Annotated in this window: 107 protein-coding genes, 3 tRNA genes and 2 pseudogenes (2 of these 112 running past the window's edge); 52 read left to right on the top strand and 60 right to left on the bottom strand. The window is 55.8% G+C overall.

The window, feature by feature from the left end; all coding sequences use genetic code 11:
* Positions 1–252, top strand: the 3' end of a protein-coding gene (locus IT895_RS05210) for a 16S rRNA (uracil(1498)-N(3))-methyltransferase (RefSeq protein ID WP_199284907.1). It extends 462 nt beyond the left edge of the window; only the last 252 of its 714 coding nucleotides appear in the window; the start codon falls outside the window, past its left edge; it ends in the stop codon at positions 250–252.
* Positions 253–255: 3 nt separating this feature from the next.
* Here IT895_RS05210 and rloA3 read toward each other — a convergent pair whose 3' ends face one another.
* The 6 genes and pseudogenes from rloA3 to IT895_RS05180 all read right to left on the bottom strand — a co-directional run.
* Entirely contained in the window at positions 256–825 is a 570-nt protein-coding gene (gene rloA3 / locus IT895_RS05205; protein WP_442786533.1) for a retropepsin-like aspartic peptidase RloA3, read from the bottom strand.
* A 33-nt stretch (positions 826–858) separates the two neighbouring features.
* Complete coding sequence (locus IT895_RS05200; protein ID WP_233337376.1) at positions 859–2130, bottom strand: lytic murein transglycosylase; 1272 nt, start codon at positions 2128–2130, stop codon at positions 859–861.
* Positions 2131–2199: 69 nt separating this feature from the next.
* Entirely contained in the window at positions 2200–2631 is a 432-nt protein-coding gene (locus IT895_RS05195; protein WP_199284906.1) for a DUF3429 domain-containing protein, read from the bottom strand.
* Positions 2632–2661: 30 nt separating this feature from the next.
* Positions 2662–4080 carry a DASH family cryptochrome gene (locus tag IT895_RS05190; protein ID WP_199284905.1) on the bottom strand — a complete coding sequence of 473 codons (1419 nt, stop codon included), beginning with the start codon at positions 4078–4080 and terminating at the stop codon, positions 2662–2664.
* A gap of 2 nt (positions 4081–4082) precedes the next feature.
* Positions 4083–4241 carry a DUF2256 domain-containing protein gene (locus IT895_RS05185; protein ID WP_085919801.1) on the bottom strand — a complete coding sequence of 53 codons (159 nt, stop codon included), beginning with the start codon at positions 4239–4241 and terminating at the stop codon, positions 4083–4085.
* 180 nt (positions 4242–4421) lie between these two features.
* Positions 4422–4634, bottom strand: a pseudogene (locus IT895_RS05180) (ferrochelatase); the annotation flags it as partial.
* Between the two features lie 157 nt (positions 4635–4791).
* On the opposite strand from IT895_RS05180, the gene IT895_RS05175 reads away from it, so the two are divergent.
* The 6 genes from IT895_RS05175 (at position 4792) to nhaC (ending at position 12478) form a co-directional block, all read left to right on the top strand.
* Positions 4792–5724, top strand: a complete 933-nt coding sequence (locus tag IT895_RS05175; RefSeq protein WP_199284904.1) for a 4-hydroxyproline epimerase — start codon at positions 4792–4794, stop codon at positions 5722–5724.
* Between the two features lie 144 nt (positions 5725–5868).
* Positions 5869–6816, top strand: coding sequence for a dihydrodipicolinate synthase family protein (locus IT895_RS05170; protein WP_085919804.1), 948 nt, complete (start codon positions 5869–5871; stop codon positions 6814–6816).
* A gap of 43 nt (positions 6817–6859) precedes the next feature.
* A complete protein-coding gene (locus IT895_RS05165; protein WP_199284903.1) occupies positions 6860–8437 on the top strand; it encodes an aldehyde dehydrogenase (NADP(+)) in 1578 nt (525 codons plus the stop codon).
* Positions 8438–8642: 205 nt separating this feature from the next.
* Complete coding sequence (locus IT895_RS05160) at positions 8643–9314, top strand: GntR family transcriptional regulator (protein WP_085919806.1); 672 nt, start codon at positions 8643–8645, stop codon at positions 9312–9314.
* Between the two features lie 381 nt (positions 9315–9695).
* Positions 9696–10994: an NAD(P)/FAD-dependent oxidoreductase gene (locus IT895_RS05155; protein WP_085919807.1), complete on the top strand. Its 1299-nt coding sequence runs from the start codon at positions 9696–9698 to the stop codon at positions 10992–10994.
* Between the two features lie 41 nt (positions 10995–11035).
* The gene (gene nhaC / locus IT895_RS05150; RefSeq protein WP_199284902.1) at positions 11036–12478 is read left to right on the top strand and encodes a Na+/H+ antiporter NhaC; all 1443 of its coding nucleotides are present in this window, start codon (positions 11036–11038) and stop codon (positions 12476–12478) included.
* A gap of 135 nt (positions 12479–12613) precedes the next feature.
* On the opposite strand, the gene hemH is transcribed toward nhaC, so the two are convergent.
* Positions 12614–13693: a ferrochelatase gene (gene hemH / locus IT895_RS05145; protein ID WP_085919809.1), complete on the bottom strand. Its 1080-nt coding sequence runs from the start codon at positions 13691–13693 to the stop codon at positions 12614–12616.
* A gap of 111 nt (positions 13694–13804) precedes the next feature.
* Here hemH and IT895_RS05140 point away from each other — a divergent pair, with 111 nt between their 5' ends.
* Positions 13805–15307: a cryptochrome/photolyase family protein gene (locus tag IT895_RS05140; RefSeq protein ID WP_199284901.1), complete on the top strand. Its 1503-nt coding sequence runs from the start codon at positions 13805–13807 to the stop codon at positions 15305–15307.
* Positions 15304–15705, top strand: coding sequence for a thiol-disulfide oxidoreductase DCC family protein (locus tag IT895_RS05135; protein WP_199284900.1), 402 nt, complete (start codon positions 15304–15306; stop codon positions 15703–15705). Before IT895_RS05140 ends, IT895_RS05135 begins: the two co-directional genes overlap by 4 nt.
* A 16-nt stretch (positions 15706–15721) precedes the next feature.
* Here the strand turns inward: IT895_RS05135 and IT895_RS05130 are convergent, their stop codons facing one another.
* The 9 genes from IT895_RS05130 to rnr all read right to left on the bottom strand — a co-directional run bounded on the left by IT895_RS05130 (position 15722) and on the right by rnr (position 24726).
* Complete coding sequence (locus IT895_RS05130; RefSeq protein WP_085919812.1) at positions 15722–16024, bottom strand: DUF6482 family protein; 303 nt, start codon at positions 16022–16024, stop codon at positions 15722–15724.
* 127 nt (positions 16025–16151) lie between these two features.
* Complete coding sequence (locus IT895_RS05125) at positions 16152–16445, bottom strand: hypothetical protein (RefSeq protein WP_199284899.1); 294 nt, start codon at positions 16443–16445, stop codon at positions 16152–16154.
* A gap of 64 nt (positions 16446–16509) precedes the next feature.
* Positions 16510–19149 (bottom strand): replicative DNA helicase, encoded by a 2640-nt coding sequence (locus IT895_RS05120; RefSeq protein WP_199284898.1) that lies wholly within the window; start codon positions 19147–19149, stop codon positions 16510–16512.
* 177 nt (positions 19150–19326) lie between these two features.
* Positions 19327–19773 carry a 50S ribosomal protein L9 gene (gene rplI / locus IT895_RS05115; RefSeq protein WP_085919814.1) on the bottom strand — a complete coding sequence of 149 codons (447 nt, stop codon included), beginning with the start codon at positions 19771–19773 and terminating at the stop codon, positions 19327–19329.
* Positions 19774–19788: 15 nt separating this feature from the next.
* Positions 19789–20640, bottom strand: coding sequence for a hypothetical protein (locus tag IT895_RS05110; protein WP_085919815.1), 852 nt, complete (start codon positions 20638–20640; stop codon positions 19789–19791).
* Between the two features lie 12 nt (positions 20641–20652).
* Positions 20653–20880, bottom strand: coding sequence for a 30S ribosomal protein S18 (gene rpsR / locus IT895_RS05105; protein WP_085919816.1), 228 nt, complete (start codon positions 20878–20880; stop codon positions 20653–20655).
* Positions 20881–20916: 36 nt separating this feature from the next.
* Complete coding sequence (rpsF, locus tag IT895_RS05100; RefSeq protein ID WP_066321716.1) at positions 20917–21306, bottom strand: 30S ribosomal protein S6; 390 nt, start codon at positions 21304–21306, stop codon at positions 20917–20919.
* A gap of 214 nt (positions 21307–21520) precedes the next feature.
* Complete coding sequence (gene rlmB, locus IT895_RS05095; RefSeq protein WP_199284897.1) at positions 21521–22306, bottom strand: 23S rRNA (guanosine(2251)-2'-O)-methyltransferase RlmB; 786 nt, start codon at positions 22304–22306, stop codon at positions 21521–21523.
* 2 nt (positions 22307–22308) lie between these two features.
* Entirely contained in the window at positions 22309–24726 is a 2418-nt protein-coding gene (gene rnr, locus IT895_RS05090) for a ribonuclease R (RefSeq protein ID WP_199284896.1), read from the bottom strand.
* A gap of 245 nt (positions 24727–24971) precedes the next feature.
* On the opposite strand from rnr, the gene IT895_RS05085 reads away from it, so the two are divergent.
* The 3 genes from IT895_RS05085 to IT895_RS05075 all read left to right on the top strand — a co-directional run bounded on the left by IT895_RS05085 (position 24972) and on the right by IT895_RS05075 (position 25322).
* Positions 24972–25058, top strand: a tRNA-Leu gene (locus IT895_RS05085).
* 57 nt (positions 25059–25115) lie between these two features.
* A tRNA-Leu gene (locus IT895_RS05080) sits at positions 25116–25202 on the top strand.
* 33 nt (positions 25203–25235) lie between these two features.
* Positions 25236–25322, top strand: a tRNA-Leu gene (locus IT895_RS05075).
* A 43-nt stretch (positions 25323–25365) separates the two neighbouring features.
* Here IT895_RS05075 and IT895_RS05070 read toward each other — a convergent pair.
* Both IT895_RS05070 and IT895_RS05065 read right to left on the bottom strand, forming a co-directional pair.
* Positions 25366–26211, bottom strand: coding sequence for a DNA/RNA non-specific endonuclease (locus tag IT895_RS05070; RefSeq protein WP_199285413.1), 846 nt, complete (start codon positions 26209–26211; stop codon positions 25366–25368).
* A gap of 67 nt (positions 26212–26278) precedes the next feature.
* On the bottom strand, positions 26279–26554 hold the full coding sequence (locus IT895_RS05065) for an Lrp/AsnC family transcriptional regulator (RefSeq protein WP_027338179.1): 276 nt from the start codon (positions 26552–26554) through the stop codon (positions 26279–26281).
* A gap of 264 nt (positions 26555–26818) precedes the next feature.
* On the opposite strand from IT895_RS05065, the gene IT895_RS05060 reads away from it, so the two are divergent.
* Positions 26819–27133, top strand: a complete 315-nt coding sequence (locus IT895_RS05060; RefSeq protein WP_085919819.1) for a high-potential iron-sulfur protein — start codon at positions 26819–26821, stop codon at positions 27131–27133.
* 57 nt (positions 27134–27190) lie between these two features.
* On the opposite strand, the gene IT895_RS05055 is transcribed toward IT895_RS05060, so the two are convergent.
* The 5 genes from IT895_RS05055 to IT895_RS05035 form a co-directional block, all read right to left on the bottom strand.
* Positions 27191–28756 (bottom strand): SpoVR family protein, encoded by a 1566-nt coding sequence (locus IT895_RS05055; RefSeq protein ID WP_085919820.1) that lies wholly within the window; start codon positions 28754–28756, stop codon positions 27191–27193.
* Positions 28757–28777: 21 nt separating this feature from the next.
* Positions 28778–30067 (bottom strand): YeaH/YhbH family protein, encoded by a 1290-nt coding sequence (locus IT895_RS05050; protein ID WP_085919821.1) that lies wholly within the window; start codon positions 30065–30067, stop codon positions 28778–28780.
* A gap of 25 nt (positions 30068–30092) precedes the next feature.
* On the bottom strand, positions 30093–32015 hold the full coding sequence (locus IT895_RS05045) for a PrkA family serine protein kinase (protein ID WP_085919822.1): 1923 nt from the start codon (positions 32013–32015) through the stop codon (positions 30093–30095).
* A gap of 236 nt (positions 32016–32251) precedes the next feature.
* Positions 32252–33295, bottom strand: coding sequence for a threonine aldolase family protein (locus IT895_RS05040; RefSeq protein ID WP_085919823.1), 1044 nt, complete (start codon positions 33293–33295; stop codon positions 32252–32254).
* Positions 33296–33434: 139 nt separating this feature from the next.
* The gene (locus IT895_RS05035; protein WP_199284895.1) at positions 33435–35456 is read right to left on the bottom strand and encodes an NADPH-dependent 2,4-dienoyl-CoA reductase; all 2022 of its coding nucleotides are present in this window, start codon (positions 35454–35456) and stop codon (positions 33435–33437) included.
* Positions 35457–35694: 238 nt separating this feature from the next.
* Here IT895_RS05035 and IT895_RS05030 point away from each other — a divergent pair, with 238 nt between their 5' ends.
* The 3 genes from IT895_RS05030 to IT895_RS05020 all read left to right on the top strand — a co-directional run bounded on the left by IT895_RS05030 (position 35695) and on the right by IT895_RS05020 (position 38758).
* Complete coding sequence (locus IT895_RS05030; protein ID WP_085919825.1) at positions 35695–36615, top strand: DMT family transporter; 921 nt, start codon at positions 35695–35697, stop codon at positions 36613–36615.
* 108 nt (positions 36616–36723) lie between these two features.
* Positions 36724–37044 (top strand): hypothetical protein, encoded by a 321-nt coding sequence (locus IT895_RS05025; RefSeq protein WP_199284894.1) that lies wholly within the window; start codon positions 36724–36726, stop codon positions 37042–37044.
* Between the two features lie 145 nt (positions 37045–37189).
* The gene (locus tag IT895_RS05020; RefSeq protein WP_085919827.1) at positions 37190–38758 is read left to right on the top strand and encodes a bifunctional GNAT family N-acetyltransferase/carbon-nitrogen hydrolase family protein; all 1569 of its coding nucleotides are present in this window, start codon (positions 37190–37192) and stop codon (positions 38756–38758) included.
* A gap of 148 nt (positions 38759–38906) precedes the next feature.
* Here IT895_RS05020 and IT895_RS05015 read toward each other — a convergent pair whose 3' ends face one another.
* Entirely contained in the window at positions 38907–39206 is a 300-nt protein-coding gene (locus tag IT895_RS05015; protein WP_085919828.1) for an MGMT family protein, read from the bottom strand.
* Positions 39207–39221: 15 nt separating this feature from the next.
* A complete protein-coding gene (locus tag IT895_RS05010; protein WP_085919829.1) occupies positions 39222–40085 on the bottom strand; it encodes a LysR substrate-binding domain-containing protein in 864 nt (287 codons plus the stop codon).
* Between the two features lie 115 nt (positions 40086–40200).
* On the opposite strand from IT895_RS05010, the gene IT895_RS05005 reads away from it, so the two are divergent.
* Both IT895_RS05005 and IT895_RS05000 read left to right on the top strand, forming a co-directional pair.
* Positions 40201–41373, top strand: coding sequence for a TauD/TfdA family dioxygenase (locus IT895_RS05005; protein ID WP_233337374.1), 1173 nt, complete (start codon positions 40201–40203; stop codon positions 41371–41373).
* Positions 41374–41470: 97 nt separating this feature from the next.
* A complete protein-coding gene (locus IT895_RS05000) occupies positions 41471–42409 on the top strand; it encodes an ABC transporter substrate-binding protein (RefSeq protein WP_085919830.1) in 939 nt (312 codons plus the stop codon).
* A gap of 172 nt (positions 42410–42581) precedes the next feature.
* Here IT895_RS05000 and IT895_RS04995 read toward each other — a convergent pair whose 3' ends face one another.
* Positions 42582–43010: a secondary thiamine-phosphate synthase enzyme YjbQ gene (locus IT895_RS04995; RefSeq protein WP_085919831.1), complete on the bottom strand. Its 429-nt coding sequence runs from the start codon at positions 43008–43010 to the stop codon at positions 42582–42584.
* A gap of 92 nt (positions 43011–43102) precedes the next feature.
* Here IT895_RS04995 and IT895_RS04990 point away from each other — a divergent pair, with 92 nt between their 5' ends.
* Entirely contained in the window at positions 43103–43654 is a 552-nt protein-coding gene (locus IT895_RS04990; protein WP_199284893.1) for a lipocalin family protein, read from the top strand.
* Here IT895_RS04990 and IT895_RS04985 read toward each other — a convergent pair.
* Positions 43651–44571 carry a LysR family transcriptional regulator gene (locus IT895_RS04985; protein WP_085919833.1) on the bottom strand — a complete coding sequence of 307 codons (921 nt, stop codon included), beginning with the start codon at positions 44569–44571 and terminating at the stop codon, positions 43651–43653. The two genes, IT895_RS04990 and IT895_RS04985, sit on opposite strands and share 4 nt — an antisense overlap.
* 171 nt (positions 44572–44742) lie before the next feature.
* On the opposite strand from IT895_RS04985, the gene IT895_RS04980 reads away from it, so the two are divergent.
* Positions 44743–45819, top strand: a complete 1077-nt coding sequence (locus IT895_RS04980; protein WP_199284892.1) for a tartrate dehydrogenase — start codon at positions 44743–44745, stop codon at positions 45817–45819.
* Between the two features lie 182 nt (positions 45820–46001).
* Positions 46002–47030, top strand: coding sequence for an SMP-30/gluconolactonase/LRE family protein (locus IT895_RS04975; RefSeq protein ID WP_199284891.1), 1029 nt, complete (start codon positions 46002–46004; stop codon positions 47028–47030).
* 77 nt (positions 47031–47107) lie between these two features.
* Here IT895_RS04975 and wrbA read toward each other — a convergent pair whose 3' ends face one another.
* The gene (gene wrbA, locus IT895_RS04970; protein ID WP_085919836.1) at positions 47108–47707 is read right to left on the bottom strand and encodes an NAD(P)H:quinone oxidoreductase; all 600 of its coding nucleotides are present in this window, start codon (positions 47705–47707) and stop codon (positions 47108–47110) included.
* 183 nt (positions 47708–47890) lie between these two features.
* Here wrbA and IT895_RS04965 point away from each other — a divergent pair, with 183 nt between their 5' ends.
* The 7 genes from IT895_RS04965 (at position 47891) to IT895_RS04935 (ending at position 53837) form a co-directional block, all read left to right on the top strand.
* Positions 47891–48331 (top strand): hemerythrin domain-containing protein, encoded by a 441-nt coding sequence (locus IT895_RS04965; RefSeq protein WP_085919837.1) that lies wholly within the window; start codon positions 47891–47893, stop codon positions 48329–48331.
* Positions 48332–48572: 241 nt separating this feature from the next.
* Positions 48573–49565, top strand: coding sequence for a succinylglutamate desuccinylase (locus IT895_RS04960; protein ID WP_199284890.1), 993 nt, complete (start codon positions 48573–48575; stop codon positions 49563–49565).
* Positions 49566–49752: 187 nt separating this feature from the next.
* A complete protein-coding gene (locus IT895_RS04955; RefSeq protein ID WP_085919839.1) occupies positions 49753–50523 on the top strand; it encodes an ABC transporter ATP-binding protein in 771 nt (256 codons plus the stop codon).
* 15 nt (positions 50524–50538) lie between these two features.
* Entirely contained in the window at positions 50539–51243 is a 705-nt protein-coding gene (locus tag IT895_RS04950) for an ABC transporter permease (protein ID WP_085919840.1), read from the top strand.
* A complete protein-coding gene (locus IT895_RS04945) occupies positions 51243–51974 on the top strand; it encodes an ABC transporter permease (RefSeq protein WP_085919841.1) in 732 nt (243 codons plus the stop codon). The genes IT895_RS04950 and IT895_RS04945 overlap by 1 nt, the downstream gene beginning before the upstream one ends.
* Before the next feature lie 110 nt (positions 51975–52084).
* Positions 52085–52852, top strand: coding sequence for a transporter substrate-binding domain-containing protein (locus tag IT895_RS04940; protein WP_085919842.1), 768 nt, complete (start codon positions 52085–52087; stop codon positions 52850–52852).
* A 205-nt stretch (positions 52853–53057) separates the two neighbouring features.
* A complete protein-coding gene (locus tag IT895_RS04935; protein ID WP_199284889.1) occupies positions 53058–53837 on the top strand; it encodes a TraX family protein in 780 nt (259 codons plus the stop codon).
* Here the strand turns inward: IT895_RS04935 and IT895_RS04930 are convergent.
* The 4 genes from IT895_RS04930 to purE all read right to left on the bottom strand — a co-directional run bounded on the left by IT895_RS04930 (position 53830) and on the right by purE (position 58652).
* Complete coding sequence (locus tag IT895_RS04930; RefSeq protein WP_199284888.1) at positions 53830–55071, bottom strand: GGDEF domain-containing protein; 1242 nt, start codon at positions 55069–55071, stop codon at positions 53830–53832. The two genes, IT895_RS04935 and IT895_RS04930, sit on opposite strands and share 8 nt — an antisense overlap.
* 146 nt (positions 55072–55217) lie before the next feature.
* Complete coding sequence (locus IT895_RS04925) at positions 55218–56828, bottom strand: diguanylate cyclase domain-containing protein (protein ID WP_199284887.1); 1611 nt, start codon at positions 56826–56828, stop codon at positions 55218–55220.
* 157 nt (positions 56829–56985) lie between these two features.
* Complete coding sequence (locus tag IT895_RS04920) at positions 56986–58125, bottom strand: 5-(carboxyamino)imidazole ribonucleotide synthase (RefSeq protein ID WP_199284886.1); 1140 nt, start codon at positions 58123–58125, stop codon at positions 56986–56988.
* Between the two features lie 11 nt (positions 58126–58136).
* Positions 58137–58652, bottom strand: coding sequence for a 5-(carboxyamino)imidazole ribonucleotide mutase (purE, locus tag IT895_RS04915; RefSeq protein WP_085919847.1), 516 nt, complete (start codon positions 58650–58652; stop codon positions 58137–58139).
* Between the two features lie 210 nt (positions 58653–58862).
* Here purE and IT895_RS04910 point away from each other — a divergent pair, with 210 nt between their 5' ends.
* The gene (locus IT895_RS04910; protein WP_085919848.1) at positions 58863–59135 is read left to right on the top strand and encodes an XRE family transcriptional regulator; all 273 of its coding nucleotides are present in this window, start codon (positions 58863–58865) and stop codon (positions 59133–59135) included.
* A gap of 96 nt (positions 59136–59231) precedes the next feature.
* Here the strand turns inward: IT895_RS04910 and chrA are convergent, their stop codons facing one another.
* The 3 genes from chrA to IT895_RS04895 form a co-directional block, all read right to left on the bottom strand.
* Positions 59232–60428, bottom strand: coding sequence for a chromate efflux transporter (gene chrA, locus IT895_RS04905; RefSeq protein WP_199284885.1), 1197 nt, complete (start codon positions 60426–60428; stop codon positions 59232–59234).
* Between the two features lie 74 nt (positions 60429–60502).
* Positions 60503–62188 carry a dihydroxy-acid dehydratase gene (gene ilvD, locus IT895_RS04900; protein ID WP_085919859.1) on the bottom strand — a complete coding sequence of 562 codons (1686 nt, stop codon included), beginning with the start codon at positions 62186–62188 and terminating at the stop codon, positions 60503–60505.
* A gap of 206 nt (positions 62189–62394) precedes the next feature.
* Positions 62395–62823, bottom strand: a complete 429-nt coding sequence (locus IT895_RS04895; protein WP_199284884.1) for a DUF2384 domain-containing protein — start codon at positions 62821–62823, stop codon at positions 62395–62397.
* Between the two features lie 150 nt (positions 62824–62973).
* Here IT895_RS04895 and recC point away from each other — a divergent pair, with 150 nt between their 5' ends.
* The 7 genes from recC to IT895_RS04860 all read left to right on the top strand — a co-directional run bounded on the left by recC (position 62974) and on the right by IT895_RS04860 (position 75956).
* Complete coding sequence (gene recC, locus IT895_RS04890; RefSeq protein ID WP_199284883.1) at positions 62974–66558, top strand: exodeoxyribonuclease V subunit gamma; 3585 nt, start codon at positions 62974–62976, stop codon at positions 66556–66558.
* Positions 66559–66612: 54 nt separating this feature from the next.
* Entirely contained in the window at positions 66613–66921 is a 309-nt protein-coding gene (locus IT895_RS04885) for a nucleotidyltransferase domain-containing protein (RefSeq protein ID WP_199284882.1), read from the top strand.
* Positions 66922–66958: 37 nt separating this feature from the next.
* Positions 66959–70756, top strand: coding sequence for an exodeoxyribonuclease V subunit beta (gene recB / locus IT895_RS04880; RefSeq protein ID WP_199284881.1), 3798 nt, complete (start codon positions 66959–66961; stop codon positions 70754–70756).
* Positions 70753–73023 carry an exodeoxyribonuclease V subunit alpha gene (gene recD / locus IT895_RS04875; RefSeq protein ID WP_199284880.1) on the top strand — a complete coding sequence of 757 codons (2271 nt, stop codon included), beginning with the start codon at positions 70753–70755 and terminating at the stop codon, positions 73021–73023. The genes recB and recD overlap by 4 nt, the downstream gene beginning before the upstream one ends.
* 600 nt (positions 73024–73623) lie before the next feature.
* Positions 73624–74361 (top strand): YqcI/YcgG family protein, encoded by a 738-nt coding sequence (locus tag IT895_RS04870; protein WP_199284879.1) that lies wholly within the window; start codon positions 73624–73626, stop codon positions 74359–74361.
* 2 nt (positions 74362–74363) lie between these two features.
* The gene (locus tag IT895_RS04865; RefSeq protein ID WP_199284878.1) at positions 74364–74678 is read left to right on the top strand and encodes a cupin domain-containing protein; all 315 of its coding nucleotides are present in this window, start codon (positions 74364–74366) and stop codon (positions 74676–74678) included.
* A 21-nt stretch (positions 74679–74699) separates the two neighbouring features.
* A complete protein-coding gene (locus tag IT895_RS04860; protein WP_199284877.1) occupies positions 74700–75956 on the top strand; it encodes an APC family permease in 1257 nt (418 codons plus the stop codon).
* A gap of 17 nt (positions 75957–75973) precedes the next feature.
* Here the strand turns inward: IT895_RS04860 and IT895_RS04855 are convergent, their stop codons facing one another.
* Entirely contained in the window at positions 75974–76408 is a 435-nt protein-coding gene (locus IT895_RS04855; protein WP_066321656.1) for an Lrp/AsnC family transcriptional regulator, read from the bottom strand.
* 498 nt (positions 76409–76906) lie between these two features.
* Positions 76907–77473: a DUF1993 domain-containing protein gene (locus IT895_RS04850; RefSeq protein ID WP_199284876.1), complete on the bottom strand. Its 567-nt coding sequence runs from the start codon at positions 77471–77473 to the stop codon at positions 76907–76909.
* Between the two features lie 108 nt (positions 77474–77581).
* Here IT895_RS04850 and IT895_RS04845 point away from each other — a divergent pair.
* A pseudogene (locus IT895_RS04845) lies at positions 77582–77823 on the top strand (exodeoxyribonuclease V subunit alpha); the annotation flags it as partial.
* Between the two features lie 271 nt (positions 77824–78094).
* Here the strand turns inward: IT895_RS04845 and IT895_RS04840 are convergent.
* From IT895_RS04840 to IT895_RS04785, 12 genes are all read right to left on the bottom strand, one after another.
* The gene (locus tag IT895_RS04840; RefSeq protein ID WP_233337412.1) at positions 78095–80212 is read right to left on the bottom strand and encodes a family 16 glycosylhydrolase; all 2118 of its coding nucleotides are present in this window, start codon (positions 80210–80212) and stop codon (positions 78095–78097) included.
* Positions 80213–80322: 110 nt separating this feature from the next.
* The gene (locus tag IT895_RS04835) at positions 80323–81165 is read right to left on the bottom strand and encodes a glycosyltransferase family 32 protein (protein ID WP_199284874.1); all 843 of its coding nucleotides are present in this window, start codon (positions 81163–81165) and stop codon (positions 80323–80325) included.
* Between the two features lie 182 nt (positions 81166–81347).
* The gene (locus tag IT895_RS04830) at positions 81348–83273 is read right to left on the bottom strand and encodes a UvrD-helicase domain-containing protein (RefSeq protein WP_199284873.1); all 1926 of its coding nucleotides are present in this window, start codon (positions 83271–83273) and stop codon (positions 81348–81350) included.
* Between the two features lie 9 nt (positions 83274–83282).
* On the bottom strand, positions 83283–85445 hold the full coding sequence (locus tag IT895_RS04825; protein ID WP_199284872.1) for an ATP-dependent nuclease: 2163 nt from the start codon (positions 85443–85445) through the stop codon (positions 83283–83285).
* An 11-nt stretch (positions 85446–85456) separates the two neighbouring features.
* Positions 85457–85741, bottom strand: coding sequence for a DUF427 domain-containing protein (locus IT895_RS04820; protein ID WP_233337372.1), 285 nt, complete (start codon positions 85739–85741; stop codon positions 85457–85459).
* Positions 85742–86214: 473 nt separating this feature from the next.
* Positions 86215–87957: a caspase family protein gene (locus IT895_RS04815; protein WP_199284871.1), complete on the bottom strand. Its 1743-nt coding sequence runs from the start codon at positions 87955–87957 to the stop codon at positions 86215–86217.
* Positions 87958–88020: 63 nt separating this feature from the next.
* Positions 88021–89277: a restriction endonuclease gene (locus tag IT895_RS04810; RefSeq protein WP_199284870.1), complete on the bottom strand. Its 1257-nt coding sequence runs from the start codon at positions 89275–89277 to the stop codon at positions 88021–88023.
* A 100-nt stretch (positions 89278–89377) separates the two neighbouring features.
* Positions 89378–90040 (bottom strand): hypothetical protein, encoded by a 663-nt coding sequence (locus IT895_RS04805; RefSeq protein ID WP_199284869.1) that lies wholly within the window; start codon positions 90038–90040, stop codon positions 89378–89380.
* Positions 90041–90115: 75 nt separating this feature from the next.
* Positions 90116–90865, bottom strand: coding sequence for a hypothetical protein (locus IT895_RS04800; protein WP_199284868.1), 750 nt, complete (start codon positions 90863–90865; stop codon positions 90116–90118).
* Between the two features lie 215 nt (positions 90866–91080).
* On the bottom strand, positions 91081–91413 hold the full coding sequence (locus tag IT895_RS04795; RefSeq protein WP_199284867.1) for a DUF427 domain-containing protein: 333 nt from the start codon (positions 91411–91413) through the stop codon (positions 91081–91083).
* A gap of 117 nt (positions 91414–91530) precedes the next feature.
* Positions 91531–91866 (bottom strand): zinc ribbon domain-containing protein YjdM, encoded by a 336-nt coding sequence (locus IT895_RS04790; protein ID WP_199284866.1) that lies wholly within the window; start codon positions 91864–91866, stop codon positions 91531–91533.
* 95 nt (positions 91867–91961) lie between these two features.
* Positions 91962–93011, bottom strand: coding sequence for a DUF2235 domain-containing protein (locus IT895_RS04785; protein WP_199284865.1), 1050 nt, complete (start codon positions 93009–93011; stop codon positions 91962–91964).
* A gap of 430 nt (positions 93012–93441) precedes the next feature.
* Here IT895_RS04785 and IT895_RS04780 point away from each other — a divergent pair, with 430 nt between their 5' ends.
* The 6 genes from IT895_RS04780 (at position 93442) to IT895_RS04755 (ending at position 99719) form a co-directional block, all read left to right on the top strand.
* The gene (locus tag IT895_RS04780) at positions 93442–94179 is read left to right on the top strand and encodes a FadR/GntR family transcriptional regulator (protein ID WP_199284864.1); all 738 of its coding nucleotides are present in this window, start codon (positions 93442–93444) and stop codon (positions 94177–94179) included.
* Positions 94180–94374: 195 nt separating this feature from the next.
* Complete coding sequence (locus IT895_RS04775; protein ID WP_066321646.1) at positions 94375–95325, top strand: Bug family tripartite tricarboxylate transporter substrate binding protein; 951 nt, start codon at positions 94375–94377, stop codon at positions 95323–95325.
* A gap of 85 nt (positions 95326–95410) precedes the next feature.
* Positions 95411–96949 (top strand): tripartite tricarboxylate transporter permease, encoded by a 1539-nt coding sequence (locus tag IT895_RS04770; protein WP_085920365.1) that lies wholly within the window; start codon positions 95411–95413, stop codon positions 96947–96949.
* Entirely contained in the window at positions 96946–97401 is a 456-nt protein-coding gene (locus tag IT895_RS04765) for a tripartite tricarboxylate transporter TctB family protein (protein ID WP_199284863.1), read from the top strand. Before IT895_RS04770 ends, IT895_RS04765 begins: the two co-directional genes overlap by 4 nt.
* A 12-nt stretch (positions 97402–97413) precedes the next feature.
* Complete coding sequence (locus IT895_RS04760) at positions 97414–98580, top strand: mandelate racemase/muconate lactonizing enzyme family protein (RefSeq protein WP_199284862.1); 1167 nt, start codon at positions 97414–97416, stop codon at positions 98578–98580.
* A 77-nt stretch (positions 98581–98657) separates the two neighbouring features.
* Positions 98658–99719, top strand: a complete 1062-nt coding sequence (locus IT895_RS04755) for a tartrate dehydrogenase (protein WP_199284861.1) — start codon at positions 98658–98660, stop codon at positions 99717–99719.
* 94 nt (positions 99720–99813) lie between these two features.
* On the opposite strand, the gene IT895_RS04750 is transcribed toward IT895_RS04755, so the two are convergent.
* From IT895_RS04750 to IT895_RS04735, 5 genes are read right to left on the bottom strand one after another with little or no spacing between them, the layout of a single operon-like run.
* Positions 99814–100101: a helix-turn-helix domain-containing protein gene (locus IT895_RS04750; protein WP_085920361.1), complete on the bottom strand. Its 288-nt coding sequence runs from the start codon at positions 100099–100101 to the stop codon at positions 99814–99816.
* Positions 100094–100225 carry a hypothetical protein gene (locus IT895_RS19505; protein WP_254902985.1) on the bottom strand — a complete coding sequence of 44 codons (132 nt, stop codon included), beginning with the start codon at positions 100223–100225 and terminating at the stop codon, positions 100094–100096. The genes IT895_RS04750 and IT895_RS19505 overlap by 8 nt, the downstream gene beginning before the upstream one ends.
* A 47-nt stretch (positions 100226–100272) precedes the next feature.
* A complete protein-coding gene (locus tag IT895_RS04745) occupies positions 100273–101166 on the bottom strand; it encodes a dihydrodipicolinate synthase family protein (protein WP_199284860.1) in 894 nt (297 codons plus the stop codon).
* A gap of 13 nt (positions 101167–101179) precedes the next feature.
* On the bottom strand, positions 101180–101500 hold the full coding sequence (locus tag IT895_RS04740; RefSeq protein ID WP_199284859.1) for a hypothetical protein: 321 nt from the start codon (positions 101498–101500) through the stop codon (positions 101180–101182).
* 51 nt (positions 101501–101551) lie between these two features.
* Entirely contained in the window at positions 101552–102667 is a 1116-nt protein-coding gene (locus tag IT895_RS04735; protein WP_233337371.1) for a DUF3541 domain-containing protein, read from the bottom strand.
* 71 nt (positions 102668–102738) lie between these two features.
* On the opposite strand from IT895_RS04735, the gene IT895_RS04730 reads away from it, so the two are divergent.
* Entirely contained in the window at positions 102739–103569 is an 831-nt protein-coding gene (locus IT895_RS04730) for an AraC family transcriptional regulator (RefSeq protein ID WP_199284858.1), read from the top strand.
* Between the two features lie 25 nt (positions 103570–103594).
* Complete coding sequence (locus IT895_RS04725) at positions 103595–104209, top strand: LysE family translocator (protein WP_199284857.1); 615 nt, start codon at positions 103595–103597, stop codon at positions 104207–104209.
* Positions 104210–104270: 61 nt separating this feature from the next.
* On the opposite strand, the gene IT895_RS04720 is transcribed toward IT895_RS04725, so the two are convergent.
* Positions 104271–105947 (bottom strand): methyl-accepting chemotaxis protein, encoded by a 1677-nt coding sequence (locus IT895_RS04720; RefSeq protein WP_199284856.1) that lies wholly within the window; start codon positions 105945–105947, stop codon positions 104271–104273.
* Between the two features lie 302 nt (positions 105948–106249).
* Between IT895_RS04720 and phnC the strand changes: the two genes are divergently transcribed.
* The 5 genes from phnC to IT895_RS04695 are packed head-to-tail and all read left to right on the top strand — an operon-like array spanning position 106250 to position 110675.
* A complete protein-coding gene (gene phnC / locus IT895_RS04715; RefSeq protein ID WP_199284855.1) occupies positions 106250–107095 on the top strand; it encodes a phosphonate ABC transporter ATP-binding protein in 846 nt (281 codons plus the stop codon).
* Positions 107092–107961, top strand: a complete 870-nt coding sequence (gene phnD / locus IT895_RS04710; protein WP_199284854.1) for a phosphate/phosphite/phosphonate ABC transporter substrate-binding protein — start codon at positions 107092–107094, stop codon at positions 107959–107961. Before phnC ends, phnD begins: the two co-directional genes overlap by 4 nt.
* A gap of 9 nt (positions 107962–107970) precedes the next feature.
* Positions 107971–108801, top strand: coding sequence for a phosphonate ABC transporter, permease protein PhnE (gene phnE, locus IT895_RS04705; RefSeq protein ID WP_199284853.1), 831 nt, complete (start codon positions 107971–107973; stop codon positions 108799–108801).
* 9 nt (positions 108802–108810) lie between these two features.
* The gene (locus IT895_RS04700) at positions 108811–109821 is read left to right on the top strand and encodes a phosphonate dehydrogenase (RefSeq protein WP_199284852.1); all 1011 of its coding nucleotides are present in this window, start codon (positions 108811–108813) and stop codon (positions 109819–109821) included.
* Positions 109815–110675, top strand: coding sequence for a LysR family transcriptional regulator (locus IT895_RS04695; RefSeq protein ID WP_199284851.1), 861 nt, complete (start codon positions 109815–109817; stop codon positions 110673–110675). The genes IT895_RS04700 and IT895_RS04695 overlap by 7 nt, the downstream gene beginning before the upstream one ends.
* Before the next feature lie 190 nt (positions 110676–110865).
* Here IT895_RS04695 and IT895_RS04690 read toward each other — a convergent pair whose 3' ends face one another.
* Both IT895_RS04690 and IT895_RS04685 read right to left on the bottom strand, forming a co-directional pair.
* A complete protein-coding gene (locus IT895_RS04690; RefSeq protein WP_199284850.1) occupies positions 110866–111315 on the bottom strand; it encodes a GNAT family N-acetyltransferase in 450 nt (149 codons plus the stop codon).
* A gap of 10 nt (positions 111316–111325) precedes the next feature.
* Positions 111326–111700 (bottom strand): winged helix-turn-helix transcriptional regulator, encoded by a 375-nt coding sequence (locus IT895_RS04685; RefSeq protein ID WP_176301976.1) that lies wholly within the window; start codon positions 111698–111700, stop codon positions 111326–111328.
* 81 nt (positions 111701–111781) lie between these two features.
* Between IT895_RS04685 and IT895_RS04680 the strand changes: the two genes are divergently transcribed.
* Positions 111782–112108 (top strand): nuclear transport factor 2 family protein, encoded by a 327-nt coding sequence (locus tag IT895_RS04680; RefSeq protein ID WP_233337369.1) that lies wholly within the window; start codon positions 111782–111784, stop codon positions 112106–112108.
* Positions 112108–112881 (top strand): SDR family oxidoreductase, encoded by a 774-nt coding sequence (locus IT895_RS04675; protein WP_199284848.1) that lies wholly within the window; start codon positions 112108–112110, stop codon positions 112879–112881. Before IT895_RS04680 ends, IT895_RS04675 begins: the two co-directional genes overlap by 1 nt.
* A gap of 29 nt (positions 112882–112910) precedes the next feature.
* Here IT895_RS04675 and IT895_RS04670 read toward each other — a convergent pair whose 3' ends face one another.
* The 3 genes from IT895_RS04670 to IT895_RS04660 form a co-directional block, all read right to left on the bottom strand.
* The gene (locus tag IT895_RS04670) at positions 112911–113240 is read right to left on the bottom strand and encodes a hypothetical protein (RefSeq protein ID WP_199284847.1); all 330 of its coding nucleotides are present in this window, start codon (positions 113238–113240) and stop codon (positions 112911–112913) included.
* Positions 113241–113383: 143 nt separating this feature from the next.
* A complete protein-coding gene (locus IT895_RS04665; RefSeq protein WP_199284846.1) occupies positions 113384–114013 on the bottom strand; it encodes an SDR family oxidoreductase in 630 nt (209 codons plus the stop codon).
* 54 nt (positions 114014–114067) lie between these two features.
* Positions 114068–114577: the final stretch of a DUF3541 domain-containing protein gene (locus IT895_RS04660; RefSeq protein ID WP_199284845.1), read on the bottom strand. Its footprint extends 531 nt past the window's final position; only the last 510 of its 1041 coding nucleotides appear in the window; its start codon lies beyond the right edge, outside the window; it ends in the stop codon at positions 114068–114070.

Raw genomic sequence — 114577 nt, 5'->3', positions numbered from 1 at the left:
CGGGCTTTTCTCAGTGACCACTTGCCCACGCTGCTCAGCGAAGGACATGGCCTGGTCGCCCACCCCGGCATGGCGCTCCCCTGCCCAAGGGGCATCAACAGGGAAACGGTGCTGTTTATCGGCCCCGAAGGCGGCTTTATCGACTGGGAAGTGGAGCAACTGGTGAACGCGGGCTGCGAAGGCATGCATCTTGGCCCGCGTATTCTGCGAGTGGAGACCGCCGTGACGGCTTTGTTGTCACGGCTTTTTTAGGGGTCAGGTTTCGTCGCTGGCGTCATCTTCGTCGGGATCATGGGCCACTACCTCTGCATCATCGCCGCAGTCGGGCTCTTGCATGAAGGTTTCACGCACATCGAGCAAACCGAGGTGGCTGATGGTGCGCCGCCCCAGTAATAGCGGGTAATTCATGTCTTCCCGGTTACGCAGGCTGAACTGCTCTTCGTAGACGGTGTCGCCCATGCACACGTTGAGCAGTACCACGGGGCGCTCGTCTACGCCACCAGCACCGCGGACTCTCAACTCGCGATAGAGTGGGCGCTCTAACTCGTCGCTAAATACCTCACCACTTTCCTGGTCTTCAAGCTTGAGACGAAAACGCACCCAGTCTTCATCGTCCTTTTCAAACATCTCGATATCACGAGCGTCCAGCGACGAGGTCAATGCACCACTGTCGAGTTTAGCTTTGACTTCGGTTCCCCAGGGCTGCAGCGTTGCCTTTTCCACCCAGCCAAATACCTTGTCGTCATCGGCCACTGCCTGACTGCTAGCCAGTGCCGTGACAATGGCGAAACTACTCAACAATGTCGTTACTGCCTTGGGCATCATCATTTCCTGTCCTGATATCCTTTGGAAGAAGAGCTACTCAACCCGCTGGCGCAGCCGCTCGAGCAATGATTGTGTCGCAAAGCCATCGGGGGTCAATCCCTCAGCCCGCTGAAAGGCACGCAGGCCCTGGCGGGTGTTGGGTCCCATAATGCCATCGGCGCCGCCAACGTCGTAACCGGCCTGGTTGAGATAGCGCTGAAGCGCTTGGACATCATCCCTTGTCAAAGGTGCCTCTTCACGCGGCCAGCCTTGCTGAATGCCATCACGCCCGGCAATGGCATCACTCAGCGTTGCCACCGCCAGCGCGTAGCTGGTGGCATTGTTGTAACGCAGAATGGCGCGGAAATTGGGCCCTACTAAAAATGCCGGCCCGTCGGCCCCGGCAGGCACAATGACGTCGGCACTATCAAAACGCGGGAGTTCGCCGCTCACGGCTTCCACACCCTGCTCTGCCCAGGCCTGACTGTCACGACGGCCGGTCTGGGCGTAGTCGTAGTCAGCCGGCAGATTGACCTCAACGCCCCAGGGCTGGCCAGGCTGCCAGCCCGCGCGGTCCAGGTAGTTGGCCGTTGACGCCATGACGTCAGGAATACTCTTCCAGATGTCGCGGCGGTTATCGCCGTCACCGTCGACGGCATAGGCTTCAAAACTGGTGGGGATGAACTGAGTATGTCCCATAGCACCCGCCCAGGAGCCACGCATTTGCTCAGCGGCGATATCGCCTTGCTGGATTATCCGTAAGGCAGCCAGTAATTCCTCGCGGGCGAATTGCTGGCGACGGCCATCAAAGGCCAGCGTCGCCAATGCTTCGAGGGTGGAGAAATCACCGAAGTTGCTACCGTAATTACTTTCGATACCCCAGATGGCGACAATAATTTCGGCGGGAACACCGTAGCGTTGTTCCATTTGCTCTGCCGTACGCCGATGTTCTGCAAGCCGATCCTGCCCGTTGTTGATGCGGGTGCTGGAAACCGCCGTATCAAGGTATTCCCAGATGGGGCGCACGAATTCGGGTTGGTAGCGATCCAGCTCTATGATCCGTTCGCGGTAGCGGACCTGATCGAAAGCCTCACGTAGCGTCGCTTCGCTGATGCCCTGATCCTTGGCGTAGCGACGGAAGGCGTCGCGCCATTGGCTAAAGCTCTCGTGCTGTATGTCTTCCGCAACCTGGGCATCCACCTCGGTCATCAGTTGCTGGTTCGCAAGTACCGGAGGGCTCAAAAGCAATACGGCCGTCATCCCGAACGTGGCGCTGACCGAGGCAATTGTCAGCTTTTTATACAACGTCATTTTATACAACATCATGGCTTCCTTAAGGCAGTCCTTGGCAGCCTCCGATGATGGCGCAGAACGCTTTAGGTTACTAGAGCCTGATCACCACAGGCGAGTCAACAAGACGACGTGGGCAAGTACGACGATCACGGTTAATAGCGTGCGCAGCTGCCAGTACCAGCTTGGCCAACCAAAGCGCCCATTGCGGCTGAGATCATACCCCCAAACAAACATAAAGCCGACACCCAGCACGACCAGCCCCCACAGTGGACTGAACAGTAACGCAGGCCAGGCAATCAGGCTCGGCGCCATGGCGATCAGCAGCCGATGGTTATGACCCGGTTGCGGGTTTTGCAGCGCCGCTCCCCAGTGCGTGCCACCCAGAAACGACAGGATCACCGCGCTGTAATACAAGAACGCTCGAACTGCGGTTTCTTGCCAGGCGACTGGCCCCCACCCTGCCAACCAGAGCGTCAAAAGGAACGGCAACAAGCCTGCCAGCCCCAACAACCAGGCGGTACGGCGATCTTCCATGGATACTCTCATCAGTTACTCGTCCAACCATTACTCGTCCGTTGCTTCCAGTTGACCTTCATCGATCAACCAGCGTTGCCAGGCCTCGGGGGCCACGCGAGGGGCCGGGAAACGCTCAGCGGCGGCTCGCCATGGCTGATGCCGAGCCAGACCATTGGGCAAATTTTCCAGTTCAGGCAACCAGTGCGCCACATAAAACCCTTTAGGGTCATAGTGGCCTGCCTGCTTCAATACGTTGAAGTAGCGGTCCTGACGCGGATCACGACCCACCCCGGCAATATAGCGCCAGTTCCCCCAATTGCTTGCCACATCGTAGTCCAGCAGGCAGTGCTCAAACCAGGCGGCACCCAGTCGCCAATCCACGCCCAGATCCTTGACCAGGAAGCTGGCCACGTTCTGGCGAACACGATTGGAAATCCACCCCGTGCTCCTCAGTTCCAGCATCGCGGCATCGATAAACGGCACCCCTGTCGTGGCATTGCGCCAGGCATCGAAGTCTGCGTTGGTGGCAGGCAACTGCGCCTGACCGAATAGCGACTCGCCTTCCAGTTGCGCCGCGCGTAAAAAATATTCTCGCCACAGCAGCTCGAAACCAATCCAGTAGCTGGATTCATTACTCCCGTGCAGTGACTCCCAGGCTTTGACCTCATCCTGCACCTGGCGCGGCGATATGCAACCATGGGCCAGCCAGGGTGAAAAACGCGTAGAAAAATTAGCCCCCAAAAGTCCGTTGCGGGTTTTCTTATAGGTCGCCGGACCATGTTGCTGCCAGATATACTGGTGCAGGCGTGCGCGGCCAGCCGCCTCTCCTCCCACAAAATCGAGCCCTTGGCGTTCATCCGGTTGCCAACCCGCACTGACGGCACAGACTTTGTTCAGCGGCGGAAAGCCACGTGGCGCGTCGGGCCAGGCAGGCAAGGTAACCGGTGCCGCCAGGCTGGGGGGAATGACACAGTGCTTCTCGACCTGGCGCCGAAAGGCGGAGAAACTCTCAGGCAGTTGAGATAGATCGAACGGCAGGGCCTGTTCGTCGATCAACCGACCCGACTCATGACGCTCAACCACGATTGTCGGCGAAAGCCGATCGCTGACCGCCTGGATGTGCTGCTGCTCTTCTACGCCAACGTGCTCGGCAACTCTGACTTTACGCGCCTGGAGCTGTTCAGCCAGCGTTACAACCTCCTCGACAGGATCGCCGATTCGCACCAGAAGATCGCTGCCCCGCTGCAAGAGCTCGCCGCGTAGCTCCATCAGGCACTGCCATAGAAAGCGTAGCCTCGCCGGACCAATTCGCAACACATCGGCGTCATCAAACAAGGGCGTCAGCCACGCTTCATCAAGCACATAAAGGCAGACGAGATGATCCGGCAGATCGTCCAGGCGCATCAGTGGGTTATCTGTCACTCTGAGGTCGTCGTGCAGCCAGACGATATCGATCGTGCTGTTCATGCTCAGTTCTCCTCAGCGCGTTTTGCTATCCGGGCTTCGCGCTGACAGCGTTTGCTGCAATAGCGGACCTCATCCCAGCATCGCGCCCATTTCTTTCTCCAAGTAAATGGGCGCTGGCAGTGAACGCAGACTTTTTCCGGTAAATGGTGTTGATGTGTCATCTCGATTTTCGCCTGGTAGAAGGCGTACTCTAAACGTAAACATCATATCTTATACAGTACAACTATTGTACATATATTTTCCACCTCTATACGGCATCCGTTGGTGACTACAGACATAAAAAAGCCACCCGAAGGTGGCCTATGACAAAAAGAAACAAATAGCAGAGATCACGTGTTCGCTTACAACCACCCCGACAATTCATTGTTGACCACTGCCACTAGCGCATCGATGTGGTCATCCCGGTCGTTCAGGCAGGGAATATAACTGAAGGTCTCTCCCCCCGCTTCCATGAAGCTGTCGTGAATCTCTTCCTTGATCTCCTCAAGCGTCTCGACGCAATCCGACGAAAACGCAGGCGACAGAATGGCGATGTGCTTGTGTCCCTGTTTGGCACGTTTCTCTCCCAGCTTTTAAGCCCACTGACATCAAATCATTGCCATCTTGGCTTCACAAACGTGTTTTAAAATTGTATAAAATATAAAAAAGACAATCGACGAATATCCTGTCACTGAAAACCTGGCTATCGCAAAACGACAAACAAGGTGCTCCATGAAGAAAATCCGTGTCATCGACTCCCATACGGCAGGTGAACCTACCCGACTCGTCATGGAAGGCTTTCCACTTCTGGCAGGCAAAACCATCGCGGAAAAATGCGATGACCTTAGGCAGCATCACGATCAATGGCGGCGCGTCAGCATGCTGGAACCCCGAGGGCATGATGTGTTGGTAGGCGCTCTATATTGTGAACCGGTATCACCTGGCGCCACCTGCGGGGTAATCTTTTTCAACAATACCGGCTACTTAGGCATGTGCGGTCACGGCACCATTGGCCTGGTGGCGTCGTTGTACCACTTGGGGGTTATCACCCCAGGTGAGCATTACATTGACACCACAGTGGGGCCTGTGAGCGCAACGCTTCATGAAGATGGCGCCGTAACCGTACGCAACGTGCCTGCCTACCGGTACCGTCGTGAAGTCTCCGTCGATGTACCGGGCTATGGAGTCGTCCACGGAGATATCGCATGGGGAGGCAACTGGTTTTTCCTTATCAGTGACCATGGGCAGTCGTTACGGCTCGACAATGTAGAAGCATTAACCGCTTTCACCTGGGCAGTACGTCAAGGCCTTGAAGCAGCATGCATTACCGGCGCGAATCAAGGCTTGATCGACCATATCGAACTATTTGCGGATGACCCAGAGGCGGATAGCCGCAATTTTGTTCTCTGCCCGGGCAAAGCTTATGACCGCTCGCCTTGCGGCACCGGTACAAGCGCAAAGCTCGCCTGTCTAGCCGCAGACAGCAAGCTGCCACCCCATACCACCTGGCGGCAAGCAAGCATTTGCGGAAGCCAGTTCGAAGCTTATTACGAGTGGGAAGGAGAGCAAATTCGCCCTTATATCAAAGGGCACGCTTACCTCAGTGCAGACGCCACCTTGCTTATTGATGAACAGGATCCCTTCGCATGGGGGATTACCTCATGAGACGCCCTTAACCTGACCAAACGACTCGGGGCGTCGTCACCACCGCTTTAAACACCCAGCGCCAACACGCCAAGCTCAAACAAGGCGCTGACTCAGTAGCATGCAACAACTATCAATCACCTATCCGAAAAGGAAAACACGACAATGAACGACCAAATTTTCACCGGATGCATACCCGCGCTGATGACTCCCTGCAACGCCGACCGGCAACCTGATTTTGACGCCCTGGTCGCCAAAGGGCGCGCGTTAATCGAAACCGGCATGAGTGGTGTTGTGTATTGCGGTTCGATGGGCGACTGGCCTCTGTTAAGTGAAGCACAACGCCAAGAAGGCGTCGAACGCCTTGTTAAAGCTGGTATTCCCACTATCGTCGGGACAGGTGCAGTCAATAGCAAAGAAGCCATCTCCCATGCTGACCATGCCGCCAAAGTAGGCGCCCAAGGACTAATGGTAATTCCACGGGTACTGTCACGCGGTACGTCGGTCGCCGCACAAAAAGCCCACTTCTCGGCAATACTGCAAGCTGCACCGGACCTGCCTGCGGTTATTTACAACAGCCCCTATTACGGTTTTGCCACCCGCGCTGACCTATTCTTCGAGCTACGTGACCAGCACCCCAACTTAATCGGCTTTAAAGAGTTCGGCGGTGCCGATGACCTACGCTACGCGGCTGAAAACATCACCTCTCAGGACGATAAAGTAACGCTTATGGTGGGTGTCGATACCACTGTTTTTCATGGCTTCGTAAATTGCGGCGCAACAGGTGCTATCACAGGCATTGGCAACGCCCTTCCGCGCGAAGTCCTGCATCTTGTATCACTGAGTAAAAAAGCCGCCCAAGGTGACGTTGAGGCTCGCCGTCAAGCCAAAGAGCTTGAGGATGCGCTAAGCGTACTTTCCTCTTTTGATGAAGGGGCAGACCTCGTCCTGTACTACAAACACCTGATGGTACTTAACGGTGATACTGAATACGCATTGCACTTTAATGAAACCGACCAGCTAAGCGATGCCCAGCGTCACTATGTAGAAGCTCAGTATGATTTATTCCGTCGCTGGTACTCACAGTGGTGCGAATCCCTGAACAATAAATAAAACGATGCTGAATACGCTCTCGACACCCACTAAGGAGACGACCATGACCCTTGAAGGCAAGATGTTAATCGGCCAACAAGCCATTCGTGGCCAGCGTGATGCAATTTTCGCCACCAACCCAGCCACGAACCACCGTCTTGAACCGGGCTACCCCGGCGGGACGCAAGAAGACGTTGATAGCGCGTGCCAACTCGCCTGGGATGCCTTCGATATCTACCGTAAAACTCGCTTGACCGATCGGGCCAATTTTCTTGAAACCATCGCCGATAATATCGAATCACTTGGCGAAGAGCTGATTGATCGTGCCGTAGAAGAAACAGGGTTACCCCACGCCCGAATTCAAGGCGAGCGCGGGCGCACCTGCCAGCAACTGCGTCTGTTTGCCAAAACCGTCCGCGCCGGTGAGTGGCTTGATGTACGTATTGATAACGCGATTCCCGAACGACGCCCTTTACCTCGCGCCGACCTTCGTCAACACCATATTGCCCTTGGCCCCGTGGTCGTTTTTGGAGCTAGCAACTTTCCACTGGCTTTCTCTGTAGCGGGGGGAGACACCGCCTCGGCGCTTGCGGCCGGGTGCCCAGTGATTGTGAAAGCCCATTCTGCTCACCCTGGCACCAGTGAACTGGTTGGGCGGGCGATACAATCAGCCATTGCTCAAAACGGCCTACCTGAGGGGGTCTTTTCACTTATCTTTGGCTCCGGTCGCGAAGTTGGCCATGCCCTGGTCACCCATCCGAATATTAAAGCCGCTGGTTTCACAGGATCGCAGAGCGGAGGACTAGCGTTATGGCGAGCGGCCAAGTCGCGCGCCGAACCCATTCCGTTCTATGCAGAAATGAGCTCAATCAACCCGGTTTTTCTACTGCCGGAGGCACTTAAATCGAGGGGAGCTACACTAGGTGAAGCATTTATCGGCTCCATGAACATGGGTGCGGGTCAATTTTGCACCAACCCAGGATTAGTGATCACGGTCCAGGGTCCAGAACTAGATACGTTCATCAGCGCCGCGAAGCGCGCGCTGGAAGGCAGCGAAGCACAGACAATGCTCACGCCAGGTATTCATGAAGCCTATGATGCTAGCTTAAAATCGCTTTCCACTAGTAAAGCCAAGGAAGTGGCGCGTGGGCAGAACGAGCAAGGCCCCAACCAGTGTCGGCCAGGCCTGTTTATGACCTCCGCAACTGACTTTTTAGCCGATGAAACACTACAAGCCGAAGTGTTTGGCGCAACATCACTTATTGTGGTCTGCCAAAACGAAACCGAACGTCGCCATGTGGCCGAACACCTCGAGGGCCAATTAACAGCAACTCTGCACATGGAAGACGATGATACTGAAGCCGCGCGTGCCCTGTTACCGGTACTCGAACGAAAAGCCGGACGAATACTGGTCAACGGATGGCCGACCGGCGTAGAGGTATGTGATGCAATGGTTCATGGGGGCCCCTTCCCAGCCACATCAGATGCACGTACCACCTCAGTGGGTACCGCAGCCATTTTCAGATTCCTTCGCCCCATCTGTTATCAAGACTTACCTGCCGAATTGTTGCCCGAGGAGCTCGCCGACGATAATCCCCTTGCGCTCGACCGTCTGGTCGATGGGCAGCGCCCCATAAAATAAACAATGATTAAGCCGCTCTTCTCAGCTACCCGGAGAGCGGCTGCTATCGACGTCGCTTCCACCACTAGCGACTCACCATATCCAGCTATGCCTTAAGTACGTCATATCTAATTAGTGATATTTCAAGCAAGCCACTCTGCAAACATAGACACTCGGCGCATTTTGTATAAAATGTGCAAACATTGTTTTGGTAAATGTTGGGGCTATGGCTACGTATAAAACACGCGCACAATTTGTCGCCGACGATTTGCGCAGTCGCATTTTGGGCGGCGAATTCAAGGGCGGCACGCAGTTACGTCAGGACGCACTGGCCAGAGACTACGACGTTAGTCGTATCCCCGTGCGCGAAGCCTTGTTAACCCTTGAATCGGAAGGTTTGGTCGAATTTTATGCCCATCGTGGGGCCTTCACTACTGAGCTCTCCGTTGCCAAAATACAAGAGCTGTTTGAGCTTCGTATCCTGCTTGAGACCTATGTTTTTAGGCATTCTATACCCAAGCTGACAGAAGACGACCTCCAAAAAGCCGACAATATACTGCGCAAATACGATGAAGCATTAAATACAGGCGGGGAAATCAATAATTGGAGCGAGTACAACTACGCTTTTCACCTCACCTTATATGCGCCATCCGAGCTTCCCGAAACACTGGCGTTAATTAACCAACTAAACACCAAATCTGATCGCTATATCCGTATGCAACTCCTCTATACCCAAGAAATAGAGAAAGCTGAAGAGGAGCACCATGCCTTATTAGCGTTGGCACGCAAGGGCAGTATCGATGAAGCCTGCGAACTATTAAAGAATCATATTCGGGAAGCCTGCGAGGCGATTGTCAGCCTGCTAAAAGAACGCACGCTCAATACAGAAGGTACCTAGCTAAAGCCTCATGCATTTCGCTCCTACCACGAAATCACTGCAACTCACCTCATAGAAATCGCCGCTTGCTGCTTACCTCTGAGCCATGCGGGTGGCGTTATCAGCTTCGTTAATTTGCCCTAACAGCGTTTCCCCCACTGGCAGGATGATACCTTTCCATCCTCAGCTAGCCATCGTACCCGACAAGCGTTAGCAAGCCTGGTGACAGAGGACTCCGGAATTCATTGTTCCGTATTACCTTAGCCGACCGCCTTGAAGCCTTCCGAAGCCCCCCCCTGATATCTATCCCCTCACCTACTTTTCGCCCTATACATATTGCACTCAAAAAATACATACATTATATTTTATACAATCGACAAAATTAAAAAGGGACGCAGCTTTATGGCACATACCTCTTCGCCTCCGCACAATGTTGACGCCGAGATCGTTGTGGTCGGCGCTGGCATTATCGGGATAGCCTGCGCCTTGGCACTCAGTCAGCAAGGCTGGCAGGTGCTTGTTATCGATAAACAGCTTCCAGGTCTGGGAACCTCTTTCGGTAATGCAGGACACATGGCAACCGAACAGGTATTCCCTATTGCCGACACATCAATTTTGAGGCGAATTCCCTCCATGCTGCTAGACCCAATGGGGCCGCTACGTCTTGACTGGCAATATCTACCCAAAGCCCTTCCGTGGTTTACCAAGCTACTTTTAAACCTTCGCCAAACTCCTTACCAAGCCAGTACTGCTGGGATTCGGGCGCTCAATCAATCCAGCTTATCCGCATGGCACCGACTACTCGATTCGATCGATGGTAGGGCATTATTGAAAGAGGACGGCTCTTTTCTGATCTACGAGAACGAAGCATCCGTTCCGGAGATAAAAGCGCTGCAGTCACGAATGAACGCCCAAAACGTTGCGGCGGATCACTGGCAGGGTGACGCTATTAGGAAGTTCGCCCCGCAACTTTCCACCTCAATACAAGGTGGGCTCTTCTTCCCCGACACCGCCCATGTAGTAGACCCGTGGCAAGTGTCCAATGCGCTAGTAATGAATGCTCAGCGGAATGGCGTGCGGTTCATACAAGAAGAAGTCCTTTCAGGATCAACAAATAGCCAAGGTGTAACGTTACGAACGGCCCAAACCGAGGCAATACATGCCGACAAAGTACTGATCGCTTGTGGTGCCCATTCGCGCAAACTCACGGCTTCGCTAACCGGTAGCAAGGTGCCGCTCGATACAGAAAGGGGCTACCACCTGATGCTTCCCAATGAAAAAGCACGCCTCCCCGTCGCCATTACCTCTCTGGAACGCCGTTTTATCATGACACCGATGGAGGAAGGATTGCGTTTAGCAGGCACCGTCGAGTTTGCCGGGCTAGAGCGACCTCCCAACATGGAACGCGCATGGAAACTCCATCAGTTGAGCCGAGGACTCTTCTGCTCGGACCTTGATATCTCCGAGGCGAGCCCCTGGATGGGGTTTCGACCTTCCCTGCCTGACTCTTTACCCATCATAGACTGCGTGAACGACGGCAAAGTAATGCTGGCCTTCGGGCATCACCATCTTGGCCTCACGCAAGCCGCTGTGACCGCGGAAATTATTGCCAACCTAGCAAGACAAGGAGAAACAACAGCCAACACACCCAACCCATTGCCTGATGTATTCCCTTACCGACTGAGTCGGTTCACTTCTTAACCCTCGATACACAAGCCCAAAACAATCGTAGAGGAAACACTATGTCTTCATCTGTAACGCAAACAAGGCTCCCTAGCATGGTGGAAGTGCTGGCCGTCATGGTCGGCTTTATTGCCATCATGTTTGTCAGTATCAACGTGTTGCAATTACCCATTCAGTTGGCTCTTTTTGCCTCTTGGTTTTTAGTTATGGCTCTGGGTTTAAAACTCAAGCTTTCTTACGAGAACATGCAGAAGGGGCTAATTGATGGCATACATAACGGTATGGAAGCTGTTTTGGTTCTGACCACGGTTGGGGCACTGATTGGCACCTGGATTGCCGGGGGGATCGTCCCTAGCATTATCTACTATGGCTTATCAGTCATGAATCCGCAGATTTTCCTGTTTGCCGCCTTTATTATTTGTGCTTTAACTTCACTTGCCACTGGTACGTCATTCGGGACCGTGGGAACAGCAGGTGTCGCGATGATGGGCATAGGTCATAGCTTTGGCATCCCGCTTCCCCTTGTGGCCGGTGCGGTTATTTCTGGTGCCTATGTGGGTGACAAGATGTCACCGCTTTCCGATACAACCGTCATGACGGCCTCATTATGCAAGGTGGGTCTGATCGACCATATCCGGTCCATGATGTGGGTAAGCGTCCCCGCCATTCTAATTGCTTCCGTGTTATTCTTAGTGGTCGGCTTTTTCTACGTAGACGATAGTGCCGACACATCTCGGGCCACGATGGCCATGCAGGCACTTGAATCCCACTTTACCATCAGCCCCTGGCTTCTATTGCCCGCTGCCATTGTCATTTTGTTGCTGACGCGTCGTTTCCCCTCCATTCCTGTCATCACCTTCGGTGCGGTTTTAGGAAGCATTTGCGCTTGGTGGGCTCAGGGAGTCGCGCCCATTGATGCAATTAGAATTGCTTATGTGGGTAACGCCATTGAATCCGACGTGGAATTTCTGAACACACTGCTGAATCGAGGCGGCATTGAGTCGATGCTCGGCGTTATTGCCCTCATCTTGTTTGCGCTTGGGCTTGGTGGCCTAATGGAGCGAGTTGGTATTCTTCAGTCAATCAGCAACGGATTCCTGCGTTGGGCCAACAACCCCGGCCGACTCACTATCTCGACAATGCTCGGCGGCTTCTTTGGGAACTTCTTCGGGGGCGCAGCTTACGTTTCATTAATCACCGCGAGCACGATCACCGAAAAGAACTACGATAAGCAGGGAATTGATCGGCGCGTTCTTTCACGTAATACCGAAGCCGGTGGCACTATCACCACCCCCATGGTCCCTTGGACAGACGGCGGGGTTTTCATGGCCGCAACGCTGGGTGTTTCGACGCTAACTTACCTGCCATTTCTGTGGTTCCACATGCTGGTAATTGCCATCGCCATTTTCTATGGTTTCGCTAATATCGCCATTTGGCGAACCCAACCTATAACCGACGACGCGCCATCGGCAGGCACAACACCTTCAATGCAAACCTCATAGGCGATCGATAAATTCGCTCCTCCCAAAACAAGGCCTGCGTTATCCAATCGATAACGCAGGCCTTTTTATGACGACATTCTAGAATTTCATTTACCTATGTTTAAGATAACCACATAGCTAAATGGTTATAGTCAATTAAGTACGCGGCAACCACCCCGACAATTCATTGTTGACCACTGCCACTAGCGCATCGATGTGGTCATCCCGGTCGTTCAGGCAGGGAATATAACTGAAGGTCTCTCCCCCCGCTTCCATGAAGCTGTCGTGAATCTCTTCCTTGATTTCCTCCAGGGTCTCGACGCAGTCCGACGAAAACGCAGGCGACAGGATGGCGATGTGCTTGTGTCCCTGTTTGGCCAGTTCTGCTACGTGATCAACGGTCTGGGGGCCCACCCACTTTTCGGGGCCGAACTGCGACTGGAAGGCGGTGTCGACTTCTTCCTTGCTGAACCCCAGCTTTTCTCGCAGCAGGCGCGTGGTTTTCTGGCATTGGCAATGGTAGGGATCGCCTTCGAGTAGATAACGCTCGGGCACACCATGATAACTGGCGACCAGCTTGGTCGGCCGGGACGTCAACCCTTCGTAGGCTTCCCGCACCGAGTTAGCCAGCGCATCCGTATAGGCCGGATGATCGAAATAAGCGGGTACGGTGCGGATGGACGGCTGCCATTTCATTTTCATCAGGGTGCGAAACGCCTGATCGTTGGCCGTCGCCGTGGTGGGCGAGCCGTACTGGGGGTAAAGCGGGAAGAAGACGATTTTTTCGCAGCCTTTTTCCTTCAGTCGATTCAGCACGCTTTCGGTCGAAGGGTTGCCGTAGCGCATGCAGAAATCGACTTCCACATCGTCGCCGTAGAGCGCCTTCAAACGTTCGGTCATTTTCTGCGTTTGCGCCCGGGTGGTGGTCAATAGCGGGCTTTCGTTCAGCTCGTTGTTCCAGATGCTTTTATAGGCGTTGCCGGATGAAAACGGCCGCTTGGTCAGGATGATCAGCTGTAGCAACGGCTGCCACTTCCAGTTGGCGTAATCGACCACCCGCTTATCAGACAGGAACTCGCTCAGGTAACGACGCATCGACCAGTAGTCGGTGGCATCCGGCGTACCCAGGTTTGCCAATACCACGCCCACCTTCGCGCGGGGCACAGGGGGATGGTCGCTGGGGGCATGCATTAGGCGACCTTCGCCCGGCTGATCCTTTGCGACTTGCTCGGTCATGATATTCACTCCTGCTGACAGCACCTTGAAAAATAAATCCTACCACTTTTCTGCAAACCGGCGGCATAAAGTTATACTATTAACATTATTTGTACATAGTTGGGTCAATTTATGTCTAAGCCTTTACTCCTCGTGCTTGGCGACCAGCTGTCGTCTTCTCTGGTGACGCTGCGTCAGGCACCTGACAATGCCGTCGTCGTCCTTTGCGAAGTGGCCGACGAAGCGAGCTACGTTCCCCATCACAGCCATAAGCTTGGTCTGTTCTTCGCCGCCATGCGCCACTTTGCCTACCAGCTGCGCCAACAGGGCTTCGAGGTCCACTACAGCAATCTGGATGATGCTGACAACTGCCACTCGTTGATCAGGGAAGCGGAGCGCCTGGCCCAGCTTTACGGCTGCGATGAGATACGCGTGACGCGCCCCGGCGAATGGCGGCTTTATGAAGCCATGCTGAACCGTCAAACCGCCGAATTGCCTTGGCGGCTTCACGAGGATGATCGTTTTTTCACGACACCCGATGACTTCAGCCAGTGGGCTGAGGGGCGCAAGCTGCTTCGTCTGGAGTACTTCTATCGTGAGCAGCGCAAACGCACGGGGCTGTTGATGGAAGACAATGAGCCGATGGGCGGTCAGTGGAATTTTGATCATGATAACCGCGAGCCAATCAAGGGCGACTTGGCGTTTCCGACGCCACCCAGGCATCACTACGAAAAGATGACCCAGGCCGCCTTCGATGCGGTCAAGCGCCATTTCCTTGACCACTGCCTGAGTGATTTTGGCCGCTATCAGGATGCGATCAGTGAAAGCTCCAACTTCCTGTTTCACTCGCGCCTGTCGGCCGCGCTCAATATCGGCCTGCTCTCCCCCCAGGAGGTCTGCCAGGCGGCTGAGCAGCGTTATCTCGATGAGCAAGCACCTATCAACGCCGTTGAGGGCTTTATTCGCCAGATACTTGGCTGGCGCGAGTATGTACGGGGGCTTTACTGGACGCAGATGCCCGACTACAAGCGCCGCAATTCGTTAGGTTTCGAGCGTGATCTGCCTGCCTTCTATTGGGACGCCAAGACCGATATGCACTGCTTGAAGCGAGCAGTGGAAATGACCATGGATAACGGCTATGCGCACCATATCCAGCGTCTGATGGTGACCGGCAATTTCGCTCTGCTATGCGGGGTCAAGCCGGAGGCATTGTGCGACTGGTATCTGGCGGTATACATCGATGCCTGCGAATGGGTGGAGCTGCCCAATACGCTGGGCATGGTGCTGCACGCCGACGGCGGCCAGATGGGGTCGAAGCCCTACTGCGCGTCAGGCAAATACATCAACAAGATGTCAGACCATTGCCAACACTGCCGTTACTCACCCAACCAGGTCACGGGTGAGAAGGCCTGCCCCTTCAATAGTCTGTACTGGCATTTCCTCGAGCAACACCGCGGCTCGTTACAGCAGAATCCGCGCATGAAATTGATTTATGGCTCGCTTGATCGCATGGCACCTGACAAGCGATCAGCCATTCATCAACAGGCACAGCAATTTCTCGATCAGCTTGAAACCTCGACGGGTTACGGGCAGCCCCACCATACCGCTGGCTATACAAAGGAGACCACCTCATGAGTCGATTCAGCCCGCTTGACGCCAGTGCGCCTGCGACGCTTTACCACGATGGTCACTGCCCTTTTTGCCGCGTGGAGGTCAACTGGCTTTCCCGTCACCAACACCAGGACCGCATTCGGCTGGTGGACATTCAGAGCGATGCATTCAACGCCACCCACGATCGGGGTGAGTTCGACGCCATGATGGGGTTGCTTCACGTAAAAGACAGCCAGGGCAACTGGTACATCGGCATGGAAGCAAGCCGCGCCCTGTATGCCGTTCTGGGATACCGGCGGCTGGTTTGGCTATCGTGCATGCCGGGATTGAAAGGCGCCCTCAACTGGGGCTATCGGTGGTTTGCCCGCCGCCGGGTGCGACTGGGCCAATGGTGGGAAAAACGGTCTAACGGATCCTCATAATGCTCATGCACAAGGTTTAAAAAACCAGCGGCACACGCGAACTTAACGGGGCGCTATAGTGGGCATCACGGCCAATCATTTCGTCGTGGGCGACGTGCTGAACCAGATAGGCGCGGTGAATATCGGCGCGTTTCAGCTCCAGGTAGATATCATCCAGCGCCCGAAACATCATCGGCTTGCCCCGTTGGGTCAGCATGTGGCGCTCACCTTCAACGTCTTCCAGCTCCACTTGATAAAAGCGGCTGCCCGCGTGGCTGATGACGCGTATTTCAAAATTGTCATGTTGGGCAACGAACGCCTTGAGTGACGTCATTTCCATGGTTCCCTCCTGGGTTATTAGCGTTTCAGTGGCACAGCATGCCGAAACATAATGGCATTTTTGTTGCAGTGTCACGTTCTAGCTAAGACGATGAAGCCCCAGGAGAGTTCCTGACCATCCGCCTTTGCTATTGGTATTCGGAAGGGTCGATGGCCTTGCCCAGCGAATTGCGATCGATCCAGTTGCCCGCCTTGGTCTGCTTGTAACGAAACACCACTTTATCGCCCACTGTTACCGGCAACTCCGAGTCTTCCGTCTGGTAGCTGTATTTTTCGCCGTCGACCTCGATGTAGTAGCGGTAAAGGTCAGGCATGCCCAGCCACTCCTTGAACGGCCCTTCGCGTTCAAGCGACTGCAACTCCCCGCGCGCTTCTAACTTGGGTAGACGCTGACGATTACCGCGCCGAAAACCACCTGCCATGCTGTGCTCCCGTTCTGTTTGCTGATTGGCCGGGCATTATACGAACCTGACTCCCGGTCTCAAGTTAATCACCGAAAGCTTCCCCGTAGCTATCCGGCGCCAAATCTTCAAAGCGTGTATAGCGGCCGATAAAGGCCATGTGCACGGTGCCGATGGGACCGTTACGCTGCTTACCGATAATCAGCTCGGCGATACCCTGATTATCCGGATTGTCTGGATTATAGACCTCATCGCGGTAAACAAAGGCGATAACGTCGGCATCCTGTTCGATAGCGCCCGAGTTATGGCTAACAATATCATTGGCTAACCAACAAGCATTACCCGGTACCGTCAGATCAAAGACCTCTTCTTCTCCACAAGCACGAACCTCGACGACCTTGTCCCAAAATAAATCACTGGTCGCGATTTGTTTCAGCGCCTGGTTCTCTAAAAGGTCAGCATAGTGACTAAGCGTCTTACGAGAGGGAGAATAGCTGAAGTGAGCGCTTCCTCCATGTGCGGTATTTCGCATCGATGCCATTTTGCGCTGACTGATACCTTTAGCGCCCATTGCTTTTTTAACGTACTCAAATACTTCCTGAGGAAGTGTATCGATGTTGGTATTGCTATTAGCCACGGCAGAGGCAAGCCAATTGTCCATGGCGTCTTTCTGATGGCCAAACGCCCCGATATATTCAGCATAGCGACGTTGCTGCTCAACGCTTGAGATGTCGGCGGTGTACCATCCACCGCCTTCACCAGACACGACGCGCCTAATGCGGGCCACAATGCCAAAACGCAGCAGCAAGGCGGCAACATCGTCAATCAGTCGGCGGCTAACAGTGGAAAAGTATATGCGTGTTCGCTGATTGGCATCGGTCGTAATACTGCCGTCTGTTGCCCAAAGGTGCCGCAGAAAAAGGGCAATCTGGTCGTTGGAAAGCTTAAAAAGCTCCCGGGGAATATGTTTATCAGCAGAGCGCTGACCAAATACCCCCAGTGACTTCAACCACCCCCCAACGCCACTCGCATGCCAGCGGTTTCCATTGCCGGCGATCACTAATTGATGCCAATTCCCCCTGCCAGTGTGGCGCGTTACCGTTGAGCCAAATTGTGTTGCGGCCTGGGTTACTGCTTCGCTGTTCGCTTCACTGGCCGTTGTATAACGCAGTGGCTGGCCTTTCACATAACTACCATCACCGAGCAGGTGTGCCATTAAGATGATGGCATGCTCATCCCAGACACTGGGACTATCTGGTTCAGCTAGTTGACGTGAAATAGCAAGCCGATCCCCGGTTTCCAGGCTGGCAACCGTTTTCCAGCCCCACAGCGCCTTAAGGCGATGCTCGCCGGTGCAACGGACTCTCCGACCGCTCGCAAGCGTTACTTCAAAGACAGGCTTGACACCAACTGACCATATCAAGTCCGTTTTCGCTGGCTGGAGTTTTCCACTTTCCGCCATCGAGATAACGTTTGGCGTTTGGCCTACAAGCTCGCGAATGGGTGCCCGTTCACCCGTCTCCAGGGTCACTAAGGTGTCACCTGTCACACATTCCCTCAGATCCGACATGACCGGACGCTTGTTGGGGCGCTGCTCGAGGGAACGGTTCAACTGCGAAAGGGCAACGACTGGACAGTTGAACTCTTTTGCCAACCCCTTCAGTGAACGCGAAATTTCCGAAATCTCGCCGGTGCGGTTTTCGGAGAAACCACTGATCTGCATCAACTGCAGATAGTCGATCATGATCATCGCCATGTTGCCGTGCTCGCGCACGACACGGCGAATTCGCGAACGCATTTCATTGGGCGATAGCGCCGCCGTATCATCGATAAACAGCTGCTTGTCCTTCAGCAGGTTTACCGCTGAGGTCAGTCGCGGCCAATCTTCGTCTTCCAGTTGCCCGGTACGCACGCGGGTCTGATCGATGCGCCCCAGTGAAGACAACATCCGCAGCATCAGCGATTCCGCTGGCATCTCCATGGAAAACACCATCACCGGTTTATCGCTGGAAATGACGGCGTGCTCGACCAAATTCATAGCGAAGGTCGTTTTGCCCATCGAGGGCCTTCCGGCGATGATCACCAGGTCGGACGGCTGGAGCCCGGATGTCATGTCATCGAGATCGCGAAAGCCGGACGATAAGCCGGTCATCTGGCCTTTGAGATTGAACAGCTCGTCGATGCGGTCAACCGCTTTGGTCAACAGGTCGCTCATGCCAATCGGGCCGCCGGTTTTGGGGCGCTCTTCGGCAATCTGGAAGACCAGCCGCTCGGCTTCGTTAAGCAACTCATCGGCCGGACGCCCCTGGGGGGCAAAGGCACCTTCAGCGATCTGGTTGGCCGCTCGGATCAGCTTGCGCAGCGTGGCCCGCTCGCGGACGATATCTGAATAGGCGCGGATGTTGCTTGCCGAGGGGGTGTTTCTGGCCAGCTCCGCCAGAAAGGCCAGCCCGCCCACGGTATCCAGTTGATCGCGGTCTTCAAGTGCTTCGGAGAGCGTCACGACGTCCATCGGCTGACCGGACTCAGCCAGATGGATCATCACGTTGAACACCAGGCGATGCTCGTAGCGATAGAAATCGTCGGCCACCAGGCGGTCGGAAATACCATCCCAGGCCTGATTATCCAGCATCAGCCCGCCCAGTACTGACTGCTCTGCCTCTAGCGAGTGGGGTGGTAGCTTGAGGGCTGCCGTTTCCTTGTCAGCGGGTGGCTGGTCCTGCATAACGAGCTCCTTTAAACACGACGGCGTCGTCAATAAACGCTATATCTTAGCCGCCGATGATCGCAATCACTACCGTTAGCGTCACGCTCGACTGTCTACAAATACTGACTGTCTACCAATAATAAAGGGCGCGGGGAAATCCCCGCGCCCTTTAAGACGTTGCCCGTCTTGCAGTACTTACTCTGCGACGACGACGACGCGTACTGCGGCATCCACTTCAGCGTGCAAGTGAAGCGCGATGTCGTATTCGCCGGTCTGGCGAATCGGACCCAGCGGCATACGTACTTCGCTTTTGGAAACTTCGATGCCTGCAGACGAAATGGCGTCTGCCAGGTCACGAGGACCAATTGAGCCGAACAGCTTGCCTTCTTCACCCGCTTTAGAGACCAACGACAGTTCAATGTCGTTGAGCTGTTCAGCGCGTGCTTCAGCTTCTGCCTTGCGCTCGGCCGCTTGGGCTTCGAGCTCAGCACGCTGGGCTTCGAACGCCTCAACGTTATCTTTTGTTGCCGGTACTGCCAGGCCGTAAGGCACCAGGTAGTTACGACCATAACCAGGCTTTACGGTGACTTTGTCACCTAGGCCGCCCAGCTTACCAATTTTGTCGAGCAGAATGACTTCCATCTCGTAAACCTCTAGTCAATTGCTGCGGGCAAGGCGTGCGCGAATGTTCGCGAATGTATCTATCAGCCCCAACAGCAGCACAATGAGAATCGTGGGCCAGGTCGTGATCAGCAGCACATAGAACGCTACCAGCCACAGCCCGTTCATCCCCTTTAATCCAACAATACCATGCACTAATGCAATGCCAGCCACTAGCAGCGGTATCCAGGCCAGCATCGCCAACGCGGAGATGCCCAGCACCATGCTGATAACGCTCAAGGCAATCAGCACGATCAGTTCCTTGGGTGCTAAACGCAGCCCATGAAACTCTTCACGGAAACCACCCGGGTTATAAAGCCCTGCTTGCCAGCTACGCGCCAGTGCCAGACAGGCAATCGCGGCAAGCAACACCACAAACCCGGTGACACCACCGACGACGAGCCCGGCTAGCTGCTGGGTATCATAGCCCTGATCGGCAAACTCGTTGAGCATCCGATCAACTTCCTGCGAGCTTTGGCGTAACTGCTCGAGCATTTGCTCGGTACCCGCCGGCGGGCTGAAGATCCCCAATTGAACCATCACGGCGGCGGCAATCGCGCCGAGAATAAGGGCTTCACTCCAGCGCATCCGCTCGCGCAGAACAACGGCCATCAACGTCACCAGCAAGATACTGGCCAGCGGTATCACATCGCCCTGCACCCACCACATCCCGGCTGGCAGTGCCGCCGCGATGGTGACAGGCAAGGCTTGCGCGAAACCGCGGCGAAGCGTTACCAGTGCGCTGATAGCAGCACCCAGCCAAAACAGCCAGGGCACGAAGGTGGCCAACGCTGCCCCGCCTGCGGCGTAGGGCGTACCACGCATTAGCCATCGCGCCAGTGCTAGCATCACGTTAAGCGCTTACTGGTGGCTGTCGGAATAGGGCAGCAGCGCCAGGTAGCGCGAACGCTTGATAGCCGTTGCCAGCTGACGCTGGTAGCGGGCCTTGGTGCCGGTAATGCGGCTTGGAACAATTTTACCGGTTTCGGTGACGTAAGCCTTCAGCGTGTCGAGATCTTTATAGTCGATCTGCTTGACGCCTTCGGCAGTGAAGCGGCAAAACTTACGGCGACGGAAAAAACGTGCCATGGAATAAGCTCCTTAGGTTACGTGGAGTGAATGCTATCAGGCAGATTCGGATTCAGATTCTTCAGCTTCAGCGCGCGGTTTTTCTTCGCGACGCGGACGCTTCTCTTCTGCCGGCTTCATCATCGGCGATGCTTCGGTCACGGCTTCTTTACAGCGCACAACCAGGCTGCGAATGATGGCATCGTTGAAGCGGAAGATATTCTCGATTTCGTCGAGCGTCTCACCGGTGCATTCAACGTTCATCAGCACGTAATGGGCTTTGTGGATCTTGTTGATCGGGTAAGCCAGGTGACGACGGCCCCAATCTTCAAGGCGATGCACAGTGCCGCCGCTTTCGGTAACGAGGCTGGTGTAGCGCTCGACCATGGCGGGGACCTGCTCGCTTTGATCCGGGTGGACCATAAACACGATTTCGTAATGACGCATGGGATCTCCTTGCGGTTTGGCAGCTTCTTATGCGCAAGCACTAGGCAACGCGACATAGAAGCAAGGAGTTAACTGAAGTGCCACGTCCATTGATGAATCAATGGCATTGGCATCAAGCAGAACAACGATTTAATAACCGTACGTAGCAAACGTTCATAAGAACGAGCGCCCGTTTGCCAGACAAACGGGCGCATGCATTTTAGTGGTGAGCGGGTTAACTTGCAAGCTGACGCTGGCGTACCGCTTCAAATAAACAGATACCGGCGGCAACGGACACATTCAGACTCGACACCTGGCCGGCCATGGGCAGCTTGGCAAGGTTATCGCACGCCTCACGGGTCAAACGGCGCATGCCCTTGCCTTCTGCCCCCATGACCAGTGCAGTCGGGCCCGACATGTCGATGTCGTAAACGCTGGCGTCGGCTTCACCGGCGGTGCCGGTAATCCACACACCTGAATCCTTGAGCTTCGCCATCGTCCGGGCCAGGTTGGTGACCTGATAAACCGGCACGACCTCGGCGGCGCCGCAGGCCACTTTACGCACGGTCGCGTTCAAGGGTGCAGCCTTGTCTTTCGCAACGATCACGCCGTGCGCCCCGGCAGCATCAGCACTGCGCAGACAAGCACCGAAGTTGTGAACATCGGTCACACCATCCAGCACCAGTAGCAAAGGCGGCGCGCTCGACGGCCATGCGTGCAGCTTGAGCCACAGTGATTCTTCACTTTCGGGTGTCAGCGGCGGACAAAAGGCCACCACGCCTTGATGCGAAGCCCCCTGGGTCAGCTGGTCCAGCACCGTTCGAGGGTGCTCGATAATACGAGCCCCCTGGCCGCCCGCCTGACTCAGCAGTTCACTTAGCCGGTTGCCAGCGCCTTGCTGTACCCAGATTTCCCTCGGCGCTTCACCGCGCTCGAGCAGGCTCTGCAAGGCGTGAACGCCGTACACCTGGTCGAGGCCATTCGGCGTGTTCGGGCGCTTCTGTGAGGCTGGCGATTTCATGCTCAACCCTTGTTCGGTGATGGCTTGCGCGGGCCTTTGCGCGTGCGTCGAGGTCCACGACGCGTATCGGGTTTATCCTTGCCAGGCTTATCCTTGCCCGACTTTTCATTGTCGCCCTTGCCAGTCGCTTTGCCCCCTTCGGTGGACGGCTTTTTACGCGGCTGGCGGCGCGGGCGCGGCTTCTCGTCGGCCAGAGCAAAATCGATTTTACGGTCATCCATGTCCACGCGGGCCACCTGAACGCTCAAACCATCGCCCAGGCGATAGGTCGTGCCGGTGCGCTCGCCTTTCAGACGGTGTTTTTCCGCTTCGTAGTGATAGTAGTCCGATGGCAGCGAGGTGACGTGCACCAGGCCTTCCACATAGAACGCGTCGAGGCGGACGAACAGGCCGAACTGGGTGACCGAGGCAATGGTGCCGTCGAAAGTTTCGCCCAGCTTGTCGGACATGAACTCGCACTTGAGCCAGCTTTCCACGTCGCGGGTGGCGTCGTCGGCGCGGCGCTCGGTCATGGAGCAGTGTTCACCCAGCTCGAGCATCTGCTCGAAGGTGTATGGGCACCACTTGCTCGGCGGCTCGACCGGGGCGCCTTCGACCCGCAGCACGGTATTGGTCTGGCGCGGCCCGCGAATCACCGACCGAATCGCCCGATGGACCAGCAGGTCGGGATAGCGGCGAATCGGCGAAGTAAAGTGCGCATAGGCCTGATAGGCCAAGCCGAAGTGCCCTTCGTTCTGCGGTGAATACACCGCCTGATTCATCGAGCGCAGCATGACCGTCTGGATGATATCGAAGTCGGAACGGCCGGTAATCGTCTCACGCAACGCCTGGTAGTCCTGTGGCGTTGGCGTATCGCCACCGCCCAGGGAGAGCCCCAGCTCGTTCAAGAAGAGGCGTAGTTTATCGAGCCTTTCCGGCGTCGGCCGTTCGTGAATACGGTACAGCGCGGGCAGGTCGTGCTTATCCAGGAAGCGTGCCGTGGCGACGTTGGCCGCCAGCATGCACTCTTCGATCATCTTGTGCGCATCGTTACGGCTGCGCGGGACGATTTTCTCGATCTTGCGCTCGTCGTTGAAGATGATCGCCGTTTCAGTGGTATCAAAGTCAATCGCGCCGCGTTCTTCACGGGCTTCGCGCAGCAGCTGGTAGAGCTCATGTAGGTTTTCCAGCGGTTTGACGAGTTTCGAGTACTCATCGCGTAGCGCCTTGCCTTCTTCGCTTTCCTTGTCCAGTATCGCGGCCACCTTGTTATAGGTAAGGCGTGCATGCGAGTTCATCACCGCTTCGTAAAAACGGTAGCGGCTGATGGCGCCGGTTTTCGAGATATTCATCTCGCAAACCATCACCAGACGATCAACGTGCGGATTTAGCGAGCACAGACCATTGGAAAGCAGCTCAGGCAGCATGGGAACCACCTGACCCGGGAAGTAAACCGAGTTGCCCCGTTTGCGAGCTTCGTCGTCAAGCGGCGCGCCGGGGCGAACATAGTGCGAAACGTCTGCGATAGCCACCAGCAGCTTCCAACTGCCCGACTTGGTCTTCCAGGCGCAGACCGCATCGTCGAAATCCTTGGCAGATTCATCATCGATGGTGACCAGTGGCGTGTCACGCAGGTCGACCCGGTTCTGCTTATCGTCTTCAAGCACCTCTGCCGATATCCCACTTGTCTGATCCAGCACTTCCGGCGGAAATTCGGCAGGAATCTCATAGCTGCGAATGGCGATATCGATTTCCATCCCCGGGTCCATGCGCTCGCCGAGTACTTCAATCACCTCGCCCACTGGCTGTACCCGGGTTTCAGGCTGCTTGACGATCTTGGCTGAAATGACCTGTCCGTCTTTAGCACCGCTGCAGGCGCTGTGGGGGATAATCACTTCCTGGGTAATGCGCGGATTTTCGGGAATCAATATGCCGAATTCCGGGGTATTGCTGCGGTAAACACCCACAATGGTCTGCGTATTACGGGAGATGACATCGGCAATGGTGGCTTCGTCGCGACCACGGCGGTCACGGCCACTGATTCTCACCAGTACATGGTCACCGTGGAACACACGACGCATCTGGCGCGGCGGCAATACCAGGTCCGGCTTCTTGCCGTCGTCGCGCAATAGAAAACCGAAGCCGTCACGATGGCCAAGCACCTTACCCTTGATAAGGTCGAGCTTGTTGATCAGCGCATAGGCCCCTCGACGGTCACGCAGCACCTGGCCGTCGCGTTCCATGGCAGCCAGCCGACGGCGCACTGCCTCATGGTGGTCTTCGTCTTCCAGCCCCAGCAGTTGGCTCATGTCTTCGTGGGTAACCGGTTTACCGTGCTGTTCCAGCGCCGCCAGTAGATACTCACGGCTCGGCGCGGGATTATCGTACTTATGCGCCTCGCGCTCGGCGTGCGGATCATCATTCAATGTCCAGTACTTCATGCGATCAACATCCTTGCTTGCGTTGGCGGGAGGCGTAAAAAAAGCGCGTGCATTGCATGCCGCGGATGAGGGCTTTCAGCGTTCACTCGGCTGAAAAATTTCATATTTTGTTTGGTCATAGGCGCATTATAGCGCTGTGACGCCCATCACCCAACCACCTTGGCAACGATTCTCGTATTTAGACGTCAAAAACCCCTGTCTAATGCTTGCATTTAGCCAATACACGGGTATCATACGCGCCACTTGCCCAGATGGCGGAATTGGTAGACGCGCTAGCTTCAGGTGCTAGTGACCGTATGGTCGTGGAGGTTCAAGTCCTCTTCTGGGCACCAATCAAACTTGTGTTATCCCCTTTCCACAAGGCTGATTGGTGTTGAAACGTTGTGTTCGCCCAGGTGGCGGAATTGGTAGACGCGCTAGCTTCAGGTGCTAGTGACCGTATGGTCGTGGAGGTTCAAGTCCTCTCCTGGGCACCAATCGAACACAGCCCGCAAGTGACAATATGATGCGCCCAGGTGGCGGAATTGGTAGACGCGCTAGCTTCAGGTGCTAGTGACCGTATGGTCGTGGAGGTTCAAGTCCTCTCCTGGGCACCATTTAATAGCCCTCGCATCATTTGAACGCCGAAATTACCCCTTATTATTGATAACGCCCCGGCTTTTTCGCCACTTCTTCCAGTGCCCAGCCGTCGGTACGGATTTCGCTTTCCAGAACACTCTCGACGTTATCATTCAGCTCATGGAAAAAATCCAGGCCGGTACGCGCTTCGATGTCATCGATGCTGACCAGGTAGTCGTCCAACGGCTCGTTGCCGCGCACGTCCTGGGGCATGATGAAGGCAAGCGCCAGCGGTGCTTCATCGTGGGGCGCCACAATGATCTTGTAGAACGCCTCGGGCACTTCGACCAGGCCCACACGATTGAAGACATTATCCATTAAATTGTCAGGAAAGACGGGGCCGGTAATGATTTGCAAGCGATCAAAACGCGGCGCGAAATGATCCATGACCGCTTCTTCCAAACGCTGCCATAATCGGCGGTTCAGATTGGGCCGTTGGGGGGTCATGTTGCTCATGTAGAAGGTGTCGAGCTGTGCGCTACGGCCGTGAACGGCGGCAATGGCATAGTTGGGAGCCAGATGGCCGCGGTCGTAGCCGCTGCCGGAATAGCTGTCAGTACCCACCGGCCATAATGTCCGCCAGTCGGGACGGAAGTCCGGGCGCGATCCTATACGCGTATCGTCCACGGCGGCGACCTGATAACTGACCCAGAGCGGGTTGACGCGAACGTCCGACCAGCCGACCAGGTATCCGTCGTTGCGCAGCACCCGGTGGAATGAAGTCAGACTCAGCGCCTCCCAGGTTGGTACGCCCTGCCAAGTGTACATATCTTGATGCTGGCGCTCCTGGTATTGCCAGAGCACGCCGCCCAGCACCACAAACAGCACGAGAATCCCTATTCGTCTGGCCTGCCGACGCCAACCCAAGCGTAACTTACCCAATCCCACAACTCCCCTGACCCGCTAGATTCAGCCCCTGATCAAACAGGGCGCGTTACCAACCCAGTGAAAACATGGTTTCCAGATCGTGACGCGAGTGTACCTGCATGGCGTTGAGCGTTTCCGTGTCGCTGATGCCTTCTACGGCATTGAGTCGTTCGGTGACCAGGTCAGCCAGGCTCTCGAAGTCGCGAGTCCGTGCGATAGCCACCAGATCGTAGCGACCGCAGGTCGAATACACTTCGCTGATACCGTCGACGTCCGCCAGGCGCTCAGCGACGGCCTTGACCTGACCTTTCTCGGTATTGATTAGGATGACTGCGTTTTGCATCGCGCCCTCATGAACTGTGGGTGTTGGATATGGTCTGATAGGGGACGAGTATAACAGGGCCCTGGCAGTGGGCGTAGTGGTGCTAGAAATAGTCGTTCTCTCAGCGTGACCGATTGTCGCTGCCTTGTTCAGGTGATTCGCACTCCACGACGAGTTCCGCTAGCATCCAGATAGGCGCTGATTATATTCAGCGCTTTATAAAAAAAGCACTGTCAATAACAGACACCGTGACAATACGTCAGTCAATGACGACTAGGAGCAACCATGGCTAACCAAAGCCGACGTGCCTTCATGCGATCCAGCATACTCAGCCTTGCTGCCCTGCCGCTGGGCGCGGGTATCCTTTCCAAAACCGCCTTTGCACAAACATTGCCACGCCTGGACCCTTCGGCAAGCAATGCCCAGGCATTGAGCTACGTGGAGGATGCAGCGGATGCCAGCGATCACCCGGCCTACGAAGATGGCCAGCGGTGCGACAACTGCATGTTCTACTCCGCCGATAATCAGGGCTGCCAACTTTTCCCGGAAAACAGCGTTGAGCCAGGGGGCTGGTGCCAGTCCTGGGTTGCACAGGGCTAACAACCAAAATGGCAGAGACGCCATGCGCCTCTGCCATCCAGTCATGTTGGCTTGACGTCACTCTTCGCTTTGAGCGCTTTCTTCCACCGGCCAGCGGTAACGACGCGTGACGCGCCCCTCTTCCATGGAGATCAAGTGGACGGGGAACCCCCATAGCTTCTGCAAATGCCGAATCACCGGATATACGCTGCGTGCCAACGGGCGACGGCTGTCTTGCACATGGTGCAGTGTGAGTGAACGGTCACCTCGAATGGCCGCTTCCACGACCTGAATATTGGGCTCGCGCACCGATAGTGCATATTGCGTGGCCAGCGCATCACGCACTCGCCGGTAGCCCTGTTCGTTGTGAATGGCCGCCACCTCCAGCATTTCCTCCTGATCATCGTCGACCACCAGAAACAGCTTGTGATCGCGCATCACCTTGGGCGACAAAAACTGCTGGATAAATGATTCATCCTTGAAGTTACGCATCGCAAATTCAACCGTTTCGCGCCAGGGCGAGCCCGCCATATCCGGAAACCACCGACGATCCTCGTCAGTGGGCGCTTCGCAGATGCGCTTGATATCCATAAAAATGGCGAAGCCCAGGGCATAGGGGTTGATGCCGCTGTAGTAAGGGCTATCAAACCCGGGCTGGTTGATCACCGCCGCATGGGACTGTAAAAACTCGAGCATCACCCCTTCATCGACATTGCCATCGTCGTAAAGGCGATTCATCAAGGTATAGTGCCAGAAGCACGCCCAGCCTTCGTTCATTACCTGGGTTTGCCGCTGGGGATAAAAATACTGCGCCAGTTTACGCACAATACGCACGATTTCGCGCTGCCATGGGGCCAGCAGTGGCGCGTTCTTCTCGACAAAGTAGAGCAGGTTCTCCTGGGGTTCGGAGGGATAACGGCCGCCGCTATGCAGCCCAAGCGGGTCGTCTTCTTCAGGCGATAAACTGCCGGGCAGCGGCTCGACGCCTTCCGGACTGTCGGGGATCGTGCGCCACAGCAGGTTCACCTGGGTTTGCAGGTAGGCCTCGCGTTCGTCCTGACGCTTGGCTTCTTCTTCCGCCGAAATCGGCGACGGGCGCTTGTAACGGTCCACTCCATAGTTTTGCAGCGCATGGCAGGCATCCAACAACTGCTCGACCGCCTGAACACCATGGCGCTCCTCGCACCGGGCGATGTACTGACGGGCAAACACCAGATAATCGACGATGGACTCCGCATCGGTCCAGGTGCGAAACAGGTAGTTGCCCTTGAAGAAGGAGTTATGCCCGTAGCAGGCATGCGCCATGACCAGCACCTGCATCATCAGGGTATTTTCTTCCATCAGGTAGGCGATGCAGGGGTTGGAGTTGATGACCAGCTCATAGGCAAGCCCCATCTGGCCGCGCTTGTAGGCCTGTTCGACGGCCAGAAACTGCTTGCCGAACGACCAGTGGTGATAGCCTACCGGCATGCCGACGCTGGCATAGGCATCCATCATCTGCTCGGTGGTGATCACTTCAATCTGGTTGGGATAGGTATCCAGCCGGTATTCGTCGGCGAGCCGGGCAAGCTCGGCGTCAAAACGCTCGAGCACGTTGAAGTTCCAGTCAGAACCGGTCGCAATCGGCTTGCGGGTGGCATTCATGGCTCACTCCTCAACGGTCAGTCAGTGCTGCTGACTCAAGCGACGCTTGAACAGTTCACGGAAGACGGGGTAAATATCCCCAGCCTCGACTATCTGGCGCATGGCAAATTGTTCGGGAAAACGAGCGGCTACGGCCTCATATTCCTGCCAGAGCGACTGATGGTCGTGGGGGGTGATTTCCACATAGGCATAGTACTGGAGCTGCGGCATCAGCTGCTTGACCAGCAAGTCGCGGCACACGTTTGAATCATCATCCCAGTTGTCGCCGTCGGAGGCCTGTGCGACATACAGATTCCACTGCTCTGCCGGGTACCGCTTGTCGATGATCTTCTTGACCAGAGTAAGCGCACTGGACACGATGGTGCCGCCGGTTTCCCTCGAGTAGAAGAACTCCTCTTCGCTGACTTCCCGGGCGGCGGTGTGGTGGCGGACAAACACAAGCTCGACTTTCTCATAGTGTTTTTCCAGAAACAGATACAGCAGCAGGAAAAACCGCTTGGCGATGTCCTTGTGGTTCTGGGTCATCGAACCCGAAACATCCATGACACAGAACATCACCGCCTGGCTTGAGGGCTGTGGCTGAGCGGCCAGCTGGTGATAGCGCAGATCGTAGGTGTCGATGAACGGCACCGCTTCGATGCGTTTTTCCAGGCGCTCGATCTCGGCTTTCAGTTCAGTGATGCGAGCGGGGTTACGCAGCACCGGGTCTTTACGCTCCTCGGCCTCGAGTGCCTGCTGAGCTTCTCGCAGGGCGCGCTTGATAGGCGCGCGCATGGCGATACGCCGGGCATAGGCTTCACGCATCGAGCGGGTAATACTGATGCGCGAAGGCACCCCGTCCCTCGCCAGGCCTGCGCGCACCATCTTGATTTCCTGCAGCGACTTGAGCGGCTTTCGTTGAAGGTGAGGCAGTTCCAGCCCATCAAAGACAAATTCCAGAAACTCTTCACGACTCAGGGTGAAGGCAAATTCATCGGTGCCTTCCCCCTGATTGGAAGCGTTGCCTTCACCGGAGCCGCTGCCGCCGCCCTGTCCGGGCGGACGATGGATTTTATCGCCCGCCAGAAACTCCTTGTTGCCAGGCGAGACGATTTCACGCGCCCCGCCCGGTCCGTGCTGAAACACCGGCTCGGAGATATCCTTGGTGGGGATCGATACCTTCTCGCCCCGCTCCATGTCGGTGATCGAGCGGCGGTTGACGGCTTCTTCCACGGAACGCTTGATATGCTTGCGATAGCGCTCCAGAAAGCGTTGCCGATTGACCGCACTCTTGTGCTTGGCATTGGGCCTGCGATCGATGAAGTAGGTCATATGACCTCCTTTTTAAGCGCATCCGCTACTGGGACTTGCGTACGCGCAGGTACCACTCGGAGAGTAGCCGCACCTGTTTTTCGGTGTAGCCACGATCCACCATTCGCGCGACAAAGTCTTCGTGCTTTTTCTGATCCGACTTCGACGCCTTGGCATTGAAGGAGATCACCGGCAGCAGTTCTTCGGTGTTGGCGAACATCTTGTGTTCGATCACGCCTTTGAGCTTTTCATAAGACTGCCAGCTGGGGTTCATGCCGTTATTTTGCGCGCGGGCACGCAGCACGAAATTGACCACTTCATGGCGGAAGTCCTTGGGATTGGAGATACCCGCCGGTTTCTCGATTTTTTCCAGGTCTTCGTTGAGCGCCTGACGGTCGAACAGCTCACCGGTATCAGGGTCGCGGTATTCCTGATCCTGAATCCAGAAGTCTGCATAGGTGACATAGCGGTCAAAAATATTCTGCCCGTACTCGCTGTAGGACTCCAGGTAAGCGGTCTGGATTTCCTTGCCGATAAACTCGACGTAGCGCGGGGCCAGAAACTCCTTGATAAAGCCGATGTAGCGTTCGAATACTTCCGACGGCAGCTGTTCGCGCTCGAGTGCCTGTTCCAGCACGTAAAGCAAATGCACGGGGTTGGCCGCCGTTTCCGTGCCATCAAAGTTGAACACCTTGGAGAGAATCTTGAAGGCAAAGCGGGTTGATAGCCCCTGCATACCTTCATCCACCCCGGCGGCGTCGCGATATTCCTGAATCGACTTGGCTCGCGGGTCGGTATCCTTGAGATTTTCGCCATCGTAGACGCGCATCTTCGAGTAGATGCTTGAGTTTTCGGGCACTTTCAACCGCGAAAGCACCGAGAATTGCGCCAGCATGCGTAGCGTATCAGGCGCGCAGGGCGCGGCGTTAAGCGACGAGTCTTCGAGCAGTTTCTGGTAAATCTTGATTTCTTCGGTTACCCGCAGGCAGTAAGGCACCTTGACGATATACACCCGGTCAAGAAACGCCTCGTTGTTGCGGTTATTGCGGAATGCCTGCCACTCGGATTCGTTGGAGTGGGCCAGGATCACACCGTCGAAGGGGATCGCGCCCATGCCCTCGGTGGGGTTGTAGTTGCCTTCCTGGGTAGCGGTCAGCAGCGGGTGCAGCACCTTGATGGGTGCCTTGAACATCTCGACGAATTCCATCAACCCCTGGTTGGCACGGCACAGGCCACCGGAAAAGCTGTAGGCATCCGGATCATCCTGGGAATAAAGCTCCAGCTGGCGAATGTCGACCTTGCCGACCAGGGACGAAATATCCTGGTTGTTCTCATCACCGGGTTCGGTTTTGGAGATGGCGATCTGGTTAAGCCGTGACGGGTATAATCGCACGACCCGGAACTGGGAAATATCGCCACCATATTCTTTCAAACGCTTGGCCGCCCAGGGCGACATCACGCTTTTAAGGTAGCGTTGAGGAATGCCGTACTCTTTTTCGAGCAGCTCGCCGTCTTCTTCCGGCGAAAACAGGCCAAGCGGTGATTCGTACACCGGCGAGCCTTTAATGGCATAAAAAGGAATCCGTTCCATCAACAGTTTGAGGCGCTCCGCCAGCGACGATTTACCCCCGCCCACCGGCCCCAGCAGGTAGAGAATCTGTTTACGCTCTTCAAGCCCCTGGGCCGCATGTCGAAAGTAAGCCACGATCTGTTCGATGGCTTCTTCCATACCGTGGAACTCGGCGAACGCGGGATAGCGCCGAATGACTTTATTGGAAAAAATGCGCGAGAGACGCGAGTCCTTGGCGGTGTCGATGACCTCAGGCTCACCAATGGCTTCCAGCAGGCGCTCGGCCGCGCTGGCGTAGGCCTTGGAGTCGCGGCGACAAAGCGCCAGGTACTCCTCAAGGCTCATGTCTTCTTGCTGAACGCGGGCAAAACGGTCTTGAACGTGATCAAAGATGCTCATGGAACTCTCCTGTAGCCCATCCCCAGGCAGTCGCCAGCCAATCAACATCGGTGCGATATGCCGAACGAGGTGTCGCTTATCAGCATAGTCAGCATTAGCAAAATGTGATGACTCAAACTTCAACGCTGCGGCGTTAATATTATGAGCATAAGAGGGGAAGATTAGTTGCGTTGACAGGCCCAACGCACAGCGCCGCCAGAACGGCGGCGCCAGGGAATCCGTTAACGGGTATGGGTCTATTCAAGCACTTCCTGGATATCGTTCAGCAACTGGTCGAGTAATTCAACGGTGGTGTTCCAGGCGCAGACAAACCGTGCTCCGCCGGCGCCAATGAAGGTATAGAAGGTCCAGTCTCTGGCTTTCAACGCTTCGATGGCACGGGGCGGCAATTCAACGAAGACGCTGTTGGCCTGCGTCGGAAACATCAGCGACACGCCGGGCAACGCCTGCAGGCCGTCAGACAGGTAGCGCGCCATGGCATTGGCGTGCTGGGCATTGGTCAACCAGGCACCGCTTTCCAGCAATCCCAGCCAGGGCGCGGAGACAAAACGCATTTTGGACGCCAGTTGGCCTGCCTGTTTGCAGCGGTAGGAGAAATCTTCGGCCAGCTCCCGGTTGAAGAACAGAATCGCCTCACCGAACGCTAAGCCGTTTTTGGTACCCGAGAAACACAGCGCATCGACACCCACCTGCCAGGTCAGCTCGGCCGGGGTGGCGTCCAGACTGGCGCAGGCGTTGGCAAAGCGGGCGCCGTCCATATGCAGGCGCAGGTCGTACTTATCCGCCATGGCGCGAATGGCCAGAAGCTCCTCCCGGGAATAGACCGTGCCGACTTCAGTGGCCTGGGTCAGCGAAATGACCTTGGGTTTTGGGTAGTGAATATCGCTGCGCTTGGTGACCAGCGCTTCAATGCCTTCCGGGGTCAACTTGCCGTTGGCACCCGGCGACGTCAGCAGCTTGGCACCGTTGGAAAAGAACTCGGGGCCACCGCATTCGTCGGTTTCAATGTGGGCCAGCTCGTGGCAGATCACACTGTGGTAGCTACGCCCCATCGCGGAGAGGGCCAGTGAATTGGCAGCGGTACCGTTGAAGACAAAAAAGACGTCACAGTCGAAGTCGAACATGTCGCGAAAACGATCGGCGGCGCGGGCTGTCCAGCGGTCGTTGCCGTAGGCTAGATCATCGGCTTGATTGGCTTCCAGCAGATACTCCATGGCTTCCGGGCAAATACCGGAGGTATTATCACTGGCCAAAAATCGTGGGGTACACTCCGAGGTCATGGCGATAGTCCTTGTGGCGAGTCCTTGTGGATAGACCTTTATCTGACAGTCAAACGACGCAGGCTGGGTGCCACCTGCATCGTCATCACCCGCCAGGTTGGCTAACGGGTGGGGTAAACAGTCTATCGCCATTTCAACGTTATAAGGAAGCCGCCAGGCGGGTGCCCTGATCAATGGCGCGTTTGGCATCGAGCTCGGCGGCTTCATCGGCGCCGCCGATCACGTGCACGCGGTGCCCCGACTGCTCCAGCGGCACGATCAAATCGCGCACCGACTCCTGGCCAGCACAGACCACGATGGAAGCAACGTCGAGCACCTGGTTCTGCCCTTCTTGGCGGATGTGTAGACCGTCGTCGTCGATCTTGAGGTACTCACAGCCGGTGAGGGTTTTGACGCCGCGCTGTTTAAGCGACGCGCGATGCACCCAACCGGTGGTCTTGCCCAGGTATTTGCCCGGCTTGGAAGTTTTACGCTGGAGCATGACGATCTCTCTTGGCGACGCGGGCGGCGCGGGTGCTTTCAAGCCCCCCCTTGCGTCCATCGCCAGATCCACCCCCCATTCGTCACACCATGCAGCCAGATCGAGCGTCGGATGCGCCTGATGCGCCAACAGCTCGGACACATCAAAGCCGATACCGCCCGCCCCAATCACCGCGACGGTTGAGCCAACGCGCTCAGGGCGTTCAATCGCTTCAGCATAGCTCAGCACCTTGGGATGGTCGGCACCGGGCAGCGTCAGTTCACGGGGCATGACGCCGGTGGCAATCACCACGTCATCGAAGTCCGTTAACGCGTCGACCGTGGCGTCGGTGTTCAAGCGAACCTCCACGGCATGCTTTTCCAGCATCACGCGGTAGTAACGCAGCGTTTCGTTGAACTCCTCTTTGCCGGGGATCTTGCGGGCGTAATTGAACTGCCCGCCGAGCTCGCCACGACGTTCAAACAGCACGACGGCATGGCCGCGGCGAGCCGCCTCCACGGCTGTCGCCAGGCCCGCCGGGCCGCCGCCGACCACCGCGACCCGCTTCGCCGTGCGGGCAGGCTCAAGCGTCAGTTCGGTTTCATGGCAGGCGCGAGGATTCACCAGGCAGGAGGTCAGCTTGCCCGCAAAGGTGTGATCCAGACAGGCCTGATTGCAGGCGATACAGGTGTTGATCTCGTCGGCCAGCCCCGCTTCGGCCTTGCGTACCCATTCCGGGTCGGCAAGAAACGGCCGCGCCATCGAAACCATGTCCGCATGCCCTTCGGCGAGCACCCGCTCTGCCACCTCCGGCATGTTGATGCGATTGGTAGTGATCAGCGGAATCGAAAGCGCCCCCTTCATTCGCCTGGTCACTTCGCTGAACGCCGCCCGGGGAACGCTGGTGACAATGGTCGGCACCCGGGCCTCGTGCCAGCCAATGCCGGTATTGATCACGTCGGCACCGGCAGCTTCAATGGCTTTTCCCAGGGCAACGACTTCTTCCCAGGAGCTGCCCTCCTCCACCAGGTCAATCATCGACAGGCGGAAAATCACCAGGCACCGCTCACCCACGGCGGCGCGGATGCGTTTGACGATTTCGATGGGAAAGCGGATCCGCCGCTCAAAGTCACCGCCCCATTCGTCGTCGCGCTGATTGGTGCGCTGGCAGATAAACTGATTGATCAGATAGCCCTCGGAGCCCATCACCTCAACGCCATCGTAGCCCGCCTGCTGGGCGAGATTGGCACAGCGCACGTAGTCGGCAATTTGCTGCTCGACCTCATCGCTGGTCAGCGCGCGCGGTGTAAAGGGATTGATCGGGGCCTGGATCGCCGATGGCGCGACCAGTTCAGGGGAGTACGCATAGCGGCCGGCATGCAGAATCTGCATGCAGAGATGCCCTCCCTCCGCATGAACGGCGTCGACGACATGACGGTGCTCCGCCAACTGCGATGTTTCGGTCAGCGCATTCGCCCCCTGAAATACCGCGCCCTCGGCATTGGGGGCAATGCCCCCGGTCACGATCAGGCCAACCCCGGCACGCGCACGCTCGGCGTAAAACGCGGCCAAGCGCTCAAAGCCATTGGGCGCTTCTTCCAGGTTGGTGTGCATGGAGCCCATCAATACCCGATTTGGCAGCGTTAAATGCCCCAGTCTGATCGGACGGAAAAGATGCGGATAGGCAGGCGCACGAGTCATCACGGTTCTCCAGAGGGTTATTTGATGATTATTCAAACAAGCGTATGACATCCTGCCCGTCACGTACAGCCCCGGTCCTGATAACAAGCCCTGATAACAAGTCTTGCTGGCAAGGCCTGATGGTAGGCTCTGATGACAGGTTCTGGTGATAGGCTCAGGTGAAAGGGCCTTGCCCACTCAGCAAAAGGGCGTCACATTACCCGGCTAACGATAAGGGACTGTTTTAAGGGAATGTGCTATGCCATTGATGTATTTTTTAGCGCCGCTGACCACTGTGCTGATCTGGTCGGGCAACATGACCATCAACCAGCTCACCGTGGGCGCCATTGCACCGAGCAGCATCGCGTTTTTGCGCTGGCTGCTGGCACTGGTGGTGATGACGCCTTTTGTGCTGCCCGCTGCCATACGCCACCGTGAGGAAATCCGCCGCCACTGGCCAAAACTGGCTTTGTTGGGGCTTCTGGGCATGGGCCTTTGGCAAGGCTTGGCCTATGTCGCCGCGGAAACCACCAGCGCCACCAACATGGGCATACTGGCGGCAATGGTGCCACTGCTGACCGTGCTGTTGAGCGCATTGATTCTACGCGAGCCGCCGACCCGTGGAGGTGTGGCAGGCGGGATCCTGGCGTTTATCGGCGTGACCGTCCTGCTGGGTCGCGGCAACCCGCTTTCGCTGCTACAGCTGGAGGTCGTCTATGGTGACGCACTGATGGTGGTAGCAGCCACCTGCTATGCGCTTTACGGCGTCATGCTCAAGCGCTGGTCGATGAAGTTGCCACCCTGGGTCATGCTTTACGCCCAGGTGTGCTTTGCCGTGCTGTTACTGCTGCCACCTTACTTGATGGGGCCAATGACGCCGGTGGATAGCCAAAACATTGGACTCATCCTCTACGCGGGTATTCCCGCATCGATCATCACCACCTTTTTATGGATGCGTGCCGTCCGCCAAATAGGCGCCAGCCAGGCGAGTATTTTCATCAACCTGATGCCACTTTTCAGCGCCCTCATCGCCATGGCGTTTCTGGGCGAGCAGGTGGCGGGCTTCCACTTTATCGGTGGCCTGCTGATACTGGCGGGCGTCATCATGGCGCAAACGTTGACCCAGCCCTTGGCCCAAGGCTTTAAGAGAGAAGGTGCTGCCATACGTAAACGCAGCTAATGAAATTCATACTTGTAAAAAAAAATATCCCTACTAAACTTGTACGTACATTCATTGAAAAAACATCTTTGGATGATAAAGCACTCAACCAGATCATAAGGATTTGCCATGAAAAACGTAATTAGGACAGTCGCGCTGGTAGGTACATTTGGCTTGATGTCAGGAATGGCATTCGCCGAACATCATGAAGACATGAAAGATCATGAAATGAACGAAGCGGAAGCAAGCGTCGATTCCGCCAATGATCCTTCTGACGGTCAGTCCGAACCAGATGCAATGATGTCTGATGACGCCGTAGTAGAAGATGAGAATATCACAGAGAGTGCCAACGACCCGGATGACGGTACGACAGAGCCTGAGGGACAGTTGGAAGACGGTGAAGTCGCTGAAGACAACGGTGTCGACTCGGCAAACGACCCCGAAGATTGATCACCCACTCTTGTCACCTTGTAAAAGCCCCGGCGTCTAGCCGGGGTTTTTTGTTGGCGCCGAGCGACAAAGGTAGAGCCATTGTCACAGCTCATCGATCGAGAGTGTTATCATGACACGATGGTTTTCACACAAAGGGTAATGCATGTCCCTAGAAGAACTGCACCTTAATCTCCGCAACCTGACAAGCGATGACTATGAACAGCTGAAGTCATTGATGGATGCGGTGTATCACGATATCGGGGGTGCCTGGCCGAAGCTTACGATCGATAAACTGATCCAGGAGTTTCCTGATGGCCAGATCGCTATCGAGGACGACGGAATCCTGGTTGGCGTGGCGCTGACCGTTCAGGTGGATTACGACGAGTTTTCCAACCCGCACAAGTACGACGACCTGATCGGCCATCGTGAAATCATCCGCAATGATCAGGATGGCGATGCCATGTACGGCCTGGATGTGCTGATTCATCCCGACTATCGCGGCTACCGCCTGGGCCGCCGCCTTTACGAGGCGCGCAAGGAACTGTGCCGTTCGCATAACCTGCGTGCCATTCTGGCGGGTGGGCGAATTCCCGAATACCACCAGCATTCCGATGAGTTGTCCCCGGCCCAGTACATCGACAAAGTATCGCGTAAAGAGATTTACGACCCGATTCTGTCGTTCCAGTTGGCTAACGACTTCCAGGTCAAGCGCCTGCTGCGCAAATACCTGCCGGAAGACGAGCAGTCCCGGGGCTACGCCACGCTGCTTGAGTGGAACAATATTCTCTTCGAGCCCGCGGAAAGCGTGCTGGACACCCGTCCGACACAAGTGCGTGTGGGGGCAGTGCAATGGCAGATGCGCGAGTTCTCTTCCGTGGAAGCCGCATTACAGCAGATCGAGTACTTTGTGGACGCGCTGTCGGATTACCAAAGTGACTTTGCTGTCTTCCCCGAGCTGTTCAACGCGCCGCTGATGGGGCTGCAGGACCGTGAAGCCCAGCAGGACCAGATGGGCGCGATTCGCTTTCTGGCGGGCTTTACCGAGCGTTTTGTCGCCGAGCTGTCGCGGATGGCGGTGTCCTACAACATCAATATTATCGGCGGCTCGATGATCGAGGCCGGCGAGGATGACCGGCTGTATAACATCACCTACCTGCTTCACCGCGATGGCAGCATCGAGAAGCAGTCGAAACTGCATATCACGCCCCAAGAGCGACGCGACTGGGTCATCGAAGGCGGTGACGATCTGCAGGTGTTCGATACCGACGCAGGCCGTGTAGGCATTCTGATCTGCTACGACGTGGAGTTCCCTGAACTGGGCCGCCTGCTGGCTGATCAGGACATGGACATTCTGTTTGTGCCTTTCTGGACCGACACCAAGAACGGCTACCTGCGGGTGCGCCATTGCGCCCAGGCGCGCGCCATCGAAAACGAGTGCTACGTGGTGCTGTGCGGCAGCGTCGGCAACCTGCCGTCGATCGAGAACCTGGACATCCAGTACGCACAGTCGGCGGTGTTCTCGCCGTCCGACTTTGCCTTCCCCCACGACGCGGTGCTGGCGGAAACCACGCCCAATACCGAGATGATCTTCTTCTCGGACCTGGACCTGACTCGCCTGACCGTGGTGCGCGCCGAAGGCTCGGTGACCAACCTGAAAGACCGCCGCAAGGATCTCTTCGACCTTCGCTGGCGCGACTGGTCCTGGAAGTCAGGCGCCAATCTCGATGACTGATTTGAAGTCAGCTTAAGCTTCAAGCACTCCGTAGGATCGGAATCAGCTCGAAGCGGGGGTTATTCGCCCACGGATGGCGAATGTAGCGCCCAGGGATGGGCTCACAGCGCCCCCGCGGAGGGCTGTTCCGATCCGGGCGACTGCCTGATCAATCAGGCCAGACAAGGTGCGCAGGGACGCGCCCCTTGGCATCAAACGCGACGCCTTCATCGCGTAGTTTTTGATGCTGGCGGGCCGCGCCGCCGTGGTCGGCCAGTTTCAACGATGCGGCAATGACCCGGTGCCAGGGCAACTGGTGACCGTCCGGCAAGTGGCGCATGGCAGACCCCACCATGCGTGGGGTCGCCCCTTCGGTCATTGCCGCAATCCGCCCGTAGGTCGTGACCCGCCCCGCCGGTATCTGATCGACAATGGTATAGATCTGTTCGAGTAGTTCGGGCCGGGGCATCGTTTGACTCTCCTGCTAAATCGCTTTTATCAACCACTGCCATACCGTTTCAGCGTCTTCGCTCACGATACGACGGCTGGGCCTTACGAGCCAGAAACGCTCCTCACTTGGCACGCTGACCGAAAACGGTGCCACGAGATCATCGCGCTGCTCGAGCAGGCGACGATGCGTCAGCGCAACACCGCCTCCCTGGCTTGCCAGCGCCAGCGTCATGACCTGATTATCGCAGGTCAGCGCGTGGCACTGTGCCTCCACATGTGACACCCCCGCCGTCTGCAACCAGCCAGGCCAGCCAACCCCAAAGCCCACTGCGTGGAGCAGGGTGTGCCCGGCCAGGTCGCTCGGCGCGCCGAGCGTTGCAGCGATAGCGGGGGTACAGACGGGCAATAGCTGCTCGTCGCCTAGCGGGTACATCTCGACGCCGCTCCAGTCCCCCCGCCCATAGCGAATTTCGATATCGGCGCCCTCCGGGCCAAAATCATCGGGCCAGATGGCGCTGACCAGACGCAGCGATAGCTTGGGATGCCGGTGATGCAGCTGAATCAGCCTCGGCGCCAGCCACACCTGCTGAATGACCGGTGTGGCGCGCAGGGTGACCGGCTGCTCGAGGGTCATGCCGAACACTTCCGAGGTGCCCTCGCTGATCCGCGCGAAGGCATCGTGAATACTCGGCAGCCAGGCCTGCCCGGCGGGCGTAAGGGTCAGGCTTCGGGCATGCCTGACGAACAGCTTCTGCCCCAGACGATCCTCCAGCAGTCGAATGCGCTGACTGATCGCCGCCTGGGTCACCCCCAGCTCGTTACCGGCAGCGGTAAAGCTGAGCGTTCGGGCGGCGGATTCAAAGGCCTGTAGCCATAGTAACGGCGGCAATGCACTCATGGGAAAGCAACCTATAAGCTGAACGGGGTCTCAGGGGTCAGATTAATCGTTTGTCACTGCCAATGCGACTGCGCATCCTAGATGGGCGTTATTTAGTCAATGCCGGGAGGAAGTGATGAACAGTGCCGTTTTCGCTGAAGAGCAATACCAAGCGCCGCAAATGGGCGAACTAGCCCCCTACCAGGACGGTCCATCACTAACTGAGGCAGTGCCCACCGATGAAGGCATCCGCCTTACATGGCAGGATGGCCAGCACACCATGCTACCGCTACTTTGGCTGCGCGACCATTGCGCCTGCCCTGCCTGTCGGCACCCGCAAACCCGCGAGCGCTTGTACCTGCCGCTTGAGGATATCAGTGAAACGCCAGCAATCGAACTTGCGGGTGGACATCTCTACCTGACCTGGCAGGATGGCCACGAAAGTGCCTTCCACAGCGGATGGCTTTACCAGCGCCGCCCGGAAGCCGAGATCCCCACGGCCGTTCCATCGCTGACCCCCTGGCGGGATCAGTTCACCCCTGAGCGCATCCCCCATGCCGATTTCCTGACGCCCGACGGCGAAAAAGCCTGGCTGACGGCCATGTTGCGCGATGGTCTGGCGCTGATCACTGAAGGCCCGCTGGTTGAGGAAGAAGTCAGCCGCCTGGCGGAGCGTATCGGCCCCCAGCGTGCCACCAACTTTGGCTCGCGCTTTGATGTCCGCTCAAAGCCCAACCCCAACAATGCCGCCTACACCGCCGTCGGCCTGCCGCTGCACATCGACCTGCCCAACTGGCGTCAGCCGCCGGATATTCAACTGCTCTACTGCCTGCAGAACGAGGCGAGTGGCGGTCAATCGCTGTTTGCCGATGGCGCACGGGTGGTCAACGCATTACGCCAACAGAATCCGGAAGCCCTGAAGATTCTGAGCGAAACCGCGATCGATTTTCGCTTTCAGGACGACACGCACGACATTTCAGTGCGTGAGCCGGTCATCAAGCTCGACGCTGACGGCAACCTCATCGAAATGCGCCTCAACAACTGGATTCGCGACACGCTGCACCTGCCGGCGCCCAAGATGGCCGCCTGGTACCGCGCCTACCGCGTTCTATGGCAGTTGTTTCACAGCGAGGCGCACCAGATCGAGTTCACCCTACTACCCGGCCAGATGGTGGCGTTCGATAACCGCCGTGTCCTCCATGGACGGCGCGAATTCGACCCCAACAGCGGCGCACGTCACTTGCAGGGCACCTATCTAGACCGTGACATGCTCGCTTCCAAGCTTCGTGTTCTGGCGCGTACTGCATGAAACAGTTCATGAAATAGCGCGTGAGAAAGCGCATGAAAAGATGCATGAGAAGCACATGACGAGCATGCATTGACAATAAACCAAGCAAGGAGATCGTATGACACATCTGAAACCTCTCGCCTCGGGCATTGCCTTTGCCAGTGCAGCGCTGTTTGCTTCAGCAGCCCACGCCGATGACCAGACCCTCGACTTTGGCGTGCCTGCCTGGCCAGGCATTACCGTCAAGACCGCCATCGCCGAGCAGCTGCTCAACCCGCTAGGCTACGAGACCACGACCCAGGAAATCGGCCTGCAGGTGATTTACCAGGGTATTGAAAGCGGCGATATCGATGCCTTCCTGGGTGCCTGGCTGCCGGCTCAGCGTGAGATGTTCAACCCGCGCAAGGAGTCCGGCGTACTGGTCGATGTAGCCAACAACGTCGATGGCGCGCAAATGACCCTGGCCGTGCCGGAATACCTTTATGAAGACGGCCTGCAAAGCTTCGCCGATCTGGATGATTACCGTGACCAGTTGAATGGCGAAATTCATGGCTTTGGTGCCGGTTCAGCGGCCAGCGAAATCCTCAACAACGCCATTGATAACGACACCTGGGGACTCGGCGACTGGCAATTGGTCGACACCAGCGAAGTCGCGATGCTCTCCGCCGCCCGCGATTCGATCTCTCGTGAAGAGCCCATCGTATGGGTTGGCTGGACACCGCACTGGATGAACCTTGAGTTACCAATGCGCTATCTCGACGACGAGAAAGACCTGTTCGGCGAGAACAATGGTGAAAGCGAAGTGCTCACGCTGATGCGTTCCGGCTACGCCGACGCCAACCCCAATGTCGTGACGTTCTTTGAACAGTTCACCTTCAGCGCCGAAGAACAGAGCTGGATGATCCAGCAGTTCGGCCAGGAAGAGCGTGAACTGGACGGTGTCGCCGAGCAGTGGATCAACGAAAACGCCGAACGGGTGGAAGCCATGCTCGCCGACGTGACCACCACCGACGGCGACCCCGCCTGGCCGGTTATCGAGAGCCAGCTTAACGAGTAACAAGCGCCGTTAACGTTGTCGAGGGAGCTACTTTTCCATCTGGTTTTCCATATGACCGCCATGGAGGGCGGGGATGCCGGAGTCGCCGGGAGTATTTCCCGGCCCTGGAAAAAGCCCCTCGCTTCAACCTGCCCCAGCACCCCGTTATTGAGTCTTTGTAAAAGGCGACTGATTAGGGGTCAGCTTTCCCGGTAAGTGTCGCCATGACGCGTCGCTGGCCGCCCTGCTCGCGATGTTCGCCGAGCCAAACCCCCTGCCATGTTCCCAGCACCAAGCGGCTATCACGCACCGCCAGTGTCAATTGAGTTCCCAACAGGCTTGCCATGACATGGGCAGGCATGTCATCCGGGCCTTCCAGCGTATGACGGAAATAATCCAACCCCTCCGGCACCAATCGACGCATGAAGGCGTCCATATCATGGCGAACATCCGGGTCGCTATTTTCATTGAGCGTCAGCGAGGCCGAGGTATGCAGTAGCTGCAGGTGCAAAACGCCCATCTCACATTCCGCCAGCCAGGGTAGAGCCTCGACCAGCTCGTGGGTGATAAGATGAAAGCCCCGTGGCCGCTCGGTTAGGTGAATTTCATCCTGATGCCACATAACCATCGCCTTAACATAATGAGTGAGTCACGCTATTCATTGTTATGGGCGACGCCCGGATTAGCAACCACCCGTCACCTCAGGAGCAGACAATGTTAAAACCATGGAAGGTGTTAAAACCATGGAAGGTCGTCCTTGGCAGTGCTGCCATTGCCGGTTGTACCGGCATTCCCGACGGTACTCAGCCCGTTACCGGCTTTGAGCTGGACCGCTACCTGGGCCAGTGGTATGAAATCGCCCGGCTGGATCATTCCTTCGAGGAAGGACTTCAATGCGTGACGGCGACTTACAGCCTTCGCGAGGATGACGGCGTCCGAGTGATCAACCGCGGCTACAACCCGGAGGAACAGGCCTGGGATGAAGCCGAAGGGCGCGCTTACTTTATCGACGATGACGATATCGGACGACTGAAAGTCAGTTTCTTTGGCCCCTTCTACGGCGGTTACAACATTCTGGCGCTGGATGATGACTACCAGTGGGCACTGGTATCAGGCCCCAACCGTGATTACCTTTGGATTCTTTCGCGGACGCCGGACATGGACAGCGAGCTGGAAAACCGCCTGCGCGAGCGGGCGGCCGAGCTGGATTTTCCAACCGACGAACTGATTGATGTCGCCCATGGAGAAATATGCCCCGAGCGCTAAAGCGGCATGGCAGGCACGCGCATGGCCATTTCTTCCTGAAGGTAATCGATAAAGGCACTGATGCGCCTGGGTATATGACGACGATGCTCAAATAGCGCGTAGAAATCCGCACGCACGCCTTGCCAGCCGGGTAACAACGGCACCAGCGCGCCACTGGCAAGGTGCTCGTTGACATCCCACCAGGAACGCAGCATCACCCCATGACCTTCGAGCGCCAGGCGGGTCACCACCTCGCCGTCATTACTGGCAAGTCGACCGCTGACTTTTACCGATTGAACATTGGCTGGCGAGCCGCAGCGCTCGAACCTCCACACTGGAAAATCACTGTCGTTTTCACGGATGACCAGACAGCTATGCTGCGCCAGATCGGCAGGCGTGGTTAACGCAGGCATCCGTTCGAGGTAGCCGGGCGATGCGCAAAGCACGCGACGATTGACCAGGATTCGCCTGGCCACCAGGCGGGAGTCCGGCGGCTCGCCGATGCGCACCCCCACATCAAAACCGTGGTCGCTTAGATTCAGCGGAAAATTGGTCAATTCCAGCCAGCTTTCAATCGCCGGGTTCTCGACACAAAAGCCGGACAGCAACGGCGCGACATGTCGCCTGCCAAAACCAAAGGTGGCGTTTACCCGCAATCGCCCGCCAAGTGCCTGGCTGAACGAATCCCCGAGGCCATTTTCCAGCTCGTCGAGCTCTTCAAGAATCAGTCCCCCTCGGGCCAGATAGTGCTCACCCTCAGCCGTCAGTGTCAGGCGCCGCGTGGTTCGCGCCGCCAGCATCACGCCCAGCCGGGCTTCCAGCTGTTTTAGCCGCTTGCTGACCGCCGAGAGCGAGAGACCCAACTCCCGCGCGGTAGCGGTCAAACTACCAGCCCGCGCCAACTGCTGAAAAAATGCCAAATCATCCAGGGGAGTCACTGATTCTTTACCTCAAGGCAACAATAGCTTGCATCATAGACTAATTATCTTCTTTGCTATAGGGACTACACTCACCTTACAACGACACGCTACCGCATCGCTCATTGTGCATAGCTCATAGTAAATAGCTCTAGTAAATAGCTCATTGCGCCTACCTAAACAGGAGTCACCATGGCCCACCGTATTGCAGTGATTGCCGGCGACGGCATTGGCACCGAAGTCATGCCCGAAGGCATCCGTGCGCTGGAAGCTGCCGCCAAGCGTTTTAACATCCCGCTGGAATTCACCACCTTTGAGTTCGGCAGCTGCGACTACTATCTGGAACACGGAAGCATGTTGCCGGATGACTGGTTCGAGCAGCTGAAAGGCTTCGACGCCTTGTTTTATGGCGCGGTGGGCTGGCCCGACAAGGTGCCCGACCATATTTCCCTGTGGGGCTCGCTGTTGCAGTTCCGTCGCCGCTTTGATCAGTACATCAACCTGCGCCCGTGCAAGCTGATGCCCGGCATCAAAAGTCCGTTGGCAGGCCGCGAGCCCGGCGATATCGATTTTTACGTCGTGCGCGAAAACACCGAGGGCGAGTACTCGAGCATCGGCGGCAAAATGTTTGAGGGCACCGAGCGCGAAATCGTCCTTCAGGAAACGGTGATGAGCCGCACCGGCATTGACCGGGTCCTCAAGTACGCCTTTGACCTGGCGCAGACCCGCCCGCGTAAAAAGCTGACCTCAGCCACCAAGTCCAACGGCATCTCGATCACCATGCCCTACTGGGATGAGCGCGTGGCGGAGATGGCCAACAGCTATCCAGAGATCGCCGTGGATAAATTCCATATCGATATCCTGACTGCCAACTTTGTGCTGCACCCGGACTGGTTCGACGTGGTGGTGGGCAGCAACCTGTTCGGCGATATTCTTTCCGATTTAGGCCCCGCCTGTACCGGCACTATCGGCATTGCGCCCTCGGCCAACATCAACCCGGAAGGCAACTTCCCCAGTCTGTTTGAGCCGGTTCACGGCAGCGCACCGGATATTGCCGGCAAGGGCATCGCCAATCCCATCGGCCAGATCTGGTCCGGCGCCATGATGCTCGAACACCTGGGTTATCAAGAAGCCGGGGAAGCAATGGTCACGGCCATTGAAGCCGTACTGAGTGACGGCAATAGCCAAGCGCTCACCCGCGATATCGGCGGACAAGGCAGCACGGAAAGCCTGGGCAAGGCCATTGCCGAGCGAATTGGCGCGCACTGACGTCGTCTTGATCACTCATTAGCATAGGCCGACACTGACGTCGCGACTGGCTGCCCGAACAAGCCCAACCGGGCAGCCAATGTATGACTTCCAACTCTTTATGTTCTACATTTTCCTGAGAGCGAGTGAAGCCTGCTTCACTCGCTCATAACAAGTTTTCAAACAACAATCAGGACAATGCTATGAAACTCGGACGCCGTCAGTTTCTTTCGGCAACGGCCACCCTGGCCGCCGTCGGTACATCACCTCAGCTTTTTGCGTGGCAGTCCTCACCTGGCCCTACCCCGGAGCGATATCCCATCGACGCCTGGCAGGTCGAGGATCAACGCTTCAGTAATTACATGCTTTTCAATAGTCCTCTGGAGCGACACTGGAGCGGAGGGCTCTGGGCAGAGGGACCCGCCTGGAACGCCATCGGTCGCTATGTCGTGTTCAGGGATATACCCCGTGCCAAGCAGATGCGTTGGGACGAAGCCACGGGGCAGGTCAGCGTTCTTAGGGACAATGTCGGGCACTCTAACGGCAACACCTTCGATCATCAGGGTCGGCTAATCGCTTGCGAACACTACCCCTCACGCGTTCTGCGCTACGAGTGGGATGGCAGCACAACGGTGCTTGCCGAGCGCTATCAAGGCAAGCCACTCAACGCCCCCAATGATGTCATTGCCCTACCGTCAGGAGGCGTGATTTTCACTGATCCCGGCTATGGTGCTCACTTCGACTATGAAGGGAAAAAACGCGACCTGGAACTCGACACGGCGATCTATTACGTTGATGACAGCCTCGATGAACCCATCATGCTGACCGATGACATTCATAAGCCAAACGGTATTGTCATGACACCGGATGGCGAGGGATTCTACGCAAGTGACAGTGCGCCTACCCATTTCGACGAGCCTGCGCGAATTATCCGCTGGACGCTTGGCGAAGATGGCCGCAGTGTCAGCGACCGGCAAGTGATCGTGACCAGCGAAGATACGATTTTCGACGGCATGACGTGCGATGTAGATGGCAATATCTGGTCAAGTGCCAATGGTGGAGAAGGCATCGACGGCGTCGTGGTCTTCTCCCCGGAAGGCACCTTGCTCGGACGTGTCTTGCTGCCCGAAGTCTGCTCGAACGTGTGTTTTGCGGGTCAGGATCGAAACCGGCTATTCATGACCGCCAGCCAATCCGTCTACACCATCTATACGGCGGCACGCGGCGCCTAGCCATTGGCGATACCTGAACGAGAGAAGCCTCGCCGGATGATGCCGACGAGGCTTTCTTGTGCCACAGCTGCAAGCGATTAGCTGGCCAGTTTGGCCGCGATGCCTGCAACATGCTCACCCTGGAAGCGGGCAATTTTCAGTTCGCGATCATCCGGCTGGCGAGAACCATCACCACCGGCAATGGTGGCGGCGCCATAGGGTGTACCGCCACTTACCTTGGAAATATCGAACTGCTCTTCGATACCATAGCCAATCGGCACGATCACCATGCCGTGATGGGCCAATGTGGTCCAGGTAGACGTGATGGTCATTTCATCGCCGCCGCCGGTGCCGGTAGAGGTAAACACGCTGGCCACCTTGCCGCGCAGCGCGCCATTCGCCCAGAGCCCACCAGTCTGGTCAAAGAAAGTACGCATCTGACCGGCCATGTTGCCAAAGCGCGTGGGGGTGCCAAAGATGATGGCGTCGTAATCGGCAAGCTCCTGTGGCGTTGCTTCAGGCGTCGTGAAATCCTGCTTGCCACCGGCATTCTTGAAGGCTTCTTCCGGCATGGTTTCCGGCACGCGCTTGACGGTAACCTCCACGCCATCGACGCTCCTGGCACCCTCGGCAACGGCCGCCGCCAGCGTATCGATGTGACCATACATGGAATAGTAAAGCACCAGTACTTTCGTCATTGCTCACTCCTTTGCGCTGCGATTGATGATGTCTGAGTTGATAAACACAACATAACGCAGTAGCGCGTAGAAAAAAGCGAATGTTTTCGACCGCGAGCATCGATTTCATCGATGCTCTGCCATTTGCGCTTTCGTCGTTCGCTGACTAGCTTTTACTTCACCCCTGCATCCATGGAGAAAGGAATGACAATTTTCGAAGCGTTACGTAAAGACCACGATATTCAGCGCGACCTCCTGGCGCGCCTGGTGGAAACCCATGGCGACAGCGATGAAAGGGAGCAGCTCTATCAGCAGGTTCGCGCGGAATTGAAATTTCACGCCAATGCCGAAGAGCGCGCGCTTTACATCCCCATGATGGACGTTGACCTGACCCAGGAAAAAGCGCGCCACAGCGTGGCTGAGCACCACGAAATCGACGAAATGATCGAGCTGCTCGACGACACCGATTTCAGCGCAACCAGTTGGCTGACCCACGCCAAGAAACTCCAGCACCTGGTCACCCATCACCTGGATGAAGAAGAACACGAGGTCTTTCAGCTCGCCGGACGAGGCCTTGAAGACCCGCAGAAAACCGCGCTTGCCGAAGAATACAACGAAGAAATGCAGCGCCAGCGTTCAGCTTGACCATCGAGCAGGATCGATAACGCCCGAGTTGCACAGCAAGTAGCTCCCGGGCGTTTTTTATCGGCAATCTTTCACGATGCCACCGCGCTTTTTCATTCGAACGACGCCCAGGGTTGCCGGTCAAGCGGAAGATGGTAAAGGTAGGCCACGTTTATCAGCTTGTTGCACTGCCAATGACACAACACAACGTTACCCGGCGAAGTTCTCTCTCTGGCGCTGTTACCCGCCACGAGGTGCCAGCATGCTAGGCGAGTGGCTGGACTGGACCCTCGACGAGCAGCGCGATACGCCCCGCAAAGGCACCTTTGCCAGTGGTCGCTTCGACATCAGCGCGCCCGGCGTTATGCGCCTGACGCCGCACCGTCAACGGCCCGATGCGCACGCCTGTATCTTTTCAGCCGCCATTCACGGCAACGAAACCGCCCCCGTCGAACTGTTAGGTGCCTGGCTGAGCGAACTGGAAGCCGGAACGCTAACGCTCGGCGCCCCGGTGCTGGTGATTCTTGGCAATATTCCTGCTCTCAAGGCCCAGCAGCGCTTTATCCACACCAACCTCAATCGACTCTTCGAGCGCGGGCTCTCTGCGAGCGGCGACGAGCCGGACCGGGCGCGCCAGCTGATGGCCGAGGTTGATGACTTTTTCAGCGACAACGCTGCATTACCCAAGCTCCACTACGATCTCCACACGGCGATTCGCGCTAGCCTCTACCCGCGTTTTGTCGTGGAGCCCTATGGGGATAGCGACACACACAGCGAACAGTGGCAGTGGCTGGCCGCTGCCGATATGCAGGCCGTGTTGCACCAGCACCAACATAGCTGGACATTCTCCCACTACAGCAAGCATTATCACGGCGCTCAATCGTTTACCTTCGAGCTGGGCCGGGTAGCGCCGTTCGGGCAGAACGACATGGCATCGCTTACGCCGATGCAGGCCCTGCTGGGTCGGCTCAGCGAAGGCACTACACCGGCGGAAAGTGACATTGAAGCGGTGACGTTTTTCCGCGTACGGCATGAGTTGATGCGCCACGGCGACCATTTCACGCTGTGCTTCGACGATGACACCCCCAATTTCACCCATTTTGCGCCTGGAACCTGCTTAGCCAACGACAGCCAAACCGGTGAATATCGGGTGGGCGATACCCCGCTCCACGTGGTATTTCCCAATGCCAACGTTGAAATTGGCGCGCGCGCCGCGCTCTTGGTGGTTCCCTGCGCACCACCCACAAATGCTTAAGGGATGACAACAACAATCCACTGGCGATGATCACCTGCTTGACGTTGTCTACGACTAACGTTGAGCCATTAAAAACACCAGGAGAACGTGCATCGGCCGTTTAGCCTGATAGAATCGCCCCTTTTTTCGCGCCAGCCGCCACCAACATTCACTGTTGCCGCGGCAACCCAGTATTGGAGCCAAGCACATGGCCGCTACGCCTATTCCTCTTGAAGTGCGTAATATAAAAAAACGCTTCGGCGATACGGAAGTTCTGAAAGGCCTTTCCCTACAGGCCCATAAAGGGGATGTCATCACCCTCATTGGGGCATCAGGGTCGGGTAAAAGTACCTTTTTGCGCTGCATGAACCTGCTTGAACAGCCTGACGAAGGCGACCTTTACGTGCACGGCGAAGAAATCCGCTTCAAGAACACCCGCCGTGGCCGCGAGCCCGCCGACTGGAAGCAGGTGGTGCAGATGCGCGCCAAGCTGTCGATGGTGTTTCAAAGCTTTAATTTGTGGGCACACATGACGCTGCTCGAAAACATCATCGAGGCGCCGATCCATGTACTGGGCAAACCCAAGAAAGAAGCCATCGAGCACGCCCATGCACTTCTTGAAAGGGTCGGCCTGACGGCCCGTGCGAATGCCTACCCAGCGCAGATGTCGGGTGGCCAGCAGCAGCGTGGCGCCATTGCCCGCGCGCTGGCCATGGACCCGGAGGTCATGCTGTTCGATGAACCCACCTCGGCGCTGGATCCTGAACTGGTGGGCGATGTCCTCAACGTCATGCATGGCCTGGCCGAAGAAGGCCGCACCATGGTGGTGGTCACCCATGAGATGGGCTTTGCCCGGGACGTCTCCAGCCAGGTGATTTACCTCCACGAAGGCATGGTGGAAGAAGCGGGGCCGCCTGAAGAACTGATCGGCAACCCTCAATCTCCGCGCCTGCAGCAGTTCCTGGCGCCCAAATACTGATACGCGAGGCTCACTATGCTTGATCTTCATGGTTACGGCCCGCGCTTGCTGGAAGGCGCCGGCGTAACGCTTCAGCTAGCCCTGTTATCGCTGCTTCTCGCCGTGGTACTCGGGCTTATCACCGCCAGCGCGAAGATGTCGCGCAGCTGGCTGGCCCACCGTACCGCGACGCTTTACACCACCGTTATCCGCGGCGTTCCCGACCTGGTGCTGATGATGCTGCTGTTCTTCGGCGGGCAAATCGGCGTCAACATGATCACCGACTGGCTGTACTATCAATTTGATATCGATATTTTCATTAATATCAATGAGTTTGTCGCGGGCGTCGTGACCATCGGGCTGATTTTCGGCGCCTACATGGGCGAAACCTTTCGCGGCGCCTTCATGGCGGTGGATCACGGCCAAATCGAAGCCGGCAAGGCTTACGGCATGAGCAATTCACTGGTATTCCGGCGCATCCGCTTCCCGCAAATGATGCGCCACGCCCTGCCAGGCCTGTCCAACAATTGGATGGTATTGCTAAAGACCACCGCGCTGGTCTCGGTCATCGGTCTTTCCGACATGGTCCGCGTGGCGTCCGAGGCCTCCAAGGCCACCCGCGAGCCGTTCACCTTCATGATTGTGGTGGCGCTCATTTACCTGTTGATCGCCAGCGTCTCGGAGTGGATATTTATCCGCCTGCAAAAGCGCTATGACATCGGGTACGGGGAGGCAGACTAATGGAATCCCTACTTACCTGGCTGGAAACCCAGCTCGCCGATAACAGCATTTTCACCCTGCAAACGCTGGCCCACTACGGCGAAGGCCTGACGACCACCGTTCAGCTCGTTTTCCTCTCGCTGATTATCGGGCTTATTGCGGCGGTGCCGCTCGCCATTGGTCGCGGTTCCAGGCATGCCTGGATCAAATGGCCAATCTTTGCCTACACCTACGTCTTTCGCGGCACCCCGCTACTCATCCAGCTCTACCTGATCTACTACGGTGTGGTCTTCGTTGACGGCATCCAGGAGACCTGGCTGTGGCTCATTCTGGAAGACCCTTTTGTACCGGCATTGATTGCCTTCACGCTTAATACCGCCGCCTACACGACCGAAATCTTTCGCGGTGCTATCAAGTCTACCTCGAAAGGCGAAATCGAGGCCGCGCGGGCTTACGGCATGTCCCCCGGCTTGACCATGCGTCGGATCATCATTCCCAGTGCCTTCCGGCGCGCCCTGCCCGCCTATGGCAATGAAGTGATTTTCATGCTCCACGCCAGCGCGATCGCCAGCGTGGTCACCATCATGGACCTGACCGGTGCGGCGCGCTTTGTCTATGCCCGTTACTACGCGCCCTTCGATGCCTTTTTATTCGTCGCGGCCATTTATCTGTGCCTCACCTTTGCGATTCTGTATTTCTTCCGCCATCTGGAGAAAAAACTGCTGGCCCATCTACAACCCCAAACCGGGTAGTGTGAAACAAACGTTAGTTCATACGTCGACAAAACATTGTTGTCGGCGCTAAGCTGACGAAGGTTATGTTCCTCACCACTTGGTGAATTACGTCCATCAGGAGACTCATAATGAAAAAAGTCCTAACACTTTCTCTACTTGGCCTGGCGATGGCTGCATCCAGTGCCCAGGCGCAGGATTACGAAGAAGTTCGCATCGGCGTGGATGTTCCCTACGAGCCAATGGAATACCGCACCCCTGACGGTGACCTCACTGGCTTCGATATTGATCTGGGCAACGCCCTTTGCGAAGAAATCGGCGTTAGCTGCGAATGGGTTGTTCAAGGCTGGGACGGCATCATTCCTGGCCTCCTGTCACGTAAATACGATGCCATCATGTCGTCCATGACCATCAACGATGATCGTCGCGAACAGGTGCTGTTCTCAGACCCCTACATCACGCCGCCGTCTGCCTGGTTTGCCCCTGCAGGCGTCGAGTTTGACGCCGTCAACGAAGAGACGCTCACCGGCATGACTATCGGTGTACAGCGCGGCACCCTGCAGGACAACTACGTCACCGACATGTATGGCGATGTGGCGGACATCAACCGCTATGCAACCGCCGATGACATGGTGCTGGACATGGAATCCGAGCGTCTGGATATCCTGTTCCTCGACTTCCCGGTGGGCAAATCCACCCTGCTGGAAAGTGAAGAAGGCGACTACATCGTTGTCGGCGACATGCTGACCGAGCCGAAAGAATACTTCGGCGACGGTTTCGGTATTGCCTTCCGCCAGCGCGATGAAGCACTTGCCGAGCAGTTCAACGAAGCCCTTGAAACCCTTCGTGACAACGGCACCTACGACGAAATCTACGCGCGTTACTTCGACGCAGAGTAAGCAATCCCCCTCCCCAGCCTTATGGGGAGGGACTTCTTCTGCCTTATCGACCGCCTTACCTATCTCCATCACCGCCTGACCTTTCTCGCCTCCCCGACCAAGATTCATTGAGCCTTAAGTGAACCGACGCTCTATCTCTCGGTCTTTGCATTAGTAGAATTATCCATTGATAAGCCCCACTTAGCGTCATTCACAGGGAGGTACCATGGCGGTTTCAGCAAAACCCTCATCGCACTGGACAGGCTGGGCACAGTGGCTCGCCCTGTTCACCATGACCATGGACCATGTGACGCGCTATGTAATACCCGATGGCTGGGGGCTCGAGTGGGTGGGGTCATCCGTGGGCCGTATTGCCTTCCCGCTGTTTGCCGCGATGGTCGCCTGGCACGGCCTCTTCAATACGCGTAACCCGATGCGTTACGCCCGGCGCATGCTGATTATCGGGATGATCGCGCAACTGCCTTACATGCTGATGCCGCGTGAATCCGACGCTTTCATTCTCAATATCTGCTTTACCCTGGCTACCGGCCTCGCGCTGGGGTCACTGGTACGGCTGGGTTGGCAGCACTATCAGCAGGAAAGCATTCACTTTGGCTGGCTGCTGGGCGGTGCCGCGGCAGGGGTCACCCTATGGTATCTACTCGGCTTTTGGGTCGAATATAGCCACTACGGATTGCTTTTGATTCCCTTGCTGATGTTTGCCATGCAGGCGCTGAACGACGCCGAGCGTCATTTCTCAGCGCGGCTATGGGCAGGGCTGGCGGCTTTTCCGGCCTTGTGGATAGCGGGCCAGATGAATGCTTCCGATATGGCCAAGTCCTTTACGGTAGGCACCTGTATTATTGTTCTGGTGCTGGCAGCAGGCGCCGCACAGCGCATACCCACCCTGCAGTGGACCATGCCCAGGCGCTTATGGCTGGCCTGGTATCCTGGTCATTTCGCCCTGATTGCGCTATGGCTCCTGGTCAGCGGCCAGTTCAGCTAGTCGAATCCTCAGCAGGGGAACGGAACCGGGCCCGTTTTTTCGCTTCATCCAGCATCCACGGCTGATAGCGTCGATACTGGGCGCGGCCTCCCATTTTGGCTTGGTACATGGCCAGGTCGGCTTGTTTCAATAACTCGTCATGCTGACAGCCACAAGCTTGAAAACAGGTGTAACCAATACTTGGCGTCACATCTACCCAATGGGTATCCAGCTTATACGCACCCGAAAGCGCATGCTGTACCTCCTGCATATACGCTTCAGACCAGTCGACCAGCGACTTTGACGTAGTGGTATTGGTCAACGCCAACAGCACGAACTCATCACCGCTGAGTCGAGCGGCCATGTCGCCTTCGTGTAGACACCCTGCCAGGCGGCGCGCTACCTGAATCAGCAAATCGTCACCGGCAGCGTGGCCAAGCGTATCGTTGATCAGTTTGAAACGGTCCAGATCCATGAACAGCAGCAGGCCACTGGCGGACTTTTCATCGGTGCAAAGCGCCTCAAGCCGCTCGATGAACATGCGACGGTTTGGCAGGTCGGTCAATGAATCGTAGTAGGCCTGGCGGTAGATCGTCGCTTCGCGGGCAGCCATGCTGACCCGCAGTGAAATATTGTCGTGAATGATCAGCCCCAGGCGCCGACTGGTGACAGTCAGCAGCCCTAAAAACACCGTCATTATGATGCCCATCATGGTGTGGGTTGGCACCGCGGACGTCACGAACATCCATTGCAGAGGCAGACCAATCGGCAATATGAACAAGAGTACTATCCACCAAATCGCCGAAAGCATGGTCACGCAACCGGCTGCCACCCCCGACAGGATAATCGCCAGTGCCGCGATGTATTCAGGTCGCTCGGGGACAAACATAAGAAAACCGGCCGTTCCCCAAACGCACCCCGCCACAAAGACAGTGAACGCAAACCAGAATATCCATTTCGGTTGCGCTTGTGATGACGCGTCAGACTGCAGAAACAAGGAAGCCAGCCGCAAGCGAATCAGAGAGATAGCAATAATGGCGACCAGCCAGCCGATCAGAACAGCGGGAGCGACGACCTCCCACATGATGCTGACCAAAAGAAGTGCCCCCAGAATACCGGCATACACGGGCTGCCATAAATTGCTGTAGAGGATGCGCACTTTTTCACTGATCAGGCTACAGGACTCATCAGGATCTTCACGCTCAAACCGGCGCCGCAGACCCGACAGGATCGCCGCACTCAAGGACTGTGGCATTTAAAAACATCCCCTTCATAGCATTGCCCACACTTATCACCTGAGCCCAGGCGTTCGAGCCTTTTGATTAACCGGCGACTCGATCTCTTTTAGCCGATTTACGAGAACATGGCGACAAAAGCTTGCGTTTGAACTCTGCGGCCAGCTCAGTTGGCAGCGTTTTCAGCAGGCATCCCGGCATTGGCCAGTTTTTGCGCCTCCTCCCGCATCCATGGCTGGTAGCGGCGGCGCTGCGCGCGCCCTTCCATCTTGGCCTGGTACATGGCCAGATCGGCTTCCTTCAGCAGTTCACCATGGTCACAGCCACTGGTCTGGAAGCAGGTGTATCCCATGCTTGGGGTCACGTCCACCGAATGGCTTTCCAACCGATAAGGCGCTGACAGGGCATACTGGACGGCCTGCATATAGTCCTCGGCCCAGTCTTCCAGGGCCTTGGGCGTGGTGGTAGGGGTCAACGCCAGCAGCACAAATTCATCGCCGCTCAGCCGTGCGGCCATGTCGCCCTTGTGGAGACAGCCTTCCAGGCGGCGTGCCACCTGGATCAGCAAATCGTCACCGGCAGCGTGGCCCAGGGTATCGTTGATCAGCTTGAAACGATCCAGATCCATGAACAGCAGCAGACCACTGGCGTACTGATCATGGCCGCAAAGGGTTTCCAGGCGCTCGATGAACATGCGCCGATTGGGCAGATCGGTCAGCGCATCGTAGTAGGCCTGGCGGTAAATAATCGCCTCATGCTGCTTGCGCTCGCTGAAATCTTCGATCATGGCCACCCCACCGACCATCTCCTGGCGAGTACTATGCACCCCGTTGAAAAAGGCGCGCAGCGGCGTGCCTACAGAGGCTTTGGGGAGTTGATAAGTCCCCTCATAGTAACCGGTGCCCTGGTTCAAGGCGTCGCTGACCGCCCGGGCAACCGCTTTATCCGCACCTGGGGCCAGCATGCAGTAACCCATTAGCTGACCACGCTCAACGCCAAGAATCTCCAGTAGCTTGCCGTTACAGTCGGTAATGGTGCCCTGATCGTCAAAGTGCAGCACGCCAAGCGGCGACTGATCAAAAATCGACCGGTAGCGGTCCTCGCTTTCCATCAACTGCGCCTCGCGCGCCGCCATGTTGACGCGCAGCGAAATATTATCGTGGATGATGCGGCTCAAACGGCGGCTGGTCACGACGATCAACCCCAGAAATAGCGTCAGCATCGAGCCGATCAGTAACGAAAGCGACGACCCAAGCAGAAAAAACTGCACCATCAATGGCAGCATGATGGGCAGAACAAACCCAAGCGCCACCCACCAGATAGCTGAAAGCGTCGTCACCCCGCCCGCTGAGATACCGGCGACCACAATCGAAAGCGCCGCCACCTGGCCAGGGTGATCGCCGGTGAACAGTGCAAAGCTGCCCAGGCCCCATACGCTACCCGCCGAGATGGCGCCGATGCTGAACCATCGCAGCCAGCGCTGGCGCCGCTGCTCCAAGGCCGGTAAGCGTTGAAAGCGGTAGGCCAGGCCAAGACGCAAGCCTGAGACCATCGCTAACAGTGCCAGCCAGCCGATTAGCTTCCAGTGCGCCACCACCGGCCAGAGCGCAGCTACCAGCAATATGCCACCCAGCACGCTGGCCAGCACAGGCGACCACAAGTTTTCATATAACAGGCGAACTTTTTCGCTGCGCAGGCTTTTCAGCGTGGCATGGTGGTCACGCTTGAAACGACTTCGCAGACCCGACGCGTTAGCCGTATTAACAGGGTGAGGCATACAAAGTCCCTTGCAAGGTGCCAAGCTGACTTTTCAGCCAGTCTTATTGATGAATCCGTCTGGCCCTTTTTAGCCGATTTTTTAATGCTTTGCGACTGAAGTCAGCGATTGGCGCGTTTGCGCATAAAAAAGCCGCCTTGAAAGGCGGCGATTCGGCTTAAAGAGTTGATTCAAAACTCCACGATACAGGCGGCGCGCCCGGCAACAGCGCCTGACAGGTACGCACTTTTTCAAGCAGTTCGGCGTGGGTGTCCGCCACGATATTGAGATGCGCCAGCTTGCGCCCGGCCCGCTCGGTCTTGTCGTAACGGTGCAGGTGGGTGTTAGACAACGCCAACAGCGCCGCATTGTCGCCCTCCTGACCGATGACGTTGACCATGCAGGTCGGTGCAACCGCCTGGGGACTGCCCAAGGGTAGCCCCTGTACCGCTCGCAGGTGGTTTTCAAACTGGCTGGTCACTGCACCGTTCATGGTCCAGTGGCCCGAATTATGCACCCGCGGCGCCATTTCATTGGCCAGCAGGCTGCCGTCGCGGGCCTGGAAGAGCTCCAGTGCCAGCACGCCCACGTAATCCAGTTCATCCAGCAGCGAGCGAATATAGCGGTCTGCGGTTTGCTGAACGCTTGCGTCGATGTCCGGCAGCGGCGCGACCGAATAGCGCAGAATGCCATCCACATGCTGGTTTTCCGCCATGGGGTAGAACACCACCTCGCCATCGCGGCCGCGCACCGCAATGATCGAAACTTCACGCACGAAATCGACAAAGGCTTCGACAATCAGTTGGCGGTGGCCGATCTCACGCCAGGCGTCAGCCGCCTGCTCAGGCTGTTTGAGCACCGCCTGGCCTTTACCGTCGTAACCTTCGGTGACGGACTTCGCCACTACCGGGCAGCCCAGTTCACGGGCGGCGGCTTCAAGCTGCTCGGCACTCTCGACAATACGATAGGCGGGTGTGGGAATCCCCAAACGGTCGAACAGCGCCTTCTCTTCCACGCGGTTCTGGCATACTTCAATGGCGCGGCTGCCGGGATAGACCGGCTTATGCTGCTCAATATCGCGCACCAGCTGAACCGGCAGGTGTTCGAATTCGTAGGTCACCACATCGACCTTTTCAAGAAACGCCGCCAGGTGCTGGTTGTCAGGGTCGACGATGACCTCGCCAATGCCGGCGCTGGGGTTACCGGTGGTATCCAGGAAGGTGAAACGATTACCCAGCGGGTAGCCCGCCAGGGCCAGCATGCGGCCTAGCTGACCGGCACCCAAAATGCCGATGTTATGGGCAATGACAGACTGCATCGCAGGCCTCCTTATTCGGCTTCCGGGTCGGGACGTGGGTCCGGGTTATCGAGCACTTTCTGGGTCTGTTCGGCGCGGAACGCTTCCACCGCATTGCGCACGTCGGCATCCTGCAAACCCACAATTTGTGCCGCCAGCAAGCCGGCATTGGTCGCGCCCGCTTTACCAATCGCCAGGGTGCCGACCGCAATGCCACCCGGCATCTGGGCAATGGATAGCAATGAGTCCAGCCCTTTCAGCGACTTGGACTCCACCGGCACGCCCAGCACCGGCAGCGGCGTTTGCGAGGCCACCATGCCCGGCAGATGGGCAGCACCGCCAGCGCCCGCCACAATCACCTGCAGGCCCCGCTCGGCAGCCCCCTTGGCATAGTCGAACAGCAGATCAGGCGTGCGGTGCGCCGACACGACGCGGGTTTCATAAGCCACGCCCAAACGCTCCAGCATGGAAACAGCGTGTTCCATGACCGGCCAGTCCGATTTTGACCCCATAATCACACCCACTTTGGGTGCGCTGTTCGACGACATGCCATCACTCCTAGGCCCGTGGCCTTATCCATACGCTCAATATACCGTGCCTCACACGAGAGGACAGACGAAAAAATAAGGGGTTAGTCTACCAGAGCCAAGCCCCTTGCGGGGGGCCTTCCGCGCCATGAAATTTTCATCAAAAAAGGTATTGAAATGCCCCCCGGTTGGCGGCATTGTGTCTTTGTCACTTCAGACTGATGGAGCCTCATGAGTACGGCACGCTCAATTGCACACGCGGATCTGCACGACCCTCCGCGAAGCAGCCCTGACCTCGATGTCAGGGAACTCGAAAGACGTACGCGCTTGATGCGCATTATCACGCGTCTGATTGCGGTATCAGACATGGGAAGCCGTGAAATCGCCCGCCGAGCGGGGCTACCCGTTCAGAAGGTCAGCGACCTGCTCGCTGGAAAGCTTGAGCACCTTAACGTGGATGAACTTCACGTTTTGCGTCGCACGCTGGAAGTGGAGGCGCCATAGCGAACAGATCCTCTACGCCTCCTATTGGATGTTTTTCTCTCGCTATATCGGCCGCCCTTGAAGCGGCCGTTTTTGTATCCGCTTCATGCAACGGCCTCAGGGTGCAATCAACACGCCGCCGAATGCCACCACGATCACCACCGCCCAGGCAGGCAGTTTCCAGACAGTCAGTAGCAGGAAGCCGGTGAGCGCCAGCGCAAACTCGGGAGCGCCAACAATCGCACTCGTCCATACTGGATCATAGAGCGCCGCCCCAAGAATACCGACTACCGCTGCATTGGCACCGCGCATCAGCGCCTGAGCCCACTGCCACTGACGAAAGTGATTCCAGAATGGCAGTACCCCCACCAACAGCAAGAACCCCGGCAGGAAAATCGCCAGCAACGCAAGCGTCGCTGTCAGCAAGCTACCGCCTGACGGTATCAACGCGCCCAGGTAAGCCGAAAAGGTAAACAGCGGCCCGGGTATCGCCTGGGCGGCACCGTAACCGGTCAAGAACGCGTCGGCGGAAACCCAGCCCGACTGCACCACTTCCGCCTCTAACAGCGGCAACACCACGTGTCCCCCGCCGAACACCAGCGCGCCTGCTCGGTAAAAGGCATCGGTGATATCCAGCCAGACCGCCATGCCGGCCAGCAGGGGCAGTAACACCAGCAGCCCACCGAACAGCACGAGGGCGATGATGCCGACCAGGCGCGACACCGGGAAATGCAGCGGATCACTTTCAGCGGCCGCGGCCACGCCCCGGCATAGCAAAAGCCCGGCGACGCCGCCCAGCACAATGGCACTTACCTGCCCCAACGGCCCGCTGATGGCCACCACGGCAAATACGGCGGCCAGGGCGATACCCGCGCGGGTAGGATCCGGGCATAGATTGCGTGCCATGCCCCACACCGCATGGGCAACAATGGCCACGGCGACGACCTTCAAGCCATGAATAATACCGCTGGCAATCGGCCCCTCCAGCACCGCAGCGCCAAAGGCGAACAGCACCAACACAATGGCCGACGGCAGGGTAAACGCCAGCCAGGCCATGGCAGCGCCCCAGGGGCCCGCCCGCATCAGCCCCAGGGCAAAGCCCACCTGGCTGCTGGCCGGGCCAGGTAGAAACTGACACAGCGCCACCAGATCCGCGTAGGCGCTTTCCGTCAGCCACTTCCGGCGCGCGACAAACTCGGTGCGGAAGTAACCCAGATGCGCCACCGGCCCCCCAAAGGAGGTGAGCCCGAGCAGCAGAAACGCCTTGAAGACCTCGCTGACCCGTGACGTCTTGGAGTTCGCTTGCGTCGCCATTGAAACGTTTCCTTTACGCCAATAAAAACGCCAGGTTATCCCTGGCGTTTGACATGCAGATGACAGCGCTAGACTTACTCTTCGTTGTCGGTGACCGCGCCAGTGCTGGCGGAACTGACGAGTCGAGCGTACTTGGCCAGCACGCCACGGCGGTAACGCGGTGTCGGCTGACGCCAGGCGGCACGGCGGCGAATCAATTCGTCGTCGGAAACCGCCACTTCAATGGTGTCGGCCACCGCGTCGATGGTGATGGTGTCGCCGTCTTCCACCAGCGCCAGCGGGCCGCCCTCGAACGCCTCGGGGGACACGTGGCCCACGACGAAGCCGTGGCTGCCGCCGGAGAAGCGGCCGTCGGTAATCAACGCCACATCGCTGCCCAGCCCACGGCCCATGATGGCCGACGTCGGGGTGAGCATTTCGCGCATGCCGGGGCCGCCCTTGGGGCCTTCGTAGCGAATCACTATCACGTCACCGGCGACCACGGTGCCGTCGTTGATGCGCGCCTGGGCTTCCTCTTCAGAACCGAACACTCGTGCCGAACCACTGAACCGCGTGCCTTCCTTGCCGGTAATCTTGGCCACCGCGCCTTCCGGGGCCAGGTTGCCGTGGAGAATACGCAGATGGCTTTCGGCCTTGATGGGGTTACCCAGCGGGGCGATGATTTTCTGGTCCAGCGGGTACGGTTCAACGTCGGCGAGGTTCTCGGCCAGCGTCTTGCCGGTGACCGTCAGGCAGTCGCCGTGCAGCAGGCCTGCGTCGAGCAGGATCTTCATCAGCGGCTGAATACCGCCAATCGCCACCAGCTCGCTCATCATGTAGTGGCCGCTGGGGCGCAGGTCAGCCACGACCGGCACGCGCTTGCCGATCTCGGTGAAGTCCTTGAGCGACAGTTCGACGCCAATGGTGCGCGCCATGGCCACCAGGTGAAGCACGGCGTTGGTCGAGCCGCCCAACGCAATGACCACGGTCACGGCGTTTTCAAACGCCTCGCGGGTCATGATATCGGAAGGTTTGATGTCGTTGGCCAGCAGCGCCAGCACGGCTTCGCCCGCCGCCTCACAGTCCTCGCGCTTATCGCGGGAGATGGCGTTCTGCGCCGAGCTGCCTGGCAGGCTCATGCCCAGCGCTTCAATCGCCGAGGCCATGGTGTTGGCGGTGTACATGCCGCCGCAGGAACCCGGGCCAGGAATCGCCGTTTCCTCGATGTTCTTGAGTTCGATCAGGTCGATATCGCCGCGGGAGTGCGCGCCCATGGCCTCGAAGACCGACACGATATCGGTATGCCCCTCGCCGGGCATGATGGTGCCGCCATAAACAAACACGCTGGGGCGATTGAGCCGCGCCAGGCCCATCACACAGCCGGGCATGTTCTTGTCGCAGCCGCCAATCGCCACCAGGCCGTCAAAGCCTTCGCAGCCCGCCACGGTCTCGATGGAATCGGCGATCACCTCGCGGGACACCAGCGAGTACTTCATGCCCTCGGTACCGTTGGCGATGCCGTCGGAAATGGTGATGGTGTTGAAGATCACACCCTTGCCACCCGCCGCGTCCGCGCCGTCACGGGCATGCTCGGCCAGCTCGCCAATGTGGCTGTTGCAGGGGGTCACCATGCTCCAGGTCGAGGCAACGCCGACCTGGGGCTTTTTGAAATCGTCGTCGTTAAAACCCACCGCGCGCAGCATGGCACGGCTGGCGGCTTTACCTGGGCCATCGACCACAGAGGAAGAATGACGGCGGGAATTTTGTGATGACTCGGTCATGGGGATAGATCTCTCAACTTTGTTCACGGTATCGGCATAGCTTGGCGATGCCATCACTTTCGCGCAAGGCTAAAAGAGACATAAGTTCATTATCCTATGCCCATTATTGCCAGGAACGAGCATCATGAGGCAGATCACAACGCGGATCATAGGCTTCTAATTAATCATTTTCGTTTAGGCCTGAGTATTTAACTCTGGCAGTACAATCATCCCACCACGCCAGCTTGTAACGCTTTAACATACCGAAGAAGGTCATCGGCGCGGCCTTCGCTCACTAATTGCTCAGGCGTTTTATAATCAAAGGCACCGATAGGCTCATTTCGGAACCAAAACAACGCATCGTGGAAATCACCATTAATATCAGCCGCCGCACCTAATACCCTAAGAGCATCACGCAGATAGCGTTGGAGCTTCTCCGCGCCCTGCGCCCTGGAGATAGTCGTGCGATGCACGTGCGCGTGACTGGCCAACGTTTGAATATCCATGCTCAGCGCGCTGGCAAACAGCTTAGGATTGATGAGCGGCTGGCGCTCTTCTCGAGCGACGCCTTTCAAGTCAGCAAGAAATCGCGCGAAGGAGTCTGGTGCTTGATAGCCCATCGGTTCGCTATGTGATTCTTCTATTGCCGTCGCCATGACAAGCCTCCTGCTGCGCTTATGCAACCAAAAAACAACATATATTCATCATAGCAGTTAAAAACCAAGATGCTAACGCATTGAGCTTTGGACAACCACTTATGGCACCATACCCTTAGCCACCACCACCGCCGTGAAGGAATCTCGCGCATGCCCGCCAATTCGCTGCTTTCGCCAACATCGCTAACGCCCGGGTTCATGGTGGTGCATGGCAATCGCCTGGAAGATTTGCGCGGGCTGGCGGTGGAGTGGATGCGCCTGCACCCGCTGGGGCCGCTGGAGAACGAAACCATTCTGGTGCAGAGCAACGGCATCGGGCAGTGGCTGAAGCTGGCGCTGGCGGAAGACCCGGACAACGGCGGCGCGGGGATCGCGGCGGCGCTGGACGTCATGCTGCCCGCGCGGTTCCTGTGGCAGGCCTACCGCACGGTGCTGACTCACGTATCGAACAACGAAGACGCCGTGCCAGAAACCTCGCCGTTCGATAAATCTCGCCTGGTCTGGCGGCTGTTACGTCTGCTGCCCACCCTGGCCGAGCAGGACGTGTTTGCCCCGCTGGCGCAGTTTCTGGAAGTCGACCGCGACCAGCGCAAGCACTACCAGCTGGCCGAGCGGCTGGCGGACCTGTTCGACCAGTATCAGGTCTATCGCGCCGACTGGCTGGACGCCTGGGCCAACGGCGACGACGTGCTGATCACCGCCCGCGGCGAAACCCGCCCCCTGGAAGACCACCAGCGCTGGCAGCCCGCGCTGTGGCGCATCTTGCGTGAGGATGTGGCCGCCACCCAGGGCGATGCGGGCCTCGACAGCAGCCGCGCCCAGGTGCATCGGCGCTTTTTGAAGGCCACCGAGCAATTGGACGGCCAGACCTGCCCGCCGGGCCTGCCCCGGCGGCTGATCATTTTCGGCATCTCGTCGCTGCCCCAGCAGACGCTGGAAGCCCTGGCGGCGCTCTCGCGCTGCTGCCAGGTGGTGCTCTGCGTGCACAACCCCTGCCAGTTCTACTGGGCGGATATCATCGAGCACAAGGACCTGCTCCGCGCCAGCCGCTACCGCCAGCGGCGCAAGACCGGCATGCCCGAAGCGCTGGACGTACTGGGCACCGGCGACGCTGACGATGCCCTGCACCTGCATGCCCAGCCGCTGCTCGCCGCCTGGGGCAAGCAGGGCCGCGACTACCTGCGCCTGCTGGACGAGCACGACGACACCGGCGACTACCAGACCCTGTTCGAGCAGCAGGCGCTGCGCATCGACATGTTCGAGCCGTTCTCCGGCGAGCGCGGCTGCCTGCTCAGCCAGTTGCAGGACGACATCCGCGAGTTGCGCCCGGTGGCCGAAACCCAGACCCACTGGCCCGCCCTCGACCCGGCGGATGACTCCCTGGTGTTTCATATCGCCCACGGCCCCCAGCGGGAAGTCGAGATTCTCCACGACCAGCTGCTCGCCGCGTTCAGCGCCGACCCCGAGCTGCGCCCGCGGGACATCATCGTCATGGTGCCGGACATCGACCGCTACGCGCCGCACATCGACGCAGTATTCGGCCAGCTTCAAGGCGACGACCCGCGCTTCATCCCCTACACGCTTTCCGACCAGGCCAGCCGCCATCGACTGCCGATGATGATCGCGCTGGAAAAGCTGCTGCGCCTGCCGGAGCTGCGCCTGTCCGTCAGCGACCTGCTGGACCTGCTCGACGTGCCCGCCCTGCGCCAGCGCTTCGGGCTGGAAGAACGCGACCTGCCGGTGCTGGAGCGCTGGATGGAAGGCGCGGGCATCCGCTGGGGGCTGAATGCCAAACAGCGCCAGACTCTCGAACTGCCCGGCGGGCTCAGCCAGAACACCTGGGCCTTTGGCCTGCGCCGCCTGCTGCTGGGGTATACGGTAGGTGAAGGTAATGCCTGGCAGGGCATCGAGCCGTTCGACGACATCGGCGGGCTGGAAGCGGGCCTTGCTGGCCCCTTGGCGACGCTGCTGGAAAAGCTCGAAGCCACCTGGGAGACCTTCCGCCAGCCCACCGATGCCGCCAGTTGGGTCGAGCGGCTGCGCACCCTGCTGGAAACCTTCTTCCTCACCGACGACGCCCAGGAAAGCGTCATGCTCACCAAGCTGGAAAACGGCCTGCAGCAAATCCTCGAAAGCAGCCGCGAAGCCCAGCTGGAAGACCCGCTGCCGCTTTCCATGGTGCGCGAACACTGGCTGGCGCAGATCGACGAGCACAGCCTTTCCCAGCGCTTTCTGGCCGGGGCGGTGAACTTCGCCACGCTGATGCCCATGCGCGCCATCCCCTTCAAGCGCGTGTGCCTGCTGGGCATGAACGACGGCGAATACCCCCGCTCCCAGCCGCCGCTGGACTTTGACCTGATGGGCAGCGACTACCGCCCCGGCGACCGCTCCCGCCGGGAAGACGACCGCTACCTGTTTCTCGAAGCGCTGCTCTCCGCCCGGGACCAGCTCTACATCAGCTGGGTCGGCCGCAGCCAGATCGACAACACGCCGCTGCCGCCCTCGGTACTGGTCGGCCAGTTGCGCGACCACCTGGCCGCCGGCTGGCACTTTGAACACGGCGCCCCGCTGCTCGACGCCCTGACCACCGAACACCCGCTGCAGCCGTTCAGCCGCGCGTATTTCCAGGATGGCAACGACGCTGGGCGACTGTTTACCTATGTTCATGAATGGCGTGGGGCCCATGTATGGCGAGATGAGCACGCGCCGCGTGCCCCCCAGGCCGCCAAAGCGCCGTTACCCAAGCCGGAAAACGCGCCCTCCAGCCTTAATCTCGGTCAACTGGGCGGCTTTCTGCGCGAACCGGTGCGTACCTTCTTCAATACCCGGCTAGGGGTGTATTTCGAGCAGGAAGCCATCGCCGAGCTGGACGCCGAACCCTTCGCCCTGGACGGCCTGCAGAACTGGCAGCTGCAGGACCGGCTCATCGCCGCCCAGCGCCACGCGGTGGACAACGGCGAGCCACGCCTGGAAGCCCTCGACGCCCAGCTTGAGCGCTTCCAGGGTCAGGGTGTGCTCGCCATGGGGGCCTTTGGCGAGCGCATGCGCAACGCCCTGGCCGAGCCCATGGACGACCTGTTCAGCGCCTACCAGGAAGCACTGGACCAGTGGCCCATCGCCTTGCCCGCGCCGGAGCCGGTTCGCGTAGAAAGCGCCGACGGCATCGTGCTGGAAGACTGGCTGAACGAACTGCGCCAGAACGAGGCCGGTGACCGCTGCCGCCTGCTGCTGCTCAGCAGCAGCCTGATCAGCCAGGGCAGCGGGCGCGGCCAGTACCGCTGGACCCATCTGCTGCGCCCCTGGGTCGCCCATCTGGCGGGCAACCTCAGCGGCCCGATGACCACCCAGCTACTTTCCAAGGCGGGCAACATCACGCTGGACCCCATCGCCGCCGACACCGCCCGCGCCCACCTGGACACCCAGATGACCGCCTGGCAAGCAGGCCTTGAAGCCCCACTACCGCTGGCCCCCCAGGCCGCCTTTGCCTGGTTGACCAAGCTAGGCACGCCGGAGATCGCCGAAGACAAAGGCCGGGAAAGCGACGCCTACGCCGCCGCCGAAGGCGCCTATGACGGCGGCCGCTTCCAGACCGGCGAAGTCGCCCAAAGCGCTTACCTTAGCCACCAGTGGCCCCGCTTCGAGCGGCTATTCAACGAGCAAACCCAACACGGCCACCGCTTCGCCGCGCTGACCGAAGCGCTCTACGCCCCGCTGTTTTATGCGGTAAAGGGTTAGACTCGATACAGTGCTAGACTTTATCAACAGGCTCAAAGGAAAGGAGAGGCCTCCATGCGACTCACTCAATCACAGCGCTCCACTATCGTCTCTGGTGTACGTGAGTTCATTGGGCCGTCCGTCAACGTCCAAGTGTTTGGTTCGCGTCTGGACGACACAAAGCGAGGCGGTGATATCGACCTGCTACTGATCTCCAAGACAGCGATTCCTCTGCTTGCCTCAGCCGAGCTCAAAATCGCGCTGGAGGAGCGGCTACAACTCCCTGTGGATATCGTGACCTACGTCTCGACGGATGAGCCAACGCCCTTCCAGGCGATAGCCTTGGGTCAGTCGACGCCAATTGATGGTGAGGAAGCAGCATGAGCCAAGATTTCTCCACCGAGTTTGACAGTATCTTCTTATGAGCCAGCCCGCACCACTCGATCCATTGAGCCTCCCGCTTCACGGCAGCCGACTGATAGAGGCAAGCGCTGGCACCGGTAAAACCTTCACCATCGCACTGCTTTACGTGCGCCTGGTACTGGGCGGCCAGCATAGCGACGACGACACCGCCTTCGTGCGCCCGCTGACACCGCCGGAAATCCTGGTCGTCACCTTCACCAACGCCGCCACCCAGGAACTGCGAGAACGTATCCGCAACCGGCTGGTAGAAGCAGCTGAAGTATTTCGAGCTGAGGGTGTAGAAGGAGGGGCGCCGGGGGTAAGCCGTAGTGGAGGTCATTCAACAGGGATGTTGAATGTAGCGCCCACGGACGGGTTCACAGCGCCTCCACGTAGGCTTGCCGCCGGGGAAGCCCCGGTTGGACTAGATCCACTACTGCTCCAGCTCCGCGACCAATACGACCCGGCCACCTGGCCCGCCTGCGCCCGCCGCCTGGAACTGGCCGCCGAATGGATGGACGAAGCCGCGGTTTCCACCATCCACAGCTGGTGCTACCGCATGCTGCGCGAACACGCCTTCGACAGCGGCAGCCTGTTCTCCCTCGATCTGGAAAACGACCAGCACGAACTGGAACAGGAAGTCGTCCGCGACTACTGGCGCACCTTCTACTACCCGCTGGATGCGGAGGCACTCGGCCACATTACCCGCTACTGGAAATCCCCCGGCGAACTGCACGCCCAGGTCGCCCGGCTGCTGCCCGAAAGCGAGGCCCTCGGCAGCCAGCGACCCGACCCGGCGGAGACCCTCAGCGCCGCCGAGGCCGAACGCCAGGCAACGCTGAGCACCCTGAAAGCCCCCTGGCCCACCTGGCTGGACGAACTGGTGCCCGCACTGGAAGACGCCGCCAAGCGCAAGGCCTTCAAAGGCCAAAGCTTCAACGCCAAAAGCCGTGCCAACTGGCTGGGCGCGCTGCGCGAATGGAGCGAAAGCGACCTGGAACGCCCCGCGCTGACGCCCGCCGCCTGGAAACGCCTCACCCCGGACGGCATGGCCGAGATCTGGAAAGACGGCGCACCGCCCTGCCCCGCGGCCTGGGAAGCGCTGGCCGAGCTGCCCGAAGCGCTCAATGCCCTGCCCGAACCACGCAACGACCTGCTGATTCACGCCGTGCAATGGTGCAAGGTGCGCCTGGAACGCGAGCAGGAACGCCGCGCCGAAATGGGCCCCAACGACCTGCTCACCCACCTGGACCGCGCCCTGCAAGGCCCCAACCGCGAAGCCCTGGCCGCGCAGATTCTGCGCCAGTTCCCCGTGGCGCTGATCGACGAATTCCAGGACACCGACCCCATCCAGTACCGCATCTTCAACGCGGTATTCGAGGTCGCCAAGTCCCGCCGCGACGCTGCCATCCTGTTGATCGGCGACCCCAAGCAGGCCATCTACGCGTTTCGCGGCGCGGATATCTTCACCTACCTGCAGGCCCGCCAGGACACCGCCGGCCGCCACGTCACGCTGGGCACCAACTTCCGTTCCAGCCGCGCCATGGTCGAGGCCGTCAACCACTGCTTCGCTTACGCCGACCGGCAGCCCGCCGGGGCGTTTTTGTTCCGCGAACAAGGCGGCGATAATCCGCTGCCCTTCCAGCCCGTGACCGCCAAAGGCCGCGACGAACAGCTGGTACACCAGGGCCAACCGCTGCCCGCGATGACGCTGTGGCCCCTTGAAAGCGACGAGCCGCTCTCCAAGACCGCCTACCAGACCGAAATGGCCGAGCGCTGCGCCTCGTACATGACGGAACTGCTCAGCGCCGGGCAACAGGCAGAAAGCGGCTTTCAGAAAGACGACCAGCTCACGCCGCTCAAGCCCTCCGACATGGCGGTGCTGGTCAACGGCCTGCAGGAAGCCCGCGCAATTCGTCTGGCGCTGGCCAGCCGTGGCGTCAAAAGCGTCTACCTTTCCGACCACGACCAGGTATTCAGCTCGCCCATGGCCGCCCAGGTCGAGCGCTGGCTGCGCGCCTGCGCCGAGCCGCTGGCCAGCTCCCGCCAGGCCGAAGCCCACCTGCGCGCGGCCCTGGCCACCCCGGTACTGGGCCTGACGCTCGCCGACCTGGACCACCTGCAACAAAGCGAGCTGGCCTGGGAAGAACGCGTGGAGCAGTTCAGCCACTACCACCGGCTATGGCAGCGCCAGGGCGTGCTGCCGCTGGTTCGCCGAATGATGGTGGATTTCGACATCCCCGCTCGCTTGCTGGCGGAGTTCGAGGACGGTGAGCGCTTGCTAACCGACCTGCTCCACCTGGGCGAACTGCTTCAGCAGGCAAGCCAGGAGCTGGACGGCGAGCACGCGCTGATTCGCTTCCTTTACGACGCCATCGCCGACCCGGACAGCCACGGCGACAGCCACAAGCTGCGCCTGGAAAGCGACGCCGATCTGGTCAAGGTGGTGACCATCCACAAATCCAAGGGCCTCGAGTACCCGCTGGTGTTTCTGCCGTTTATCGCCAACCACCGCCCGGTGAAAGCCGGCGACGTACCGCTGCGCTGGCACGACGGCGAAGGCAACCTGCAACTCAGCCTGGACGCCGACGATGCCACCCTTGCCACCGCCGACCGCGAACGCCTGGGCGAAGACCTGCGCAAGCTCTACGTCGCGCTGACCCGCGCCCGCCACGCCACCTGGCTGGGGCTCGCGCCGCTTAAGGGCATCGAAGACAGCGCCATTGGCCACCTGATCAACGGCGGCAAGCCCCTCGACCCGGCGGCACTCACCGCCAAGCTGGCGGAATTGGTTGAAGGCAGCGACATTCGCGTTGATGCGCCCCCCGAGCCCACGGCGCTGCGTCTTGCGCCGCCCCAGCAGACCACCACCCTGGGGCACGCCCGCACGCCCAAACGCCCCGCCAAGGAACATTGGTGGATTGCCAGCTACTCGGCGCTGCGGCTTTCCGGCACGCTCACCGCCCCGGTCACCACGCCGCTGGAACCCACCACCGCCCAGGAAGCAACGGCGTTCGAGGTGCTGGACGAACCCCAGGATCTCAGCCAGCCGGAGGCGTTTCATCTGCATAAATTCCCGAGAGGCCCCGGCCCCGGCACCTTCCTGCACGGGCTGCTGGAATGGGCGGGCAGGCAAGGCTTTGACGCCGCCGCGAGCGACGCTGAAAGCCTCGACGATATGCTCTGGCGGCGGGTACAGCTGCGCGGCTGGCAGCAGTGGCAGGAGCCGCTTTCCGGCTGGCTGACCGCACTGCTCACCACCCCGCTGCCGCTGGCATCTCAGCAGAGTGTGGCGCTCACCGAGCTTGGCAGCTACCAGGTCGAGCTGGAGTTCTGGCTGGCCGCCAAACAGGTGAATACCCAGGCCATCGACGCGCTGGTTAGCAAGCACTTACTGCCGGGCTACGAGCGACCTGCGCTGGATGCTGACACCCTCAACGGCATGCTCAAGGGCTTTATTGATCTGGCCTTTGAACACCAGGGGCGCTTTTACGTGCTCGACTGGAAATCCAACTACCTGGGGCCGGACGACAGCGCCTACGAACCGGACGCCCTGCGCCAGGCGCTGCTCGCCAAGCGCTACGACCTGCAGGCCGCACTTTATCTGCTGGCGATGCACCGGCTGCTCAAGGCGCGCCTGCCCCACTACGACCCGCACCAGCACCTGGGCGGCTCGATGACGGTGTTTCTGCGCGGCAGCCGCAGCCCCGGGCGCGGCGTGTATACCGAAACCGCCCCCGTAGCATTGATCGAAGCACTGGATGGCCTGTTTACAGGCACCTCGTTTTCAACGACACCGGGGGAGGCCACCGCATGAGCGGCTCACAACACGACCACCACACGCCCGACCTGTTCGGCGACGCCCCCGAAGCCGACCAGCCAAGCGCCCCAGCGCAAGTGAACGCTCACCCCGCGCTAAGCGACACGGTTGAGCTGCTGGCGCTATGCGAGCGCTGGGTCGCCCGAGGCTGGCTGCGGGACCTGGACCGCGCCCTCGTGCGCTTTCTAGCCACCGAAGCGCCGGACGCCCCGCCGCTGCTGTTGCTAGGCGCGGCGCTGGCCAGCCACCAGCTCGGCCGCGGCCACGTGTGCCTGGACCTCAACGCCACGCTCAACGCGCCGGACTTCGCGCTTTCGCTACCCCCGGAAGGCGACGACCTAACCGACCCGCCGCCGCTGCCCAGCGACGTGCTTGCCACGCTAACGCTTACCGAATGGCAAGCCGCGCTTGGTCACCCCACGCTGATCAGCCAAGGCCTCGGCAACACGCCACTAGTACGCAGCGACAGCGAACACACCACCCGCCTCTACCTGCGCCGCTACTGGCAATACGAACAAACCCTGCACCAGGAAATCGCCAACCGCCTCTCCGGCGACGAGGGTGTTTGTAGGAGCCAGACTTGTCGGGCGATGGGTGACGATAGTCACCCTGAATTACTCCCCAACGCCCTAAACGTTCTATTTAGAAAAACCACCACCCTAGACTGGCAAAAAACCGCCTGCGCCCTAGCCGCCCGCAACCGCTTCGCGGTAATCACCGGCGGCCCCGGCACCGGCAAAACCACCACCGTGGTGCGCCTGCTCGCCCTGCTACAAACCCTGCAGCTGGCCCAATCGCCCACGCAACCGCTGCGCATTCGCCTGGCCGCGCCCACCGGCAAAGCCGCCGCCCGGCTGAATGAATCCATCGCCGGGCAGGTAAGCCTGCTGCCCACTGAAGCGTTGGCCGAGTTGTGCGATGACGCCGTCACCGAGCAGCTTCAAGCGTCTATCCCCACCGAGGTGACGACGCTTCACCGACTATTAGGCGCACGCCCCGACACCCGCCACTTCCGCCACAACGCCGCCAACCCGCTGGCATTGGACGTGCTGGTGATCGACGAAGCCTCGATGGTGGATATCGAAATGATGACCGCCGTGCTCAGCGCCCTGCCCGCCCAGGCGCAGCTGGTGCTGCTGGGCGATAAAGACCAGTTGGCATCAGTAGAAGCCGGTGCCGTGCTCGGCGACCTGTGCCGCCGCGCCGAGGCCGCCCACTACACCCCGGAAACCGCCCAATGGCTGGAAAACGCCACCGGCCAGCCGCTGCCCGAGCACTACCTGGATCCCAACGGCCAGCCGCTCGACCAGGCGATTACCATGCTGCGGGTCAGCCACCGCTTCAACGCCGAAAGCGGCATCGGTCAACTGGCCCAGGCGATCAACCAGCCCAGCCACGCCCAGAGCGAACGCGAAAAGCACCAGGCGGTGCATGGCGTACTGCGCCACGGCTACCAGGACCTGCACCACTTGGTGCTGGGCAGTAACGCCGAGAGCCGTGAAGAAGACACCGCGCTGGATAAGCTGGTGATTCACGGCAGTCCCGATGCATTCCCGAACGCGGGCGAAGGCCGCACCGACCACGAGGGCACGCCCATCGCCCCGCCCACGGGCTACCGCCACTATCTGAACATGCTAAAAGCGCAGCGCCCGCAGGGGCTGGCGTTTGAGGAAGATAAAGAGGCGTATAACGACTGGGCCAGCGCGGTACTCAGCGCCTACAGCCACTTTCAGCTGCTATGCGCTCTACGCAAAGGCCCCTGGGGGGTAGAAGGCCTGAACCTGCGCATCGCCAAAACGCTACGCAGCGAAAAGCTGCTGTACGGCAGCGACCACATGCTGGAAAAAGGCTGGTTTGAGGGCCGCCCGGTGCTGGTGACGCAAAACGACTACGGCCTGAAACTGATGAACGGCGATATCGGCATTACCCTGGCGGTGCCGGACCCGCGCACGCCGGGTAAATCATTACTACGCGTCGCCTTCCCCACCAACGACCCGGAAAAACCCATCAACTGGGTGCTGCCTTCCCGCCTGCACGCGGTAGAAACCGTATTCGCGATGACGGTACACAAATCCCAGGGCTCGGAGTTCCTGCACACCGCGTTACTGCTACCGCCAACGCCCAACCCCATCCTCACCCGCGAGCTGGTCTACACCGGCATCACCCGCGCTCGTGAATGGCTCACGGTCATCGAAGCCAAGCGCGGGATATTGAATGATGCGGTGACGCGGGAGGTTATGAGGGTAAGTGGGGTTGGGGGTTAGCAAAGGAGATTGCGAGATGTGGCTGTATTCACCTATAAATCGACCGCTGAGAAGCAAAGTTCCTCCTTTCCTCTTATGGCTTAGAACGAAGCTTTAACGCTCGGGTGTAGCACCGGGAGTAAACAACTATAAAAACTGAGAGGTAGCAGGTCGCCAAGTCTCTCTCCTTGAAAGGGCCAAAGACCTACAGTCTGCAAACAATTGCTCCAGCCGCCCCCTTTGCACTAGCAAACTGGCTACCAAGACGTTCAATAGTGGTCTGCTTCCTACTTTTTACTCTCATACCAAGGAAATAACGGTACCTATAGAGAGTTCTGCAGCTGGAATGAGCCCCAAGAGGGGGCACTGCCACAGTATAGGCAATATCGATGGTTTTATCGGAGCTTCTCTCATTCAAGCACGAGTAGTAAATACGACATATGAATTAGTAAAAAACACACCATAGACTTTTAATATTAACGATGCATGCGGCACTTTCCTTCCTAAAAAGCAGAAAACAAAACCTTAATTTATCACTTTAAAAATTCCATTGTTTTTTTGGTTAGCTATTATATAGCTCTCTGGCTTAATCATCATATTTCGGCGGGAGGAATGGATACCATGGAAACAATGGATTTAATAAATACTGATCATGCCATACATGACAAACACTCCGTCACTGAAATCTACCAGAAAGGCTCTTGGCAGAGGAAGGCCTTTAATGATTTCGAAGAGACAATGACTAACAAAGAGTCGCCTTTTCCGTGCGTATTTGGCGTACATGGTCTCAAGCAGGGACATTTGAGGTTTTTATTTCATAGTCATATTGACATAGCATTACTAAGCCAACAACTACGGGAATATGTAAAAAACTCCCGCAACTTTGGAAACAACACCTCTTTGGTCCTTTTCACGAATATCGACCAGCGACTCGAAATAGATGAATACCACAGTATTTTTTGGGACACCCTTAAAGGTCTAACCGAAAACGACTCTCAACCATGGCCTGCTGAAATACCGAAAGCAACCGACGACCCGAAATGGGAATTTTGCTTTGCAGGAGAACCGATATTCGTTGTTTGTAATACGCCATCACATGTTATGCGGTATAGCAGGCATTCAACACACTTCATGTTAACTTTTCAGCCACGTTGGGTTTTCGACAATATTCTTGGCTCACCAGAACAAGCCAAAAAAGCTTTCTTAAAAGTTCGCAATATACTTAAAAAGTATGATGCAACACCTTTATCGCCTGACTTAGGCATGTATGGTGACCCAGGTATTTTAGAATCACGGCAATACTTCTTAGACGATATAAACAAGACAAAAGAATGTCCTTTTAAGCATCTGGGAGACTAGCAATGAAAAAATTCATTAGTGGATCAATTGAGAATATCAGTCTTTCGAAGTTAATTTCTCTTCTTCCTGAGCAAGGGTGCGTTGAGCTTCAGAGGGACGGTCCAAAACACACTCATAATTGGCACAAACATGACACAGATGAAACTCTAATTATTATTCAAGGAAACATCACCTTTGGTATCGAATCTAAAGAAGTAACCTGCGGTCCTGGAGAGTATGTGGTTCTTCCTGCTGGAACGTTGCATAAGTCAACGGCTTCAAATGAAGGGTGCGTCTACACGATCTGCTTTCGGGATGTTTTTAACTGGCTTAGCTAAATTCTGGACGGAGAAACTCATATGGCTGAATTACAGAAAACTCTCTCCGCATGGCGGGGAGCAGCACTCTTTATAAATATCGTTCTTGGCGCAGGATTATTGGTGCTTCCAGGACTGACGGTGCAGAAGATCGGTGACCTTTCGATGATCTCCTGGATTCTCTGTGCTGTCCTGGCTTCTCCTTTGTTCATCATATTCATCATTCTGGGGTGCCGGTACCCTGGACCGGGAGGGATAGCATCATACGTACAGCAAGCCTACGGTAGGCTTGCTTACATAATTGCTTCATTGATGTTCCTTGGAGCGGTACTACTCGGGTTGCCAGCGATTGCATTGACTGGAGGATACTATGCAAGCAATACCTTTGGTGGTCAGCCACACATGCACGCGCTACTGATCCTTGGTTCAGTACTTTTACTTAATCTACAGTCTGTTGAGGCGGCAGGTAAGCTGAACCAATGGCTTTCCTGGGTTCTTGTAGCATTTCTTACTGGACTGGCTCTTTTATCGTTATTCCTCGTTTCAAACGAACCCACCACACACTCCTTTGCAATGCCCAGCTCATTCAGTGAAATGAAAATGATTTGGGTCGCTGTTCCTATGATCTTTTTTGCATTCACCGGTTGGGAGGTGGGGGCAAGTATTACTGGTGAGTTTAAGAACCCTAAGAAAGACCTTCCATTAGCAATGTGGCTTTCGTTCGTCATTGCTGTAGCACTCTATCTGGTAATGGCTTACGTTGTTCAACGCGCAGACCTCGGTAACGCCTATGAATCACCTTTTGCAACTATCATAAATAACCATTTGGGCGCATACGGAAAAAATGTGGTTGGAGTTGTCGCTATAACCTTAATATTTGCGAATCTCAGTGCGGCCGGATGGGGAGTTTCGAGAATGGTTTACTCACTAGCTCAAGAAGGCATTGCGCCACCCTTTCTACTGAGGCTGACAAAGGGTCAACCCTATCATTCGCTTGTTAGTATTATTTTTATCTTTAGCCTTGTTGTTATTTTAGATTGGCTAGGGTTCATGGGAGTCGACAATCTCTTGTCGTTAGCAGGACAAAACTTCATAATTCTCTATGGGCTTTCTGCCTTAGTCCTGGTCAAGCTGGCGGAAAGGCTCCTCGAAAAAATGATTGCTTTTCTTGGGATATTCGTTTGCATGGCCATTGTAACCCTGCAAGGCTTCAGCATCATTTACCCAATTATTATCTTGGCTCTTTCTGTATCGACATTTTTCCTAAAAGCTAGGCAAAAAAAAGCCAGGGTGTATTAATGACGTTAGGAGTGGAGTCACACCCACTCCTTGATTACAGGTAAAATTGTCACAGTCTTGACCTTGGCATGTTCCATAAGATAGTACTTTAGCTCCATCATTTCTTCGAGTGTTTTGTACTCTATCTCCAGAACCAGGTCCATTTCTCCATATACCGATAATCTTCGTTTAATAATACCGAAGATCGACAGATCATCTAACAAGTTTTCACATTGCGCACCATCTACGTGGGTAATAATAACAAAGCCACCGAGCTTTTCTGATTTCACGTTATCACTGGCCAATACAACATTATAGCCTTGGATAATTCCATCCGCTTCTAAGCGCTCAATCCGTTTTTCTACTGCAGTCCTTGACCGATTGACACGACGCGCAATATCAGAAAATCTCTCTCTGGCGTTGATTTTGAGAATTTCGATAATCTGGCGATCCACATCATCTTTAATTTCCATGCTAATACCCGCCTATCATGCTTGTGAACCTTTAAACCCGTGCCTACATTTAATATATTAGATTGCTGTATATTTGAGAAGACGTCTCATAAGCGTCACGCAATAAAGTCAGGGATTTATTAGGTCGCCCATATCTTAGCGAAGCAGCAACCCGAAAAAGCCCATCTGTTGAATACTGCCTCCTTGCATGCATGCAGTGGAAACCATCTTTACGGTGTCGGTACACAAATCACAGAGCTCGGACTCCCTGCACATCGCCCTGCTGCTTCCGCCCACACCCAACCTATCCTCACACGCAAGCGCTCTACCGACATTCCCCGCGCCCGCGAATGGCTCACGCTGATCGAAGCCAAACGCGGCATATTGAATGATGCAGTGACGAGGGAGGTTTTGAGAGTGAGTGGGTTCGCGGAGTAAAACCAGCTAGAGAACATTCGCTGGCTGTATGCAGAGCTCTCTCAACGATTACGCTGTCACACTGCACGCATAACCAAGCATTCAAGCGTTAGGAATCGTTTCCGGGCGAATATACCGAAACAGGTGCGCTACATAATCGGCTTTTCCAAGTTCGACCTTCTCGCTGCGCAATATGGAATAGGCGGTCATGAGGTGAAAATAAAACTGAGCCAGTGTCCAATCCCGCGCATATTGTTCAGCGGTTAAATCCAGAACCATGCCGTTGGGAAGTTCATGCACCAGGGGCTTATCCGCGTCTACATCCAACGCATCGCGGGAAAGGCCGTCGAGCAAAGCAATGGTTTCATCAATACGCGTTTGCGCATCCGCGAGAGAGCCGGGTTGCTCTCCAGCGTTTCGCCCTTCATCGAGCAGTGTCGTGATAGTAGGTGGCAGCGCCTCGTCTTGAAGACGGTAGACCGCCTCTTGAGCTTGTACACAAGCAAACCGAACCTGAGTCGACAGCGGATACATATCCGGTGCGAGACGTGCGGATAGCAGCGCCTGTGCGTCAGCTTCAGGCATCTGTGCCTGCGCCTTTTTCAGCCAGCTCGAAAGCGCACCAAGCATTTGTGTATAGGTGGGAACCAGCAGTTGCGTTAATGACATTAGCGTTCTTCCTATTGAATCGATAGTGACAGAATGGTCACTACCGCACGCCCATTTTATAACCCCCCTGATCGCAAATGATAACCGTCAAACCGTAAACCCTGCTAGCTGCAAGCAATAGAACCCGTGTTCGCGATGACGGTACGCAGCCCCCAAGGCTCGGAGTCCCTGCATACCGCCCTACTGCTACCGCCAACTCCCAACCCCATCCTCATCCTCATCCGCGAGCTGGCCTACACCAGCATCACCCGTGCCCGCGACTGGCTCACGTTGATTGAGGCCAAACGCGGGATATTGAATGATGCGGTGACAGGGAGGTTATGCGAGTAAGTGGGATGGGAAGGTTGTAATCAAAGCCGACATTACCAGTGCTGGTGGTGACGGTTTTCGGCCAAAAGCAGTCTTTTAGAAAGCTGCTGTAATCGCTCATCATTAGATGAAAACCTTATCCGAACACTTAAATTGACCGCTTAGACAATCCCCTCAAGGCACAAATACAAGACCAAGTGGTGTCTAGAACACCCAGGACAATTTCGTTACAGGTGACCAAGGCCAAGGTGCAGTTGTCTTATAGTTAGCAACTCTTGGCTGCTGGTAGCCGTGCTAATCAGGTCGGCCACATTACAAGCTATCGCTAGCAAGTTCTTGCTCTGAACGAAGAGCAAAAACTGTGGGGCTCTGCTGGTACTCAACGTCCCCATTGATCGCGTTAACAGTGATCTGTCTGATGTAGGCTGTTCCGGGGAGTGCATTAATGGCCAAACGCCCAGCAAGCTCCCTTGAACGCGTCGGCCACGTGTTTACATGCAAAGTCATGGGCAAATGAGGGATGGGGGTCGGATCCCATAGGACACGGCGATGCACTAGCACACCATCGACGAACCAGCAAATCTCATCTGCACCCCACTCAATCGCGAAGGTATGAAGTCCCTTGGAGGCGTCGAACCCCAAGGCGATGCCTACGGGCGAGCCCCGATAGCCGTAGTCGTACTTAGCCCCTTCTGACCCTGGGTTGTAGAAGACGTTGACTAGGAGGCGATCCGGTCGGTCGCCAGTAATTTCGATGTCGATCTCCTGTCGTGGTGAATCGCGGTGGAGGAAGAAGCCGGTCACAAGGCCTGGCACATTCGTGGCTTGAAATGTCGCTTCAAAGCGCCCGAAGTGAAAGCGGCCTCTACTTGATATAGCTGCAGCGCTCATATCCCGCACGCCCAGCGATTCTTCCCGCACGGAAAGGTTAGTGCCCCCCTCCTGCGCCATGGTTACATTCCCGGGCCGGAAGAGCCCGAGGTTTCCAGGGAAGGTGTCGTCTCGGAGCATCCAACGCGACGGACTCACTACATTTAGATCATCGTGAAATCTCACCCAAAGCCCTTTACCGATAGCTGGCACATTCGACGGATTGACATCAATTCCAGTCCACTTGTAACGCGGCGGTACGATCCAAGGCGATCCATCGTGTCGCAGCTGTCTCGCGGTTCGGGACGTTGATCTATCGGCTCCGTGCCGCCGAATCTTCCGGAGACCTATATCAGGCACGATAGGATATGAAGCATTTGGTGGCGCAAGATGAAGGTGCTCACAGAGCAAACGCCAGCTTGGACTGTCATCCCCGGAAAGACTTAGCACTTCGTCTCCAAGGGTATGGAGAAAGTCGAAAGCTGAACCCAAGTCATCTAGGGCTCCAACTAAAACTATAAACTTGGCACTAGGATATTTCTGCCGCAGCCTAGGGATATGAGAAGTGAGTGAAGCAATATTTACATAAGCGTCGAACCGACGGCTAGCTTTGCCATGAAACAAGGCGGAAAGCTCGCTTTCGGGCAGGTCATCAAGATCACTGCAGCAACGATAGCCCAGCATGGAAAGTGCCATTGCAAGCGATGAGAGGCCGGAGTCAGTAGCACCGAATGCGAATAAGGGAAATACACTAGGCCGCTGGTTAAAAGTTCCAGGCGTTTCGTCGTTAAGTACGCCAATTTGGCTCAGTGCAGGCAGAATCGAGTACAAATTTGTCGACTGATAATCGACTCTCTGGCTGATAACCGACCGCCGGACGGCTCGCACCTCAAGATCCCGAAATTTGTGGTTGATCCAGAGATCAACGGGGCCACGGCACGGGAGTAACTTGAGTAGACGCTGCGCGCCCCGCCTAGAGAGCACGTATCCAGATAAATACCAAAGACCACGTTCCGGACGATACACGCTTGGTGAAACCAGCACCTTTGGGGCTCCGTACCTGACTTCCTTATATGAAACGTAGAGAACGTCAAATGCCGCTTCAGTGTCGTCAGTAGCTTCCAAAAGTTCACCCCACGCTTTATCGACGAGGCTCCCGAAGCGGTGATCAAATAACACGTCGTCCTCTAGTACGAGCGCATACGACGAGTTCGATGTCGCAATTTTTTTCCAGACGTCTACATGCGAGCGGGCAACAGCAGCCTCTGCATCGCTAATATCAATTGGACGATTCAGGTCGAATCCAGCTGGGAGTGTCTGAGGCTGCGGCTCGACAAACAGTTGATCAGATAAGGTGTAGCAAGAAACTAACTCAGGGATGTCGCTCACTACGAAGCCGTCCGCCTGTGCGTCACATGCCGGGTGCCGGATCAACCGTCGTGTAAGGGGGTCGCCAGCCGCGTCTATAATGCGGGCAAGCTCGCAATGAACAGCTGCTAAGCGATCAGGCTGTCGGTCCAGATTGATGACGTAGATGTCATTGATCTGTGAGCTTCCCATCTCACTATTCGGGCCAAAAGCAAGACACCGCTGCCGTGGCAGCAAAGCTCGGCATTTTATCATTAGTGAATGCGCCAGACGCTGCGCGCCACGCAGAGGTCGTGAGAGATTCATTTCACACGACCTTCTGATACGTCAAACGACTTTTGATTTGAATGACGCCAGTTCCGCGCATCATTGCGGTAGCTGAGTGGCCACTTTGAAATCGCAGTCGCTTCCCAGTCTTTGAGGATCAATAAATCACCTTCAATATCCGAGGCCGTCCCCATCTCAAAGATAGTCCTTGACAAGTTTCCTGGACCGGTTGCCGACTGAATTTCAAGAAGCTCACCCCTATGGGCATCATTTAATTGTCGCGTTGATCGCATCAAAGATCGTTCTACGATGGGGTCTCCTTTTCTGCCGACAAGCGGATTATTATTGACATAGAAAATCCAGTTTTTTGGCTCAGACGATTGCTTTAAAAAATCTGCAGGCTCAATCATTGAGTCCGAATCGATGTCATAGCAAAGCGGTTGGACTTTTAGCTGCGAACCGTGAAATAAAAAACTAATGTCTGTAGCAATGCAGACATCATCAGCGTCGACGTAAAGCCCACCCTCTACGGATATGTAACACAATCGAAAATAGTCGGCTTGCATGGCAGGGTGGTAGCAGCGACCAAACGCCAGTACGTGCTCATGACTGAGCGTACGACTGATAAAATCTTCGGCACTCTGCCTATCGAACAGCCTATGTACAAATCCGCGGCTTTCCCACTGCGACCAAGACGTGATGCATTCCGCGACATCATCCGGTAGCTCGGCAAGGTCATGCCAAAACTGCACGATCGTTCTTGGGATGACCGGGACGCTAACCTTCGTGGGTTGCTCAGGTTGTGTTTTTTGAACCAGGTTTCGGATGAACTCTGACCGCTGCTTGTGGTGATCGGAAGTGTTAGACTCGGATGACATTTCGATAACCTCGGCTAGCTTGAATTATATCACGTCCATTTCCTGAGATCATTAAGGCCCTCCAGATTAAACTGCTCTCTCGATAGCATACACACAACAACTTTTCGTAAAAAAATCTGGCATTACATCAATTACTTTTTTGCAATGCTAAGTTTAGGAGCGCAGAATTAAGCCTTGTCTCCTTAAAACTCAAAAATTTCATCTTCTCGCGCAAATCTTTTTTTAATAAGATTTTCCCGTACCTTAGCAATATCGGAAGTATAAATCACATGGGCGAGGCTGCTCTTCGCTCGTGTGGATGTGACATAAAACAACCTCCGAGTGCGATCCAAGCCAGTTTCTTCGCCTTCATTCCGTTTCTTCTGACTTGCTGGTGAAAGTTCCTTCGCGCCAAAATACTGCTCGTAGGAAAACAAGAACCCGCCTGCTTCATCATCATCCATGACAACCATAACACGCTCGAATTCGTTGCCCTTCACACCTTGATGAGTCCGAAAAATGGAGTTCTCATCAATGTAGTCCTTATAGTACCGAATCTGAAAAAAATCAGTCTCCAAAGCTTCAGCCCAAGCAGCAATCTCGCTGTCATCCCAGCCTTCAGGTTCTTCTTCGATTTCCAGTAAAGCTTCCTTTTGTTCTGTCTCTGATTCAATCTCACTTTCTTCGGAATGTGCCACAAACGACTGCAATTTGGATGGAATTCTCAGGAGCTTGTGCTCAGCAAGCACTTCTAGAACTTCGCGAAAACTGACTTTATCATTTGAAATCACATCTCTAAAATCATGTTCCGCAGCTCGGGCAAGCGCGAGCGGATCGTCCTTGTTAACGTCAAACACACTAGTTTCCAACAGAGGCGATTTGCTTTCTCTCAAGATATACATCAATTCGGCTGGTCTTTTTTTCAGGCTTGCATCAGCCAAAGGAAAAACAAGATAAGAGAAAAAATTTAATTCGGCATTTTCACCTTCGGAAATTCGGTCTTTAATACTGCTTGACTTTGAGAGGTTGTCCCAAAGATCATCAAAGCCAAGCCGACGCCCAGCCATTTTATGTTCCAAAATTAAAATAGCGGTTTCTTTAGATCGAGTATCTGTCCATTCCGTGTCACCCGTAACTTCGGCCATAGTTTCACGAATTTTCGCTTCAACTTCGTCTTTATTTGGCACGCCGTGTGGAAGTAAGAAATATCGTACGTAACCTTCTGCAGCTCCATCGCGGGCATACTGTTTGCGTTTATCATCTTCATAACGAATTTGATTACCCAAACCAACGATGCGCCTAGCTGAGCGATGGTTCATTTTCTTGTCGAAAGTGGTCCACCCGATTGGCTTAGTCTTACCTAGTTCAGGTTCTCCTCCGCCAAAGATGCGTTGCATCGTATCTCCAAACAAGCCTATAACTACTTTATCCGATTTTGCATCTTGCAGTTCAAAAAATGCGCTCACTACATCTTTGTTCGTATCCTGGCTTTCATCGATGAATATGAAAGGGAATTTATTTACTATGACTTCGGCCATCATCGGCTTAGTGGTCAAAAAGTGGGAGAAAATTTTCAAAACATCCGCGTGAGACAATGCATTCTGAGACGATTTGAGGCCGTTTGGGTCGTAAATAAACGAACGTGATTCGGCTAACCATTCCATTTTTTCAGTGAGACGGATGATAGTTCTTTTGCGAGCATCCGAAGCCTTTCCAGCACGTCCACGTCTTTCCTCATCTTGAACCTTCTCGAGCTCAGAGGGGATCGTCTCCAAGTACCACTTACGAATGTCTTCATTGAAGCCAGCAATAGCCGACCAACAAAAGCTATGAACCGTTGAGACGGCAAAGACTACATTTTGCTCGATCCGGTCTTTGATTTCTTCTGCTGCATTGTTTGTAAAGGTAACAACCGCGATTTTCTTTCCCTGGCGGGAAAAGTCATCAGAGTATTGAGCTTTCAGAAAATCAAGAGCTTCTTTTAGAGAGTAGGTTTTTCCCGACCCAGCCCCTGCAAAGGTGATAAAGCTTTTCCTCGACCCTATATGGAGACACTCTTGGATACCTTTATCAATGCTATTGTCATGATTAACAGGTCTGGTTTCTGCTAAGTATAATTCTTTTGACATAACTACCTTCTAAGATTTAGGTGAAAGCTGAACTTCTAGCCACTTTAGGCCTTCATTCATGTACCCAGGTGGATTAAAGCTTTTACCTTCCTCACTCGCGAGGTGAAAAAGGCAGTCGAAGGCAAAATCACCCTTCTTTAAACCTTGCACATAGTCATAGAGTGACTTTGACAACGGTTGACTTTCATTTTCGAAGGCTGCTTTTGCTGCTTGAAGTGTTTTTTTCTTCTGGAAATATTCATCCTCAAAATTCGCCAAAATCAATGAATCTTCAAAAGTTCTGGATAAAACCTCCTTTCCAGATATATATGTTGGCTTTTGGTACGCAATATAAAGCGGTGCACCTTGGCTTGTTGTAGCATTCTCTTCTTGAGGTAAAGCCACTAATTCATCCAGGGCCTCTTTCTTTGGATGCCATATCTTCAAGGTATTATTGCTGGTCTTCTGATCTACCCTTTTTTCTGGGAAACAGGACTTCCCATTGGAATTAACAGAATCTAGATCGGTTAGAACTAAAGTTGCAACACCAAGTTTCTCTATCAACTCACGATACTTGTGAGTATGCGCACCGCTAACCTCAAGCACAGAAATATATCGACTCAATAAACTTGGAAAGCTCTTGGAAATAAACTCTGGCACGAGTAGACGTTCAGCTTGGCCTTCAACAAAAATAACGCCATCGGCAAAGAAGATGTCACAATGAGTAAGCTTCAAATGTTTTTTTACGAACAAAAGTTCGTCTTTTCCCTTCACAAAAAGCTCTGACATGTTTGCAACTGATGTATAATCCATTGCAATAGAGGCGTCAGCATCGTTTCGCCTGAAGTAGCGTAGATCTTTGAAATCTATATCATTAATAATATGAGTGGAGTGAGTGCTAATCACAAGCTGTGTCTGATATTCAGGCTTATCTTCGTCAGTCTTATTGTCTCGTAAATCAGGATGGTTTCGCAGTGTACTATAAGCTTTCGATACGAATACTCTTTGCACTTGTGCATGTAGGTTAACTTCTGGCTCTTCAAGAAGAACCAAGTGAATTGGCTCAACCTGTGCGTCGATATTCTCTCCCGAAGAAATCGATTTACCAACGCGCATCCATTTATCTCGGAATTCTAGAAGCCTAAAGGTTAAATATATTAGATTTTGATATCCAAGCCCTAAGTAACTTTCAGGAAGAAATTCCTCTTCCATTTTATCAAACCGATACCTGACCGAAGACGATTTTTGCAAAGCATCTACACCGCTAATTTTTGCGGCAATTTCAACTGTCGGATTGCCACCGATTCCGGGGTATCCCATATCCTTAAGTTCGTTAAAGGGAGCTTCGAACTGTTTATTTAACCTGTCGGTGAAGCCCTGTTCCAGTTTTTGTTGGCTCCCTAAAACCTCGATATCTTCTGCCCCAGGAAAATCTTCTGGACTCAAAATGCGCTCATAATACTCACGAAGCAACTTATTGAGTCGTTGCTTTTCTGAATATGGTCCTTTTTGATCTGTATTATCTTCTGCACCTAACCCACGTTGTTCAGAAATAACGTCTACTCGAATTAATTTTTTTAAAGCTTCAGACCTGAGGGGCTGTAAAACTTCGTTCTCAGCAGGTTCTACCCCTTTACTTATAATATAGTACTTTTTCTTAATAAACTTATTGAAGTTACGACCTTTTTCCAAGAAATCACATAAATCTTTAGGCCACAAATTTACTTCACCTTTGTGTTCGGCCACTATAACTTTTGCATCAACGTACTCGCGACATAGTTTTGCAATATCAACCGCTTCAAAACTTATACGAACAGATAGAGATCCTCCTCTCCATTCCAAGTCTGGAAGTATATCACGGACTTTATATGCCTCACTTGCTTCAGCAGTGATTTCGATGTCTAAACTCGGCAATAAATTGACTAACTCGTTCGATATTTTTTCCAGCATTTCACTAGTGGGGAATTCTTTCTCAACTTCTTTGCCTAGCTTTTGGATTTCTCTCCAATTCTGCTTAGATATATCACGAACCTTAAGGTTGTCTGGGCTTTTCAGGAAATTATGAAGCGCTCCAATGCATGATGTTTTCCCACTATTGTTAGCGCCAACAAGAACAGTTGTTTTATCATCAAGCACCAGAGTTACGTCGGCTAACCGCCGGTAGTTTTTTAAAGCGAAAGAGGTGATTTTCATATAATAAAGCCTTAAAAAAACGTATTTGGATTTTTCGAAAACGTAATTCCATTATTCTGAACAGATCGTCTCGCAGCGTGAAATACAATGCATTCCCTTAAACGAGCAATAAGCGGTGGTTGCGGAAAGGGTAAAAAATCCATCCGCACATCTTCACGTGGAATGTAATGCCGTGGCGGGTAGCCGGTTTCTCGGAGTTCGAGGGCTTGGGCGGAGTCGGCAAGCAGCTTGCCGTCCACATGCAACTGCACGCGCTGGCTAACGGGGTGGAGCTCGATGCGAAGTGCCTGTGGCATTAGGTTGTTCCCTGCGGCTTTATTAGCTCTAGTAAAATTAGCCTAGCAGCAAAGTTCGTTGAATCCCATGCTCGCCTCATCACACTTTAGGCTACGGGATGATCTGAGTCATGATTATGGCCCGTTACCGCCCTGCCACCACCCTTGCTTGATGCCAAAAGCACTTGCGGACTACTGACCTAGCTGGAATGCCAAGATGGGTTAGCATCTATCATGATAACGCCCCGCAATAGCGAGGCGATTACGGTGAACAAAGCAATAGTTTTGGCTTTAGGCGAATGCCGTCGACTGAAAGCTCCCTCATACGGCAATACTGGCTTGCCATGCATGCAATTAGGGGTATTCCTATTTGGGTTTTTCTCCCCCTGGTGACCGCCCCCGAAACTCACAGTGTGCTCAAGAAATCCATCGCCGGACCGAGCACTCTTCAATAGTGTTGCACTTGGAACTTGAGGCCCGCTCTTAAATTTTTGTTATATTTTGTCTAGCCTCCAGATGCCAAAATGGTTTAGCTTACTGCGACTGAATAAATACTCTTCTTGGTAACTACATAAATCATATACAGATGAATAAAATGGAGAAGTCATATGAATATCTAAAAACTTTTCATTTACTATAGAGTTTAGTGATGTGTCATACATTAATATAGAGGGTTTATTCGTTCCTAAGACCAAATACCTTTCATCGACTATATCTAGAGAAGTAACATATAAATCCGATATACAAACATCACGCAAAGGGTGTTGTTTAAGCTCGAGAGAAACTTTATTCTTAATTTTTTGACCAACATCATCAAAAAAGCAAATATTGTAGTCATTTGAAGCAACAACAAAGCCCAATGAATCAGAGTGAAGAATATTACTAGTTCTAACGAAGATTTCATTGATAATAGAAAAATTATTATCAATGAAGTAGATATAGTGCTCATCAGAAACACAAATAGCACCCGATAGTTCATTACAGGCTATTGATGTTATATGGTTTTTTGAAACTACAATACTATCAAAACTATTTACTTTTATTTTACCATTAACATCAGAAACTTCTAACTTGTATAAAGCACCACTACTACCAGATACAAATACATGGTTTTCAACGCTACTGATACAAAATAGCGACTCGCCTGCCTGATCGTCGAATAAAATCTGTGGAGTGTAATCAATCCTTGGAATCCCAGATGAGTCTATATAACAGTCTTCTGTTAACATACCTTGTATATCATACAGGTATACATACCCTTTCTCGGATACACCTAGCATGAAATCATCATTTAAGAATAGAGCCTCATTGATATAATCTTCGTTTCCTAAACGTGGTTCTAGCATATGAGGGCAACCACCTCGATAACGAATAACATTACCGCGACCATCTTCAATGGATGTTATATTAGAAACAAAATAAAATATAAACAATTGCCGCTTTTGGGTTGAAATGAAAACATTTGAATAACTGCTTGATATTGTATCTATACCATTAGAAGGAAGTTCTATTTCTGCAATTAAATCTCCGGGGAAAACGATATTGTCCAAATAAAAATCTCTCGATATAGAATTTGAACTCCATGGTATCTGTTTATAATTTGTTTTAGCAAGAACAGCTTCCCTAGTTTTTACAACAACTTCGCTAAATGTTAGGCCATACTGGCTGATATTTTTGGAAAGCTCTTCGGTAAAACAACCATTATTACTACCTTTAGTACCGTCACTTGCAGTGTTCCCCGGCTGAGTAGAGTATATAACAGCCATGCCATGTGACGACTCTATCTCACATAGCCCTTTATTAAATATGTCATTGGTGGCGATGATTTCTTGTGTAAAATCATGGCTTCTGCATGCATCCAGAATTACAATTTTCTCACCATTAGACTTATTGAGAGCATTCGTAACGTCTCCTAAATAAACTGATCCGCTTTCAATATTTTCATGAATAGCTAAATCTTTCATGATATCTACTGGCAATAAATAATTACTATCCATTAATTGAACAGAATGTCCTGCATAGTAAAATAGCACTAACTCTTCGCTCTCTTGAACAGACTCACCAAACTCGTTAAGTTTTCTCAAGAAAGCCTCAAGTTTCAAGTTTTCCAACAGAGTCACATCGAAGCCTTTTAAATTAAGAATCCTAGATATTGTCCTCGCATCATTAATAGGATTCTTTAATTGCTTAATGTTCGTATAATCATTATTACCAATAACTAAAGCTTTACGTGCCAATTTGCCTCCAACATATAACGCCCGTAACATGCGCGAGCTTGCGAGTCGCTGTGCTTACGCTTCTTAGGCATTTTCTATTGCCTCTCCCGCACGTCGCTCGATTACCTTACGCGCAAATTCTAATTTTTCGTGTAAAGTTTCAAAACTATTAGGAAGCTCATCTGTCTCGCCTAACGGACAGTACTTATTGACTGAAACTAGCCCTAATTTACATTCGTCTTTTATTGAATTCATGATGAGAAAGCGATCATCAAGCTTAGGTTGATTGGAAGATTCCACGAACCGGAGAAAGTAATCTGGCTTTTCATCAGGTGTCATGTGATGAAGCTTTGAACAATATTTAGAACTACAATAAACGCCAAGATCGTGGTATAAAGCATTAAATATTGGCTCATAACGCCTAACCTTTAGCTCATCAGGTATCTCGCGTTCAGATTCTGAATATTGCTCTGGGTCGAATAGCACATTAGATGCCAGCTCTGAACCACACCTGATGAGCAAACACTGTACGAGGTAGGAGAGACCATCGATTATGATTGTCTGCTCTCGATTTAGTGAGCTGCACTTAAAAACGAACGGGAATACATTTAGCATTCCTGTTACGACAACAGTAAACAATCTGAGCTTATCTAACTCCATTCCCCAAGGGCGATGAATTACATCACCGTATTCAACCTCAGCAATCACTGCTGCAAATGTTAAAAAGGATTCATCCTGATATTCTTCTCGCCTGTTCCACAACTCATCAAGCTCACCCCCTGCTGGAAGTAGCATTAAATTTAAAAACTTTGATTCGATTACTTTGCAGCGACCGCTAAATGCAAGCGATGAAGGGAGAAATTTAGCAAGTGTTCTTGGGCTTTTCCTTAGCAGTAATTCTAGGTCATGACCTTGCCAAACCATTATGTTTGGCCGTTTATTTGTCGATTGAAATTCTTTGATCCAATCCAGTGTGGGATTCGATATAGTCTTATTCGTAATTATTACAACATTGTCTTTTGAATTATTTCCGGCAGCATTTAACACAGTGCTTTGTACTTGAGTTTTTTCTAACTGGTTAGTTCGATATTTAACTTCGAACCAATATTTTTCCTCTTTAGATAAAGCAGGCGAAATAGTCCAGAATGTGCCCTCTAAATCTCTTCCACCATCCGTTGCGGAATTCCCTTCACCACCTTTTCTCCAAACTAAATTGGAAAAACCCATTTCATCAAGAAGATGAAATACTAGGTTTTCGAAATCAACTGGATTGATTTCAGAAAAATCTAGCTTCTCCTGCAAGAAATCAATATCTGTAAGTGTGGTTGATATATCCGTCATCACAATTCTCTGAAGCAACTTTGCCTAACGCCCGCATTTGAGGCTGGTTTGGAGGGCAGCGGAAAACCTGTCCGACAACATGCGCTTGTTATGCTGATTCTTACGCAAGCACATTCAGTTCCTTAGCTAATTTGACAATCTCTGTTACATCTTGATCTGAGAGTTTATCTATTAAAGAAATTTTACTTCCTAAACCGTTTAAGGATGTTCCCATAACAATACCAATCGCGCGGTCTGGATCTAACCAAAAACGGTCGTGGAACTCATCTGTTAAGAAATCATTAATAGCAATATTTTGCTGTATTGATTTTATTGCAGCGTGTATTGCAGACTTTGTATCTAATTTTCGACCGTTGGTCACAATGGTAACTTCTTTCAAGTTGGTTGATACACTTGAAAGAAGTCTGGAGAACATATCTACAGTATTGGTGGCATTAGAAGACGCATAAAAGTATGGATCTATAATCAGCAATCGTTCAGATGCGTCTAAGTTCATTACAAATTTATGGACAATTTCCTCAACCTTATTGACCGTCATCGAAGAAGAAGTCACATCCTCCATTGATATAGTATAATTAAAAAGTGATTCAAACCCATGATTGGACACATGTTCTAAAAATTCATCGGCAAACTCATATACAGGCAAAGGCACTTGAAACACTTTGTAATTGTTATAAATTCCACTCTTATATAAGAGCTCATGAAACTCTTCAAATGTTCCATTAGGATCTTTTAATTCCACTTTTAAAAAATCATACGCCATTATTTTCTCCCTGATGCATAACTCTGAACGAAGCGGCGCGTCTCACGCGTCCGCCTTCCGTGACTTGTTAGGCAACTAAACTCCAAATGCTTTTTTCATTTCTTTGAGAACAAAGTCAGCTAATTTCGGTTCTTCTGTGTTTAAAAAACCTAGATCAGGTTGAATGATCTCTGTATCTTTAAGCTGTTTATGCGTTGGCACGCCACCACCTCTCGGGTTTGCATAGGTAGCCTTGATCATCAACCAATCTCCATTTGTTTCAATCCATAAGTCGTCAAGGCTTCGCACCCTTGCATCGAACCAAACTCTTACCCAATCTCGGCGGATATATTTACCTTTAGACTTTACTGGCGGAAACTCTTTTAACGCCAAAAATATATATGGAAGTTGCGCTTCTTCGACATGCCGGTAACTCCATATTCTTTTTTTATCTGCAAATTTTATCAAATTAATAAAGTCAAAAATACTAAGCACCATCAAGTAACCTTTCATCAATCCGTAGTGAAACTTCCAGTTACTTATAAAAGAATCTCGAAGTGCTTTCGCTCTATTTGGATCTTCATCAACCGGTGGGAGATTTATATATGGCCGCTCTGCTGAAGCTTTTAATGGGCAAAATTGATTAACATTTGGCTGATGGCTAAATACACCATCAACTGTTGGATTTGCCTCTCCCTTAGTATGCATTTCGCTACTGCAGGCAGGGCATCTAGCAAATGGCCTAACTCTCAGGTGTCCATTGCCATCAAGTTTTGCCCCAAATTCATTTATATAATCTACAACAGTAATGCTTTTATTTACCGTTGGATGCAATGCAGACTTCATTTTTGCACAGAACTCCTTTTACAGTTGCCTAGCAGCGTATTAGACGGCGCGTTCTATGATTGAATGAACGTGCTGGCACTTTTTTCCGATAAATGCAGCCTGCCAGATTTTCCCAGGCCTATGATTCTTTTGAATATTAACTTTAATTATCCCACATAGCCAAAATTCGCGCGCCTGCGGCATTTCCAGGCACGTCCGCTCAGGGTCGGAAGACATCATTCGTTCTCTTCCCCACCAAACGCCACCCAATCTGCTATCGCTTCCATCCCCTCAATCGGCTGCTCATAACTCCAGGCAATATCTTTATTGTCACCCAGCGAGAAATACACTGTATGCCCTTTAAAGGGGCAATGGGTGGTCGTTTCTGAGATGGTAAGCAAACCCATCCGCACGTCTTCACGTGGGAAATAGTGGCGTGGCGGGTAGTCGGTTTCGCGGAGTTCGAGGGCTTGAGTACTCTTTATAATTTCCACAAGCAGCTTGCCATCCACATGCACCTGCACGCGCTGGTTAACGGGGTGAAGCTCGATGCGTGGGGCATGTGGCATTAAGTTGTTCCCTGCGGCGATTTACGCTCTAGTAAAATTAGCCTACCAGTTAACTTATGTTAAACACACCCTCGCAGCTTAGCTTTTAGTCGGTAGCGGATGGATTGGAGGGAGGAATTAGGCCTTCTTCACAAACTGGGCGGTGACCATCATGTCGCCGGCACCGTCGACCTTGCAATCCAGCTGGTGGTCCTTGCCTTCCTTGAGCCGTTTGATCACGGCTTTTGTGCCAATCTTGAGCACGATAGAGCTGCTTTTCACCTTGAGGTCTTTCACCAGCGTGACCTTGTCGCCTTCTGCCAGCAGGGTGCCGTTGGCATCCTTGACGGTGACCGCGTCTTCAGCGGCGGCCTCTTCGGGGTTCCATTCATGGGCACACTCGGGGCAAATGAACAGGCTTTGATCCTGGTAGACAAATTCGGACTGACAACGGGGGCAAGGTGGGCACGACATAGTAGTGGCTTCTGTGGTTTGATTAGCGGCCTATGATACTGCGCCCTGGTAGACTTGGCGAATGGAGTCACGCCAATGAAGCTTGCCCGCCCTGCCTATTGCTCCGGTGGGGTCAGTTTGGCATCGGTCAAGGTGCGTGGCCGGTAATCGCAGGTTGTATCGGCCCAGCGCTTCCAGACGCTGTCATCGATTGAAATATTGACCGCCGGCTTTCCCTGCATTCCTTGGGAATATTGCCGGTAGAATCGGCCGTCTTCTGCGTTTCCGATGCGTTTGAATTTGCCGTAAATCCCCCACAGAAACTCGGCGAAAGAATCTCTTGGCGCGGCCTTCCAGGCATCCTCGGCAACGTCGAATGAATTCACTTTCAGGCCCGCCTTTTCCGCCTTGCCCAGTATCCAGTTCAGCGGTATGTCGGGCAGCGTGTCGTCGGGGCCATACCCGCCGCCGACATTGGCGTGGGCGCCGATAAACCAGCGCTGCTCTACGTCGCGGTTGCCGGCTTTGGGCTTGCCGTCCTTGCTGGTCCAGAGCGAGACGTTGTAGGTCTCCCGGTGCTCGTCCAGCGCCACCGCTTGGTAAGCATGGTCGACAATGCTGGAAAGCTCCGTATCGTGCCAATCGTATTGGCTTTTAAACAGGTTGGTGCCGGGCACGCCCAGCGCGCCAACGGTATCCCATATGCCAATGAAATGAATCCTCGGCTGGCGGCTATAGCGTTTCTTGAAATCCTTGCAAGCGTCAGCATCCGGGTGCAGATTTTTGTCTCGATAAATGCTTTCGGCCTTGCCGAGCAAGCCTGGCGTGACCACGTGCACCAACCCGCATTTTCGTATCAGCCCCACCAGGCTTCTGGCCGTGTAGGCACCACGGCTGAACCCGAATATCCATATCTCATCGCCCTCCTGGTAACGCCTGCAAAGCCAGTCATAGCCATTCCGTAAATGTTTGCTCAGCCCGAAACCGAAGGCACCGCCGCTGATGCGCCGAAACCTGGAGGTACCCACACCGGGGTCGTAATAGAACCGTTGCCTTACATCACCATCATAATCGTGGATGAGCCGCGTAAGACGATAAACATTCGTCTGGTCTTCAGGGTCGTTCCAGGTGCCATCAAAGAGCAGGATCAATTTTTGTTTTGTCATGGTGTTCCCCATGATGATGCGCACTTGAACAGTGCTCATGACCGATGACGGAGGGGCAGCGGATGCGCTATGTACCCCTGGGCATAGCGCATCCGGCGGCCTCAACATTATGTAACTAACTGTAGTCGAAAATGCTTTCCGTCACCTGTTGATAGCCAATCCGCAAAAGCGCCCTCGATGCGGGCGCTCTTTCTATCTCGCTTTACATGGCATCCGATCCCCATATTCCACTGATCGGCCGATGTCTCAGCGCCAAAGCCCATCGGGCTGGGCATTCATGCGAGGCTTTCAGGGAGACCGAACCCGCTATCGTTCGTTGCCGGGTTCTTCAGGTAACGATTGAACCGCGCTGAAGATGGAGGCCCAACACTTTGCTGGCGTATGCTGGGAGTGAATAAACAATGACGACCAACAGTTTTGGGGAAAGTGCATGCCTCCATCCATGGAAAAAGTCTCGCCAGCGCCCCCTTCCAGGGAGATGCCAGATGGCAGGGGCCAAAAGCTTAGCGACCGGGTTTACGGCGATATCGTCGACCGAATTATTCAGCGTGAATTCGGTGAGGGTGAGCGGCTTCCATCAGAGGAACAGTTGGCGTCCTATTACGGTGTGTCGCGTCCAATCGTGCGCGAAGCGTTGGCCAGGCTGCGCGATGATGAATTAGTTCGCTCACAACGTGGGGCGGGAAGTTTCGTCCAGCGGCGCCCCGAGCGTGCCATGCTTGAGTTCGCTCCGCTGGAAAGCCTGGCCGATATCCAACGCTGTTTTGAGTTCCGAATCGCCGTGGAAACCGAGGCCGCACGACTCGCGGCCATCAAGGCAACAGACGAAGAGCGTGTGGCACTGGCTCAAGCGCTGGCATTGCTAGAGCAGCGTATCCGCGACAATGAGCTGGGCGTGGATGCCGATTTCAACTTTCATCTATCCATCGCTCACGCCACGCATAACCGGTTTTTCTCCGATACCCTGCTGTCGCTTAAGCCCGCCATCACGTATGGCCAAAACATGGCCCGCGGCCTGGGCTTGCGACGCCCAGAGCACCATGTCCCCGAAGTACAGGTCGAACACCGTGACATCCACGACGCCATCCTTGCGGAAGACCCTGAACGTGCCGCTTTTTGTATGCAGCATCACTTGAGCAGTTCGCGTCGGCGCGTCTTCGAAGGATAGAAATTTGACAACTTTTACAACTCGACTAGCTTGAACTGTAAGGTCGTTCACCCTGGCGAATGAAGGTGTGTAACGACCCCGTAGGACGCAGGCCGAGAAATATAAAAACAAACACCACGGCTCTAATTCGCGTCACTGCCCATAACGACGAAGAAACGTAGATAAAATAATACAACTACTTCGGAGCACCACTTTATGACATTTACCTACAAGACGCTCGCGATGTCCGTAACGGCAATCGCCACCATGGGCCTTGCCGGAATGGCCCAGGCTGAGTACCCGGAAGAAGACATCACCTACATCATTCCCTTCGATCCAGGCGGTGAATCCGATGTGACGGCGCGTTTCCAGGAACCGATCCTGGAAGAGGAGCTTGGCGTGTCGGTCAATGTGACTCACCGGCCGGGTGGCGGGGGTGCCGTGGCCTGGAGTGAATTCCAGAACAGCGCAGAGCCTGACGGCTACGAGATCATCGGGGTCAATATTCCGCATATCATCGGCCAGCCGATCCAGCGCAATGACGCCGGTTACGAGACCGACGACTGGAGAATCGTCACCTTCTTCCACTCAACTCCCAACGCGCTGATCGTCTCCGACGATAGCCCTTACGACACGCTGGAAGATCTCGTCGAGGACGCCAAGGAGAACCCAGAGGCGATTACCTTGGGCGGCAGTGGTACCTACAGCGCTAATCACCTGGACATGCTGCGCTTCGAGAAAGCAGCCGATATCGATCTGACCTACATTCCCTTCTCGGGGACCGGGCCATTGAAAGGGGCGCTGGAAGGTGGCCATGTCGCCGGTATCTTTAACTACACCATGCTGGGCACCGAGATGGCCGATAGCGTCAAGGTCCTGGCCGTGGCCGCCGAAGAGCGCGTCAAGGCGCTGCCTGATGCCCCCACTTTCAAGGAGCAGGGCTACGACATCGTGGGCGGTGCTTATCGCGGCGTTGCGGTGCCCAAGGACACCCCTGACGAGGTGGTTGCAACCCTCGAAGAAGCCTTCGCAGAGGCCAACCGTCAGATCACCGAAAAACAGGAGCCGCTGGGCTTCGTGATGGAATACATCACCGGTGATGAAGTTGACGAGGTCATGGCCATGCTGCGTGAGGCCTACGGCCCCATCCTCGAAGAGGCCGAGTAACACCTTTCCCTCCGTGGGGCTCCTGAGTGGGCCCCTTTTTCTTGAACCATGATGGCCACACGCGTGGCCACTGGGAGGGTGACTCATGGAGATGTTACTGGAGGCGCTGACCTCCCTCCTTACCTTTGAAAGTATCTTCACAGTACTGCTGGGCGTCTCAGCGGGACTCTTCATTGGGTCCATGCCAGGACTGACGGCCACGATGGCGCTTGCCATGCTCCTCCCCTTCACGTTCTCAATGGAAGCTCTGCAGGGGTTGATCGCGCTGGGGGCAGTCTACATGGGGTCTATCTATGGCGGTGCTTTTACGGCCATCCTGATCAATACGCCCGGTACCCCATCGTCCATTGCCACGACGTTTGACGGCTACCCCATGGCACGTCAGGGAAGAGCCTATGAGGCCCTGGCGGCAGCGACCATTGCCTCAGTGGTGGGCGGCATCATCGGGGTCATCTTTCTTTTGATTCTTGCACCGCCGCTTGCCCGGCTGGCCGTTGCTTTCGGCCCCTCAGAAATGTTCTGGGTGGCGATGTTAGGGCTGACGCTGGTGGCCAGTCTGTCCAGCGACTCGCTCTTGAAAGGGTTATTGGCGGGTTGTATTGGCATTCTGCTTAGCACGATCGGGGTGTCGCCGGTCGGGGGAGAGAGCCGTTTCACCTTTGGCTATCCGCCGTTACAAGGCGGCATCGAGCTGATCGTCGCATTGATCGGGCTGTTCGTGGTCCCCGAACTGTTGACCATGGCGGCTGAGGGGCGCGGGGCATTGCCCGGCGGTGGCGAGCTGCGCAAGAAAGAGGTTTCCATCGCCAGGATCGCCCGGCATATCTTCATCAAGCCCGTCAACCTGATCCGCTCCTGCCTGATCGGGCAGATTATCGCGATCATTCCGGGGGCCGGAGGAAACGTCACCAGCCTGGTGGCCTACAACGAGGCACGGCGTTTCTCCAAGGATCCCAAGAGTTTCGGCAAGGGCAACATCGATGGCGTAGTGGCCTCGGAGTCGAGCAACAATGTGATGGTCGCTGGCAGCATGGTGCCGCTGCTGACGTTGGGCATTCCCGGGGCGCCTCCTGATGCCATCATTCTCGGGGTGTTGCTGATGCATGGGCTGCGTCCGGGCCTCGACCTGTTCACCGAGTCTGGGGTGTTGACCAACGGCTTCATTCTCTCCATGGGCTTATCGGCGCTGATGCTGTTGCCGGTGGGGCTGCTGGGCGGGCGCCTGATCCATCGTGTGGTCATTCGCACGCCTTATTATTTCCTGGTGCCGAGCATCGCCATGGTGACCATCCTTGGGACATTTGCATTGCGCAATAGCATGCTGGATGTAGGCATCATGCTCATCCTGGGCACGGCTGGCTACTTCTTGCGGCTGATCGGCATCCAGGCGGCCCCCATCGTGCTTGGCCTGATCCTGGGTGGCATTGCCGAACAGGGCTATGTGCAGACGTTGATGGCGGCGGTCGTCGACCCGATTCCCTGGCTGCGGCTGGTGAGCAATCCGCTTTCCATGGTGTTGGCCGGCATGGTGCTGCTGGGCGCCGCCACGGCACTGGTGCCCATGTGGCTGGCCCGCAAGGGGCTTTTGGACAAGGTCGAAGAGGATAGCGGAGGCTCGTCATGATCATGCGCCTCAATACCGACATCGCCGCAGGCGCTCTAGGCCTGACTTTTGGTGCCGCGCTGTGGTTCCCGCGGGCGGATATCGGCCGACTGAGCATCATTTTTCCGCGTGCCGTCCTGCTGATCCTCACTCTCATTTCGGTCGCCCTGATCGTCAAGGGCTTCGTCAAGCCGAGTGGCCGCCAAGTCGAGATCACCGGCAGCCCACTGCGCCTGGTCACGGTGATCATCGGCTTCTTTCTCTGGTGGGGCCTGGTCGACCTGCTGGGGTTTCTGCTCACGACGCTGATCGCCTTCTTCGCGCTTACCTGGTACCTCGCCAGGGTCGAGACGGTGGTTAGCTGGCAGCGCATGCTGAAGTGGAGCCCCATCATTGTGGTGCTAGTCGGCGTCTTTTACCTGACCTTCACGGAGGTGCTCAATGTGCGCCTGCCGACGGGTCTGTTCTTTTAGTAGGAGTGATGCATGAAAATCACCGATATTCGTGAGGCGCGGGTGTCAATCGCCTCGGACATTGCCAACGCCTATATCTCCTTCGCGAAGATGGATGTATCGGTCCTGGCGATCTATACCGATGTCTGGGTCGATGGCCGTCAGGTAGTGGGCTACGGTTTCAATTCCAATGGCCGCTATGCGCAGAGTGGCCTGTTGCGCGAGCGCTTCCTGCCTCGCCTGCGTGAAGCCGACCCCACGGCCCTGGTCGATGACAGCGGGGCCAATCTCGACCCCTTCCGGGTCTGGAACGTATTGATGGCCAACGAGAAACCCGGTGGACACGGTGAGCGTTCGGTGGCGGTGGGCATCATCGACATGGCGGTGTGGGACATCGTCGCCAAGACGGAGAACAAGTCCCTGGCACAGCTATTGGCCGAGCGTCATGGCGATGGGACAGCCGATGCGAACGTATCGGTCTACGCGGCAGGCGGTTACTACTATCCCGGTAAGCAGGTCAGTGCCCTTAAAGACGAGATGCGCGATTATCTCGACCTTGGCTATACCTGTACCAAGATGAAGATTGGCGGGGTGCCCTTGGCCGAAGACCTCGAACGGGTCGAGGCGGCAATCGACGTTGTCGGTGACGCTTCACGCCTTGCCGTTGATGCCAATGGCCGCTTTGATCTCAAGACCGCGCTGGCCTTCGCGGAGGGCCTGGCCCCCTATGGGGTTCGTTGGTACGAGGAGGCGGGAGATCCCCTCGACTACGCCTTGCAGCAGCAACTGGGTGAGCACTATGCGCCCCCCATGGCCACCGGCGAGAACTTGTTTTCTCATCAGGATGCTCGCAACCTGCTGCGTTACGGCGGCATGCGCGCTGATCGCGACATTCTGCAGATGGATCCCGTCCTCAGCTACGGGCTGGTGGAATACCTGCGCATGCTCGAGGTGCTGAAGCAACATGGCTGGTCATCGAGACAATGTATTCCGCACGGTGGCCACCAGTTCGCTCTCAACATCGCGTCCGGCCTCAAGCTGGGAGGAAATGAGTCCTACCCGAGGGTTTTTGCCCCGTTCGGCGGCTTCGCCGACTCGACACCCATCGAAAGTGGATATGTTGCCATCCCGGCGATGCCCGGCATTGGTTTCGAGGACAAACGAGAGCTCATGAACGTCTTCGATAAGCATCTCCGCTGAGCGGTACTGATAACGCCCTGGCCGCTCAGCCACAACAAGTTACAACAACGCTTTTTATAAAAGCAGGAGCTTACGATATGCGCAATCACCGTGTCGCTGTTATACCGGGTGATGGAATAGGCCTTGAAGTTATTGAAGCGGGTAAGCAGGTACTGGAAACGTTATCGCAGAAAAGTGACGATTTTCAGTTTGAATTCGAAGATTTTGATTGGAGTTCTAAGCGCTACCTCGAGACGGGCGAATACATCCCGGAAGGCGGACTGGAAAAGCTTTCGACATTTGATGCTATCTACTTCGGTGCGGTAGGCAGCCAGGAGGTTCCCGACCATATATCGCTTTGGGACCTTCGGCTCGCTATCTGCCAGGGCTTTGACCAATATGCCAATGTACGTCCTGCCCGTGTGCTCCCTGGTGTGAATAGCCGCTTAAAAGGTGCTGAAACAATTGACTGGGTGATCGTTCGCGAAAATAGCGAAGGTGAATATGCAGGCAACGGTGGCCGTACGCATCGTGGGCATCCCGAGGAGGTCGGCACGGAGGTGGCGATATTTACTCGAAAAGGGATAGAACGCATTCACCGTTTCGCTTTTCAACTCGCCCAAAGCCGCCCGCGGAGAAAACTCACATTGGTCACCAAGTCCAACGCCCAGCGATACGGCATGGTGCTGTGGGATGAAGTGTTTTTCGAGGTTGCGAAAGACTTTCCTGACGTAACGATTGATAGGGAACTTGTCGATGCAGCCACTACCCGTATGGTACTAAAACCCGAGACCATGGATGTCATTGTGGCGACTAACCTCCATGCCGATATCTTGTCGGACCTGGCCGCCGCTCTTTCAGGCAGCTTGGGCATTGCCCCCACTGCCAACCTTAATCCTGAGAGAGCGTTTCCCTCCATGTTTGAGCCGATTCATGGGTCAGCATTTGATATTGCTGGAAAAGGCATTGCCAACCCCGTGGGTGCCTTCTGGACAGCTGCCATGATGCTGGAGCACTTAGGGGAATTGACGGCAGCTGAGAGACTGATGGCGGCTATAGAGCGATTAACCGCCTCAGGCCAACAGACAATGGATCTTGGGGGTACTGCGACCACGCAGGATATGACCCGAGCCATCTGCTCCGACATCGAGCAACAATAAGTACATAGCCGTTGCTTCAAGCTAGCCGTTGCTTCAAGAATGGCGTTCTTGAAGCAACTTAAAGAAAAAATGCGTGAGTACTGCGTAAACTTGGTCAGTGCAACTGACTAAAAACTTCTGGATGTTGCTCAGCAATACGCAGAAGCACAATTGCAGGGCCTTGCGGCTCGCGCCGACCCTGTTCCCAATCTTGAAGGGTTCGCACACTCACGCCCATAAGACCGGCAAATGCTGACTGAGACATGTGCAATTTCAGCCTTATCTCTTTGGGTGGTGAAGGTTCTGAAAGCTCATGCGTTCGTAGAGCCAATTTACCCTTCTTGAACTGCTTGATTTCATTGATACCATCAAGAATTTCTGCCCCAAGGTCCCTGTCACCCATTTTTAATTGCCTCCGCTATCTGCTTGAGCGTATGACCAGGAATGCTGGCGCGCTCTGATGCCACCACTCTTTCCAGAACCCGCTGGTGCCCATAGTCGTCGATGGTCATGGTGCGGTAGTGCATGTCTGTGGCTCTCACGGGTGACGGTTTCGTTGAAGGCGCCAACACCCTCAGCTTAACGCAAGCGTTTCAACAACGGCTTTGACTCTTTCACGGGCTTCGCCTTGCAGCGTGTTCAGCGGCTGAGGCAGGCAGGGTTGGCTGACGTCACCGGTGAGTTCGGCGATGGTGGCGGTAACCCTTAGGCTGCCGCCGTAGTCACGGTAGAGCGCCCATAGCGGCTCGAGTGCCTGGGAGCGGGCCATCGCTTGCTCGGTATCGCCTGCCTGGGCGGCGCGGGTGAGCGCCAGTGCGATGTCCGGGTAGAGCCCGCCGATCACCGAGTACCAGGCATCGCACCCGGCAAGTAACCCGTTGGTAGCAGCCGGGTCGCCGCTGATGCCGATGGTCACATCAGAAGGGATTACCCCGCGCAGCTCTGCAACGCGTGCCTTGGCAGCGGCCAGATCGTTCTGCACCGGCGGTATCTTGATCGAGCGCACCTGGGGCAGTTGGGCGATGCGCCCGTGCAGTTCGTCGCTGAAGTGAAAGTTCGTGGTGCCGGGATTGTCGTAAACGCAGAGCGGCACGCTCAGCGAGCGGCAGACCGTTTCGTACAGGCTGAACACTTCCTCATCGGTGAGCTTTTGATACGACACCGGCGCCAGCAGCACGCCACTTGCGCCTGCTTGCTGGGCATGTTCGGCATTGATCAGCACATCGCGGGTGCGTAGCGCGCCAATACCGGCGATGACGGGCACCCTGGCGGCCCTTTCCACGCTCAGTTTGACCACGCGGGCACGCTCGTCACTGTTCAAATAGGCGTAACTGCCCGTCGAGCCCAGCACACCGATGGAGTCCACCTCGGCTTCCGCCAAGCGCGCCACCAGGCGAGCAAACTCATGCTCGTTAATGCCCTGCTCGTTCATGGGGGTTAGCGGAAATGCGCTCAGGCCGGTCAACATGATGAAGGCTCCTTTACTGCCCAAAGCTGATCCCCAGGCGCAGCGCCTGGAGGCCGTCAAATTCGACACTGACTTCGTCAGAGAACACCGGGTGCCCCTGAACGGCCATATCCACGGTCGCCTGAGCGCCCTGATACGTAAGGGTAATGGCGATATTGGCTGAGGTGCTGATCGGCGCCGTCAGCCCGTACGTCACGTCATCGACGGTGATGGACGACAGCCCGCGATCTGCCAGTTGCTGTTCAACTTCCTGTTGTACGGCCACGCCGTAATAGACGTACAAGCCAGCGTAACCCAGCACTACCAGTACAATCAGTGAAAAGAGCTTTCCCATGTAAATTCCTCAAGCGTATGACGTTGGCACCATGCTGCCCGTCAGGGCTTTTCAGCGCTGGCCCACTCCGTCCGAGAGGTCGGGGCCGGGATACAGATGGCCCGGCCAGCGTAACACCATGATCGCCAGAACGTTGCGATGTTCACCCCCCGCCAGTCCCTTTTCCCCCGAGGGCGAGGGAATGATGCCGCTGGCCGGGTCCACCGCCGCCACCAGCGCCTCGCGCACCCGGCCCACCAGCGGGTGGTCGTCGCGACCGGCTAGCTGGAAGGCCAGTGCCACTTCGGCCTGGATGTCGGCCGTGGCCCGGGTCATGATACCGGCTGCCTCCCGCTCCAGCGCTTCCAGCACCCAAGCGTGCACTTCCGGGTCCGCCTTCCGCTGGTAGTAGCGGCTGTCAGCGATGACGAAGTGGGTCAGGCCATAGAGCCAGTTACGGTACTCGGCGTCGTCGAGCTCGGCGACTCGCTCGGGGGGGTAGTGGCGCCGGAAGGCTGCCTCCACCTCCCGGCGCAGATCCATCACGCCGAGCTGGTGAAGGAAGTACGCATAGTTGGCCACCTGAGCGGCATAGATCCCGATCACCGCGGGGTCAGTCAAAAAGGGCGCCCAGGCGACCTCGGCTTGGTAGCCCAACGCCCGCTCGTGATCTTCAAGGGCCGGCAGCAGGCCGTGGTACTCGGCCTGAACCTGCCGGAACAGCAGCGAACGGGCGAAGGCGATCTCCCCCCACTCCCCCAGCATGGCGCGTCGGGCACGCTGCTTGGCTGTGCTCTGGGAGTAGTCGGCAACGATCGCCCGGCTGCGGGCAGTCGCGTACCCGGGCTCGGCCAGGCCGACGATGTCCTCCTCGAGTCGCGTCAGTAGTCGCTCGCCGTAGGCTTGATTGAGGGGCCGCCAGCGCTGCTCGCCAGTCAGGCGGTAGAGCCGCTGGGCAAAGTGGCGCTGCTTGTCCTCGGACAGCGTCGGCAGCGCCTGCTCGTAGACCGCCTGGATGGCCAAACCGGCATCGCGCTGGGCGTCACGCTCCGTCTGCTGCTCGATGGCGGCACAGCCGACCAACGCCAGCACCATCATCAGTGAAAAGAGTTTTCTCATGCCGACTCCCTTGAGGGTGTTCACTAACGATAGTCGATCATTGCACTGTCGATGAGCAATTATGTACAAGCATCAGTGACATTGTCGGCATAAGCTAGGGCTGTGTTTCGAGGTGTTGGGTTTCATCAGGAGAGGTCGGCATGAGCAACGCCAGCCGGTTTAAGTTCTTCAAAAGTCATCATGTGCCGACGCTAACGGTGCTGAAAGCGGCCATTGGGGATTTTAGCTACGCTCCCCACGCCCATGAGGAATATGCCTTTGGCGTGACGCTGGCCGGGCGTCAGGACTTTTTCAGCGGCGGCCAGTTTCACCGTAGCCCACCGGGCAACGTGATTCTATTCAACCCGGAAGAAGTCCACGACGGGCATTCGGGTGGTGAGCGGGCGCTGGATTACCTGATGGTGTACGCCCATCCGGAACAGGTGAAACCGCTGTTTGCTGATGTCTTGGGCCACGAGCGCGGCGCGGATTTCCGCTCCCGTCAAACACTGATCCAGGATGCGCCACTGCGCCAGGCCATTTTAGAACTGACGCGCTTGGTGACGTCTCAGGCCGGTAGCTGCATCGATCAGGAGAACGCGCTTTATCGGGTAGTAGAGCGTACGGCGCAGCTGGGCGGCCATGTTCAACCCAGCCAGGTTACGCACCGGCCGGAGGCCCTGCTGGACCTGGCGCGGGAGTATATCCACGCGCATCTGGAAGCGGATATGTCGCTGGACGACATCAGCCAGGCCGCACACCTGTCCAAGTACCATTTCTTGCGTCTGTTCCGTCAGCATTTCGGCATGACGCCGCATCAATACGTGATGAATGGCCGGGTCAATGCGGCCCGTGCCGCGCTCGACCAGGGCACCCCGTTGACCGAGGTAGCACTCCGCTTTGGCTTTGCCGACCTGAGCCATTTCAATCGCCGCTTCAAGCGTATTTATGGTATGACGCCCCACCAATATCAGCGCGATATCGCCCGCTAGTCCCACCACGCATAGAGGTTTTACCATGTTAGCAATCATCGCCTATGCCCTGGGCGTCATGTATACCCCTGGGCCTGTGAATCTGCTCGGCCTGAACGTGGGCATCAATGGCCAGGCCAGACAGTCGTTGGGATTTTGCCTTGGCGTGGGCACGGCGATGCTGGCGTATTTATTGGTGTTGGGTTGGGCGGGCGCTGCCTGGATCAATGATGACGCACTGGTGGTCGTAAGCGCCCTGGGGTGTAGTTATATCATTTATCTGGCCTGCAAAATTGCCCGCGCCAACGCCGACTTCAGCACGCCCGCTAACGTCCCTCGGCTGGTTAGTTATCGCGATGGGTTAGTCATGCAGTTACTGAACCCCAAAGCCATTGTCGCCACCCTGCCGATTACTACACTGCAATTTCCTGCCGCTGGCATTAATGGGCTTAGCCTAGTGATGTGGGCGTTCGGGCTTGCCATGCTAGCCGCGGGCGCGCCTGGCAGTTACGTAGTGATGGGCAGTTTGGTCGGCCAGCGGATTAAAAACCCAGCCGTTGTGAGGCGCTTTAATGGGCTAATGGCCGGGCTATTGGTCGCCGTGGCGTTTTCGATCGGGTTTGAGCATGTATGGCTGCCGCTTACCTCTTCTGCCAGTTAGGACGTTAGCTGATTGCTCAGAAAAAAAGCGCCCTGAGGGCGCTTTTCATAACGGCTAGCGATTAGAAAGAAGTCCATTTCTCGGTGTCTTGCTTGCCACCAATCACGTGAGCCGGCAAGCTTTTAGTGGCCCGTGGCTGGCTGTCACGCGCTTTTGGCGTAGCGGGTAGCGCACGTTGGCTTTGGCCGGTGGTCGTTCCTCTAAAGAACGATACCTCCTTCAACAACGCTTCCGCTTGGCTTTGCAATGAACGTCCTGCCGCACTGGACTCTTCCACCAGGCTCGCGTTCTGCTGGGTGACGCTGTCCATTTGCGAGACGGCCGTGTTTACCTGCTCGATACCTTGGGACTGCTCGCGGCTGGCAGTGGCAATCTCACCCATCAACACCGAGACGCGCTTAACACCATGAACGATACCTTCGAGCGACTTGCCTGCTTGGTTGACCAGACTTGAGCCGTTGTCGACTTGGCCGATACTCTCCTCAACGAGCTTTTTGATATCTTTGGCGGCGTCAGCACTACGCCCTGCCAGGTTGCGTACTTCGTTCGCCACTACCGCAAAGCCACGCCCCTGCTCGCCCGCACGTGCGGCTTCTACCGAGGCATTCAGCGCCAGCAAATTGGTCTGGAAGGCGATTTCATCGATCAAGCCGACGATACCGGCAATCTTGCGGCTTGAAGCGTTGATACCTTCCATTGCCTTGATGGCTTGACCTGCGATCTCGCCCCCGGCGTTAGCTTGCTGGTTAACATCGTGCACGAGCTTGTCGGCTTCGGAAGCGTTGTCGGCGTTCTGGCGCACGGTGGAGGTGATTTCGTCCATTGATGCCGCGGTCTGTTCGATGCTGGAGGCCTGCTCCTGCGTCCGGCGGCTGAGATCATCAGTGCCTAGCACGATTTCGTCGGCGGCCACATTCACGGACTCGGCGTTATTACGAACGGACATGACCACCTGCGAGAACTTGGTTTCCATGCTCTTTAACGCTCTGAGCATCACACCAAACTCATCCTTGGCTGAAGCGTCGACGTCGTTATCGAGCCTGCCTTCAGCCATGGCGTTGGCAAGTGCTTGCGCCTTGCCCAGCGGTGTCATGATGCCGCGAACCAACCATATTGAGAGCAGAATGCCGAAGATGATCGCCGCCACCATAACGCCTATAACGAAGTTGCGCGTCCAAATATAGTCGCTTGATGACTGCTGGTTATTGGCGGCGGCTTGGGCGCTGTTAAGGTCGATAAGGCCCTGAATCGCCGTGAGCACTTTAGGGTATTCAGCACGTAGCGTGGTGGTGGCTATCTCTCTGGCGGCGTCATAATCATTGCCAATCATTGCCGCGTTAATATCGTCAATACCGGCACGCAGACTGGCTAGCGACACGATAAAGCTTTCGGCTATTGCACGCTCTTGATCACCAGAAACACGCTCAGGGAAGTAATCATTCCAGGCGGCGTCGATAATGGCATCGTTCTCCGCAACCTCTTGTTTCGTTGTTATAGCAGATGCCGGGGTTCGATCACGCTGCTCGGCCGTTATCTTTACCCGGTTGCCGAGCAGTGCTTGGTTGACCTTAATAAGATCACCCAAGGTGAGTACGTTCCCCTCATAAGTACTGTTGAGGGCATCGTTGGTTTTGCTGAGACTGTAGAGACCGATAATACCGACAACAATTAACATTAAGATGCACGCGCCTAAACTCACGGCAAGCCGCAGTTTAACGCTTCGATTCAGAAGTAGCATGGGGGGATCTCGTGAAAGCCCGCAGCGCGTTGCATTGGGCAGGTGGAAGCCATCTCGGTAACTTCAAGTGTTTAGGCCCAACGCATCTTGATACCAAGCAAAATGCATTATCGGCACGCGCACAGAAACATTAAATTTTTTTAACTTATAAAGCGCCAATTTCTTATGTCATTACATGCTGCCCGCCCCCTTTGATGGTCATTAACTTATCATCTGCATGACACAGCTTTGTCACCTAGGAGCGCTAACGTTGCATTGTGAGTCACAATCAAGTGAGCTCATACATTGCAGAAGGTGATCCAATGGAGCCTGTTCAATTCTCTGACTTAATGCTCCGCATCGAGAAAATGGGGGTGACATATCCTGGGAATGTTCTCGCACTCCGACCCACCACCGTTGATTTCCACAAAGGCGAGTTTACGGTTCTACTCGGTCTTTCCGGTGCAGGTAAATCTACGTTACTGCGCTCCCTCAACCACTTGGTGCGGCCCAGCACCGGCAAAGTGATCTCGGCTGAACTAGGTGCGCTCGAAACCATTACTACGGTACGCCGCCATCGGTGCAAAACCGCCATGGTTTTCCAGCATCATCAGCTCATTGAACGCCACACGGCACTCCAGAATGTGCTGATGGGTCGGCTTGCTTACCACAGCACCTGGCGCAGTTTGTTTCCGCTACCCAGGCAGGAACAGGAGCTTGCCCTGCACTGCCTGGATCGCGTAGGCCTGGCTGAGAAGGCGCTTACCAGGGTCGATCAGCTTTCCGGAGGGCAGCAGCAGCGCGTGGGCATTGCGCGTGCCTTGGCGCAGCAGCCCGCCATGATCCTGGCGGACGAGCCAGTGGCCAGCCTTGACCCGGCAACCTCTGAGCGAGTGCTTACATTATTGCGAGACATATGCCGTGAAGATGGTATTACCGCCATTATTTCACTGCACCAGCTGGAATATGCCCAGCGGTTTGCTGACCGCATTATTGGTTTAGCGAATGCCCAAATCGTTTTCGATGCAGCCCCGGCACAGTTACAGCAATGCCACCTGGATGAGATTTACCACGGTGCGCCAGGGGTTTTACCCGAAGCCGATGAAACCACCAACCCCAACCCTCAATCCGCGAATACCACTTCGATAAAACTGGAGATTGCACAATGAAACCGCTATTCAGCTTTTTCTTCGCTATCTGTCTTATGGCTGGAATGACCGTGTCGGCCTTAGCTGCGGATCCTGATCCAAATCCAGACCTGTTAAAAGTCGCACTGCTCCCTGATGAAAACGCTTCTGAACTGATCAAACGCAACCAGCCATTGAAAGACTATCTTGAAAGCACGCTTGGCAAAGAAATTGAGCTAATTGTCACTACAGATTACTCCTCCATGATCGAAGCCATGCGTTTTGGTCGCATCGACCTCGCCTACTTCGGGCCCCTCTCCTATGTGATGGCAAAAAGCAAAAGCGAGATCGAACCCTTTGCGGCCATGATTGTGGATGGCAAGCCCACCTACCGCTCCATCATTATTGCCAATGTCGATTCCGGCGTTGAGTCTTATGCCGATATCGAGGGCATGAAGATGGCCTATGGCGACCGAGCCTCCACTTCAAGCCACCTGATTCCCAAAACCGTGTTGCTTGAATCGGCTGGTTTGGAAGCAGGAGAGGACTATGAAGCCCATTTTGTTGGCTCCCATGATGCCGTGGCGGTGAACGTTGCCAATGGTAATGCAGATGCAGGGGGACTATCGGAAGTGATCTTTGAACATGTGATGGACCGCGGCCTGATAGATCGCAGCAAGGTTAGGGTGTTGGGTCACAGTGGGGAGTATCCGCAGTACCCCTGGGCGATGCGTTCCAACTTGAGCCCGGAACTCAAGCAGGAGATACAAGACGCTTTCATTAGCATTGATGATGAAGAAATCCTGAGCAACCTGAAAGCCGAAGGTTTCGCCGTTATCACTGACTCCGATTACGATGTGATCCGGGAAATGGGTAGTCTGCTCAACCTTGACTTCGCCAAGATGTAAGGGGGCATTATGAATCAGACCAAAACGGATCCGCCGGCCCTTTCTTCATTTTCTCCTGACGCGGTGCTGGCCGAACACGCGCGCGGCTGGCGGAGTAAGCTCTTCCAAGTGGGCTCGTTACTGGCAGTGGTTCTCCTGGCTAGTTGGTACGTGGACTTGCTGGATTTTCGCACCCTAGCCAACGGGGTTCCTGCCATCGCCACCCTGCTGGGTGAATCGCTACCGCCCGATTTCACCAATGCCAGGGATTGGATGTCTCCGTTGGTCGATACGCTCGCCATGAGCATTGCTGGCACGGCAATAGCGGTCATCGCTTCCGTGCCCCTGGCGTTCCTGGCTGCTCGCAATACCTCGCCCCATCCCGTGGTCTTCCACGTAACCCGCACGTTGCTAAATGCTCTGCGCTCGGTGCCCGAGTTGATTATGGGCATTATCTTCGTTGCTGCAGTGGGTTTTGGCGCCTTGCCGGGCGTGCTAGCGCTCGGCCTTCATTCCATCGGGATGGTGGGTAAATTCTTTGCCGAAGCGATTGAGCATGTCGACCCAGACCCAGTGGAAGCCGCCAATGCCGCTGGCGCAACTCGATTACAGATTCACTGGCACGCTGTGCTGCCGCAGGTTCTTCCGCAGTTTGCCGATGTTTCCATCTATCGCTGGGAATACAATTTTCGCGCCTCTACGGTCATGGGCATGGTGGGGGCTGGCGGGATCGGCTTCGAGCTAATGGGCTCTTTACGTGTCATGCAGTACCAGGAAGTCAGCGCCATCCTGATTGTCATACTCGTTATGGTGACGATGGTGGATAGCCTTAGCGGCCATCTTCGTAAGAAATTCAAGTAAGGAAATCAAATGAAACCAAGAGTTTTCATTACCCACCGGGTACATAACAGTGTGCTGGAAAGGCTGGAACAGAGCTGTGAATTAATCACCAACCAGTCAGACACTACCTTACCCGCCGCCGAGGTAAAGGCCCGCGCGGCAACCGCAGATGGCATGATGGTGTTTATGCCGGATCGGGTCAGCGAGGAATTTCTGGCTGGCTGCCCCAAGCTGAAAGTCATTGGCGCCGCCTTGAAGGGATACGATAATTTCGATGTGGAGGCCTGTACGCGTCATGGCGTTTGGCTGACCTTCGTACCGGATTTGCTGACAGTGCCAACGGCTGAACTCACCATAGGGCTAACCATTAGCCTAATCCGACATGTTCGGGCGGCCGATGAGTATGTTCGTTCTGGCCAGTTCAGAGGGTGGCAGCCAATGTTCTATGGGCTTGGGATTGCAGACGCCACTGTGGGTATCGTCGGCATGGGGCCCATCGGCAAGGCTGTGGCAACACGGCTCAAAGGCTGGGGGGCCACCTTGCTGTATTCTCAGCCAGACGCCTTGCCCGCCGCTGAGGAGGAAACGCTCGGCGTGGCGCGCAAGTCGCTTGAAGAGCTGCTCGGGCAAGCCGACATTGTCATTTTGGCCCTGCCGCTCAATAAACAAACCCTGCATACCATGAACGCTGCGCGCTTGGCTCTGATGAAACCAGGCGCCTATTTGATCAACCCATGCCGGGGTTCTGTAGTGCAGGAAGCTGCCGTTTTGGAAGCATTGGGGTCTGGGCAGTTGGGCGGCTACGCAGCGGATGTTTTTGAAATGGAAGATTGGGCTCGAGAGGATCGTCCGCAAGAGATTTGCCCCACTTTGCGAGCACATCCCAACACGCTATTCACGGCACACATTGGCTCTGCCGTCCAGGATGTGCGGCTGATGATTGAACAGCGTGCTGCCGACAACATTCTGCAAGCGTTACAAGGAGAACGCCCTCAGGATGCGGCTAATTCGCCCACTATCACTGAGACAACTCCATGCTGAACTTGGTCTGGCTGAAAAGTTTTACCACACTGGTTCAGCATCGACGTTTTCAGGCCGCCGCCCAAGCTCTCGGTATCGCACAACCCACGCTTTCACAGCACATTCAAAAGCTCGAAGAGCAGCTAGGTGCCCTGTTGATACGCCGCAGTAAAACGGGATGCGAGCCCACCAAAGCAGCCCTGGCGCTTATGCCTCTAGCGCTTAGTATGTTGCAACTGGACGAGCGTGCCCGAGAAGTCGTTAGCGGTACGCGTTTACGCGTAGGGGCAAGTTCTAACATCGGTATTTACATGCTCCAGCCCTACGTGAGCACGTTCAAGAACATTCCGACGGTACCTGAGCTGGACCTAGTGATTGATAACAATCCAAACATTGCCAGACAATTGACCAGCGGCGAGCTGGATATTGCGGTGATGGAGTGGTGGAACCCGAAACCTGGCTTCCAGGCAATGGATTGGCGACAGGAACCCGTGGTTTTAATTACCCGACCAGATCACCCCTATGCGGGCTGGCATGAAATAGACCGGGAAACCCTTGCCGGAATGAGCTTGCTTGGTGGTGAACCCGGAACAGGTACTGGCCGGTTGCTGGCGAACTTCTTTGGCGAAAGAGGGCCGTTCCCGAAGGTTTCAATGCAACTGGGCAGTACCGAAGCGGTTAAACAGGCTGTCAAAGCTGGCCTGGGCGTATCACTGGTGCTGGCAGCTTGCGTCGAAGAGGAGATTCAAGCGGGCACCTTATGTGCCATCCCGGTCAGTGATGCCGCATTGGCAAAAAAACTGATGGTCATTTGCCCTGAGACGCTTGCGCGGCAACCGCCAGTTTCCACTTTCGTCAGCCATATATGTCAGTGAAAATTGAGGGACATCTTTAGAGCCAGGGAAGGCGTGTGGGTGGCTAAGAATAGGTGCCATTGAGACCCCAAACTTCGCAGAATCGTTAGAAGACGCGGGTGGGGTTGGGTGAGACTCAGTGCAATGATTACAGAGTTACGTACAAGGTATAATTGTAGTTATGTCTCTTGCACTAGCGCTAGCACTACAGCTAAACGTTCTCGTTATCTCCATTTACAAACGAATAGAGCAGAATATCGGATCGGTACGCCCAGCCCTGATTGGCCCAGAACGTCTGGGCGGCTTCGTTCTCGGGAAGAATCATCAGGTGTGATTTTTGGATGCCTTCGCTCTTGAGCGCTTCCAGGCAGAGGCTTACCAGCCGTGTGGCGATGCCTAACCGGCGGTGAGAATCCGCCACCGAGAGGTGCTGCACATAACCACGCTTACCGTCGTGGCCCGCCATAATTGTTCCCACCAGCTCTTCTTCTCCATCTCCTTCGCCTTCTACTTCTGCCACAAAGCTCAGGCCGGGGTTGCGCAGCAGGTATTTCTCGATGCCTTCACGTGAATCAGCGTCGCGAATCCTCACGCCTTCACTCTCGCTCCATAGGGCAATGGCGGCGTCATAGTCGTTGATGGTCATGGTGCGGTAGTGCATTAGGCGGCTCTCATTGGGTGGCGGCGGTGTCTTGATCGTTCTGTTCGGCTGGCTGTTGGAAGTGGTCCTTCTGCTCGGCCCATTTCAGCAAGGCATCCAGCGCCGGGCAGAGCGTTTGCCCCCATTCGGTGAGGCGGTACTCCACTTTTGGCGGCACCTGGGGGTAGACCTTGCGGGCCACGATGCCATCCGCTTCCAGTTGGCGCAGCTGTTGGGCCAGCATTTTCTGGGAGATGTCGGGGATGAGTTTTTCGAAATCGGAGTAGCGCTGCACTTTTCCATCGAAGAGATGAAAGAGAATAATGAGCTTCCAGCGCCCTTCCAGCATTTTTAATACATTTTCCACATCGCTTGCGGCGGTAGCGGGCGTATAAATCTTTCTCATGGGTGAGCTTTTGTGCGTTCTTGATAACGCGTCAGTCTAGGCAGAAGATTCTCTCACATTAACTTACGAGAGATGACCATCATGAGCTTGTCACTGCCAGACGCGATCACTACTTACTTCAGCATCAGCAACGGTGCGGATGCCTCCCACATTGCGGATTGCTTCACTCAAGATGCCTGTGTGTTTGACGAAGGCGAGACGCACCGCGGGCACACCGCTATTCAAGCGTGGATGCGTGCCACCCGCGAGAAGATTGAGTATAGCGTCGAGCCGGTCAGTGTTTCCCAGCAAGGCAACACGATGGTGGTTACCGCGACCGTTACCGGCAACTTCCCCGGCAGCCCGGTGCAACTTGACCACGCTTTCCAGCTTGCCGAGTCGCAAATCCAGTCATTGGAGATCCACTAATGAACCTGAACTTGAACGGGCGACGCGTATTGATCACCGGCGGCAGCAAAGGGGTTGGTGCGGCCGCGGTGGCTCTCTTTCGCGAGGAAGGCGCGCAAGTGCTAACAACCGCCCGTACTCGCCCCGCCGACCTGCCCGATGAGCTGTTTGTAACTGCTGACCTGACGACGGCCGAAGGCTGTGCCACGGTGGCCGATGCAGTCAACGATCGCTTGGGCGGCGTGGATATTGTCGTTCACGTACTGGGTGGTTCATCCGCCCCCGGCGGCGGGTTCGCGGCCCTTGGGGAGGAAGAGTGGCAGCGCGAGCTCGACATCAATCTGTTCCCTGCCGTACGGCTGGATCGCGCCCTGCTGCCCGGCATGCTAGCCCAGGGCGATGGAGTGATTATCCACGTGACCTCCATTCAGCGTGAACTTCCCCTCCCCGAATCAACTACGGCTTACGCGGCGGCCAAAGCGGCGCTCTCCACCTATAGCAAGAGCTTGTCAAAAGAGGTGTCACCCAAAGGGGTGCGCGTGGTTCGGGTGTCGCCGGGCTGGATCGAGACGGAAGCCGCCGTTGCGCTGGCCGAGCGGATTGCCCAAGACGCAGGGACCGATTACGCAGGCGGCAAGCAGATCATCATGGAAGCGCTGGGCGGCATCCCGATTGGCCGTCCTTCTAAACCTGCGGAAGTGGCCAACCTGATTGGATTTCTGGCGTCGCCGCTGGCGGCCACCATCACGGGCACGGAGTACGTGATCGATGGCGGCACCGTGCCCGTCGCTTAAGGAGGCGGCGAAGTGGCGGCCACCTGGTTTTAGTCGTCACCCTGCCCGAAGCCAATGCCCAGGCGCAGCGCCTGAAGGCCGTCGAACTCGACGCTGACCTCGTCTGAAAAGACCGGGTGGCCTTGCACGGCCAAGTCCAGCGCGGCTTCAGCGCCGCGGTACGCGACGGTCATGGTGATGTTCGCGGAGGTGCTGATGGGCGCCAGCAGGCCATACTCGACGTGGTCCACACTGACGGAGGAAAGCCCGCGCTCATCCAACTGCGCTTGCGCTTCCTGCTTCACGGTCACGCCGTAATAGACGTAGAGCCCGGCATAGCCCAGTGCGAGCACAACTAACAGTGATAATAGCTTTTTCATCGCGTTTCTCGAATTGTCAGAACTTGGATGGCGGATGCCTGTGGTAACGGAGACCCTAACGCAACGCCGCCACCCTGGTATCGCGTAAGCGACGCAGGGCGGCGGAGTGTCGGTTAGTAGACGGGCAATGCCGGCGGCGATGGTTACTTGATGATATCGCCTATCGGCCGTTTGCCGTCCAACAGCATGAATTCCTGGTTGGTAATGTTGGCGTTTTGCACGGTATGCAGCAGCGCGTGGGCGACGTTGGCGCGGGAGATCTGGTTATCGCCCGCTTCTTCCAAGGAATCCGCGAACTGCTGGCTTGCGGGTTCGTCCGTCAGGCGACCGGGTTTGAGGATGACATAGGGTACGCCGCTGGTGCGCAGATGAGCATCGGCGGCGAATTTCGCGGCCATGTAGGGGCGCAGTTTTTCCGGCGCTTGCATGGGGTCTTCGGCGCGCATGGCGCTGATCATCACGTAGCGCGAAAGGCCCTGCTCGCTTGCGATATCCGACGCACGAACGGCCGCGTAAAGGTCGATCAGCAGAGTTTTATCCGGCCCGGTGTGAGGGCCTGAACCGGCGGTGAACACCACCTGGTCGCAGCCTTCAAAGGCGTGGGCAAAATCGCCTTCCAGATCGGCAATCACGGTCTTGATGCCGCGCTCCTTAAACCACGGCAACTGTTCTTCACTGCGCAGCATCGCCTTGATAGGCGTGCCCGCCTGCTGAGCCAGCTCGCAGAACTGTTTGCCAATCTGTCCGTTCGCACCAATCACTAGCGTGGTCATAGCACCTCCTTATGGTGAACTGATATCCCATCAGTGTAGGCGGATTGGCATAATTCAACCGGGCGCGTCCGAGAGGTCGGGGCCGGGATGCAGGCGGCCCGGCCAGCGCAGCACCATAATCGCCAGAACGTTGCGGTGTTCACCCCCCGCCAGCCCCGTTTCCCCTTCGGGCGAGGGAATGATACCGCTGGCCGGGTCTATCGCCGCTACCAGCGCCTCACGGACCTGGCCCACCAGCGGGTGGTCCTCACGACCGGCCAGCAGGAAGGCCATTGCCACCTCGGCTTGGATGTCGGCCGTGGCGCGGGCCAAGATGCCGGTTGTCTCCCGCTCCAGCGCGTCCAGCACCCAAGCGTGCACCTCTGGGTCCACCTTGCGCTGATAGTAGCGGCTGTCAGCGATGACGAAGTGGGTCAGACCATAGAGCCAGTTACGGTACTCGGCGTCGTCGAGCTTGGCGACTCGATCAGGCGGGTAGCGACGCTGGAAAGCCGCCTCCACCTCCCGGCGCAGGTCCATCACGCCTAGCTGGTGAAGGAAGTACGTATAGTTGGCCACCTGAGC

The sequence above is a fragment of the Halomonas sp. A40-4 genome, assembly GCF_015767635.1.
Classification (GTDB): Bacteria; Pseudomonadota; Gammaproteobacteria; order Pseudomonadales; family Halomonadaceae; genus Vreelandella; species Vreelandella janggokensis.
Note: the sequence above shows the minus strand (reverse complement) of the source record. Positions and strands in the feature narration are given on the sequence as shown.

What these genes read in the sequence shown, in the direction of transcription:
- rloA3 (WP_442786533.1), bottom strand. Translation starts at nt 825, where the DNA reads ATGATGCCCAAGGCAGTAACGACATTGTTGAGTAGTTTCGCCATTGTC.
- IT895_RS05200 (WP_233337376.1), bottom strand. Translation starts at nt 2,130, where the DNA reads ATGATGTTGTATAAAATGACGTTGTATAAAAAGCTGACAATTGCCTCG.
- IT895_RS05195 (WP_199284906.1), bottom strand. Translation starts at nt 2,631, where the DNA reads ATGGAAGATCGCCGTACCGCCTGGTTGTTGGGGCTGGCAGGCTTGTTG.
- IT895_RS05190 (WP_199284905.1), bottom strand. Translation starts at nt 4,080, where the DNA reads ATGAACAGCACGATCGATATCGTCTGGCTGCACGACGACCTCAGAGTG.
- IT895_RS05185 (WP_085919801.1), bottom strand. Translation starts at nt 4,241, where the DNA reads ATGACACATCAACACCATTTACCGGAAAAAGTCTGCGTTCACTGCCAG.
- IT895_RS05175 (WP_199284904.1), top strand. Translation starts at nt 4,792, where the DNA reads ATGAAGAAAATCCGTGTCATCGACTCCCATACGGCAGGTGAACCTACC.
- IT895_RS05170 (WP_085919804.1), top strand. Translation starts at nt 5,869, where the DNA reads ATGAACGACCAAATTTTCACCGGATGCATACCCGCGCTGATGACTCCC.
- IT895_RS05165 (WP_199284903.1), top strand. Translation starts at nt 6,860, where the DNA reads ATGACCCTTGAAGGCAAGATGTTAATCGGCCAACAAGCCATTCGTGGC.
- IT895_RS05160 (WP_085919806.1), top strand. Translation starts at nt 8,643, where the DNA reads ATGGCTACGTATAAAACACGCGCACAATTTGTCGCCGACGATTTGCGC.
- IT895_RS05155 (WP_085919807.1), top strand. Translation starts at nt 9,696, where the DNA reads ATGGCACATACCTCTTCGCCTCCGCACAATGTTGACGCCGAGATCGTT.
- nhaC (WP_199284902.1), top strand. Translation starts at nt 11,036, where the DNA reads ATGTCTTCATCTGTAACGCAAACAAGGCTCCCTAGCATGGTGGAAGTG.
- hemH (WP_085919809.1), bottom strand. Translation starts at nt 13,693, where the DNA reads ATGACCGAGCAAGTCGCAAAGGATCAGCCGGGCGAAGGTCGCCTAATG.
- IT895_RS05140 (WP_199284901.1), top strand. Translation starts at nt 13,805, where the DNA reads ATGTCTAAGCCTTTACTCCTCGTGCTTGGCGACCAGCTGTCGTCTTCT.
- IT895_RS05135 (WP_199284900.1), top strand. Translation starts at nt 15,304, where the DNA reads ATGAGTCGATTCAGCCCGCTTGACGCCAGTGCGCCTGCGACGCTTTAC.
- IT895_RS05130 (WP_085919812.1), bottom strand. Translation starts at nt 16,024, where the DNA reads ATGGAAATGACGTCACTCAAGGCGTTCGTTGCCCAACATGACAATTTT.
- IT895_RS05125 (WP_199284899.1), bottom strand. Translation starts at nt 16,445, where the DNA reads ATGGCAGGTGGTTTTCGGCGCGGTAATCGTCAGCGTCTACCCAAGTTA.
- IT895_RS05120 (WP_199284898.1), bottom strand. Translation starts at nt 19,149, where the DNA reads ATGCAGGACCAGCCACCCGCTGACAAGGAAACGGCAGCCCTCAAGCTA.
- rplI (WP_085919814.1), bottom strand. Translation starts at nt 19,773, where the DNA reads ATGGAAGTCATTCTGCTCGACAAAATTGGTAAGCTGGGCGGCCTAGGT.
- IT895_RS05110 (WP_085919815.1), bottom strand. Translation starts at nt 20,640, where the DNA reads ATGCTAGCACTGGCGCGATGGCTAATGCGTGGTACGCCCTACGCCGCA.
- rpsR (WP_085919816.1), bottom strand. Translation starts at nt 20,880, where the DNA reads ATGGCACGTTTTTTCCGTCGCCGTAAGTTTTGCCGCTTCACTGCCGAA.
- rpsF (WP_066321716.1), bottom strand. Translation starts at nt 21,306, where the DNA reads ATGCGTCATTACGAAATCGTGTTTATGGTCCACCCGGATCAAAGCGAG.
- rlmB (WP_199284897.1), bottom strand. Translation starts at nt 22,306, where the DNA reads ATGAAATCGCCAGCCTCACAGAAGCGCCCGAACACGCCGAATGGCCTC.
- rnr (WP_199284896.1), bottom strand. Translation starts at nt 24,726, where the DNA reads ATGAAGTACTGGACATTGAATGATGATCCGCACGCCGAGCGCGAGGCG.
- IT895_RS05065 (WP_027338179.1), bottom strand. Translation starts at nt 26,554, where the DNA reads ATGCAAAACGCAGTCATCCTAATCAATACCGAGAAAGGTCAGGTCAAG.
- IT895_RS05060 (WP_085919819.1), top strand. Translation starts at nt 26,819, where the DNA reads ATGGCTAACCAAAGCCGACGTGCCTTCATGCGATCCAGCATACTCAGC.
- IT895_RS05055 (WP_085919820.1), bottom strand. Translation starts at nt 28,756, where the DNA reads ATGAATGCCACCCGCAAGCCGATTGCGACCGGTTCTGACTGGAACTTC.
- IT895_RS05050 (WP_085919821.1), bottom strand. Translation starts at nt 30,067, where the DNA reads ATGACCTACTTCATCGATCGCAGGCCCAATGCCAAGCACAAGAGTGCG.
- IT895_RS05045 (WP_085919822.1), bottom strand. Translation starts at nt 32,015, where the DNA reads ATGAGCATCTTTGATCACGTTCAAGACCGTTTTGCCCGCGTTCAGCAA.
- IT895_RS05040 (WP_085919823.1), bottom strand. Translation starts at nt 33,295, where the DNA reads ATGACCTCGGAGTGTACCCCACGATTTTTGGCCAGTGATAATACCTCC.
- IT895_RS05035 (WP_199284895.1), bottom strand. Translation starts at nt 35,456, where the DNA reads ATGACTCGTGCGCCTGCCTATCCGCATCTTTTCCGTCCGATCAGACTG.
- IT895_RS05030 (WP_085919825.1), top strand. Translation starts at nt 35,695, where the DNA reads ATGCCATTGATGTATTTTTTAGCGCCGCTGACCACTGTGCTGATCTGG.
- IT895_RS05025 (WP_199284894.1), top strand. Translation starts at nt 36,724, where the DNA reads ATGAAAAACGTAATTAGGACAGTCGCGCTGGTAGGTACATTTGGCTTG.
- IT895_RS05020 (WP_085919827.1), top strand. Translation starts at nt 37,190, where the DNA reads ATGTCCCTAGAAGAACTGCACCTTAATCTCCGCAACCTGACAAGCGAT.
- IT895_RS05015 (WP_085919828.1), bottom strand. Translation starts at nt 39,206, where the DNA reads ATGCCCCGGCCCGAACTACTCGAACAGATCTATACCATTGTCGATCAG.
- IT895_RS05010 (WP_085919829.1), bottom strand. Translation starts at nt 40,085, where the DNA reads ATGAGTGCATTGCCGCCGTTACTATGGCTACAGGCCTTTGAATCCGCC.
- IT895_RS05005 (WP_233337374.1), top strand. Translation starts at nt 40,201, where the DNA reads ATGAACAGTGCCGTTTTCGCTGAAGAGCAATACCAAGCGCCGCAAATG.
- IT895_RS05000 (WP_085919830.1), top strand. Translation starts at nt 41,471, where the DNA reads ATGACACATCTGAAACCTCTCGCCTCGGGCATTGCCTTTGCCAGTGCA.
- IT895_RS04995 (WP_085919831.1), bottom strand. Translation starts at nt 43,010, where the DNA reads ATGTGGCATCAGGATGAAATTCACCTAACCGAGCGGCCACGGGGCTTT.
- IT895_RS04990 (WP_199284893.1), top strand. Translation starts at nt 43,103, where the DNA reads ATGTTAAAACCATGGAAGGTGTTAAAACCATGGAAGGTCGTCCTTGGC.
- IT895_RS04980 (WP_199284892.1), top strand. Translation starts at nt 44,743, where the DNA reads ATGGCCCACCGTATTGCAGTGATTGCCGGCGACGGCATTGGCACCGAA.
- IT895_RS04975 (WP_199284891.1), top strand. Translation starts at nt 46,002, where the DNA reads ATGAAACTCGGACGCCGTCAGTTTCTTTCGGCAACGGCCACCCTGGCC.
- wrbA (WP_085919836.1), bottom strand. Translation starts at nt 47,707, where the DNA reads ATGACGAAAGTACTGGTGCTTTACTATTCCATGTATGGTCACATCGAT.
- IT895_RS04965 (WP_085919837.1), top strand. Translation starts at nt 47,891, where the DNA reads ATGACAATTTTCGAAGCGTTACGTAAAGACCACGATATTCAGCGCGAC.
- IT895_RS04960 (WP_199284890.1), top strand. Translation starts at nt 48,573, where the DNA reads ATGCTAGGCGAGTGGCTGGACTGGACCCTCGACGAGCAGCGCGATACG.
- IT895_RS04955 (WP_085919839.1), top strand. Translation starts at nt 49,753, where the DNA reads ATGGCCGCTACGCCTATTCCTCTTGAAGTGCGTAATATAAAAAAACGC.
- IT895_RS04950 (WP_085919840.1), top strand. Translation starts at nt 50,539, where the DNA reads ATGCTTGATCTTCATGGTTACGGCCCGCGCTTGCTGGAAGGCGCCGGC.
- IT895_RS04945 (WP_085919841.1), top strand. Translation starts at nt 51,243, where the DNA reads ATGGAATCCCTACTTACCTGGCTGGAAACCCAGCTCGCCGATAACAGC.
- IT895_RS04940 (WP_085919842.1), top strand. Translation starts at nt 52,085, where the DNA reads ATGAAAAAAGTCCTAACACTTTCTCTACTTGGCCTGGCGATGGCTGCA.
- IT895_RS04935 (WP_199284889.1), top strand. Translation starts at nt 53,058, where the DNA reads ATGGCGGTTTCAGCAAAACCCTCATCGCACTGGACAGGCTGGGCACAG.
- IT895_RS04930 (WP_199284888.1), bottom strand. Translation starts at nt 55,071, where the DNA reads ATGCCACAGTCCTTGAGTGCGGCGATCCTGTCGGGTCTGCGGCGCCGG.
- IT895_RS04925 (WP_199284887.1), bottom strand. Translation starts at nt 56,828, where the DNA reads ATGCCTCACCCTGTTAATACGGCTAACGCGTCGGGTCTGCGAAGTCGT.
- IT895_RS04920 (WP_199284886.1), bottom strand. Translation starts at nt 58,125, where the DNA reads ATGCAGTCTGTCATTGCCCATAACATCGGCATTTTGGGTGCCGGTCAG.
- purE (WP_085919847.1), bottom strand. Translation starts at nt 58,652, where the DNA reads ATGTCGTCGAACAGCGCACCCAAAGTGGGTGTGATTATGGGGTCAAAA.
- IT895_RS04910 (WP_085919848.1), top strand. Translation starts at nt 58,863, where the DNA reads ATGAGTACGGCACGCTCAATTGCACACGCGGATCTGCACGACCCTCCG.
- chrA (WP_199284885.1), bottom strand. Translation starts at nt 60,428, where the DNA reads ATGGCGACGCAAGCGAACTCCAAGACGTCACGGGTCAGCGAGGTCTTC.
- ilvD (WP_085919859.1), bottom strand. Translation starts at nt 62,188, where the DNA reads ATGACCGAGTCATCACAAAATTCCCGCCGTCATTCTTCCTCTGTGGTC.
- IT895_RS04895 (WP_199284884.1), bottom strand. Translation starts at nt 62,823, where the DNA reads ATGGCGACGGCAATAGAAGAATCACATAGCGAACCGATGGGCTATCAA.
- recC (WP_199284883.1), top strand. Translation starts at nt 62,974, where the DNA reads ATGCCCGCCAATTCGCTGCTTTCGCCAACATCGCTAACGCCCGGGTTC.
- IT895_RS04885 (WP_199284882.1), top strand. Translation starts at nt 66,613, where the DNA reads ATGCGACTCACTCAATCACAGCGCTCCACTATCGTCTCTGGTGTACGT.
- recB (WP_199284881.1), top strand. Translation starts at nt 66,959, where the DNA reads ATGAGCCAGCCCGCACCACTCGATCCATTGAGCCTCCCGCTTCACGGC.
- recD (WP_199284880.1), top strand. Translation starts at nt 70,753, where the DNA reads ATGAGCGGCTCACAACACGACCACCACACGCCCGACCTGTTCGGCGAC.
- IT895_RS04870 (WP_199284879.1), top strand. Translation starts at nt 73,624, where the DNA reads ATGGAAACAATGGATTTAATAAATACTGATCATGCCATACATGACAAA.
- IT895_RS04865 (WP_199284878.1), top strand. Translation starts at nt 74,364, where the DNA reads ATGAAAAAATTCATTAGTGGATCAATTGAGAATATCAGTCTTTCGAAG.
- IT895_RS04860 (WP_199284877.1), top strand. Translation starts at nt 74,700, where the DNA reads ATGGCTGAATTACAGAAAACTCTCTCCGCATGGCGGGGAGCAGCACTC.
- IT895_RS04855 (WP_066321656.1), bottom strand. Translation starts at nt 76,408, where the DNA reads ATGGAAATTAAAGATGATGTGGATCGCCAGATTATCGAAATTCTCAAA.
- IT895_RS04850 (WP_199284876.1), bottom strand. Translation starts at nt 77,473, where the DNA reads ATGTCATTAACGCAACTGCTGGTTCCCACCTATACACAAATGCTTGGT.
- IT895_RS04840 (WP_233337412.1), bottom strand. Translation starts at nt 80,212, where the DNA reads ATGGGAAGCTCACAGATCAATGACATCTACGTCATCAATCTGGACCGA.
- IT895_RS04835 (WP_199284874.1), bottom strand. Translation starts at nt 81,165, where the DNA reads ATGTCATCCGAGTCTAACACTTCCGATCACCACAAGCAGCGGTCAGAG.
- IT895_RS04830 (WP_199284873.1), bottom strand. Translation starts at nt 83,273, where the DNA reads ATGTCAAAAGAATTATACTTAGCAGAAACCAGACCTGTTAATCATGAC.
- IT895_RS04825 (WP_199284872.1), bottom strand. Translation starts at nt 85,445, where the DNA reads ATGAAAATCACCTCTTTCGCTTTAAAAAACTACCGGCGGTTAGCCGAC.
- IT895_RS04820 (WP_233337372.1), bottom strand. Translation starts at nt 85,741, where the DNA reads ATGCCACAGGCACTTCGCATCGAGCTCCACCCCGTTAGCCAGCGCGTG.
- IT895_RS04810 (WP_199284870.1), bottom strand. Translation starts at nt 89,277, where the DNA reads ATGACGGATATATCAACCACACTTACAGATATTGATTTCTTGCAGGAG.
- IT895_RS04805 (WP_199284869.1), bottom strand. Translation starts at nt 90,040, where the DNA reads ATGGCGTATGATTTTTTAAAAGTGGAATTAAAAGATCCTAATGGAACA.
- IT895_RS04800 (WP_199284868.1), bottom strand. Translation starts at nt 90,865, where the DNA reads ATGAAGTCTGCATTGCATCCAACGGTAAATAAAAGCATTACTGTTGTA.
- IT895_RS04795 (WP_199284867.1), bottom strand. Translation starts at nt 91,413, where the DNA reads ATGCCACATGCCCCACGCATCGAGCTTCACCCCGTTAACCAGCGCGTG.
- IT895_RS04790 (WP_199284866.1), bottom strand. Translation starts at nt 91,866, where the DNA reads ATGTCGTGCCCACCTTGCCCCCGTTGTCAGTCCGAATTTGTCTACCAG.
- IT895_RS04785 (WP_199284865.1), bottom strand. Translation starts at nt 93,011, where the DNA reads ATGACAAAACAAAAATTGATCCTGCTCTTTGATGGCACCTGGAACGAC.
- IT895_RS04780 (WP_199284864.1), top strand. Translation starts at nt 93,442, where the DNA reads ATGCCTCCATCCATGGAAAAAGTCTCGCCAGCGCCCCCTTCCAGGGAG.
- IT895_RS04775 (WP_066321646.1), top strand. Translation starts at nt 94,375, where the DNA reads ATGACATTTACCTACAAGACGCTCGCGATGTCCGTAACGGCAATCGCC.
- IT895_RS04770 (WP_085920365.1), top strand. Translation starts at nt 95,411, where the DNA reads ATGGAGATGTTACTGGAGGCGCTGACCTCCCTCCTTACCTTTGAAAGT.
- IT895_RS04765 (WP_199284863.1), top strand. Translation starts at nt 96,946, where the DNA reads ATGATCATGCGCCTCAATACCGACATCGCCGCAGGCGCTCTAGGCCTG.
- IT895_RS04760 (WP_199284862.1), top strand. Translation starts at nt 97,414, where the DNA reads ATGAAAATCACCGATATTCGTGAGGCGCGGGTGTCAATCGCCTCGGAC.
- IT895_RS04755 (WP_199284861.1), top strand. Translation starts at nt 98,658, where the DNA reads ATGCGCAATCACCGTGTCGCTGTTATACCGGGTGATGGAATAGGCCTT.
- IT895_RS04750 (WP_085920361.1), bottom strand. Translation starts at nt 100,101, where the DNA reads ATGGGTGACAGGGACCTTGGGGCAGAAATTCTTGATGGTATCAATGAA.
- IT895_RS19505 (WP_254902985.1), bottom strand. Translation starts at nt 100,225, where the DNA reads ATGCACTACCGCACCATGACCATCGACGACTATGGGCACCAGCGGGTT.
- IT895_RS04745 (WP_199284860.1), bottom strand. Translation starts at nt 101,166, where the DNA reads ATGTTGACCGGCCTGAGCGCATTTCCGCTAACCCCCATGAACGAGCAG.
- IT895_RS04740 (WP_199284859.1), bottom strand. Translation starts at nt 101,500, where the DNA reads ATGGGAAAGCTCTTTTCACTGATTGTACTGGTAGTGCTGGGTTACGCT.
- IT895_RS04730 (WP_199284858.1), top strand. Translation starts at nt 102,739, where the DNA reads ATGAGCAACGCCAGCCGGTTTAAGTTCTTCAAAAGTCATCATGTGCCG.
- IT895_RS04725 (WP_199284857.1), top strand. Translation starts at nt 103,595, where the DNA reads ATGTTAGCAATCATCGCCTATGCCCTGGGCGTCATGTATACCCCTGGG.
- IT895_RS04720 (WP_199284856.1), bottom strand. Translation starts at nt 105,947, where the DNA reads ATGCTACTTCTGAATCGAAGCGTTAAACTGCGGCTTGCCGTGAGTTTA.
- phnC (WP_199284855.1), top strand. Translation starts at nt 106,250, where the DNA reads ATGGAGCCTGTTCAATTCTCTGACTTAATGCTCCGCATCGAGAAAATG.
- phnD (WP_199284854.1), top strand. Translation starts at nt 107,092, where the DNA reads ATGAAACCGCTATTCAGCTTTTTCTTCGCTATCTGTCTTATGGCTGGA.
- phnE (WP_199284853.1), top strand. Translation starts at nt 107,971, where the DNA reads ATGAATCAGACCAAAACGGATCCGCCGGCCCTTTCTTCATTTTCTCCT.
- IT895_RS04700 (WP_199284852.1), top strand. Translation starts at nt 108,811, where the DNA reads ATGAAACCAAGAGTTTTCATTACCCACCGGGTACATAACAGTGTGCTG.
- IT895_RS04695 (WP_199284851.1), top strand. Translation starts at nt 109,815, where the DNA reads ATGCTGAACTTGGTCTGGCTGAAAAGTTTTACCACACTGGTTCAGCAT.
- IT895_RS04690 (WP_199284850.1), bottom strand. Translation starts at nt 111,315, where the DNA reads ATGCACTACCGCACCATGACCATCAACGACTATGACGCCGCCATTGCC.
- IT895_RS04685 (WP_176301976.1), bottom strand. Translation starts at nt 111,700, where the DNA reads ATGAGAAAGATTTATACGCCCGCTACCGCCGCAAGCGATGTGGAAAAT.
- IT895_RS04680 (WP_233337369.1), top strand. Translation starts at nt 111,782, where the DNA reads ATGAGCTTGTCACTGCCAGACGCGATCACTACTTACTTCAGCATCAGC.
- IT895_RS04675 (WP_199284848.1), top strand. Translation starts at nt 112,108, where the DNA reads ATGAACCTGAACTTGAACGGGCGACGCGTATTGATCACCGGCGGCAGC.
- IT895_RS04670 (WP_199284847.1), bottom strand. Translation starts at nt 113,240, where the DNA reads ATGAAAAAGCTATTATCACTGTTAGTTGTGCTCGCACTGGGCTATGCC.
- IT895_RS04665 (WP_199284846.1), bottom strand. Translation starts at nt 114,013, where the DNA reads ATGACCACGCTAGTGATTGGTGCGAACGGACAGATTGGCAAACAGTTC.